The sequence below is a fragment of the Janthinobacterium aquaticum genome, assembly GCF_009208565.1.
GTDB lineage: Bacteria > Pseudomonadota > Gammaproteobacteria > Burkholderiales > Burkholderiaceae_D > Janthinobacterium.
Window position 1 is genome coordinate 1 of sequence record NZ_WFLK01000017.1, and the last position, 114,024, is coordinate 114,024.

General features: G+C 61.3%; 102 protein-coding genes and 3 tRNA genes (1 of these 105 only partly in view). 53 read left to right on the top strand and 52 right to left on the bottom strand.

Translation table 11 applies throughout. From position 1 onward, the window contains the following. The first annotated feature begins 284 nt into the window (after positions 1–284). From GCM43_RS22615 to GCM43_RS22655, 9 genes are all read left to right on the top strand, one after another. Positions 285–367 (top strand) — tRNA-Leu (locus GCM43_RS22615). A gap of 657 nt (positions 368–1,024) precedes the next feature. Beyond that, complete coding sequence (tig, locus tag GCM43_RS22620) at positions 1,025–2,365, top strand: trigger factor (protein WP_152248157.1); 1,341 nt, start codon at positions 1,025–1,027, stop codon at positions 2,363–2,365. Between the two features lie 83 nt (positions 2,366–2,448). After that, a complete protein-coding gene (gene clpP / locus GCM43_RS22625) occupies positions 2,449–3,066 on the top strand; it encodes an ATP-dependent Clp endopeptidase proteolytic subunit ClpP (RefSeq protein ID WP_413770980.1) in 618 nt (205 codons plus the stop codon). A gap of 180 nt (positions 3,067–3,246) precedes the next feature. Then, a complete protein-coding gene (gene clpX, locus GCM43_RS22630; RefSeq protein WP_152248159.1) occupies positions 3,247–4,515 on the top strand; it encodes an ATP-dependent Clp protease ATP-binding subunit ClpX in 1,269 nt (422 codons plus the stop codon). A gap of 280 nt (positions 4,516–4,795) precedes the next feature. Beyond that, positions 4,796–7,207, top strand: coding sequence for an endopeptidase La (gene lon, locus GCM43_RS22635; RefSeq protein WP_152248160.1), 2,412 nt, complete (start codon positions 4,796–4,798; stop codon positions 7,205–7,207). A 199-nt stretch (positions 7,208–7,406) separates the two neighbouring features. Further along, the gene (locus GCM43_RS22640; protein ID WP_152248161.1) at positions 7,407–7,679 is read left to right on the top strand and encodes an HU family DNA-binding protein; all 273 of its coding nucleotides are present in this window, start codon (positions 7,407–7,409) and stop codon (positions 7,677–7,679) included. An 85-nt stretch (positions 7,680–7,764) separates the two neighbouring features. After that, a tRNA-Asp gene (locus tag GCM43_RS22645) sits at positions 7,765–7,841 on the top strand. A gap of 17 nt (positions 7,842–7,858) precedes the next feature. Then, positions 7,859–7,935, top strand: a tRNA-Asp gene (locus GCM43_RS22650). Positions 7,936–8,370: 435 nt separating this feature from the next. After that, complete coding sequence (locus GCM43_RS22655) at positions 8,371–10,245, top strand: SurA N-terminal domain-containing protein (RefSeq protein WP_461653584.1); 1,875 nt, start codon at positions 8,371–8,373, stop codon at positions 10,243–10,245. Positions 10,246–10,338: 93 nt separating this feature from the next. Here GCM43_RS22655 and GCM43_RS22660 read toward each other — a convergent pair whose 3' ends face one another. Next, entirely contained in the window at positions 10,339–11,016 is a 678-nt protein-coding gene (locus GCM43_RS22660) for an arylesterase (RefSeq protein ID WP_152248163.1), read from the bottom strand. Between GCM43_RS22660 and GCM43_RS22665 the strand changes: the two genes are divergently transcribed. Next, a complete protein-coding gene (locus tag GCM43_RS22665; protein ID WP_413770981.1) occupies positions 11,015–11,767 on the top strand; it encodes an ABC transporter ATP-binding protein in 753 nt (250 codons plus the stop codon). The genes GCM43_RS22660 and GCM43_RS22665 overlap by 2 nt on opposite strands. A 97-nt stretch (positions 11,768–11,864) precedes the next feature. Here the strand turns inward: GCM43_RS22665 and GCM43_RS22670 are convergent, their stop codons facing one another. Continuing rightward, positions 11,865–13,424: an NAD(P)H-hydrate dehydratase gene (locus GCM43_RS22670; RefSeq protein WP_152248164.1), complete on the bottom strand. Its 1,560-nt coding sequence runs from the start codon at positions 13,422–13,424 to the stop codon at positions 11,865–11,867. A gap of 134 nt (positions 13,425–13,558) precedes the next feature. Between GCM43_RS22670 and GCM43_RS22675 the strand changes: the two genes are divergently transcribed. Then, the gene (locus GCM43_RS22675; protein ID WP_152248165.1) at positions 13,559–17,152 is read left to right on the top strand and encodes a hydantoinase B/oxoprolinase family protein; all 3,594 of its coding nucleotides are present in this window, start codon (positions 13,559–13,561) and stop codon (positions 17,150–17,152) included. On the opposite strand, the gene GCM43_RS22680 is transcribed toward GCM43_RS22675, so the two are convergent. Next, on the bottom strand, positions 17,134–18,054 hold the full coding sequence (locus tag GCM43_RS22680) for an AraC family transcriptional regulator (protein ID WP_226929619.1): 921 nt from the start codon (positions 18,052–18,054) through the stop codon (positions 17,134–17,136). The two genes, GCM43_RS22675 and GCM43_RS22680, sit on opposite strands and share 19 nt — an antisense overlap. A gap of 173 nt (positions 18,055–18,227) precedes the next feature. Between GCM43_RS22680 and GCM43_RS22685 the strand changes: the two genes are divergently transcribed. Next, complete coding sequence (locus GCM43_RS22685) at positions 18,228–19,280, top strand: NAD(P)-dependent alcohol dehydrogenase (protein ID WP_152248166.1); 1,053 nt, start codon at positions 18,228–18,230, stop codon at positions 19,278–19,280. Between the two features lie 134 nt (positions 19,281–19,414). Here the strand turns inward: GCM43_RS22685 and GCM43_RS22690 are convergent, their stop codons facing one another. Further along, entirely contained in the window at positions 19,415–21,022 is a 1,608-nt protein-coding gene (locus tag GCM43_RS22690; protein ID WP_319636969.1) for a tetratricopeptide repeat protein, read from the bottom strand. Positions 21,023–21,040: 18 nt separating this feature from the next. Then, positions 21,041–21,313, bottom strand: a complete 273-nt coding sequence (locus GCM43_RS22695) for a hypothetical protein (protein WP_152248168.1) — start codon at positions 21,311–21,313, stop codon at positions 21,041–21,043. A gap of 83 nt (positions 21,314–21,396) precedes the next feature. Between GCM43_RS22695 and GCM43_RS22700 the strand changes: the two genes are divergently transcribed. Together GCM43_RS22700 and purL are read left to right on the top strand one after the other, a co-directional pair. Then, positions 21,397–22,461 carry a GGDEF domain-containing protein gene (locus tag GCM43_RS22700; protein ID WP_152248169.1) on the top strand — a complete coding sequence of 355 codons (1,065 nt, stop codon included), beginning with the start codon at positions 21,397–21,399 and terminating at the stop codon, positions 22,459–22,461. Positions 22,462–22,601: 140 nt separating this feature from the next. After that, the gene (purL, locus tag GCM43_RS22705; RefSeq protein WP_152248170.1) at positions 22,602–26,651 is read left to right on the top strand and encodes a phosphoribosylformylglycinamidine synthase; all 4,050 of its coding nucleotides are present in this window, start codon (positions 22,602–22,604) and stop codon (positions 26,649–26,651) included. Positions 26,652–26,751: 100 nt separating this feature from the next. Here the strand turns inward: purL and GCM43_RS22710 are convergent, their stop codons facing one another. Then, positions 26,752–27,897, bottom strand: coding sequence for a DUF3800 domain-containing protein (locus tag GCM43_RS22710; protein ID WP_193315716.1), 1,146 nt, complete (start codon positions 27,895–27,897; stop codon positions 26,752–26,754). Positions 27,898–28,022: 125 nt separating this feature from the next. Between GCM43_RS22710 and GCM43_RS22715 the strand changes: the two genes are divergently transcribed. The 5 genes from GCM43_RS22715 (at position 28,023) to GCM43_RS22735 (ending at position 33,554) form a co-directional block, all read left to right on the top strand. Further along, the gene (locus GCM43_RS22715; protein ID WP_152248172.1) at positions 28,023–28,478 is read left to right on the top strand and encodes a tellurite resistance TerB family protein; all 456 of its coding nucleotides are present in this window, start codon (positions 28,023–28,025) and stop codon (positions 28,476–28,478) included. A 226-nt stretch (positions 28,479–28,704) separates the two neighbouring features. Then, the gene (locus GCM43_RS22720) at positions 28,705–29,388 is read left to right on the top strand and encodes a vWA domain-containing protein (protein WP_152248173.1); all 684 of its coding nucleotides are present in this window, start codon (positions 28,705–28,707) and stop codon (positions 29,386–29,388) included. 10 nt (positions 29,389–29,398) lie between these two features. Then, positions 29,399–30,148, top strand: a complete 750-nt coding sequence (locus tag GCM43_RS22725) for a PP2C family serine/threonine-protein phosphatase (protein ID WP_193315717.1) — start codon at positions 29,399–29,401, stop codon at positions 30,146–30,148. Then, positions 30,145–32,463 carry a hypothetical protein gene (locus tag GCM43_RS22730; RefSeq protein WP_152248175.1) on the top strand — a complete coding sequence of 773 codons (2,319 nt, stop codon included), beginning with the start codon at positions 30,145–30,147 and terminating at the stop codon, positions 32,461–32,463. The genes GCM43_RS22725 and GCM43_RS22730 overlap by 4 nt, the downstream gene beginning before the upstream one ends. Then, positions 32,460–33,554: a toxin-antitoxin system YwqK family antitoxin gene (locus GCM43_RS22735; RefSeq protein ID WP_152248176.1), complete on the top strand. Its 1,095-nt coding sequence runs from the start codon at positions 32,460–32,462 to the stop codon at positions 33,552–33,554. The genes GCM43_RS22730 and GCM43_RS22735 overlap by 4 nt, the downstream gene beginning before the upstream one ends. 126 nt (positions 33,555–33,680) lie before the next feature. On the opposite strand, the gene GCM43_RS22740 is transcribed toward GCM43_RS22735, so the two are convergent. The 4 genes from GCM43_RS22740 to GCM43_RS22755 are packed head-to-tail and all read right to left on the bottom strand — an operon-like array spanning position 33,681 to position 38,260. Continuing rightward, the gene (locus GCM43_RS22740) at positions 33,681–35,210 is read right to left on the bottom strand and encodes a chemotaxis protein CheW (RefSeq protein WP_226929620.1); all 1,530 of its coding nucleotides are present in this window, start codon (positions 35,208–35,210) and stop codon (positions 33,681–33,683) included. Continuing rightward, positions 35,197–35,733: a chemotaxis protein CheD gene (locus GCM43_RS22745; RefSeq protein ID WP_152248177.1), complete on the bottom strand. Its 537-nt coding sequence runs from the start codon at positions 35,731–35,733 to the stop codon at positions 35,197–35,199. Before GCM43_RS22745 ends, GCM43_RS22740 begins: the two co-directional genes overlap by 14 nt. A gap of 1 nt (position 35,734) precedes the next feature. Next, positions 35,735–36,559, bottom strand: coding sequence for a CheR family methyltransferase (locus GCM43_RS22750; RefSeq protein ID WP_152248178.1), 825 nt, complete (start codon positions 36,557–36,559; stop codon positions 35,735–35,737). A gap of 3 nt (positions 36,560–36,562) precedes the next feature. Next, positions 36,563–38,260, bottom strand: a complete 1,698-nt coding sequence (locus tag GCM43_RS22755) for a methyl-accepting chemotaxis protein (protein WP_152248179.1) — start codon at positions 38,258–38,260, stop codon at positions 36,563–36,565. A gap of 458 nt (positions 38,261–38,718) precedes the next feature. Between GCM43_RS22755 and GCM43_RS22760 the strand changes: the two genes are divergently transcribed. Beyond that, positions 38,719–40,806, top strand: coding sequence for a 3-hydroxyacyl-CoA dehydrogenase NAD-binding domain-containing protein (locus GCM43_RS22760; RefSeq protein ID WP_152248180.1), 2,088 nt, complete (start codon positions 38,719–38,721; stop codon positions 40,804–40,806). 181 nt (positions 40,807–40,987) lie between these two features. On the opposite strand, the gene GCM43_RS22765 is transcribed toward GCM43_RS22760, so the two are convergent. Next, positions 40,988–41,815, bottom strand: a complete 828-nt coding sequence (locus tag GCM43_RS22765; RefSeq protein ID WP_193315718.1) for an alpha/beta fold hydrolase — start codon at positions 41,813–41,815, stop codon at positions 40,988–40,990. Positions 41,816–41,918: 103 nt separating this feature from the next. Beyond that, positions 41,919–42,092, bottom strand: coding sequence for a DUF2798 domain-containing protein (locus GCM43_RS26530; protein WP_226929631.1), 174 nt, complete (start codon positions 42,090–42,092; stop codon positions 41,919–41,921). Positions 42,093–42,249: 157 nt separating this feature from the next. Here GCM43_RS26530 and GCM43_RS26435 point away from each other — a divergent pair, with 157 nt between their 5' ends. Both GCM43_RS26435 and GCM43_RS22775 read left to right on the top strand, forming a co-directional pair. Continuing rightward, complete coding sequence (locus GCM43_RS26435; RefSeq protein WP_264372672.1) at positions 42,250–42,483, top strand: LysR substrate-binding domain-containing protein; 234 nt, start codon at positions 42,250–42,252, stop codon at positions 42,481–42,483. A gap of 137 nt (positions 42,484–42,620) precedes the next feature. Next, positions 42,621–42,824, top strand: a complete 204-nt coding sequence (locus GCM43_RS22775; RefSeq protein WP_152248182.1) for a hypothetical protein — start codon at positions 42,621–42,623, stop codon at positions 42,822–42,824. Between the two features lie 85 nt (positions 42,825–42,909). Here GCM43_RS22775 and GCM43_RS22780 read toward each other — a convergent pair whose 3' ends face one another. Then, positions 42,910–44,610, bottom strand: coding sequence for an MFS transporter (locus GCM43_RS22780; RefSeq protein ID WP_152248183.1), 1,701 nt, complete (start codon positions 44,608–44,610; stop codon positions 42,910–42,912). Between the two features lie 231 nt (positions 44,611–44,841). Between GCM43_RS22780 and GCM43_RS22785 the strand changes: the two genes are divergently transcribed. The 4 genes from GCM43_RS22785 (at position 44,842) to GCM43_RS22800 (ending at position 47,895) form a co-directional block, all read left to right on the top strand. Further along, positions 44,842–46,020, top strand: coding sequence for an acetyl-CoA C-acyltransferase (locus tag GCM43_RS22785; RefSeq protein ID WP_152248184.1), 1,179 nt, complete (start codon positions 44,842–44,844; stop codon positions 46,018–46,020). A 61-nt stretch (positions 46,021–46,081) separates the two neighbouring features. Further along, positions 46,082–46,384: a Dabb family protein gene (locus GCM43_RS22790; protein ID WP_152248185.1), complete on the top strand. Its 303-nt coding sequence runs from the start codon at positions 46,082–46,084 to the stop codon at positions 46,382–46,384. Positions 46,385–46,401: 17 nt separating this feature from the next. Beyond that, positions 46,402–47,397, top strand: a complete 996-nt coding sequence (locus GCM43_RS22795) for an NADP-dependent oxidoreductase (RefSeq protein ID WP_152248186.1) — start codon at positions 46,402–46,404, stop codon at positions 47,395–47,397. A gap of 69 nt (positions 47,398–47,466) precedes the next feature. Continuing rightward, on the top strand, positions 47,467–47,895 hold the full coding sequence (locus tag GCM43_RS22800) for a GNAT family N-acetyltransferase (protein WP_152248187.1): 429 nt from the start codon (positions 47,467–47,469) through the stop codon (positions 47,893–47,895). A gap of 121 nt (positions 47,896–48,016) precedes the next feature. Here the strand turns inward: GCM43_RS22800 and GCM43_RS22805 are convergent, their stop codons facing one another. The 9 genes from GCM43_RS22805 to ygfZ all read right to left on the bottom strand — a co-directional run bounded on the left by GCM43_RS22805 (position 48,017) and on the right by ygfZ (position 57,493). Beyond that, positions 48,017–49,021 (bottom strand): ABC transporter permease subunit, encoded by a 1,005-nt coding sequence (locus GCM43_RS22805; protein WP_152248188.1) that lies wholly within the window; start codon positions 49,019–49,021, stop codon positions 48,017–48,019. Positions 49,022–49,050: 29 nt separating this feature from the next. Continuing rightward, positions 49,051–50,550, bottom strand: a complete 1,500-nt coding sequence (locus tag GCM43_RS22810) for a sugar ABC transporter ATP-binding protein (protein ID WP_152248189.1) — start codon at positions 50,548–50,550, stop codon at positions 49,051–49,053. A 77-nt stretch (positions 50,551–50,627) separates the two neighbouring features. Further along, entirely contained in the window at positions 50,628–51,563 is a 936-nt protein-coding gene (locus GCM43_RS22815; RefSeq protein WP_152248190.1) for an ABC transporter substrate-binding protein, read from the bottom strand. 64 nt (positions 51,564–51,627) lie between these two features. Next, positions 51,628–52,581, bottom strand: a complete 954-nt coding sequence (gene tal / locus GCM43_RS22820; protein ID WP_152248191.1) for a transaldolase — start codon at positions 52,579–52,581, stop codon at positions 51,628–51,630. Positions 52,582–52,605: 24 nt separating this feature from the next. Further along, positions 52,606–54,081, bottom strand: coding sequence for a xylulokinase (gene xylB, locus GCM43_RS22825; RefSeq protein WP_226929632.1), 1,476 nt, complete (start codon positions 54,079–54,081; stop codon positions 52,606–52,608). Positions 54,082–54,115: 34 nt separating this feature from the next. After that, positions 54,116–55,117 (bottom strand): LacI family DNA-binding transcriptional regulator, encoded by a 1,002-nt coding sequence (locus tag GCM43_RS22830; protein WP_152248193.1) that lies wholly within the window; start codon positions 55,115–55,117, stop codon positions 54,116–54,118. Between the two features lie 273 nt (positions 55,118–55,390). Then, positions 55,391–56,128, bottom strand: a complete 738-nt coding sequence (locus GCM43_RS22835) for an NRDE family protein (RefSeq protein WP_152248194.1) — start codon at positions 56,126–56,128, stop codon at positions 55,391–55,393. Then, positions 56,119–56,409, bottom strand: a complete 291-nt coding sequence (locus tag GCM43_RS22840) for a DUF4936 family protein (protein WP_152248195.1) — start codon at positions 56,407–56,409, stop codon at positions 56,119–56,121. The genes GCM43_RS22835 and GCM43_RS22840 overlap by 10 nt, the downstream gene beginning before the upstream one ends. A 7-nt stretch (positions 56,410–56,416) precedes the next feature. Further along, positions 56,417–57,493 (bottom strand): CAF17-like 4Fe-4S cluster assembly/insertion protein YgfZ, encoded by a 1,077-nt coding sequence (gene ygfZ / locus GCM43_RS22845; protein ID WP_193315719.1) that lies wholly within the window; start codon positions 57,491–57,493, stop codon positions 56,417–56,419. Positions 57,494–57,650: 157 nt separating this feature from the next. On the opposite strand from ygfZ, the gene mltG reads away from it, so the two are divergent. The 5 genes from mltG to GCM43_RS22870 are packed head-to-tail and all read left to right on the top strand — an operon-like array spanning position 57,651 to position 61,868. Next, on the top strand, positions 57,651–58,661 hold the full coding sequence (gene mltG / locus GCM43_RS22850; protein ID WP_152248197.1) for an endolytic transglycosylase MltG: 1,011 nt from the start codon (positions 57,651–57,653) through the stop codon (positions 58,659–58,661). After that, on the top strand, positions 58,661–59,317 hold the full coding sequence (tmk, locus tag GCM43_RS22855; RefSeq protein ID WP_152248198.1) for a dTMP kinase: 657 nt from the start codon (positions 58,661–58,663) through the stop codon (positions 59,315–59,317). The genes mltG and tmk overlap by 1 nt, the downstream gene beginning before the upstream one ends. A gap of 16 nt (positions 59,318–59,333) precedes the next feature. Then, on the top strand, positions 59,334–60,368 hold the full coding sequence (locus tag GCM43_RS22860) for a DNA polymerase III subunit delta' (protein ID WP_152248199.1): 1,035 nt from the start codon (positions 59,334–59,336) through the stop codon (positions 60,366–60,368). Positions 60,369–60,421: 53 nt separating this feature from the next. Beyond that, positions 60,422–61,201: a TatD family hydrolase gene (locus tag GCM43_RS22865; protein WP_152248200.1), complete on the top strand. Its 780-nt coding sequence runs from the start codon at positions 60,422–60,424 to the stop codon at positions 61,199–61,201. A 16-nt stretch (positions 61,202–61,217) separates the two neighbouring features. Then, complete coding sequence (locus GCM43_RS22870) at positions 61,218–61,868, top strand: ankyrin repeat domain-containing protein (RefSeq protein WP_152248201.1); 651 nt, start codon at positions 61,218–61,220, stop codon at positions 61,866–61,868. A gap of 105 nt (positions 61,869–61,973) precedes the next feature. Here GCM43_RS22870 and GCM43_RS25905 read toward each other — a convergent pair whose 3' ends face one another. After that, positions 61,974–62,201 carry a hypothetical protein gene (locus tag GCM43_RS25905; RefSeq protein WP_193315721.1) on the bottom strand — a complete coding sequence of 76 codons (228 nt, stop codon included), beginning with the start codon at positions 62,199–62,201 and terminating at the stop codon, positions 61,974–61,976. On the opposite strand from GCM43_RS25905, the gene GCM43_RS22875 reads away from it, so the two are divergent. The 3 genes from GCM43_RS22875 (at position 62,106) to GCM43_RS22885 (ending at position 63,710) form a co-directional block, all read left to right on the top strand. Beyond that, positions 62,106–63,029, top strand: a complete 924-nt coding sequence (locus GCM43_RS22875; protein WP_152248202.1) for a methyltransferase domain-containing protein — start codon at positions 62,106–62,108, stop codon at positions 63,027–63,029. The genes GCM43_RS25905 and GCM43_RS22875 overlap by 96 nt on opposite strands. Positions 63,030–63,129: 100 nt before the next feature. Beyond that, complete coding sequence (locus GCM43_RS22880) at positions 63,130–63,378, top strand: hypothetical protein (protein ID WP_152248203.1); 249 nt, start codon at positions 63,130–63,132, stop codon at positions 63,376–63,378. A gap of 134 nt (positions 63,379–63,512) precedes the next feature. Then, positions 63,513–63,710, top strand: coding sequence for a hypothetical protein (locus tag GCM43_RS22885; protein WP_152248204.1), 198 nt, complete (start codon positions 63,513–63,515; stop codon positions 63,708–63,710). Between the two features lie 123 nt (positions 63,711–63,833). Here the strand turns inward: GCM43_RS22885 and GCM43_RS22890 are convergent, their stop codons facing one another. The 5 genes from GCM43_RS22890 to GCM43_RS22910 form a co-directional block, all read right to left on the bottom strand. Further along, a complete protein-coding gene (locus tag GCM43_RS22890; RefSeq protein WP_152248205.1) occupies positions 63,834–64,952 on the bottom strand; it encodes a phospholipase A in 1,119 nt (372 codons plus the stop codon). 179 nt (positions 64,953–65,131) lie between these two features. Next, a complete protein-coding gene (locus tag GCM43_RS22895; protein ID WP_152248206.1) occupies positions 65,132–66,295 on the bottom strand; it encodes an HlyD family secretion protein in 1,164 nt (387 codons plus the stop codon). A gap of 12 nt (positions 66,296–66,307) precedes the next feature. After that, the gene (locus GCM43_RS22900) at positions 66,308–67,762 is read right to left on the bottom strand and encodes an efflux transporter outer membrane subunit (protein ID WP_152248207.1); all 1,455 of its coding nucleotides are present in this window, start codon (positions 67,760–67,762) and stop codon (positions 66,308–66,310) included. A 3-nt stretch (positions 67,763–67,765) separates the two neighbouring features. Further along, positions 67,766–69,349, bottom strand: a complete 1,584-nt coding sequence (locus GCM43_RS22905; protein WP_152248208.1) for a DHA2 family efflux MFS transporter permease subunit — start codon at positions 69,347–69,349, stop codon at positions 67,766–67,768. Next, positions 69,346–69,780: a MarR family winged helix-turn-helix transcriptional regulator gene (locus GCM43_RS22910; protein WP_152248209.1), complete on the bottom strand. Its 435-nt coding sequence runs from the start codon at positions 69,778–69,780 to the stop codon at positions 69,346–69,348. Before GCM43_RS22910 ends, GCM43_RS22905 begins: the two co-directional genes overlap by 4 nt. A 127-nt stretch (positions 69,781–69,907) precedes the next feature. Between GCM43_RS22910 and GCM43_RS22915 the strand changes: the two genes are divergently transcribed. After that, positions 69,908–70,414: an SRPBCC family protein gene (locus GCM43_RS22915; protein WP_152248210.1), complete on the top strand. Its 507-nt coding sequence runs from the start codon at positions 69,908–69,910 to the stop codon at positions 70,412–70,414. A gap of 238 nt (positions 70,415–70,652) precedes the next feature. Here GCM43_RS22915 and GCM43_RS22920 read toward each other — a convergent pair whose 3' ends face one another. Beyond that, complete coding sequence (locus tag GCM43_RS22920) at positions 70,653–71,576, bottom strand: alpha/beta hydrolase (protein ID WP_226929623.1); 924 nt, start codon at positions 71,574–71,576, stop codon at positions 70,653–70,655. Positions 71,577–71,727: 151 nt separating this feature from the next. On the opposite strand from GCM43_RS22920, the gene GCM43_RS22925 reads away from it, so the two are divergent. From GCM43_RS22925 to GCM43_RS22935, 3 genes are all read left to right on the top strand, one after another. Next, a complete protein-coding gene (locus GCM43_RS22925; protein WP_226929624.1) occupies positions 71,728–74,610 on the top strand; it encodes a response regulator in 2,883 nt (960 codons plus the stop codon). Positions 74,611–74,727: 117 nt separating this feature from the next. Next, entirely contained in the window at positions 74,728–75,129 is a 402-nt protein-coding gene (locus GCM43_RS22930) for a DUF2946 domain-containing protein (RefSeq protein WP_226929634.1), read from the top strand. Positions 75,130–75,320: 191 nt separating this feature from the next. After that, positions 75,321–77,393 carry a TonB-dependent receptor gene (locus GCM43_RS22935; protein WP_226929625.1) on the top strand — a complete coding sequence of 691 codons (2,073 nt, stop codon included), beginning with the start codon at positions 75,321–75,323 and terminating at the stop codon, positions 77,391–77,393. A 97-nt stretch (positions 77,394–77,490) separates the two neighbouring features. On the opposite strand, the gene GCM43_RS22940 is transcribed toward GCM43_RS22935, so the two are convergent. The 4 genes from GCM43_RS22940 to GCM43_RS22955 all read right to left on the bottom strand — a co-directional run bounded on the left by GCM43_RS22940 (position 77,491) and on the right by GCM43_RS22955 (position 84,592). Beyond that, entirely contained in the window at positions 77,491–78,681 is a 1,191-nt protein-coding gene (locus tag GCM43_RS22940) for a hybrid sensor histidine kinase/response regulator (protein ID WP_152248212.1), read from the bottom strand. Positions 78,682–78,684: 3 nt separating this feature from the next. Next, a complete protein-coding gene (locus GCM43_RS22945) occupies positions 78,685–79,545 on the bottom strand; it encodes a CheR family methyltransferase (RefSeq protein ID WP_152248213.1) in 861 nt (286 codons plus the stop codon). Further along, positions 79,545–83,036, bottom strand: coding sequence for a response regulator (locus tag GCM43_RS22950; RefSeq protein WP_152248214.1), 3,492 nt, complete (start codon positions 83,034–83,036; stop codon positions 79,545–79,547). The genes GCM43_RS22945 and GCM43_RS22950 overlap by 1 nt, the downstream gene beginning before the upstream one ends. 209 nt (positions 83,037–83,245) lie before the next feature. Beyond that, positions 83,246–84,592, bottom strand: coding sequence for an MFS transporter (locus GCM43_RS22955; RefSeq protein WP_152248215.1), 1,347 nt, complete (start codon positions 84,590–84,592; stop codon positions 83,246–83,248). 215 nt (positions 84,593–84,807) lie between these two features. Here GCM43_RS22955 and cyoA point away from each other — a divergent pair, with 215 nt between their 5' ends. From cyoA to GCM43_RS22990, 7 genes are all read left to right on the top strand, one after another. Then, positions 84,808–85,791: a ubiquinol oxidase subunit II gene (cyoA, locus tag GCM43_RS22960; RefSeq protein WP_152248216.1), complete on the top strand. Its 984-nt coding sequence runs from the start codon at positions 84,808–84,810 to the stop codon at positions 85,789–85,791. A gap of 90 nt (positions 85,792–85,881) precedes the next feature. Continuing rightward, on the top strand, positions 85,882–87,882 hold the full coding sequence (cyoB, locus tag GCM43_RS22965) for a cytochrome o ubiquinol oxidase subunit I (RefSeq protein ID WP_152248217.1): 2,001 nt from the start codon (positions 85,882–85,884) through the stop codon (positions 87,880–87,882). Beyond that, positions 87,875–88,510 carry a cytochrome o ubiquinol oxidase subunit III gene (cyoC, locus tag GCM43_RS22970; RefSeq protein WP_152248218.1) on the top strand — a complete coding sequence of 212 codons (636 nt, stop codon included), beginning with the start codon at positions 87,875–87,877 and terminating at the stop codon, positions 88,508–88,510. The genes cyoB and cyoC overlap by 8 nt, the downstream gene beginning before the upstream one ends. After that, positions 88,507–88,917: a cytochrome o ubiquinol oxidase subunit IV gene (cyoD, locus tag GCM43_RS22975; RefSeq protein ID WP_152248219.1), complete on the top strand. Its 411-nt coding sequence runs from the start codon at positions 88,507–88,509 to the stop codon at positions 88,915–88,917. The genes cyoC and cyoD overlap by 4 nt, the downstream gene beginning before the upstream one ends. Beyond that, positions 88,914–89,720, top strand: coding sequence for an SURF1 family protein (locus GCM43_RS22980; RefSeq protein ID WP_152248220.1), 807 nt, complete (start codon positions 88,914–88,916; stop codon positions 89,718–89,720). The genes cyoD and GCM43_RS22980 overlap by 4 nt, the downstream gene beginning before the upstream one ends. A gap of 22 nt (positions 89,721–89,742) precedes the next feature. Further along, entirely contained in the window at positions 89,743–91,074 is a 1,332-nt protein-coding gene (locus tag GCM43_RS22985) for an ATP-binding protein (protein WP_413770982.1), read from the top strand. After that, positions 91,061–91,600, top strand: a complete 540-nt coding sequence (locus tag GCM43_RS22990) for a response regulator transcription factor (protein ID WP_152248221.1) — start codon at positions 91,061–91,063, stop codon at positions 91,598–91,600. Before GCM43_RS22985 ends, GCM43_RS22990 begins: the two co-directional genes overlap by 14 nt. A gap of 12 nt (positions 91,601–91,612) precedes the next feature. Here GCM43_RS22990 and GCM43_RS22995 read toward each other — a convergent pair whose 3' ends face one another. The 11 genes from GCM43_RS22995 to GCM43_RS23045 all read right to left on the bottom strand — a co-directional run bounded on the left by GCM43_RS22995 (position 91,613) and on the right by GCM43_RS23045 (position 100,064). Beyond that, a complete protein-coding gene (locus GCM43_RS22995) occupies positions 91,613–92,110 on the bottom strand; it encodes a GNAT family N-acetyltransferase (RefSeq protein WP_226929627.1) in 498 nt (165 codons plus the stop codon). A 32-nt stretch (positions 92,111–92,142) separates the two neighbouring features. Beyond that, positions 92,143–92,784 (bottom strand): hypothetical protein, encoded by a 642-nt coding sequence (locus GCM43_RS23000; RefSeq protein WP_152248222.1) that lies wholly within the window; start codon positions 92,782–92,784, stop codon positions 92,143–92,145. 32 nt (positions 92,785–92,816) lie between these two features. Beyond that, positions 92,817–93,182 (bottom strand): hypothetical protein, encoded by a 366-nt coding sequence (locus tag GCM43_RS23005; RefSeq protein WP_152248223.1) that lies wholly within the window; start codon positions 93,180–93,182, stop codon positions 92,817–92,819. 26 nt (positions 93,183–93,208) lie between these two features. Continuing rightward, positions 93,209–94,006 (bottom strand): phosphonate ABC transporter, permease protein PhnE, encoded by a 798-nt coding sequence (gene phnE, locus GCM43_RS23010; protein WP_152248224.1) that lies wholly within the window; start codon positions 94,004–94,006, stop codon positions 93,209–93,211. Continuing rightward, a complete protein-coding gene (locus tag GCM43_RS23015) occupies positions 94,003–94,815 on the bottom strand; it encodes a PhnE/PtxC family ABC transporter permease (RefSeq protein WP_152248225.1) in 813 nt (270 codons plus the stop codon). Before GCM43_RS23015 ends, phnE begins: the two co-directional genes overlap by 4 nt. Before the next feature lie 8 nt (positions 94,816–94,823). After that, positions 94,824–95,636 carry a phosphonate ABC transporter ATP-binding protein gene (locus GCM43_RS23020; protein ID WP_152248226.1) on the bottom strand — a complete coding sequence of 271 codons (813 nt, stop codon included), beginning with the start codon at positions 95,634–95,636 and terminating at the stop codon, positions 94,824–94,826. Positions 95,637–95,763: 127 nt separating this feature from the next. Next, entirely contained in the window at positions 95,764–96,630 is an 867-nt protein-coding gene (locus GCM43_RS23025) for a putative selenate ABC transporter substrate-binding protein (RefSeq protein ID WP_152248227.1), read from the bottom strand. A 29-nt stretch (positions 96,631–96,659) separates the two neighbouring features. Next, on the bottom strand, positions 96,660–97,715 hold the full coding sequence (gene selD / locus GCM43_RS23030; protein WP_152248228.1) for a selenide, water dikinase SelD: 1,056 nt from the start codon (positions 97,713–97,715) through the stop codon (positions 96,660–96,662). A 24-nt stretch (positions 97,716–97,739) separates the two neighbouring features. Then, positions 97,740–98,810: a tRNA 2-selenouridine(34) synthase MnmH gene (gene mnmH / locus GCM43_RS23035; protein WP_152248229.1), complete on the bottom strand. Its 1,071-nt coding sequence runs from the start codon at positions 98,808–98,810 to the stop codon at positions 97,740–97,742. A gap of 94 nt (positions 98,811–98,904) precedes the next feature. Next, complete coding sequence (locus GCM43_RS23040) at positions 98,905–99,606, bottom strand: LrgB family protein (RefSeq protein ID WP_152248230.1); 702 nt, start codon at positions 99,604–99,606, stop codon at positions 98,905–98,907. After that, entirely contained in the window at positions 99,603–100,064 is a 462-nt protein-coding gene (locus tag GCM43_RS23045) for a CidA/LrgA family protein (protein WP_152248231.1), read from the bottom strand. The genes GCM43_RS23040 and GCM43_RS23045 overlap by 4 nt, the downstream gene beginning before the upstream one ends. A gap of 98 nt (positions 100,065–100,162) precedes the next feature. Here GCM43_RS23045 and GCM43_RS23050 point away from each other — a divergent pair, with 98 nt between their 5' ends. The 5 genes from GCM43_RS23050 to GCM43_RS23070 all read left to right on the top strand — a co-directional run bounded on the left by GCM43_RS23050 (position 100,163) and on the right by GCM43_RS23070 (position 106,033). Beyond that, the gene (locus GCM43_RS23050; RefSeq protein ID WP_152248232.1) at positions 100,163–101,083 is read left to right on the top strand and encodes a LysR family transcriptional regulator; all 921 of its coding nucleotides are present in this window, start codon (positions 100,163–100,165) and stop codon (positions 101,081–101,083) included. A 25-nt stretch (positions 101,084–101,108) separates the two neighbouring features. Next, entirely contained in the window at positions 101,109–101,927 is an 819-nt protein-coding gene (locus tag GCM43_RS23055; RefSeq protein ID WP_152248233.1) for a glutaminyl-peptide cyclotransferase, read from the top strand. Positions 101,928–102,208: 281 nt separating this feature from the next. Continuing rightward, positions 102,209–104,257 (top strand): ferritin-like domain-containing protein, encoded by a 2,049-nt coding sequence (locus GCM43_RS23060; protein WP_152248234.1) that lies wholly within the window; start codon positions 102,209–102,211, stop codon positions 104,255–104,257. A gap of 17 nt (positions 104,258–104,274) precedes the next feature. Next, complete coding sequence (gene bufB / locus GCM43_RS23065; protein ID WP_152248273.1) at positions 104,275–105,189, top strand: MNIO family bufferin maturase; 915 nt, start codon at positions 104,275–104,277, stop codon at positions 105,187–105,189. Next, complete coding sequence (locus GCM43_RS23070) at positions 105,179–106,033, top strand: HvfC/BufC N-terminal domain-containing protein (RefSeq protein ID WP_152248235.1); 855 nt, start codon at positions 105,179–105,181, stop codon at positions 106,031–106,033. Before bufB ends, GCM43_RS23070 begins: the two co-directional genes overlap by 11 nt. A gap of 43 nt (positions 106,034–106,076) precedes the next feature. Here the strand turns inward: GCM43_RS23070 and GCM43_RS23075 are convergent, their stop codons facing one another. The 3 genes from GCM43_RS23075 to GCM43_RS23085 all read right to left on the bottom strand — a co-directional run bounded on the left by GCM43_RS23075 (position 106,077) and on the right by GCM43_RS23085 (position 107,624). After that, entirely contained in the window at positions 106,077–106,325 is a 249-nt protein-coding gene (locus GCM43_RS23075) for a DUF3297 family protein (RefSeq protein WP_152248236.1), read from the bottom strand. Positions 106,326–106,370: 45 nt separating this feature from the next. Continuing rightward, the gene (locus GCM43_RS23080; RefSeq protein WP_152248237.1) at positions 106,371–107,111 is read right to left on the bottom strand and encodes an OBAP family protein; all 741 of its coding nucleotides are present in this window, start codon (positions 107,109–107,111) and stop codon (positions 106,371–106,373) included. Between the two features lie 99 nt (positions 107,112–107,210). Further along, entirely contained in the window at positions 107,211–107,624 is a 414-nt protein-coding gene (locus GCM43_RS23085) for a hypothetical protein (protein ID WP_152248238.1), read from the bottom strand. A 277-nt stretch (positions 107,625–107,901) separates the two neighbouring features. On the opposite strand from GCM43_RS23085, the gene GCM43_RS23090 reads away from it, so the two are divergent. Together GCM43_RS23090 and GCM43_RS23095 are read left to right on the top strand one after the other, a co-directional pair. Continuing rightward, positions 107,902–108,249, top strand: coding sequence for a hypothetical protein (locus GCM43_RS23090; RefSeq protein WP_152248239.1), 348 nt, complete (start codon positions 107,902–107,904; stop codon positions 108,247–108,249). A gap of 2 nt (positions 108,250–108,251) precedes the next feature. Continuing rightward, a complete protein-coding gene (locus GCM43_RS23095) occupies positions 108,252–108,572 on the top strand; it encodes an immunity protein Imm33 domain-containing protein (protein ID WP_152248240.1) in 321 nt (106 codons plus the stop codon). Positions 108,573–108,788: 216 nt separating this feature from the next. On the opposite strand, the gene GCM43_RS23100 is transcribed toward GCM43_RS23095, so the two are convergent. The 5 genes from GCM43_RS23100 to GCM43_RS23120 form a co-directional block, all read right to left on the bottom strand. Next, entirely contained in the window at positions 108,789–109,562 is a 774-nt protein-coding gene (locus tag GCM43_RS23100) for a ferredoxin--NADP reductase (protein ID WP_152248241.1), read from the bottom strand. Positions 109,563–109,793: 231 nt separating this feature from the next. Beyond that, positions 109,794–110,378: a DJ-1/PfpI family protein gene (locus GCM43_RS23105; protein ID WP_152248242.1), complete on the bottom strand. Its 585-nt coding sequence runs from the start codon at positions 110,376–110,378 to the stop codon at positions 109,794–109,796. A gap of 90 nt (positions 110,379–110,468) precedes the next feature. Next, the gene (locus GCM43_RS23110; RefSeq protein WP_152248243.1) at positions 110,469–111,395 is read right to left on the bottom strand and encodes a Gfo/Idh/MocA family protein; all 927 of its coding nucleotides are present in this window, start codon (positions 111,393–111,395) and stop codon (positions 110,469–110,471) included. Between the two features lie 47 nt (positions 111,396–111,442). Next, on the bottom strand, positions 111,443–112,429 hold the full coding sequence (locus GCM43_RS23115) for an aldo/keto reductase (protein ID WP_152248244.1): 987 nt from the start codon (positions 112,427–112,429) through the stop codon (positions 111,443–111,445). A 22-nt stretch (positions 112,430–112,451) separates the two neighbouring features. After that, positions 112,452–113,228 carry an SDR family NAD(P)-dependent oxidoreductase gene (locus GCM43_RS23120; RefSeq protein ID WP_152248245.1) on the bottom strand — a complete coding sequence of 259 codons (777 nt, stop codon included), beginning with the start codon at positions 113,226–113,228 and terminating at the stop codon, positions 112,452–112,454. 111 nt (positions 113,229–113,339) lie between these two features. On the opposite strand from GCM43_RS23120, the gene GCM43_RS23125 reads away from it, so the two are divergent. Beyond that, positions 113,340–114,024: the 5' portion of a LysR family transcriptional regulator gene (locus tag GCM43_RS23125; protein WP_152248246.1), read on the top strand. 233 nt of this gene lie beyond the right edge of the window; the window shows 685 of its 918 coding nt (coding positions 1–685); the start codon lies at positions 113,340–113,342; its stop codon lies beyond the right edge, outside the window.

Consider the following 114,024-nt stretch of genomic DNA (forward strand, 5'->3'; position numbering starts at 1 on the left):
GCCTAAGGGCGGATACAGCATCCAGTTACCCGGTCTTGATATGCCTACCAAGAATTTTGACAGCGGTTAATGTTGTTCGCAACACCATCAACCGCATGAGAGGAATAATACAAGGTCGGATTAGCCCAAAGGGCGTAATCCGACACAGCTGACGACACGCCCCGAAAAAAGGCCGCATTCCTCTGGGAAATCCAGTAGAATGCCGCCTTTGTTCGAGCAGCCCTGTGACAGGGTAGCCAGAATGCTCCCGAGTTGCTAGAATCAGGGCGCTTCGGCAAAAGTATGCGGATGTGGTGGAATTGGTAGACACGCTGGTCTTAGAAGCCAGTGCTTCGGCTTGGGAGTTCGAGTCTCCCCATCCGCACCATGCAGGCAGTCTCGCCTGTAATGGTTCAAAAAGTTCAACTTGCAGCATCTTCCTGACGGCTACACTGGCCGTGCCGTCCGCTTTTCCCGCTGTTTTTCATCAAACCACGCCGAAACACGTAAAAAACTGCGTTTTTTGCCTGAAAACATGGTCAAACCCGCATTTCTTTGTTTGGGACGCGGCTGCAGATGACATATACTAATAGAGGAAGCGCGCTGCAAGCCCTGGCTTGACGGCCTCGGTTTGATAGCCCGCTTCTGGCGCCAATACAACAGCCTTGAATAACAGTGAGACAGAATGCAAACAAGCAGTAGCGATTCGTGCGCTGGTGCTGGCGGCCTCTGTCGCAGGCCTTAAAGCCAGCCACTTTTCCAGGGGCCTTTGTTATAATGCCACGCTTTACCGAATCAGATTCAGCCCTGCGTACGAACGCCAGGCTGAGCGGTCGGAGCCCTGTTGCAGCATGAAAGCAGCGGATTGTTTGGTGCCTGGCGAGGTTGTGCCGGGTAGACCAGGTCCATGATCCTGGTTTCGTTTTGTGGCAGATGAATATGCGAGCGAGGCAAGCTGGCCCATGTCTTGCGCCGGTGCCGGTGCAAAGGGGCGGGTCTTCTTTTCTCGCAACAACAGTATCTTATTTTTTGGACGATTTTTTACATGGCAACTGCAGTCGAAACCTTGGGCAAACTCGAACGTCGTATCACCATCTCCTTCCCGGTCACGGACGTGCGCACGGAAGTCGAGAAGCGCCTGAAAGTGCAAGCCCGTACGGCCAAGGCACCAGGCTTCCGTCCTGGTAAAGTGCCGTTGAAAATGGTTGCCGCACAATACGGCTATCAAATTGAATCGGATGTGCTGAACGACAAAGTCGGCCGCGCTTTCAACGACGCCGCCAACGAAAACAACCTGCGCGTTGCCGGTTTCCCGAACATCGTGCCGAAAGAAGAAGCAGCAGAAGGCCAGCTGGCTTTCGACGCCACCTTCGAAGTGTATCCGGAAGTCGTCATTGGCGACCTGGCCAACGTTGAAATCGAAACCGTGCAAGCCGAAGTGTCGGAAGCCGAAATCGACAAAACCATCGACATCCTGCGCAAGCAGCGCGTGCACTTCCACGTCAAGGGCGAAGCTGGCGAACATGGCGACGGCGGCGAGCCAGTTGCTGCCAACGGCGACCGCGTGACGGTCGACTTCGTCGGTTCGATCGACGGCGTTGAGTTCGACGGCGGCAAAGCCGAAGGCTACGCTTTCGTGCTGGGCGAAGGCCGCATGCTGCCAGAATTCGAAGCAGCAACCCAGGGCCTGAAAGTTGGCGAGTCGAAGACTTTCCCACTGGCATTCCCAGAAGACTACCATGGCAAGGATGTGGCCGGTAAAACCGCCGAATTCACCATCACCCTGCAAAAGCTGGAATGGGCGCACCTGCCGGAAGTCGATGCTGAATTTGCCAAATCGCTGGGCGTAGCCGACGGCGACCTGGCCAAAATGCGCGAAGACATCAAAGTAAACCTGCAACGTGAAGTTGCCGGTCGCGTCAAGGCCCGCAACAAGGAAGCCGTGATGGACGCGCTGGTCAAGATCGCTGAACTGGACGTGCCAAAAACGCTGATCGCGCAAGATTCGGACCGCCTGGCTGAAATGACCCGCCAGGACATGGCGCAGCGCGGCATGAACGTCAAGGACGTGCCTTTCCCGGCCGAACTGTTTGCAGAAAAAGCCGAGCGTCGCGTACGCCTCGGCCTGATCCTGTCGCAACTGGTGGGTGACAACAACCTGCAAGCGACGCCAGAACAAGTCAAGGCACAGATCGAAGACTTCGCACAAAGCTACGAAGATCCACGCGAAGTGCTGAAGTACTACTACAGCGACCGTCGTCGTCTGGGCGAGATCGAAGCCCTTGTATTGGAAGAAAACGTCGTCACTTACGTGCTGGGCCTGTCGAAAGTGACCTCGAAAGCAGTTGCTTTCGATGAACTGATGGGAAGCAACGCACAAGCGTAAACCAGTTTCTGCCTGCCGCCGCCCGCTGATCATGCTGGCGGCGGCATCGCCTAACTGCTTCACAAGGAAATGAAATGACAGGTATGTACCGTAATCCAGCGCTGGACACAGAAATGCTCGGCCTGGTGCCGATGGTGGTGGAACAGAGCGGTCGCGGCGAGCGCTCGTATGATATTTACTCGCGCCTGCTCAAGGAGCGTCTGATTTTCATGGTCGGCCCGGTCAATGACCAGATGGCCAACCTGGTGGTCGCCCAGCTGCTGTTCCTGGAAAGCGAAAATCCTGAAAAGGAAATCTCGCTGTACATTAATTCGCCAGGCGGCTCGGTTTCGGCCGGCATGGCCATCTATGACACCATGCAGTTCATCAAGCCGGACGTCTCGACGCTGTGTACCGGCATGGCCGCCTCGATGGGCGCGTTCCTGCTGGCCGCCGGCGCCAAGGGCAAACGTTTCTCGCTGCCGAACTCGCGCATCATGATTCACCAGCCGTCCGGTGGTTCGCAAGGCATGGCGTCCGATATCGAGATCCAGGCCAAGGAAATCCTGTACCTGCGCACGCGTCTGAACGGCATCATGGCCGATCGCACGGGCCAGTCGATCGAACAGATCGCCAAGGATACCGACCGCGACCGTTTCATGTCCGCCGATGAGGCTGTTGAGTACGGCCTGATCGATAAAGTGTTGACCAGCCGCGCTTGATATGCCCCGACCGGTATTGCAAGGTAGCTAAGTAAACGCCCGGGCGCTCAAACGTTCGGGCGTTTCGCTTTTATTTCGGGTAGCATGGTGCTTGTGGAGTGTTTTCCTGGCCCTGTGCAGCGTCTTCGCCTGGCCAGCAGCTTTGCAATATTGTTAATGCAGTTCCAACCAAAATGCCTTATGTCAGACAAAAAATCCTCTAGCGGCGAAAAATTACTGTATTGCTCGTTCTGCGGCAAAAGCCAGCACGAGGTGAAGAAACTCATCGCCGGCCCGTCCGTGTTTATCTGCGACGAGTGTATCGACCTGTGCAATGACATCATCCGTGATGAAACGTCGAGCATCGAAACGGTGACCGGCACCAAGTCCGACCTGCCAACGCCGCAGGAAATCGCCACCATGCTCGATCAGTACGTGATCGGCCAGCAGACTGCCAAGCGCATCCTGTCGGTAGCGGTGTACAACCATTACAAACGCCTCAAGCACCTGGGCAAGAAGGACGATATCGAACTGGCCAAGAGCAACATCTTGCTGGTCGGTCCTACCGGTTCGGGCAAGACGCTGCTGGCGCAGACGCTGGCGCGCATGCTCAACGTGCCGTTCGTGATTGCCGATGCGACCACCCTGACCGAAGCCGGTTATGTGGGCGAGGACGTGGAAAACATCATCCAGAAGCTGCTGCAAAGCTGCAACTACGATGTGGAAAAAGCCCAGCGCGGCATCGTCTATATCGATGAGATCGACAAGATTTCGCGCAAGTCCGACAATCCGTCGATTACCCGTGATGTCTCGGGTGAAGGCGTGCAGCAGGCGCTGTTGAAGCTGATCGAAGGCACCATGGCGTCGGTACCGCCACAAGGCGGGCGCAAGCATCCGAACCAGGACTTCGTGCAGATCGACACCACCAACATCATGTTTATCTGCGGCGGTGCGTTTGACGGCCTGTCGAAAGTGATCTCGAACCGCTCCGAAAAGAGCGGCATCGGTTTCTCGGCCAGCATCAAGAGCAAGTCGCAGCGCTCGGCCAGCGAGTTGCTGCTCGAAGCCGAACCGGAAGACCTGGTCAAGTTCGGCCTGATTCCGGAGCTGGTGGGTCGCCTGCCGGTGATTGCCACCCTGGCCGAACTGACCGAAGAAGCGCTGATCCAGATCCTGGTCGAGCCGAAAAACGCACTGATCAAACAGTACGCCAAACTGCTCGACATGGAAGGCGCCGAGCTGGAAATTCGTCCTGCCGCATTGCACGCGATTGCCAAGAAGGCACTGGCGCGCAAGACCGGCGCGCGCGGTCTGCGTTCGATCCTGGAGCACGCTTTGCTGGACGTGATGTATGAATTGCCGAGCGAACAAAATGTGGTGAAAGTCGTTATCGACGAAAATACCATTACCAGTGGCGCCAAGCCTTTGTTGATTTACCAAGAGACTGCCAAGGCCTCCGGGGAAAATTGATATTGACCATGGTTTGAGCGGAAAAAGCATTTTGAATTCCGCAAAGCATGGCAGTACAATTTGAATCAATAGCAGGTTTCAATGAAAAGCCACTCGCGGCTACTTGCTGCGTGTGGCTTTTTTAACTTGGACGTTAATATTGATTCCTGCTGACTGTCATGCGGGCGTGTTTTGTGAAACAAGCCATGTTGTTTGTTTCTCAAAAATTATTTATTCTCGCCGGTCTTGAGTTTGGGCAGCGAGCGCCTATATCGTAAACACGCTTTCTATAAGGTACGCCATGACAACTTCCAAATTAACTGAGCAAACTCAACTGCCGTTATTGCCGTTGCGCGATGTCGTCGTCTTCCCGCATATGGTGATACCGCTGTTTGTTGGCCGTCCAAAGTCGATCAAGGCGCTGGAAGCTGCAATGGAGCAGGGCAAGAGCATTATGCTTGCCGCTCAAAAAGCAGCTGCGAAGGACGAGCCATCCCCTTCGGATATCTATGAAATTGGCTGCGTCGCCAATATTTTGCAAATGCTCAAGCTGCCCGACGGCACCGTCAAGGTGCTCGTTGAAGGTGCGCAGCGGGCCCGTATCAATCACATCAGCGATGCGCCGACGCACTTTATCGCCGACCTGACGCCGCTCGAATCCGAGCCGGGCGACGAGTCCGAAGTCGAAGCGATGCGCCGCGCGATCGTGCAGCAGTTCGACCAGTACGTCAAACTGAACAAGAAAATCCCTCCCGAGATACTGGCGTCGCTGTCGGGCATCGACGACGCCGGCCGCCTGGCCGACACGGTTGCTGCGCACCTGCCGCTCAAACTCGAGCAAAAACAGGTGATCCTGGAAATTTTCAGCGTGGCCAAGCGCCTCGAGCATCTGCTGGGCCAGCTCGAAGGCGAGCTCGATATCCTGCAGGTGGAAAAACGCATCCGCGGCCGCGTCAAGCGCCAGATGGAAAAATCGCAGCGCGAGTACTACCTGAACGAACAGGTCAAGGCGATCCAGAAAGAGCTGGGCGAGGGCGAAGATGGCGCCGATCTCGACGAGCTCGAGAAAAAGGTTGCCTCGGCCAAAATGCCGAAAGAAGCGCTCGACAAGGCCACCAACGAGCTGAAAAAGCTCAAGCTGATGTCGCCGATGTCGGCCGAAGCCACCGTCGTGCGCAACTATATCGACACGCTGGTCAACCTGCCGTGGAAGAAAAAATCCAAGGTTAACAACGACCTGGCGAACGCCGAGAAAGTGCTCGAGGGCGACCACTACGGCCTCGACAAGGTCAAGGAACGCATCCTGGAATACCTCGCAGTACAACAGCGCGTCGACAAGCTCAAAGCGCCGATCCTGTGCTTCGTGGGGCCACCGGGCGTGGGTAAAACCTCGCTGGGCCAGTCGATTGCCCGCGCCACGAACCGCAAGTTCGTGCGCATGGCGCTGGGTGGCGTGCGCGACGAAGCCGAGATTCGCGGTCACCGCCGTACCTATATCGGCTCGATGCCGGGCAAGGTGCTGCAGTCGCTGTCCAAAGTGGGCGTGCGCAATCCGTTGTTCCTGCTTGACGAGATCGACAAGATGGGCGCCGATTTCCGTGGCGATCCGTCGTCGGCGCTGCTCGAGGTGCTCGACCCTGAACAGAACCACACGTTCTCGGACCATTACATCGAAGTCGATTTCGACCTGTCGGACGTGATGTTCGTGGCCACCTCGAACTCGTACAATATTCCGCCGGCGCTGCTCGACCGCATGGAAGTGATCCGCCTGTCCGGTTACACGGAAGACGAGAAAACCAGCATTGCCCAGCGTTATCTGCTGCCGAAACAGATCAAGAACAACGGTCTGAAAGAGGAAGAAATCCAGGTTGCCGAGTCGGCCCTGCGCGACATCATCCGCTACTACACGCGTGAAGCGGGCGTGCGTTCGCTGGAACGCGAAGTGTCGAAGATCTGCCGCAAGGTGGTCAAGATGCTGCTGCTGAAAAAGTCGGACAAGAAGGTGCTGGTCAACTCGAAGAACCTCGACAAGTTCCTCGGTGTGCGCCGCTATGACTTTGGCGTGGCAGAAAAGGAAAACCAGGTTGGCCAGGTGGTCGGTCTGGCTTGGACCGAGGTGGGCGGCGACTTGCTGACCATCGAGGCGGTCAGCATGCCGGGCAAGGGTGGCGTGATCCGTACCGGCACCTTGGGCGACGTCATGAAAGAGTCGATTGAAGCCGCCCGCACCGTGGTGCGCAGCCGGTCGGCGCGCCTGGGCATCAAGCCGGAAGTGTTTGAAAAGAGCGATATCCATATCCACGTGCCGGAAGGTGCAACGCCGAAAGACGGTCCTTCGGCCGGTGCGGCGATGACGGTGGCGATGGTGTCGGTCTTCACGGGCATTCCGGTACGCGCCGATGTGGCGATGACGGGCGAAATCACGCTGCGCGGCGAAGTGCTGCCGATCGGCGGCCTGAAAGAAAAGCTGCTGGCAGCCCATCGCGGCGGCATCAAGACGGTATTGATTCCCGAGCAGAACGTGAAAGACCTGGCCGATATTCCGGACAACGTCAAGAACAAGCTCGAAATCGTGCCGGTGCGCTGGATCGATAAAGTGCTGGAAATTGCCCTCGAGCGCCTGCCTGAGCCGCTGTCCGAGACGCCTGCAGTCGAGCCGGTAGCGGCGGCTGCGGCCAAACCTGATGCGTCTGGCGAGGTAGTAAAACACTAAGTTTTTTACCTGGTTTAACCAAAACAAGCGCTTTTATAGCGCTTGTTTTATATTGAAACGTGAATTGCGACCCAAAGCGCTTGACACATCTACAGTGCGGCTTGTTTAATACGGCTGCACATTTTTCGCCGTCTCGCCGTAGTGCCAAAAGCTTTGCCAGAGGCGGTAACGTTTTATACCTTTGTAATTGGGGATGCTAGTGAACAAGACTGAATTGATCGACCACATTGCTGAAACAGCCGACATTTCCAAAGCCGCCGCTGCGCGCGCACTCGACGCTGTTATCGGCGGCGTGACGGAAACCCTGAAAAACGACGGCAGCGTCACCCTGGTTGGTTTCGGTACCTTCTCGGTTAGCGAACGTGCAGAACGCACCGGCCGCAATCCACGCACCAAAGAAGCGATCACCATCGAAGCGGCCAAAGTGCCAAAATTTAAAGCTGGTAAAGCTTTGAAGGATGCTGTAAACTAATGTCCTTCCGGTGAGGTGACAATCACCGGAAACATTTGGCGGTGCTCTCGGGCGCCGCAAATGCGAGTTGTACTGTGTATTTTTCGGAGTGGTAGTTCAGTTGGTTAGAATGCCGGCCTGTCACGTCGGAGGTCGCGGGTTCGAGTCCCGTCCGCTCCGCCAAAAAAATACGCTCTTTAGGAGTGGTAGTTCAGTTGGTTAGAATACCGGCCTGTCACGTCGGGGGTCGCGGGTTCGAGTCCCGTCCGCTCCGCCAGAATATAAAAACCCGCATTGCCGAAAGGTGGTGCGGGTTTTTTGTTTTTCCCTTGCTGTTTATTGGAACGGCTGGTTTGAATATCGGGCGGCTTTGATTTAAATCGTTTTTAAGCGTACTACTGTTTAATGAAACGAAACAGCGCAAGCAGCGTCGCAGGCTGCCTGCTGCGGGCAGCACGCCTGATTTACCCTTGCTATAGGGCTATGGTCATTGTAGAATCAGGAGGTTATCGCTCGTGCTGCGGAAACGCGCTGGAGTTTGATTGACAAGTTGTTGAATCTAAAGGGGAAGTGGACATCTGTCCCGTCCATTCCGCCGAAGAAATCAAGGCGAACGCAAGTTCGCCTTTTTTTATAGTGTTCCACTCATCCGAATTGGCTGCCCATGTTTGAATTTATTCGTACCCATCGACGCTTGATGCAGTTTCTGCTGATGCTGATCATCGTCCCGTCATTTGCTCTGGTCGGTATCAGCGGCTATCAAAGCTTCGGCGACGGCGCGAACACCATCGCCAAAGTCGGCGACCAGGTCATCACGCAACAGCAATATGAAGAAGCGCAACGCCAGCAGATCGATCGCTACCGCCAGATGATGGGCGAGCAGTTCGACCAGAAATTGTTTGATACGCCGGAAGCGCGCAAAGGCATCCTCGACAACCTGATCGCCGAACGCGCCGTGGCTGCTGAAGTGGGCCGCGCCAAGCTGTCGATCAGCGACGCGGTGCTGCAGAAGGAAGTGCTGGAAATCCCCGGCCTGACCCTGCCGGACGGCAAGTTCGATCTCGAGCGCTACAAGGCCATGCTGGCCGCCCAAGGCATGACGCCGCAGATGTACGATGCGCGCCGCCGCAGCGACCTGGCCCTGCAGCAACTGGCCGGCGCCGTGCAAAACAGCGCCTTCACGCCGGGCAGCGTCGCCCAGCGCCTGTCGGACGTCACGTCGCAAGAGCGCGAAGTGCAGGAGCTGCTGCTGCCAGTGGCCCAGTTCGTGCCGCAAGTGAAAGTGACCGACGAGATGGTCAAGGCCTTCTACGACAAGAACAGCAAGCTGTTTGAAATCCCCGAGCAGGCAAAAATCGAGTACACGGTGCTCGACGCAGCTGCGGCTGGCGAACAGGTTGATGTGACCGATGCTGACGTTGCTGCCTACTACGACAAGAACAAGAAAGCCTACACCAGCGCCGAAGCGCGCCGCGCCAGCCATATTCTGATCGCCGTCAAGAAAGACGCATCGGCTGCTGACAAGGCTGCCGCCAAGGCCAAGGCTGACGCCATCTTGGCGGAAGTGCGCAAGAACCCTGCCAGCTTCGCCGCCGTGGCCAAGGCCAAATCGGAAGATCCGGCATCGGCCGAGCTTGGTGGTGACCTGGACGTGGTGGCCAAAGGCTCGATGCCAAAACCGGTGGAAGACGCGATCTACTCGCTCAAGCAGGGCGATATCAGCGACGTGGTGCCATCGGAATACGGTTACCACGTGCTGACCGTGACCTCGGTCAAGCCTGAGCATGTGAAAACGCTCGATGAAGTCAAGGGCGAGATCACGGCCGATTTGCGCAAGCAGTTTGCTGCCAAGAAGTTCTCCGAAATGGCCGAGCAGTTCACCGATTTGGTGTATACGCAGTCCGACAGCCTCAAGCCAGTCGCTGACAAGCTCAAGCTGAAAGTGGAAACCGTTGCCAACGTATCGCGCACGCCATCACCGGCACTGGGCAATGCACCGTACAACAATGCCAAGTTCCTGACGGCGATCTTCTCGAACGACTCGCTGAAAGAAAAGCGCAATACCGAAGCGGTCACGGTGGCGCCCAATGTGCTGGTCTCGGGCCGCGTGGTGGAGTTCAAGCCGGCATCGAAGCGTCCGCTGGCTGAAGTCGACGCCATGATCCGCCAGCGCGTGACGCTGGAAGAGGCTGCCAAGCTGGCCAAAAAAGAAGGCGAGACCAAACTGGCCGCGCTGAAGGCGTCGGGCGACGCCACCGGTTTCGGCGCTGCGCAGTGGGTGTCGCGCAGCAAGCTTGACGGCATCAACCGCGCCGCCATCGTGCAGGTCATGAAGGCCGACACCAGCAAGCTGCCAGCCTATGTGGGCGTGGAACTGCCAGCGCTGGGCTACGGCATCTACCGTATCGCCAAGGTGCAGCAGCCAGCCCAGGTGGACGAAGCGCGCCGCCAGCAGGAGAAAGACCAGATCAACAATATCCTGGCGCAACAGGAAATGTTTGATTACGTCGAGTACCTGAAAAACAAGGCCAAGGTCAAGATTGTGCGTCCGGTAACAAGCGCGGCACCGGTGACTGAAGCGCCGTAAGCTTTAGCTTCACGCATAAAAATAGCCGCTTTCGAGCGGCTATTTTTTTTGTCTGAAAGAACCTACGCTGTCATTCACCGGACTGGTTAAGCATCATTTCGCCCCCAATAAAGGCGCCACCTGCGGCCAGATATTTTTCAATATCGTCGGATGCGCTTCGGCTGTCGGATGCAATCGGTCGGCCTGGAACAGCTTGGGCTGGTCGGCGATGCCTTCGAACATGAATGGCACCAGCGGTGCTTTCCATTCTTTTGCCAGCTTGCCATAGACGCCATAGAATTTTTCGGCGTAGTCGCGGCCGTAGTTGGGCGGCATGCGCATGCCCACCAGCACCACCTTGGCGCCCGACTGGCGGGCCGCCTCGCCCATGGCGCGCAGGTTCGCTTCGGCGGCGGCCACCGGCAGGCCGCGCAGGCCGTCGTTGGCGCCCAGTTCGATCAGCACCACGTCCGGCTTGTTTTTCTCCAGCAGCTTGGGCAGGCGTGCGCGTCCACCGCTGGTGGTCTCGCCGCTGATGCTGGCGTTGACGATGCGCGTGTCGTTCTTCTGCGCCTGCAGCCGCTGTTCCATCAAGGCCACCCAGCCTGCGCCGCGTGCAATGCCGTACTCGGCAGAGAGGCTGTCACCGAGCACCAGCAGCGTTTTTGGTGCAGAATAAGCGTTTGTCATGCCAGCGGCCATCAGCAGTGCCGCTACCGGCAAAAGCGACAGGGTACGCCGGCGTCCGGCAGCCATGGTTTGTTCACGAAATTTTTTAAGATAGATCAGCATGCCCGAATTCCCTAAAGCGACTTCCACCAGTTTCCTCCCATCCGCAGCCGCTACCGTACATGCTGCCGCAAACCAGAGTCGTAACAGCCAGAGCGCCATCGAAGTGGTGGGCCTGGCCAAGCGTGTTCCTGATGCCGATGGTGAGCTGACCATCCTGCACCGGATTGATTTTACCGTGCAAACTGCCGAGACGCTGGCCATCGTGGGCGCCTCCGGTTCCGGCAAGTCCACCTTGCTGGGCTTGCTGGCGGGTCTCGATACGCCGAGCGAAGGCAAGGTCATGCTGGACGGCACCGATATCTTCGCGCTCGACGAAGACGGCCGCGCCGGTTTTCGCAAGGAAAAGCTGGGCTTTGTGTTCCAGTCCTTCCAACTGCTGGCGCATCTGACGGCGCTGGAAAACGTGATGCTGCCGCTCGAGCTGCGCGGCGACCCGCAGGCCAAAGAAAAGGCCGAGGCCATGCTGGGCCGCGTCAACCTGGGCAGCCGCCTCAAGCACTATCCGAAATACCTGTCCGGCGGCGAGCAGCAGCGCGTAGCGCTGGCGCGCGCCTTTGTCACCGAACCGCCGCTGCTGTTCGCCGACGAGCCGACCGGCAGCCTGGACGCCGCCACCGGCGAAGCGGTAATCCAGCTGATGTTCGAGCTGAACCGCGAACGCGGCTCGACGCTGGTGCTGGTCACGCACGACACCTCGATTGCCGCGCGTTGCGGACGCACTATCACGATTGCAGCCGGGCGCGTGGTTTGATTCCCTGAAAAGGACGTAGGTCGGATTAGGCCCCGAAGGGGCCGTAATCCGACAACACCCGGGACGCCAACAATGTTGTCGGATTAATCCAACGTTATCACCCCGCCAGCGCATTGATCAGCTTGCGCAATGCCGGTATCAGTTCGCTCGCTGTCAGGCCGATCGGTCCGGCACCTGAAGCCACCAGCGCGTCGGCAGCGGCGCCGTGCAGCCAGACTGCGCCGAGGGCGGCGTCCCATTCGTTCCAGCCCTGCGCCAGCAGGCTGCCGCACAGGCCGGCCAGCACGTCGCCGGTGCCGGCGGTAGCCAGTGCCGGGCCGCCGCTGGTATTGATCACCACCGCGCCGTCGGGTGCGGCAATCACGGTGCCCGAGCCTTTCAACACCACGATCACATTCAATTGCGCTGCCAGCTGGCGTGCCGCTGCCAGCCGGTCAGCCTGGACTTCAGCCGTGGTCAGGTCGAGCAGGCGCGCCGCTTCCAGCGGGTGCGGCGTCAATATGGTGACGCCTGCGCGCAAGGCCAGCGCCGACTGCAGTTCCGGCTCGGCCGCCATCAGGTTCAGGGCGTCAGCGTCGAGCACCAGCGGGCTGTCGCTGTCGAGCGCGCGCTGCAGCAGTTCGACCGTGTCGGCATTGTCGATGGAGCCGCCCAGGCCGGGACCTGCCACCAGCGCTGAAAAGTGCAGGCCCGACAAGTCGACGCCATCGGCGCGGCGGCACATCAGCTCGGGCTGGCCGCTGTCAAACGCCGGCGGCGGGCCCGGAAAGGCAATCGTCACACGTCCTGCGCCCGCGTGCAGGGCGGTGCGGGCGGCCAGAATTGGCGCGCCGGCCATGCCTTGTGCGCCGCCGATCACGGCCAGGCTGCCGTAGCTGCCCTTGTGGCTGTTATGGCGGCGCGTGCGCAGGTGGCGCGCAAACAGGTGCAGGCCATTGAGTTGGGCGTTCGCCGGTGCCAGCAGCAGCGGGTCGATGGCCAGGCCGGCGATGTCCACCTCACCGGCATAGTCGCGTCCGTCGCCCGTATGCAGGCCCGGTTTGTCGCCGATAAAGGTCAGGGTATGGCTGGCGCGAATGGCCACCCCATCGACCACGCCGGTATCGGCCTGCAGCCCGCTCGGTACATCGAGCGCCAGCACCGGGCAGGCAAGCTGATTGACATGCAGCGCCACTTCGCGGCATTCACCTGCCAGCGGGCGCGCCGCGCCGATGCCGAACAGGCCGTCGATCACCAGATTCCACGGCGCTGCATGTACTGCGGCCAGCGCCGAGGCACTGCCGGCATCGGCCGTGATCAGGCGCGCCGCGCTGTTGCGGGCGCGGCTCAATGCCTGCTCACGTTCGGGTGAGGTGGCGCGCGCTTCCGGCGCCTGCCACACCAGCACCTCGATGCCGCTGCCGGCCAGGTGCGCCGCCGCTTCCAGGGCGTCGCCGCCATTGTCGCCGGGGCCGGCCAGCACCAGCACGCGCATATGGCCGCCGGCGCCGCTCTCCAGGCCGTGCAGGATTTTCAGGGCGTGGCTGGCGGCTGCCTGGCCGGCGCGCTGCATCAGGGTGCCTTGCGGCAGCGTCTGGCTTGCAGCCTGTTCGATGGCGCGCAGTTCGGCAATGCTGTAGAGCGGGCTGGCGATATTGGCGGAGTCGAGCAAGGTCATGAGAAATTCCTGTAGTCAATTTATTCTGACCTTAAGCGCGATCCGCCGCCATGGCAAGGGTGCCACGCTGAAGGATCGCTTAAATCACGGGCGCTCACGCTACAATGGTTCGCATCGAATCACGGAGGGCAGCGATGGACTGGCAATTCTGGATAGACCGCGGCGGCACATTTACCGATATCGTGGCGCGCCGCCCTGATGGCAGCCTGGCCACCCACAAGCTGCTGTCGGAAAGCCCCGGCCAATACCGCGACGCGGCGCTGGCCGGCATGCGCGAGTTGATGGCGCTGGCGCCGGACCAGCCGCTGCCGGTCGCCCGGATCGGCGCCATCAAGATGGGTACCACGGTCGCGACCAATGCCCTGCTCGAGCGCAAGGGCGAGCCGACCGTGCTGGCTATTACGCGCGGTTTTGGCGACGCGCTGCGCATCGCCTACCAGAACCGCCCGCAGCTGTTTGCACGCCGGATCGTGCTGCCCGAACTGCTGTATGGCGACTTGATCGAGCTTGATGAGCGCGTCGGCGCGCACGGTGACGTCATCACGCCGCTTGACGAGGCCTCCGCCCGCACCGCGCTGGCGCAGGCCTACGCGCGTGGCTATCGCGCGATTGCCATCGTCTGCATGCATGGCTACCGCTATCCGGACCACGAGCAACAAGTCGCGCAGCTGGCGCGGGAGCTCGGCTACACGCAGGTGTCGGTATCGCACCAGGCCAGCCCGATGATGAAGCTGGTGGCGCGCGGCGACACCACGGTAGCCGACGCCTATCTGTCGCCCGTGCTGCGCCGATATGTCGATCAGCTGGCCGCCGAGCTGCCGGGCGTGCCGCTGCAGTTCATGCAATCGAATGGCGCTCTGACGGACGCTCGCGCGTTCCAGGGCAAGGACAGCATTTTATCGGGGCCGGCAGGCGGCATTGTTGGCATGGTGCGCGCCAGCGCGCTGGCCGGTTTTGACAAGGTGATCGGCTTTGACATGGGCGGCACCTCCACCGATGTGTCGCATTATGCGGGCCAGTTCGAGCGCGTATTTGAAACGCAGGTCGCTGGCGTGCGCATGCGCGCGCCGATGATGAGCATCCATACGGTGGCGGCAGGCGGCGGCTCGATCCTGCATTTCGATGGCGCGCGCTACCGCGTGGGGCCGGATAGCGCCGGCGCCGATCCCGGTCCGGCCAGCTACCGGCGCGGCGGCCCGCTGGCCGTCACCGACTGCAACGTCCTGCTGGGCAAGCTGCAGCCGGCGCATTTTCCCAGATTGTTCGGCCCCAATGCCGACCTGCCGCTTGACGTGGACGGCGTGCGTGCCCGGTTCGAGGCGCTGGCGCGCACCGTCAGCGAGCAGGGCAACGCCACCACCGCCGAGCAGGTGGCCGAAGATTATCTGGCCATTGCGGTCGCCAATATGGCCAACGCCATCAAGCAGATCTCGGTGCAGCGCGGCCACGATGTGACGCAGTATGCGCTGACCAGCTTTGGCGGCGCCGGCGGCCAGCATGCCTGCCTGGTGGCCGATGCGCTGGGCATGGAAACGGTGTTTATCCACCGCCTGGCCGGCGTGATGTCGGCGTACGGCATGGGCCTGGCCGACCAGGGCGCGATGCGCGAGCGCGCCATCGAAGCGGCGCTGGGGGCCGACCTGCAGCCAGCGTTCACGGAACTCGACGCGCAGGCGCGCGATGAACTGCTGCGCCAGGACGTGGCGCCCGAACGCATCACGGTACTGCAGCGCGTGCATCTGCGCTACGAAGGCACCGACACCGCGCTGCTGGTCATGCGCGATACGCCAGAATCCATGCAGGCGCAGTTTGAAGCGGCTTACAAACAGCGCTTTTCCTTCCTGATGCCGGCTCGGGCGCTGATCGTCGAAGCCATTTCGGTCGAAGCGCTGGGCGCTTCCGATGCGCCCGACATGGCGCCGCCTGTGCCTGGCGCGCGCACTGGCGCTTTGACGCCTCTGGAAACGGTCGACATGTACTGCGCCGGCCAGTGGCGCCGCAGCGCACTGTATGGCGCGGCCCAGTTGCAGCTGGGCGACGCCGTCGACGGTCCGGCCATCATCAGCGACGCCAATGCCACCACCGTGATCGAGCCGGGCTGGCGCGCCGGCGTGACGGACCAGGGCCACCTGGTGCTGCGCCGCGTAGCCGCCGTGACGCGACAACAAGCCATCGGCACAGACGTCAATCCGGTGATGCTTGAACTGTTCAACAATCTGTTCATGTCGATTGCCGAGCAGATGGGGCTGCGCCTGCAAAATACGGCGCACTCGGTCAATATCAAGGAGCGGCTCGACTTCAGCTGTGCCATCTTTGACGCCGATGGCAATCTGATTGCCAACGCACCGCATATGCCGGTACATCTGGGTTCGATGGGAGAGAGCATCCGCACCGTCATGACGCGCAACGCCGGCGCCATGCGCCCCGGCGACGTGTTTATGCTCAACGACCCTTATCATGGCGGCACCCATCTGCCCGATGTGACGGTCATTTCGCCGGTGTTCGATACAACGGGCAAGACCATCCTGTTCTATGTCGGCTCGCGCGGCCACCATGCCGATATCGGCGGCGTCACGCCAGGGTCGATGCCGCCCGATTCAACCAGCATCGAACAGGAAGGCGTATTGATCGACAATTTCAAGCTGGTCGACGGCGACACTGGCCAGTTGCGTGAAGCCGCGACGCTGGCCTTGCTTACGCAAGGGCCGTGGCCTGCCCGCAATCCTCAGCAGAACCTGGCCGACCTGCGCGCACAGGTGGCGGCCAACCGCAAAGGCGCCGAAGAGCTGCATAAAATGGTCGCCCATTATGGTCTGGCGGTGGTCAGGGCGTATATGGGCCATGTGCAGGACAATGCCGAAGAAGCGGTGCGCCGCGTGATCGCGCTACTGCGCGATGGCCAGTATGTGCTGGCGTTTGATAATGGCGCGCAGATTGCCGTCAGTCTGCGCGTCGACGCCGCCGCGCGCAGCGCCACCATCGATTTTACCGGTACCTCAGGCCAGCTGCCCAATAACTTCAATGCGCCGTCGGCCATCTGCATGGCGGCGGTGCTGTATGTGTTTCGCACGCTGGTCGATGATGAAATACCGCTGAACGCCGGCTGCATGAAGCCGTTGACGGTGATTATCCCGCCGGCCTCGATGCTGAGCCCGCGCTATCCGGCCGCCGTGGTATCGGGCAATGTGGAAACCTCAACCTGCATTACCAACGCGCTGTATGGCGCGCTCGGGGCGATGGCTGCCTCGCAGGGCACCATGAACAACTTCACCTTTGGCAATGCGCGCCACCAGTATTACGAAACCATTTCCGGCGGCTCGGGCGCTGGCGACGGTTTTGACGGCTGCGACGTGGTGCAGACCAATATGACCAATTCGCGTCTGACGGACCCGGAAGTACTCGAATGGCGCTTCCCGGTGCGCCTGGACAGCTATGCAATACGCCACGGCTCAGGCGGAGCAGGGCGCTGGCATGGCGGAAATGGCGGCGTGCGCCGTATGCGTTTTCTGGAGGCGATGACGGCCGCCATTTTGTCCAATAACCGCATCGTGCCACCCTTCGGCATGGCAGGTGGCGCGCCAGGCGCATTGGGTCGCAATATCGTTGAGCGCGTGGATGGCAGCGTGGAGCAGCTGGCGCATATTGGCAAGATAGAGATGCAGCCAGGCGATGTGTTTGTGATTGAAACGCCGGGCGGGGGAGGGTGGGGTCAGGCTGAACCGGTCTGACTCCAGCCCTTCACATCCCTGCGCGGCGCATTGCCAAACTGCCGGCTGTATTCGCGGCTGAACTGCGACTCGCTGGCGTAGCCGACGCGGTAGCCGGCGGTGCCGGCGTCGATTTTTTCAACCAGCATCAGCCGGCGCGCTTCCTGCAGCCGCAGCAGCTTCTGGTACTGCATCGGCGTCATGGCGGTGATCGCCTTGAAGTGGTGATGCAAGGACGACATGCTCATGCTTGCCAGGCCTGCCAGGTGCTCGATGCGCAGCGGCTCACTGTAGTTCAGCCTGATCCAGTCGATGGCCTGGCTGACCTGGTGTGACTGGCTGCTGGCCAGCGCCATATGGCGCAGCCGCGCGCCGACTGGGCCGTTGAGCAGGCGAAACGTCAGCTCGCGCCGGATCAAAGGCGCCAGTACGGCAATTTCCTGTGGCGCATCGAGCAGGCGCAGCAAGCGCAGCATGGCGTCGAGCAGCTCCGGCGCCACGTCGCTGACCGATATGCCGCGCGTGGTCGGCACCGTCAGCGGCGTCTGGCCGGCGGCATCGTCCGCCGTGACCAGCGCGGCCACATCGGCGCTGTCGATGGCCAGCACCACGCACAGGTGCGGCTCGGCTTCGCTGGCCTCGACCACGCGTACCTGCACCGGCAGATCGACTGACGTCAGCAGATACTGCATGCGCCCGTAATGAAAGGTGTCGCTGCCCAGCGTGACCTGCTTGCCGCCCTGGGCGATGATGGCGACACTGGGGCGGGCCGCATGGAACAGCGACGCGGTCGGCGCCGACTGGCGATGCAGGCTCAGGCCGTCGATGGCAGTCAGGTAGTCGCCGTTGGCGGTGGCGTGGCGGCCGATCAGGGTGGCGATTTCGTCTTGGGGCAGGGGAGCAGGCATCTGGAAGGCAATCATGGGCTGGTGTAGTGCGTGATCTTAGTGCGTGATCTTAATCACATCTGGAGGATCGTGCAAAGTTCTTGCAGGATCGCGGTAACGCGCAGCAGGCATCTGCGGCACACTATTGTGCATCGCAGCTGAGCGGTTTGTTTCAGCTACGCCTCGTTCAATCCTCAAAAGGAGTTACCATGACTACCACCGCCAAAGGCTACGCCGCACTGGACCCGAAATCGCCATTGCAGCCATTCACGTTCGAGCGCCGCGCACCGCGCGAGGACGATGTCGCCATCTCGATCAAGTATTGCGGCGTATGCCACTCCGATATCCACCAGGCGCGCGACGAGTGGGGCGGCTCGGTGTTCCCGATGGTGCCGGGCCATGAAATTGCCGGCGTCGTTACCGCTGTCGGCGCCAATGTCACCAAATTCAAGGTCGGCGACCATGTGGGCGTGGGCTGCTTTGTCGACTCCTGCACCACTTGCAAGACGCGCAATGTCGATCTCGAACAGTATATGCCTGGCCTGGTCCAGACCTACAACAGCGTCGAACCGGAGACCGGCAACGCTACCCAGGGCGGTTATTCCGACGCCATCGTCGTCAAGGAAGGCTATGTGCTGTCGATTCCCGACAACCTGCCGCTCGACGCCGCCGCGCCCTTGCTGTGCGCCGGCATCACGCTGTACTCGCCGCTGAACCATTGGAAGGCCGGTCCGGGCAAGCAGGTCGCCATCGTCGGCATGGGTGGTCTGGGCCACATGGGCGTGAAACTGGCGCATGCCATGGGCGCCGAAGTGACGGTGCTGTCGCAAACGCTGTCCAAGCGCGAAGACGGCCTGCGCCTGGGCGCCGACCATTATTACGCCACCAATGACGCCGAGACCTTCAGCAAGCTGGCCGGCACGTTTGACCTCATCATCTGCACCGTCGGTGCGGCCATTGACTGGAACGCGTATATCAACCTGCTCAAGGTCGATGGCAATATGGTGATCGTCGGCATTCCTGAAGGCGCCACGCCGCCCGTCAGCGCCTTTGGCCTGGTCGGCGCGCGCCGCAGCCTGTCCGGCTCGATGATCGGCTCGATCAAGGAAACCCAGGAAATGCTCGACTTCTGCGGCAAGCACAATATCGTCTCCGATATCGAAGTGATCCGCATCCAGGACATCAACGAAGCGTTTGAGCGCGTGGTGAAAAGCGATGTGCGCTATCGGTTTGTGATTGATATGGCGTCGCTGGCTGAATAAAAACGCGGCGGGCGGCGGGCCGTAGGTCGGATTAGCGGGGCAAAGCCCCGCGTAATCCGACAACATTGTTGGCGTCAGCGGTGTTGTCGGATTACGGCGCTTCGCGCCTAATCCGACCTACATTCCTGTTCAATTCACGTTGCAATGCCGTATTTGTGCTGTGTCGCCTCATACTGCATCCTCAGCGATTCAAGCTTCGGATGCTTGGGATCGATCTTGCGGATGGTGTGCAGGTGGTTTTGCAGCTGCTCGGCCAGCGTGGCTTCCCAGCCCAGCATATTGAGCTGGCGCAGTACCGCTTCGCTCGAGGCAAACAGTACCGGCAGGTTGCCCGGCGTGCGCCGCAGCGCCTGGCGCAGCATGAAGACGGCGCCTTTGAGTTCGCCGCTTTCGGTCTTGCCGGCCGCTTCCTGCAGTAGTTCCTGCACCTGGTTTTTCAGCTGCTGGCCCAGTCCCTGCGCCAGGTCGTGGCGGCCGGCCTTTTCAAACACGTCGACCGCCTGTTCCATCGTCACCTCGCTGTCAGCCTCGTTGACCAGCTTCATCATCAGCTCCGAGGCCGCATCGTCGAGATTGTTTTTCAGGCAGCTTTGCACGAGGCCTACCTTCAGCTGCGTCGACAGTCCTCGTGCGCCCTGCACGGCAGCGGCGGCCTGCTGCAGTTCGCTGGCGGCAGCGATATCGTTGCCGGTCATTTCATGCAGCATGGCAGCCGAGATGGCGCGGCACGCTTCCACGTTCGGGCCGCTGCGCAGCGAGCGCTCCATGTCGCGCAGCACGCCGCTGGCCTGCGGGCCGTCGCCTTTTTTCACCAGTGTCCGCACCAGATTGACATGGTCTTCGGGGTCGCGAAATTCCGAATACTTGGCCTTGGTGACCACCTGCTTGTAGGCGCGTTCGGCCGCGCCAATGTCGCCGGTGTCGAACGCCATGCCGCCCAGGCGGCGCAGCCGACGCACCATATGCGGCGAAATGGCCACCGCATCTTCGAGGATTTTCTTGGCCTGCAGTTGCTGGCCCATCGCTTCGTGGTTCTGCGCCAGCAGGTCGTAGGCTGCCATAAAGCGCGGATACTGTTCCAGCAGTTCGGACAGCGATTGCGCCACTTCTTCATGGCGCTGCTGCTCGAACAAGGTGCGCGCCAGGCCCAGGTGCACCCACGCCATCGGGCGCGCCTGCAGCATATGCGTATAAATCGTTTCCGCTTCGCGCCACTCGCCCAGTTCCAGGTGCAGTTCGGCGCGCAGGCGCGCAAAGTCGGCCGCCAGGCGCGGGTGGCGCAATTCGGCCTCGCTGCAGCTGGCCACGGCTTCGCGCAGCTTGCCTTTTTCAAGCAGCTGATAAGTCGGCAGGAAGATGGCGCGCCGTTCGATGGCGCGTGCGATGCGACCGCTCAACACATCGACCGTGAAGGGCTTGAGGATATAGTCGGACGGCGACAGTTCGGCCGCGCTCACCACCTTGCTGTGCACCGCTTCCGAGGTCAGCATGATAAAGATGGTCCACAGTCCGATCAGCTTGTGGTGGCGCAGGTCTTCCAGCAGTTGCTGGCCGTCCTGGCCGTCGGTGCCACTACCAAGATCGTACTCGCACAGGATAATATCGAACGGTTTCTTGGCCAGCAGCTTGATCGCGCTGGCGGAATTGACCGCATATTCGGCTTTGGTAATCGACGCCTGCGTCAGCATATTGTGCAAATTGCCGCGCATGCTGGGGTTGGGATCGATAATCAGAACCGACAAGTCACTATATGGCATCGTTCAGGTCTCGCTCATCTGGACGGTCATGGCCCGCATCGGCTGCAAGGCATCGCCTGACAACATACTTTTTATCAGCATACTGCAAAGCCGGGCGGCCTTGCCAGCAAAATGCAGCGTGCCGTGCGACCGGGTGAAAGTGTTGTATTTCAGATTACTTTTCAGCAGCGCAGGCGGTGCCCGCCGGCGTCGTTGGCGTGTACGCTTGCCCGCTTCCTGTGGCTGAGCTATTCTCTGCGCAATACCCCATATAAAATATGACACTGTAGATGCCATCTGGCAATTTTCAGCGTGTGGCGCTGACGGCTCGCTGGCTCTGTTCCGATCATCAAGAAGTCTGATTTCCCCGTTGGCGGCCCATGCCTGATTTTACTTTCCGCTCGCTGCAGCGGATCGCTGCACCGCTGGCTTTTGGCGGTAATGGCGCGCAAGAGCAGGTTTTTTTCTCCGAATTGCACCGGGTAGGCGTGCTCACGCAGCTGCTTGGCATCTGCGGCTATTGCGTGACCTGGATGATGATCCCGCAGCCGAACTGGCTCGACCCCAGGCAGGCGATACTGGCGCTGGCGTGCATGCTGTCGACCTTTGTGGTGCGCGTGCGCTGCCGCACGCTGCTATGGCTGACCATCAGCGGCGCCTGCGCCGTGCTGGCGCTGGCATTCGGCCTGCGCACCATGGCCGACGCGGTCGGCAATCCGGTATTCTGGGTGCTGCCGGTCGGCGTGTTCATGACGCTGGCCATTGCGCCGATTTTCAACGGCGGCCTCACTTACCTGGCGGTGGTGGCTGGCATCTGGTGGATCGTCTGGAGCGGCGTCTACCACGCCGACCAGTGGATTCGCGAAGCGTCGTGGATGCCTTTGATGATGGTGGTGACGATCCTGTTCGGGCTGGCGCTCAATATCAGTTTCAGCCTACTGCGGCTGCGCAATTTCCACGCGCGCCAGGAACTGACGCGCCTGGCCTTCCAGGACAGCCTGACGGGTCTCAACAACCGCCGCATGTTTACCCAGAGCGCGCAGCGCATGCAGCGCGAAGTGCCGGGACGGGTGCTGCATTTCATGATGATCGATCTCGACAACTTCAAGAAAATCAACGACGGCCTGGGCCACGATGTGGGCGACGAGGTGCTGGTCAAAACGGCCACCATTATCGCCACCTCGGCCGAAGGCCACCTGTGCGGTCGCCTGGGCGGCGAGGAGTTCGGCGTGGTGTTTGTCGGCGACCGCCAGGCTGTATGCGCCTTTGCCACCACGCTGGTCGACACCGTCCATCGCAGCTTCACGCTGGCTTGCCCGGTGTCGATCAGCGTGGGCATCGCCGAACTGGCCTGCGACAAGGACCTCGGTCACAGCTACCGGCTGGCCGACGAATCGCTGTACCAGGCCAAGCGCCAGGGCAAAAACTGTTATGTGATCGCCTGAAAACGACGTTGGCGGGGCAAGCAAGGGTCGTGGGAAGGGGGCAAAACGGGTATAATGCGCGCAAAGGAAATTTGCCGCACCACGATTTTGTCATTCTTACCTTTAACCCGCAGCCACGCTGCATCAACCACCTTCCAACCATGTTGATACTGCCGGGTTCCAATGCCCTGTCCGTTTTCCGTAGCCATCGCCTGTTAAGCCAACTGCAAGCCGTCGTCCCGGCGATTGCCAGCGTGCAGGCGCGCTATGTCCACTTTATCGATGCCAGCACCGCGTTATCAAGCGACGATCAGGCTCGCCTGGACGCCTTGCTGACCTACGGCGAGCCGGCCGAGCCAGACAACACCGATGGCGTGGCCGAAGAATTCTTCGTCATTCCACGCCTGGGCACGATTTCGCCGTGGGCCTCGAAAGCCACCGATATCGCCCATAACTGCGGCATGGCGCACATCAAGCGCGTCGAGCGCGGCGTGGCGTTTCGCATCAACCTGAAAACGGGCATCCTGGGCAGCGCCATCGGCGCGGCCAAAAAGCTGACGGACGAGCAGGTGCAGGCTGTGGCGGACCTGCTGCACGACCGCATGACCGAATCGGTGCTGCGCAGCGCCGAGCAGGCCCAAGACCTGTTCCGTACCCTCGAAGCGCGTCCGCTCGAATCGATTGACCTGCTGGGGCAGGGCAAGGGCGCGCTGGAAACGGCCAACGTGGAGCTGGGCCTGGCCATGTCGCAGGACGAAATCGACTATCTCGACAACGCCTTTACCAAGGCCGGCCGCAACCCGACCGACGTCGAACTGATGATGTTCGCGCAGGCCAACAGCGAGCATTGCCGCCACAAGATTTTCAACGCCGACTGGACCATTGACGGCGTGGCGCAGCCAAAGTCGCTGTTCGGCATGATCAAGAACACCCACGAACTGCAGCCCAAAGGCACCGTGGTGGCCTACAGCGACAATTCGTCGATCATGGAAGGCGCGACCGTCGCGCGTTTCTACCCGCGCGGCGACAGCCACGAATACGCGGCATCGACCGAACTGACGCACACCCTGATGAAGGTCGAAACGCATAACCACCCGACCGCCATTTCGCCATTTCCCGGCGCCTCGACCGGCGCCGGCGGCGAAATCCGCGACGAAGGCGCGACCGGCCGCGGCGCCAAGCCCAAAGCTGGCCTGACCGGCTTTACGGTCTCGAACCTGTCGCTGCCAGGCGCCGTGCGCAGCTGGGAAACGGCCGCATCCGTTACCGCACCGGTAGACGGCCGTGCAGACGCGCCGCAATACGGCAAGCCTGAGCGCATCGCCTCGCCGTTGCAGATCATGATCGACGGCCCGTTGGGCGGCGCCGCGTTCTCGAACGAATTCGGTCGTCCGGTCCTGGGCGGCTACTTCCGTACCTACGAGCAGAACGTCGGCGCAGCGCTGGGCAGCACCGACGCCGTGTTCGGCTATCACAAGCCGATCATGATTGCCGGCGGCATTGGCAATATCTCGGCGCAGCACACGCATAAAAACGATATCCCGGTCGGCAGCCTGCTGGTGCAGCTGGGCGGCCCCGGCATGCGCATCGGCATGGGCGGCAGCGCCGCCTCGTCGATGACCACCGGCAGCAACACGGCTGACCTGGACTTTGACTCGGTCCAGCGCGGCAACCCGGAAATGGAACGCCGCGCCCAGGAGGTGATCAACGCCTGCTGGCAAATGGGTCCGGACAATCCGATTATCTCGATCCACGACGTAGGCGCCGGCGGCCTGTCGAACGCCTTCCCGGAAATTACCAATGACGCCAAGCGCGGCGCGATTTTCGACCTGCGCAAAGTGCCGCTGGAAGAATCGGGCATGGCGCCGAAAGAAATCTGGAGCAACGAATCGCAAGAGCGCTATGTGCTGGCGATTGCCCCGGAAAGCCTGCCGCTGTTCAAGGCCATGTGCGAACGCGAACGCTGCCTGTTCGCCGCCGTGGGCGTGGCTACCGAAGAGCGTCAGTTAAAACTGATCGACCCGGAACTGGGCAACGAGCCGGTCGACATGCCGATGGACGTATTGCTGGGCAAACCGCCAAAAATGCAGCGCGACGTGGTGCATGTGGCCAACGACTTCCCGGCCATCGACCTGACCGGCATGGATCTGGTCGACGTGGCGCAAAAAGTGCTGCTGCTGCCGACCGTGGCCGACAAATCGTTCCTGATCACCATTGGCGACCGCAGCGTGGGCGGCATGACCGTGCGCGACCAGATGGTCGGCCCATGGCAGGTGCCGGTAGCCGATTGCGCCGTTACCGCCATGAGCTTCGAGGGTTACCTGGGCGAAGCGATGGCGATGGGCGAGCGCACGCCGCTGGCCGTGATCGACGCTGCCGCATCGGGCCGCATGGCTGTCGGCGAAGCCGTCACCAATATTGCCGCTGCGGCGATTGGCGATATCTCCGACATCAAACTGTCGGCCAACTGGATGGCGGCCTGCGGCCAGCCTGGCCAGGACGCGGCGCTGTACGATACCGTGAAAGCTGTCGGCATGGAACTGTGTCCGGCGCTGGGTATCAGCATCCCGGTGGGCAAGGATTCGCTGTCGATGCGCACCACATGGAAAGATGAAGACACGGGCGCAGCCAAATCGGTCACCTCGCCAGTGTCCCTGATCGTATCCTCGTTTGCACCAGTGACGGACGTGCGCCGTTCGCTGACGCCACAACTGAAAACCGACCTTGGTGACACCGCGCTGATCCTGATCGACCTCGGTCGCGGCAAGAACCGCTTGGGCGCATCTGCCTTGGCGCAAGTCATGGGCCAGCTGGGCAACGCCACGCCGGACGTCGACAGCGCAGAAGACCTGAAAGGCTTCTTTGCCGCCATCCAGCAATTGAACAGCGATGGCAAACTCCTGGCCTACCACGACCGCTCGGACGGCGGCCTGTACGCGACCCTGACGGAGATGGCGTTTGCGGGTCACACCGGCATGTCCGTCAACCTGGACATGCTGACCATGGAAGGCGAACACGCCAGCGACTGGGGCGACGCCAAGAACTGGACCGGCCAGGTGGCCGAGCGCCGCAACGAGCTGACCTTGCGCGCGCTGTTTGCCGAAGAGCTGGGCGCCGTAATCCAGGTGCGCGCCGAAGAAAAGTCCTTGGTAATGGACGTGCTGCGCAGCTTCAACCTGGGCGCCTGCAGCCACATTATCGGCAAACTGAACGACCGCGATGTGGTGGAATTCACGCGCGACGCCAAGCTGATCTACACCCAGGCGCGCGCCGATCTGCACCGCCTGTGGAGCGAAACGAGCTGGCGCATCGCCCGCCTGCGCGACAATCCTGCCTGCGCCGACGCTGAATACGACCGCCTGCTGGACCTGCAAGACCCGGGCATGACGCCGATCGTCACGTTCGATCAAACGGAAAACGTGGCAGCGCCATTTATCGCCACCGGCGTGCGTCCGCGCGTGGCCATCCTGCGCGAGCAGGGCGTCAACTCGCATATCGAGACCGCCTACGTGATGCACCAGGCAGGCTTTACGGCCGTCGACGTGCACATGAGCGACCTGATTGCCGGTCGCGTCAAGCTCGACGACTTCCAGGGCGTGATCGCCGTGGGCGGCTTCTCGTACGGCGACGTGCTGGGGGCCGGCGAAGGCTGGGCCAAGACCATCCTGTTCAACGCCAGCCTGGCCGACCAGTTCGCGCGCTTCTTTGCCCGCACCGACAGCTTCGGCCTCGGTATCTGCAACGGCTGCCAGATGATGAGCAATCTGAAGTCCATCATCCCCGGCGCCCACGCCTGGCCGAAGTTCACACGCAACAAGTCGGAAAAATTCGAAGGCCGCTTTGCCATGGTCGAAGTGATGGACTCCCCATCGATCTTCTTCAACGGCATGGCCGGCACCCAGGCCGGCATCGCGATTGCCCACGGAGAAGGCTACGCCGACTTCTCGCAAACCGGCGACATCACCCAGGTCGTCAAGGCCATGCGCTATGTCGACAACAAGGGCGCCGCGACCGAAGCGTATCCGTACAACCCGAACGGCTCGCCTGAGGGTATTACATCGGTCACCACGCCGGACGGCCGCTTTACGGTGCTGATGCCGCATGCGGAGCGCGTGTTCCGGAGCGTTCAACAGTCTTATCATCCTGAGGCGTGGGGCGAGGATTCGCCTTGGATGAGGATGTTCAGGAATGCGCGGAAGTTTGTGGGGTAAGCAATTTGTCCAGGCGATGTTGCTAAAGTCAAAGCCGAGCCTTTTTAAATTGTGAAAAAAGCCGCTGTCGAAAGTCAGCGGCTTTTTAATTTATTTTTAATTAAATGATATTGTCAACCAGATTTTTCAAACTCTTGAACCGTTGCTCGTCCAAGACTTTTATTTTTCCGGCACTTCCAAGGGCGAATAGCTCATCGGCTTTTTTCAAGCGACCAAGCAGCGGCATGGTTATTCCATCAACCAAGTCTGCGAAACCGGTGATATCTGAATAAGTTGTTGGTATTTTGTAACCTTTTGTTGAGCTGGCAATGATTACGTCATGATCGCGTAGTTTCGCGATAACATTAGATCGAAGATACTGTTTAGTGATGCCATTGAATCCCTGTTCAGAAAGATGTTCCAGTATTTCATTCGTGGTAGTGAATTTTTCAAGCATCGGGAATCGGGCTTGAAAAAGAAGATAGCTAAGTGTCGCATGCTGAATAGCCACTTCAGTATCATAATTGTCGATATTTTCTTTCAAGAAGTGAGAAGCAGTACGTAAGGATATTTTTGAAATTTCACTATCGACTTCGTCGCTAACCGCTGTCCCAAGAGGATCAATCTCAAAGTGAGGCGGCCATTCATCAATGCTGATTCTTTTTTGGCGTAAAAATTCAAGAAAATTTTTCTTTGCTTCGCCTGTCGCCTTGTTTTCATAAACTTTTGCAACAGTGCCAACAAGAAAGTCGGCAAGCTGCACCATTACATTGTTCCTGCTGTCTACCATCTCGATTTTAGAAGTAGAAAAGAGATCAGGGCCATGGTTTTCATTGATATATTTTTCAAAGCTTTCCATGAATTCGCTGGAACCATGCCCATCTGCGTAGATGGTCAAGTTTTCTGCTGCTCTGAATAATTTCTCATAAAGTATGCCATTTGTAAATTTTATAAATGACTTTTTGTATTTGAGTCCGGTGTCTTTTGAGATTCTCTTTTTGTCTATTGCTAAAGCATAAAATCTGAAATCGAGTAATTTTAATTCTGAAATTATCTCTGAGCGTTTTTTGTCTTTTGTTGAGCTGGACTTTATCTCTCCCAGCCCAAAATACTTAAGGCGAATTTTTTCTATTTCATTTGCAAGGGTGCTTGCATGTTCAGCAGAGACTAAAATTGCCAAAATCAAAAAGTAACTGGATGCACCATCCTTTGAGGTATCCAGATCGTGATTTCCAGATTCGTCTATAAATGCAAAATAGTCATTCATGATTTTCCTATGATTTTGAGCTGATTGACACATCTTCTGCTGGCTGAGGCCTAATCATGCGACGTCAACTACTTACTTGTGGTAACGTAAGCTTCAGTATGACATCAACTGACCTGGAGAGCCCCATGAGTTTTGATTCCTTTCTGTCCAAGCTGAAAACCAAAGCCAGTGAACTGAAGACCGAGGCGCTGAAGTACAAGAACAAGGATTTCCTGAACGCTGCCATGGCAGGCTCTGCCTTGATCGCAATGGCCGATGGCAGCGTCAGTTCGGAAGAAAAGCAGAAGATGGTCAAGTTCATCGAGAGCAATGAGGCGCTGTCGGTGTTTACCACCACTGATGTGATCAAGGCCTTCCAGGATTTTGTCAGCCAGCTCGAGTTTGACAAGGATATCGGCGAGGCCAAGGCGTATCAGGCGCTGGGCAAGATGAAATCGAATGCGGAAGCGTCGCGGCTGCTGGTGCGCATGATTATTGCGATTGCTTCGTCGGACGGCAATTTCGACGCGAATGAGCAGCGGGTGGCCAGCAAGATAGCCAAGGAGCTGGGTTTGAATCCTGCGGAGTTTGAGTTGCAGTAACGTAGGTCGGATTAGCGCGCAGCGCGTAATCCGACATTGCCTTGACACGCCAACGATGTTGTCGGATTACGGCCCTATGGGCCTCGGCGGCCCCACCTAATCCGACCTACGCCCATGGCGTCTTTATGGCGTCTGTATGGCTTCATTTACTCAATTGAGCGCTGCAAAAGTGTATCCATAGGGTAAGCTTCGTCTGTAAGCTATTTCGCAACTCTATCAAAAACACATGACAGCAATAATGATTCCTGACGTCGCCCTGGTCGACAATACCGAACAACGCACGCCGCTGGTGCTGGTGCTCGATTGCTCCGGCAGCATGGACGGCCCCTTGATCAATATGCTTAACGAGGGTCTGGCGCTGCTGGAAGAAGAACTGAAGTCCGATGTGATCGCCAGCAAGCGCGTGCGCATACTGGTGATCGAGTTTGGTGCGCATGACGAAGCGCTGGTGGCCAGTAACTGGTGCGACGCGATGGATTTCACTGCGCCGCGTCTGGAGGCCAGCGGTACCACGCCGACCGGCCATGCGGTTGAGCTGGCACTGGCCGAGATCGAGCAGGAAAAGCAGCGCTTCCGCAGCGCCGGCGTGGCCTATACCCGGCCGTGGCTGTTTTTGATGTCCGATGGCGAGCCGACCGACAATTTTCAAGCGGCAGCGCAAATGGCGCGCCGTGCCGAGCAGGACAACAAGGTTGCGATTTTCCCGATTGCCGTGGGCGATCAGGCCAATACCGAGGTACTGGGGCAGTTTTCCAGCCGTGGCGAGCGTGGCGTGAAGCAGTTGCGCGGCCTGCAGTTCCGCGAGCTGTTCCTGTGGTTGAGCGCCAGCATGCAGGTGGTGTCGCAGTCGCGTCCGGGGCAGCAGGCGCAGCTGGCCTCGACCGATGGCTGGTCTGTCGTCAGTACCTGAGGTGGCGCACGTGAAGCAGGGCTGGCGCGTGTTTGGCGCGTCGGTGGTGGGCAAGTCGCATCTGGACAAAGGCCTGCCGTGCCAGGACGCGCAGGCGCAGGCGGTGGTCGGCAGCCATCTGGTGGCGGTGGTATGCGACGGCGCCGGCTCGGCGCGCCATAGCGACGAGGGCGCGCAGTTCGTGGCTGACCAGCTGGTGTTGGCACTGGCCGCGCGCCTGCATGGCGGCGCTGCTATCGAAGAACTGCACAACGGTGCGCTTGAAGACGTGCTGGCGCAGATACGCGCGGCGCTCGATGAAAAGGCTGCAGCGGCCAGCGCTACCATCGACGACTATGCCACCACCGTCGTTGGCGTGGTCATGGGGCAGGACGTGGGGCTGTTCTTTCATCTGGGCGACGGCGTGGCGGTGGCGCAGATGGCCGATGGCGCGCAGCGCATCTCGCTGCCAGCCAACGGCGAATACGCCAATGAAACCTATTTTGTCAGCGGTACGCGCTGGCGCGATCATCTGCGCCTGCTGCCGCTGGGGCCAGGCGTCGAGTCGGTGGTGCTGATGTCCGACGGCTGCATGCCGTTTGCCATGGCGCGAAAGAACGCGTCGCTGTATGCGCCGTATATGGGCGCCATCGAGGGTTATCTGCGCAGCGTTAACAGCATCGAGTCCGGCAACGCGGCGCTTGCTGCCACGCTGGCCGACCCGCGCACGCATCAGATTACCGGCGACGACAAGACCTTGTTGCTGGCCTGGCGCGCATGAGCAAGGCCAGGGCAGTGGTCAAGCCGGCATCGCAGGTCTGGCTGGACAAAGCGCGCAGCCTGCTGCTGGGCAAGCTGATCAAGAGCGGCGGGGCCGGCAGTGTGTATCTGCTGCCGGACGCGCCCACGCAGGTGGCCAAGCTGTACCACCCGCACCTCGATCGCGAGAAAAACCGCCGCAAGATCGAGGCCATGCTCGAACTGTCGCCGGAGCTGCCGGACCAGCTGGAAAACGGCAAGCGCTATATCCAGATCGCCTGGCCGCAGTCGACGCTGCAGGACGCCAAGGGCCGCTTTATCGGCTTTGCCATGCCGCTGCTCGACATGGCGCACACGGCCGAGCTTGAACAGATCATGCAGGAGCGCCAGGCGCGCGCCGCTGGCCTGCCAACCGGCCTGGGCGCCAAGCTGACGCTGGCAGCCAACCTAGCCGGCGTGCTGGAAGCACTGCATCAGCAGCAGCATTATGTGGTCGACCTGAAACCGGTCAATCTTCGCTTTTACCGCGATTCGCTGTATATCGCCATGCTCGATTGCGACGGCTTCAGCATCCAGGGGAGGGCAGAGCGCTTTCCGGCCGAGCAGTTTACGGCCGACTACCTGGCGCCCGAATTCCAGCGCAAGGGCATGCAGGCAGGCAGCGAGTCGACCCAGGATCGCTTCGCGCTGGCCGTGGTGATCTTCCAGCTGCTCAACTTCGGCATCCATCCCTACAGCGGCCGGGCAGCCAATGCCCAGGTGGCAACCGATTTGCCGGGGCGTATCCGCGACGGCTGCTATGCCTATGGTGTGCAGCCCAACAAGTCGATTGCCCCCAACGCCACCAGCGGCCACGCGCTGATGCCGCCCGATGTGCGCGCCATGTTCGACCGCGCTTTCAGTAATTCGCCCAGGGCCGTGCGTCCGTCGCCGCTGGACTGGCAGCAGTTGCTGCGCCCGTATGCGCAAAAAAGCGGTGGCCAATTGGCGGTATGTACAGTCAACCCGGAGCACCAGCATTTCACCGGTTTTGCCTGCGCCGCCTGCGCGCGCGACCAGATCATTGCGCAGGCGGCACAGCAGCAGACGCTGGCGCAGGCGCAAAGCCAGGCCAGGGCGCCAGCCACGCCCGGACGTCGCCGCGCTGCGCCGCCAGCACCTGTCTCCAAGCCGCTGCCGGTAGTCGGAACACCCGTGTCTGGCATGGGCTGGGTGGCAGTGGTGGTCATTATCGTGCTGCTGCTGATTGGTTTTTCAGTCTGGACCTCGACGCCTGACAAAGTAGCCGAACGCACGGCCGAACAGACGCAGGCCGAAGAAAAGGCCAGCCTGGAAAAGCTGGACTGGCGCGACCGCAAGCCGGTCGAATTCATGCCATCGGACGCGCGCGAAGTACTGCGCAATCTGTCGCAGGCTTTGAAGAACGGCGACGATAGCGTGTTATTGCGTGGCATGCAGTGGCTGTACAAGGCGGTGCCGAGCCGGGAAAACGGGCGCAGCGACCGCGTGCGCGAGCAATTGCGTGAATCGCTGATCGAAGGCCCGGGCTGGCTGCCTGGCGTGCGCGACGGCATGGCCGACCAGATGCGCGATCTGCTGATCGAGAAGCCGCGCGACTATCTGGCTTCTGCCGCGCTGGGGCGCATCCATCTGTCGCTGGGTGAGCCGGTGGCTGCACGCCAGTATTTTGAACAGTCGATCTGGGCGCGTCCGACCGACGGCGTCGCCTGGATCGGCCTGGCCGCCACCGCCCTGCGCGCTGGCGATGAGGCCGAGGCCGTCAATTTCGCCGGCTTGGGGTTTGCCACCGCGCAGCGTTTTGCGATCTATAACGCGCTGTCGAACGAGCCTGGCGAAGCACCTGATAACGGCGTGGAGCGTACCGAGCGGCGCTTGGAGCGTGCCGGCAAGATTCTGTTGCTGGCGATGCCGCGCGCCTCCGGGAAACGTTGGGAAAAGGTGCTGGCCGACGGCCGCGAGTTGGCCGGGCGCATCAGCGCCAAGCCGGACCTGCTGGCAACGCGTGCAGCAGTGGCCTTGCCGACGCTGCCGCCACTGGTCCTGACCAGGCCGGGCATGGCTGAACTGCAGGGTGAAAATGCGCTCAGCATTTCGATCAGCGAGGGCGGTGCGATGACGGCCGTGGTATCGGACCAGCCAATGGACCCGCGCATCAACAAGCTGCTGGTTGACCATCTGAAAAAATGGCCCTACATCAGCGCGATTGAAAACGGCCAGATCCGCAGCAGCAGCGTCGAGGTGCTGCTGCGCTATCGCGACGGCAAGATGGTGTTTACACTGCCGCCGCCATTGTCAGGGAAGGAAAAAACACCTTGAATTTGAAATACGGACAATTTTCTGCGCTGCTGGCAGCGTTGACCATGTTGCCGCTGGCCGCGCAGGCGGAAATCATGCAGCGCCAGGTTATCGAGGCCGTGCACGCACAGCCTGGCAATGACGGCAACAACGGCGCCGATGTGCTGACCCTGGCGGCAGACAATGCCTGTGGCGGCCGGCAGGTGCGCATGCAGGCCAGCGCTCTGGGACTGGACGCGGCCACTTATGCGGCCATGAAAGCGGATCTAGCCAGGCAGGTTGCCAGCAAGGCGCCGATCGTGGTGGTGATCGAGCGGTGCCCGAAGCCGGGCGCGGGCGGGCTGCCCGAGGCGATCCGGCTGGGGCGCTGCGAAGGCGCGTCGTGCAAGGACGGCAAGGCACGCCTGTATCTGGACAAGAACTTCAGGCCAGCCAGGCAGAACGAGGCCCAGTACCAGCTGCTGATGCCGCTGGCGCCCGGCAAGGTTGCCGGTACCTGGGATGTCGACATTTATGAGCGCGAAGGGCGCATACGCTATGTATCGACCCATGTTGACGGCCCCGACTATCTGTATGCCAAACCGGTCTTGCGTTATACCAGTTTTCACGTGGATGGCCAGGTCAGGACCGAGGTGCCGATGAACGCACAGGGCCAGAACAATGGCGTGGCCAGCCGCTATTACCCTGACGGCAGCCTGGCCGCACGCGGCACATGGCGCAATGGCCTGCGCGAGGGTGTGCATCGCACGTACCATCAAAAGGAAGGTCGGCTGAAGCAGGCTGAGCAATATCACGCCGGCGTGCTTGTTGATGGCGTGATCGAGACCTTCAACGACGAGGGCAAGGTAGTCAGGCGCATGCCGGTGCGCGATGGCATGGCAAATGGCGAGGTGCTCAGCTATACCGACGATGGCGTGCTTGTCAGTAGCAGGTCCTATGCAAAAGGCATGGCAAACGGTCTGAGCACCTGGTTTTTTCAGGACGGCAAAACAAGCCTGGTTGGCCAATACGTCGACAATAGGCCAGTTGGCGAGCATCTTGATTACCGGCCGGACGGCACGCTGGCAAGCAAGAAGGTCTACAGTGAAAAAGGCGTGCTGCTCAGCGAGTAAAAACAGGGTCAGTTCCGCCAATGCGACACGAGCTCATCAGGCATAGAGTCGCCATTGCTCCTCAACGATGCCTCCAAGGCTGAGGTTGTGTCGCAATGGCGGAACTGACCCCAGCTTTGGCGTGGCCTACGCTGCCATTTTATCGAGCAGGCGGTCGCAGCGAAATACGGATAGCGTCTCGCGTGCGTTGGCCGTGCCGTTACTGGCCGTACCTATACTGGCCGTGCCGATATCAATCATTTCGTCCATTTCGCTGCGCAGGTCGTCGTGCTGGCCGGTGCGGATCAGCTGGGGTGCGGCGAAGCGCTGGCTGTCGGAAATGGTCATGATGTTGTTGACGGCGTCGACCAGGAAACCGTAGCGCTCTTCGCCGCGTTCGATCACCAGCACCTTGGCGCCGCTCTCGTCGGCCAGCGGCGCCATGCCGTACAGTTGGCGCAGGTCGATAATGGTAATCATCTGCTGGCGCAGGTTGAGCAGGCCGCGCATATATGGCGCCATGCCGGGCGGGCGCGTGATATTGCCGGTAAAGTCGATAATTTCGCGCACCTGCCTGATTTCCACGGCAAAGCTGTTTTCTACCGTAAAGGTGATATACACCTGGCGCTGCACCTTGCGCACGGTTTTTTCAGCCTCGCTTTCGGCCGGATACAGGCGCGCATGGCCTTGCTGCATTTCCACGATTTCCGCGTGCGACAATATCTCGCGGTGATCGAGCAGCACCAAATCGCCCAGCTTGTCGTGGTTGATGCAGCCGGTAAACATGGCCGCGCGGGTCCGGCTCAGCAGTGGAATCGGCAGGACCTCATCTGGCACGTAGTGGACGATGCTGTCGACGCTGTCGACCAGGAAGCCCACGGTAGCGTCATCAAGGCGCAGCACGATAATGCGCTGGTCCGGGCGATCCATGGCGCCGGCGCCCGGCGCGCGCAGCAGGGTGGCAAAGTCGACCACCGCCACCTGCCTGCCGCGAAAATGCATGCGTCCCAGGCACAGCTCGCTGTTAAGGATGGAACTGTTCAGTTCCGGCACCCGGATGATTTCCTGGATGGCGGCCATGTCGATGGCAAACGCCGAGCCGCCCGCATGAAAGCTCACGCACTGGCGCCGCGCCGACTGCGATAGCCTGGCCGCGCCATGCTGGCTATTGCTGGACTGGCGTGCCAGCACATGGGGCACGTTTTCGATGCACAGCAGGGCGTGCGGATTGAGTATCTGCAGCAGCCGCGCGCCATCGGCCAGCACGATGGTGCCGGCAATCACCGCCTGCGCGTCGCCGGTGGCATAGTGCAACTGGCTGCGCTGGCTGGCCGGCACGCGCAGGATTTCGCCGGTGTCCTGGAACACGATGCCGACCAGTACCTGCTGAAAGTCGAGGATGGCGACCTTGTCGCTGGCGGTGGCCGCCGGGGCATCGGCGCGGAACAGCCGGCCCAGGTTGACTACCGGAATGACCGCACCGCGCAGCGTAAACATGCCCTCCAGATAGGCCGGCGACAGCGGCAGCGGCGTCACTCTGGCCGGATAATTGACCACTTCACGGATGCAGCCGGCCGGCAGGGCGAATTCATCGCCGCCCAGATGAAACGAGCCGAACAGCTCGGTGGCCAGCGCGGTGGTCGATTCGCTGGTTACGTTTGCCTTATGCATGTCCATGCCAGCCCTCCTTGCGCGGCGCTGGCGCCGCCACTTCCGTCACGGCAAAGCTGTGGTGCGCGCAATCGATCAGCAACTGGCGCCCCCGCTGCCCGCCCAGCGCGCAAAAGCTGGCCTGCAGGCCGCAGCGGGTCAGGTATTTCTGCGCCGCTTCGACGTTTCTCTGTCCCACCTGCAGCCGGCCGCCGGGATTGCCGAACATGCTGGCGCCGCCGGCCAGTACCACTTCGATATCGCGATAGTCGGCGGTGCGCACGCCCATCAGGCGCAGCAGCGACGGCACGGCCTGGCTCACATAGCGCGCGCCCAGTTCGCCGTCCATGCCTGGCGCTTCGGGCAGCAAACAATGGGCCAGGCCGCAGCAGCCGCCCTTGCGCCAGATAAAGCCGATGCCGATGCACGAGCCCAGCAGGGCCTGCAACTGTTCGCCGTGCGAGCCCACGCACAACTGGCCCATGCCGACCTGTTGCGGCGGTGGCAGCTGGCTGCCTGCTGAAATGACTGAATGGTGGGTGAGCAGCATCTTATGCCTCGCCAGTCTTGTAAATCATGGGAAACTCGAATTGATAGCCGGTGCCCAGGCGCGCAATCGTTTCCGATTCGCCCAGGATCAGCCGGCCATCGTCCTTGAGACTCTTGCGCGCCTGCCGCAGCACCGTTTCCTGGTGCTCGGCGTCGAAGTAGATCAGCACATTGCGCAGGAACACCACATCGAACTGGCGCGGCGGACGCAGCGCCTCGAGCAGGTTGTGCTGGGCAAAGCTGACGTGCTGGCGCAGCGCGTCGTCGACCTGCACGCCGTACGGCGTGGCCGTAAAATATTTGCGCAGCAGTTCCGGGTGCGACAGGCGGATGCGCTCGACCGAACGGCCGCTGTACTGGCCGGCGCGCGCGGCCGCCAGGATTTGCTGCGAAATATCGCTGGCCAGGATCTGGTAGCGAAACGCCGGCGATTGCAGGCGGAACTGTTCGCACAGCATGGCGATCGAATAGAGTTCTTCGCCGCTGGCTGCGGCCGCCGACCAGATCTGCAAGCAGGCATCGGGATGCGCGCGCGCCCAGGCGGGCAGGTAGCGGTCGCGAAAATAGTCCCAGACCTGCGGCGTGCGGAAAAACAGCGTGTCGTTGGTGGTGACCAGGTCGATGAAATGGCTCACTTCATCGCGGTCGGACGCCACGCGCTCCAGATACGCCTGGTAGCTGGCCAGCGACAGTTCCTGCAGGCGCGGCTGCAGGCGGCGCTCGAGCAGCACGCTCTTGCGCGCCGTCATGGCGATGCCCGTATGCTCGCGCACCAGCGCGATCAGGGTGTCGAGCACCTCGGGCGTCAGCGTGGCGGCTTGACTCATCGCTTACACCACGAAGCCCGAGACGGTCTGCGTCAGGCCGCCGGCACGCTCATTGAGCGCATCGGTGGAGCGGGCGATGCTGTCGCAGTTGGCGGCCGACTTCTCGGTCTCCTCGGCGATATACTGAATCGCGGTTGACACTTCGCGCGCCGTCAGCAGCTGTTCGTTGGCGGACTTGGCGATGTCGGAAATGGCCAGCGTGGTCTTGCCCACGCCCGAGACGATACGGTCGAACGCATCGCTGGCCTGGCGCGAGATTTCGCTGCCGGTCGAGACGCGCTTGACCGATTCGTTGATCAACTTGGATATTTCCTTGGTGGCCTGCGACGAGCGTTCGGCCAGCTTGCGCACCTCGTCGGCCGCCACTGAAAAGCCCAAGCCGTGTTCGCCGGCGCGCGCCGCCTCGATGGCGGCGTTGAAGGCCAGCATATTGGTCTGGTTGGCAATTTCGCTGATGACCTTGACGATCTCGCCGATATCTTCCGACGAACGGTTGATCAGGTCCATCGCCTCGATCGACTTGGCCACGGCGCGCGCGCCGGCTTCGGCCTCCTGCTGGGTCGACTTGGCCAGGTAGTCGGCGGCCGAGGTGTTTTCGGCGATCGAATTGATGGAAAAGGTCAGCCCGTCGATCGAGGCATTCATCTGTTCGACCGTGGCGCCCAGCGCCTGGGTGCCGACCGCCACGCCGGTGGCGCGCTCGGCAATGGCATTGGACGAGTCGGCAAAGCCGTTGGCGGCCGCCACCACGTTGCCGATCACGCCGCGCAGGTCGGCAATCATTTTGCTGATGCCGCCGGCCAGCAGGTCAATCGGCTCGGTGCCTTCCTGCACGATATGCACGGTCAGGTCGCCCTGGGCGGCGCGCGCCACCGACGCGAGCAGGGTGTCAACCTTGCGGTTGTCGCTGGCCGCGCGCGCATGCACGGTGTCTTCGAGCTTGACCTGTTCGGTGATATCGGTGGCAAACTTGACCACCTTGTAGGGCTTGCCGCTGGCGTCGAGGATGGGATTGTAGGTCGCCTGTATCCACACCACCTTGCCATCGTTGCCGATGCGCTTGTAGCGACCGCTGTCGAATTCGCCGCGGTGCAGCTTTTGCCAGAATTTCTTGTAATCGACGCTGTTGGCGTACTCGGTTTCGCAGAAAATGCGGTGGTGTTCGCCGCGAATATCGCCGATTTCGTAGCCCATCACGGCCAGGAAGTTCTCGTTGGCGCCCAGCACTATGCCGTTGATATCGAATTCCACCACCGCCTGCGCCTTGTCGATGGCGCTGACCTTGCCTTCATATTCGGCATTGCGCTGCTTGACCGCCGTCACGTCGGTGGCGAACTTGATGACTTTATAAGGTTTGCCGTCAGAATCGAAAATCGGATTGTAGGAGGCGCTGATCCACACTTCATGGCCATCCTTGGCGATGCGCTTGTATTCAGCCTGCTCGAATTCGCCGCGCGCCAGGCGCGCCCAGAAGTCGCGGTAGGCGCCTGATTTTGCGTACTCGGGCTCGCAGAACATGGCGTGATGGTGGCCCTGTACCTCATCGAGCGTGTAGCCGAGCACGCGCAGGAAATTCTCATTGGCATGCAGGATCGTGCCGTCGAGCTCGAATTCGATCACGGCCTGGACGCGGTTGAGCGCCGTGTTGATTGCTTGTAAGTCCAAATCCTGAGAGTGACCGACATGAGTGGCTGCGTCCATAAAGGTTCCTTTGATCGGCAGTTAATATAAAGGCTGGAAATGTTATAGGATTAAAATAATGGTGATAATCAGTGAGAATTAAACTATTGGAGCTGCATGCATTATTCTGCCACGATTCGATAAAGCGATAGTTTATTGATTTTTATCAATAAATTTATTATTCATCACAGTCATGTCAAAAACAAGCAGCTTGAAAAATAAGTTTTAAATGTGTGGTAATCGCTGCATCGGAGATTATCTTTGATTATTTTAGGAACTTTTTCTGCTTATTATCATCGTGTTTTTTTCTGATGATTCGGCTTTGGATTTGATAGCCGGCAGGCACTGCGCGCGGTTTTTTCAGGTCTGCCTCAGCGGCAACAAAAATACGGGCGTTCTTTTATCGGGTATAGTAAAGACTCGCCAGGACTGGCCCGAGCAGGGGGGGCTGGCGACGACAAACCTATAAGGAAGAGACAATGAGCGCTGCATACGAGGTTGGCGGTTCTGTTGCCGTCATTACATTGAATAATCCTCCGGTCAACGGCCTGGGCCTGGCGACGCGCACCGCAGCCGTCGATGGCATCCGCCAGGCGCTGGCCGACGACGCCGTGACGGCCATTGTGATCACCGGCGCCGGCAAGGCCTTTTCGGGCGGCGCCGATATCAAGGAATTCAATTCGCCCAAGGCGCTGACCGAGCCGACGCTCCATACGCTGATCAATGTGGTGGAAAGCTCCACCAAACCGGTGATCGCAGCCATCCATAGCGTCTGCATGGGCGGCGGGCTGGAGCTGGCGCTGGGCTGCAACTATCGCATCGCCTCACCGGGCGCGCAGATGGCTTTGCCTGAAGTGAAGCTCGGCATTTTGCCGGGCGCTGGCGGCACGCAGCGCCTGCCGCGCGTGCTGGGGCTGGAAATGGCGCTCAACATGATCGTCTCGGGCACGCCGGTGGCGTCCGAAAAACTGGCCGGCACGACGCTGTTCGATGAAGTGACGGCGCCGGGCGCCGACCTGCGCGCCGCCGCCGTGGCCTTTGCCGGCAAGGTTGCCGATGTGCGACCCTTGCCCCGGGTACGCGATCGCCAGGTCGATTACCCGAACCATGAAGCGTTCCTGCAGTTTTCACGCAATACCGTCAAGGCCATGTCCGGCCCGTTCCCGGCGCCGCTGCTATGCGTGGAGGCGGTGGCGGCCTCGGTCACCAAAAAATTCGATGACGGCTTGAAATTCGAGCGCGAGCTGTTTATGCAGCTGGTGCAGTCGGCTGAATCGAAAGCGTTGCGCCATGCTTTCTTTGCCGAGCGCGTGGCCGGCAAGGTGCCCGATGTACCGGCCGATACACCGGTGCGGGCGATTGCCAGCGCCGCCGTGGTGGGCGCCGGCACCATGGGCGCCGGCATTGCCATGAATTTTGCCAATGCGGGCATTCCCGTCACGCTACTGGAGACAAAACAGGAAGCGCTGGACAAGGGGCTGGCAACGATACGCAAGAATTACGAGAGCACCGTCAAGAAAGGCAAGTTGACGCAGGAAAAAGCTGAGCAGTGCATCGCGCTGGTCAACGGCACGCTGTCTTATGCCGATATTGCCCAGGCCGATATCGTGGTGGAAGCCGTGTTCGAGGACATGGACGTCAAGCAGGCAGTATTCCAGCAGCTCGACGAGGTCATGAAGCCGGGCGCCATCCTGGCCTCGAATACCTCCACGCTCGACCTCGACAAGATCGCTGGCTTTACGCGCCGCCCGCAAGACGTGATCGGCCTGCATTTTTTCAGCCCGGCCAATGTGATGAAGCTGCTCGAAATCGTGCGCGGCAAGCAGACCGGCAAGGATGTACTGGCCAGCGCGCTGGCGCTGTCGAAAAAGCTCAGGAAAACCGGCGTGGTGTCGGGCGTATGCGACGGCTTTATCGGCAACCGTATGATCGAGCAATATAGCCGCCAGGCCGGTTTCCTGCTCGAAGAAGGTTGCCTGCCGGAACAGGTCGACCGGGCGATGGAGCAGTTCGGCTTTGCCATGGGACCGTTTCGCATGGGCGATCTGGCCGGCAACGATATCGGCTGGGCCATCCGCAAGCGCCGCTATGTGGAAAAGCCGGACGTGACGTATTCAAAAACGGCCGACCTGCTGTGCGAGCTGGGCCGTTTTGGCCAGAAGACGGGCGCCGGCTGGTATGACTACAAGCCGGGCGAGCGCAATGCGTTAGCTTCAGAGCAGGTCAACGCCATGATCGTTCAGCATTCGCAGGACATCGGCGTGGCGCGGCGCACAGTGAGCGACCGGGAAATCGTCGAGCGCCTGGTGTACGCGCTGGTCAACGAGGGCGCGCGCATCCTGGAAGAGGGCATCGCCCTGCGCGCCTCCGATATCGACATGGTCTACCTGACCGGCTACGGCTTCCCGCTGTTCCGCGGCGGCCCGATGTTCTACGCCGATACGGTGGGCCTGCCCAATGTGCTCGACGCCATCGAAGGCTACGCCAAGGGCCGCCACGGCGAAGCATGGACGCCGGCGCCGCTGCTGGTCAGGCTGGCTGGTGAGGGAAGGGGATTCAACAGCTGACGTAGGTCGGATTAGGCCCTTCGGGCCGTAATCCGACAACATCGCTAACACCAACAAAGTTGTCGGATTACGCGCGTAGACAACACCGCAAGCGCCAACAATGTTGTCGGATTACGGCCTGCGGCCTAATCCGACCTACCCGACCTACATGATATGCGCCAGGATCCCAGCCCCGATCCATTCACCGCGCCTTTGCCACCATCCTGATCGCTTCATTGACAATCACCGGATTGTCTTTCTGGATCGCCGGGCCGGCGCCGGTCACGCGCTCGATGGCGGGCGCGCCGACCAGGCGCTGCCAGTCTTTTTCCTGCTCGCGCACCACGCTTTCGTATGGCCCGGTTTCCTCGATGGCGAACTTGCCGCGCACCAGCAGCATGGCGGGCGCGCGTAGCGGCGACTTGCTGTCGATGCCTTGCAGGCATTGTGTCTGCGCATCGAATTCGGCAGATTTGGCAGCGTTCAGTATCAGTGCCTGGCGCGCTTTCAGCGCCATGGCCCAGGTTGGCGCTTCGCTTTGCAGGCGGCGCCAGCGCTCCGGGTGAACCGGGTCGAGCAGCACCAGGCCGGCCACGTCCTGCGGATACATTTTTGCATACACATATTGATACAGGCCGCCGATGCCGTTGCCGACCAGGATATACGGCGGCTTCAGGCCGGTTTTTGCCAGCAACTGATGCTGCTGGGCGGCAATCGTGCACGGGTCGCGCGGCGCCGCCGTCTTCGGACTGTCGCCATAGCCTGGACGGTCATAGGTCAACACCTGATGCTGCTGCTCCACGGCCGGCAGCACATCGGCCCAGACCTCCTTGTTGTCGCCGAGACCGGACTGGAATACCACCGGCAGCTTGCCATGTCCGGCCAGGCGGTAGGCAATATCAGCATCGGGCAACGAGGCCATGGCCGGCGAGCCGGTTTTGCCGCCCCACAGTGAGCAGGCGGATAAGGCAAAGGCAGCACTGCAAAGCAGGACGGCGCGCACGGGGCGGGCGGCGGGTAGATGCTGCATGAAACTCCTAGACTTGGTAAATGAGCTGGCGTACTTGCAGCTCATTATAGGCAAATCATGCGCAACTGGAAACGCCACACAGAAGGAAATCGATTGCTGCTGGTTACGAATCGCGTTTTTTGCGCTGCACGATCTGGCGGCTGGCCTGCTGTACCGCCGGCGCGCACAGCATCACGGCGCAAAACGCCACCGGCCAGGCCGCCAGGAAGGCATGGCGCCAGCGCAGCAGGAAGTCCGGGTGCAGGCCGCCTGCAGCCGACGGCCGAAGGCTGGCAATACTATGAGCAGTGCCGTCCGCTGGTGCATGCGCTGCGTCATGCCACCCAACAGCTCGACGCCAGCCTGTCGGCCGTGTCCGGCGCCATCCGCGTGCTGGCGCCCGTCAATTTTGCCAGCGGCCTGTTGACGCCAGCCTGGGTCAGCTTCATGCCATCTTGCTGTGTCCGCTGCTGCAGTGCCGCCAGGAGCTGGCCGACGGTCGCCTGCTGCGCGTGCTGCCCGACTGGATGCCGCAGCCGCGCCATGTGTACGCGGTCTGGACCCAGCGGCGCTATCTGCCGGCGCGCGTGCGCGTGCTGCTCGAGCATCTGTCGGCGTTTGCACGCGAAAGTGCGCTGCTCAATGACGACGAGGATGACGCGGATGATGGGGATAACAGGGCGACCTGAGAATTTTATTGTTCTGGCGTAAAACCGGGCGCCTGTACTTCGCGCCATGATGCGGTTAAGATAAAGCTGGCGGCTTACCCGGCTGCCATCGGCGTTTTCTGTCGTGCAGTTCATTCAACCATGCTATGAGAGATGCAATGAAATATCTGATCGTCCCCTGTCTGTTGGCCATGACTGGCTGTGAAGTGCTGTATGACGCGAACCGGGACAAGATCGGTGAATACTGCAACAGCCTCAACAATTTCGATGACCGCAATGCCTGCCGCAAGCGCAACCAGACCAGCTACCAGGAGTATGTGCAGCAGCGTGACAAGCTCAAGCAGGGCCACAGCGAGAAATAAGCGCGGTGCCTGAAAAAAAACGCCGCTGGCAGCTTGCCAGCGGCGTTTTGCATTGTTGCCCCGGCAACGCCGGGGCAGTTCAGCGTCAGTCGTTGGCGTAGATATCGTTGTCCTTGGTTTCGCCAACAAACAAGGTGCCGATAATGACCGTACCGAGCGCCACGATAATCGGATACCAGAGGCCGTAATAGATATCGCCCTTGAAGGCCACCAGCGCAAAGGCCGTGGTCGGCAGCAGGCCGCCGAACCAGCCATTGCCGATATGGTAGGGCAGCGACATCGAGGTATAACGGATGCGGGTCGGGAACATTTCCACCAGCATGGCCGCAATCGGACCGTACACCATGGTCACGAACAACACCAGGATAAACAGCAACAGCACCACCATCGGCTTGTTGATCTGGTCAGGATCGGCCTTGGCCGGGTAGCCCGCTTCCTTGATGCCGGCGCCGATTTCTTTCTTGAACGCTGCTTCCTTGGCCTTGCTGTCGGCGTCGAAGTTCAGGCCGTCGGCCGTCATGGTGGCATTAAACGAGGTAAATTCCTTGGCGCCGATGCGTACCTTGGCCACCGAGCCTGCCGGTGCATCTTCCTTGGTGTAGTTGACCGAGCTGTTGGTCAAAAAGCCGGCGGCAATGTCGCACGAGGATGGGAACTTGGTGGTGCCGGTCGGGTTGAACTGGAAGTGGCAGGAAGCCGGATCGGCAACAACCACCACCGGCGAATTTTTCAGCGCCATTTCCAGTTGCGGATTGGCAAAGTGCGTCAGGCCCTTGAAGATCGGGAAGTAGCAGATGGCAGCGATCAGGCAGCCACCGATAATGATGTACTTGCGTCCGATGCGGTCCGACAGGCTGCCGAAGAACAGGAAGAACGGCGTGCCCAGCAACAGGGCAATCGCAATCAGGATATTGGCCGTGGCCAGGTCGACTTTCAGCGTCTGGATCATGAAGAACAGCGCATAGAACTGGCCTGTGTACCAGACCACGGCCTGGCCAGCGGTCAGGCCCAGCAGCGCCAGGATCACGATTTTCAGATTTTTCCACTGGCCAAAGGCTTCAGTCAGTGGCGCTTTCGAGGTCTTGCCTTCCGCTTTCATCTTGGCAAACGCCGGCGACTCGTTCATGGCCATGCGTATCCAGACCGAAATGCCCAGCAGGATTACCGACACCAGGAACGGTATGCGCCAGCCCCAGGCTTCAAATTCCGCCTCGCCGGTGGCCATGCGCGTGCCCAGGATCACCATCAGGGAGAGGAAAAAGCCCAGCGTTGCTGTGGTCTGTATCCAGGCCGTGAATGCGCCGCGCTTGCCTTCTGGCGCATGTTCGGCAACATAGGTGGCGGCGCCGCCATATTCGCCGCCCAGCGCCAGGCCCTGCAGGATGCGCAGGATCACCAGGATAATTGGTGCGGCAATGCCGATCGACGCGTGGCCCGGCAGCAGGCCGACAATAAAGGTCGAGGCGCCCATGATCAGGATGGTGATCAGGAAGGTGTATTTGCGGCCGATCATGTCGCCCAGGCGGCCGAACACCAGCGCGCCGAACGGGCGCACGATAAAGCCGGCGGCAAAGGCCAGCAGCGCAAAAATGAAGGTGGTGGTGGGGTCGCCGATAAAGAACTGCTTGGCGATAATTGTTGCGAGCGAACCGTACAGGTAAAAGTCGTACCATTCAAAAACCGTGCCCAGCGATGACGCAAAGATGACCTTGCGCTCTTCCGGCGTAATCGGAGTTCCCTTGGTGGAAATCTTCCGCACGTCGGCCGATCCGGATGGTGTAGCCATTGTTTGTCTCCCTAGTTATAGTGAACCGTCGCCGCGGTCTTTTTGACCATTCTTGCAACAGCTGAACGCAGTGTGTTCTTGTAACCTTACGCGAAACTTACCAAAAAATGCCCGATCAATTGCGCCTGTTTCAAGGTGTTTTGCCCTGCGGGCAAGCGAACGACCGTACTTAATCGTGCTATTCTCGTTGCCATATCATTTACCCGATCACTATCGAATCAGGAGACACTCATGCAAGATGCCGTTATCGTTGCCACCGCCCGCACCGGCCTGGCCAAGTCCTGGAAGGGCGCGTTCAATATGACCCACGGCGCCACGCTGGGCGGCCATGTGCTGGCAGCGGCGATCGAACGCGCCGGCATCGAGGCAGGCGAAGTGGAAGACGTTATCGCTGGCTGCGCCTTTCCCGAAGGCGCTACCGGCAACAATATTGCGCGCCAGATCGCGCTGCGTGGTGGCTGCCCGGTCACCACGCCCGGCATGACGGTCAACCGCTTCTGCTCGTCGGGCCTGCAGGCCATTGCGCTGGCAGCGCAGCGCGTCAATGTAGGCGAAGGCGATATCTACGCTGCCGGCGGTGTCGAGTCGATCTCGTGCGTGCAAAACGAGATGAACAAGCACATGCTGCGTGAAGTGTGGCTGCAGCAAAACAAGCCGGCGCTGTACTGGCCGATGCTGCAGACGGCCGAGACGGTGGCCAAACGCTATGGCATCAGCCGCGAACGCCAGGACCAGTACGGAGCGCAAAGCCAGCAGCGCGCCGCTGCGGCGCAGGCTGCCGGCCTGTTCGATGCCGAAATCGTGCCGATGACCACCATTATGGGCGTGGCCGACAAGGCCAGCGGCAGGCTGCTCACGCGCGAGGTGACGATTGCCGCCGACGAGGGTATCCGCGCCGACACCACTTATGAAGGCGTGGCGAAAATCCGTCCGGCCATTGCCGGCGGCGTGATCAGCGCCGGCAATGCCAGCCAGTTTTCCGACGGCGCCGCGATGGCCATCGTGATGAATGCGCGCGTGGCCGAAGCAAAGGGCCTGCAGCCGCTGGGTATCTTCCGCGGCTTTGCCGTGGCCGGCTGCGAGCCTGACGAAATGGGCATCGGTCCGGTGTTTGCGATTCCAAAGTTGCTGAAAAAGGCCGGCCTGGGCGTGGACGATATCGGCCTGTGGGAACTTAATGAAGCGTTTGCCGTGCAGGTGCTGTATTGCGCCGATACGCTGGGCATCCCGATGGCGCGCCTGAACGTGAACGGCGGCGCGATTGCCGTCGGCCACCCGTATGGCGTATCGGGTGCGCGCCTGGTCGGCCATGCGCTGATCGAAGGCAAGCGGCGCGGCGTGAAATACGTGGTGGTGACCATGTGCATCGGTGGCGGGCAGGGCGCGGCAGGGCTGTTCGAGGTGGTGTAGCGCACTGCACGATGGGCCGATAGCGGTTACAGTATCGGCTCATTCATTGATCGTTATGACCATGCTCAAGCACATTGTTTTCTGGAAACTTAAAGACCACGCCGAAGGCGCCGACCGCGGCACCAATGCCTTGAAACTCAAGGCGCTGCTCGACGGCTGTTCAAGTATCGTGCCCGGCATCGTCGAGTTCGAGGTGGCCGTGGCCCAGAGCGGCCTGGAAGCGACGTACGATATCGTGCTCTACAGCGCGTTTGACAGCCGCGCAGCGCTGGACGCCTACCAGAACCATCCCGAGCACGTGAAGATCAAGCCATTCTTTGCCGCCGTGCGCGAAGCGCGGCAGTGCATGGATTACGAAGTGTAAACTTTTCAGGAGCCTGTATGAGCACATTCCAACGCATCGTCCTCGCCTCACGCCCCAAAGCCGAAGTCCAGCCAGAGAACTTCCGCCTTGAAACTGTCGATATGCCCGTCATCAAGGATGGTGAGCTGCTGGTGCGCAACCAGTATCTGTCGCTCGACCCGTATATGCGCGGGCGCATGAGCGAGAGCAAGAGCTACGCTGCTTCGCAGGCCATCGATGACACCATGATCGGCGGCACCGTCGGCGAAGTTGTCGAATCGAAAAACCCGAAATTTGCCGTGGGCGACATGGTCGTCGGTACGCTGGGCTGGGCCGAGATGGCCGTCTCGGATGGCAGCATGCTGCGCCGTGTCGATACCAAGCAGATTCCTGCCTCAGCTTACCTTGGCGCAGTCGGCATGCCCGGCATGACGGCCTGGTACGGCCTGAACCATATCATGACGCCCAAGGCTGGCGAGACGGTGGTGGTATCGGCCGCCAGTGGCGCCGTGGGCAGTGTGGTGGGCCAGCTGGCCAAACTCAAGGGCTGCCGCGTGGTCGGTATTGCCGGTGGCGCAGAAAAATGCGCGTATGTGGTCGATGAACTGGGCTTTGACGCCTGCGTCGACTACAAGGCCGGCAATCTCGAAGCCGACCTGGCGGCAGCCACGCCCGACGGCATCGACGCCATCTTTGAAAACGTCGGCGGCAAGGTGTTTGACGCCGCACTGGCGCGCACCAATGCGTTTGGCCGCATCGCCCTGTGCGGCTGGATCGCCGGCTACAACGGCGAGGCAACGCCGATCGATAATTTCCGCTTGATCCTGATCAACCGCCTGACGGTGCGCGGCTTTATCGTCTCCGAGCAGCCAGAGCTGTGGCCGCAGGGACTGGGCGAACTGGGCGCACTGGTGGCCGAGGGCAAGCTGAAATTTCGCGAATCGGTGGCCGAGGGGCTGGCCAGTGCGCCCGAAGCGTTTATCGGCTTGCTGAAAGGGCGTAACTTCGGCAAGCAACTGGTCAAGCTGATCTGAGCTGATCTGCGCTGAACCAGCAAGGGCAGGCCGTGCGACAATGCCGGCCTGTCTATTTTTTTATTTATCATGAGCCAACACATTATTCGCCTCGGCGACTGGGCCACGCTGGGCCCGGACGCCACCGTCATCCGTTTTGAAGTTTTTGTCGACGAACAGAAAGTGCCGGCCGAGATCGAACTCGACGACATGGACGCCGTCTGCCTGCATGCCGTGGCCTATGACGCCGCCGGCAGCGCGCTCGGCACCGGCCGTTTGCTGCCCGACGGCCATATCGGCCGCATGGCCGTGCGCAAGGCAGGGCGCGGCACCGGCATCGGTGGCGCCATCCTGCAGCAATTGATGGAGCAGGCGCGCGCGCGTGGCGATGCTTCCGTCGTGCTCAATGCACAGACGGTGGCGGCGCCGTTTTATGCGCGTTATGGTTTTGTGCAGCGGGGAGAGCAGTTCGAGGAGGCGGGCATACCGCATGTGGAGATGGTGCTGGTGTTTGGCTAATATCGAGCGTAGGTCGGATTAGGCCCTTTGGGCCGTAATCCGACAACACCTTTGATGCCAACAATGTTGTCGGATTACGCGGGGCATTGCCCCGCTAATCCGACCTACGATATGCCTTATTTTAATTCTGCGCGTGCGACTGGCGCCATTTGTCCAGGATCACGGCCAGCACGATCACCACGCCCTTGGCCACATACTGCCAGAACGAGGACAGGCCGAGGATGGTCAGGCCGTTGTTCATCACGCCGATAATCAGCGCGCCGATGACGGTGCCCCAGACCGAACCCACGCCGCCCATCAGGCTGGTGCCGCCCAGCACCACTGCCGCAATCGCGTCGAGCTCGTAGCCGGTGCCCCAGTTGCCGTTCGCTGCATACAGGCGGCTGGCCGACATGGCGCCGCCCAGGCCGGCAAACAGGCCGCTGATGGTGTAGACAAACATCAAGACCATGCCGACCTTGATGCCGGTCAGGCGCGCTGCCTGGATATTGCCGCCGACAGCGTAGATATGCAGGCCCAGCGTGGTCTTGCGCAGGATAAACCAGGTAATGATCACCACCATCGCAGCCAGCCAGATCAGCCACGGCAGGCCCAGGAAGCTGCCGTTGCCCATCCATTCAAAGCTCGGGATTTCCGTGTTCAGCACGCTGGTGCCGTCGGCCAGCAGATAAGCGGCGCCGCGCAAGGCAGTCATGGTGCCGAGCGTGACGACAAACGGGTTCAGGCCGACCAGCGCTACCAGCAGGCCGTTCAGTGCGCCCAGCAGCAGGCCGACCAGCAAAAAGGTGGGAATCGAAAAGCCGGCGAACTGCGCCGACAGCGACATCAGCATGCCGGCCACGGCCGACACCGCCAGCACCGAGCCGACCGACAGGTCGATGCCGCTGGTCAGGATCACGAAGGTCATGCCCGAGGCCAGCACGATATTGATCGATACCTGGCGGAAGATATTCATGGTGTTGGTGCTGCTCATGAAGGTCGACTCGCCATTGCCCGAGAAATACACGGTCAGCCCGTACATGGCGATATACAGCACCACCAGCACGGGCAACATGCCCAGGCGGCGCATCACGTTCGAGGCGTTGAGAGGTTGGCGCGCGGTGGACGCACTGCTGTTAGTTGTCATGATGCTTTACTCCTGTCAATATTGTGTTTTTATGCTGCATCGTGATGCGTGGCCAGGGCCAGGATCTGTTCCTGGGTGATATTGTCCCCCGTCACTTCCCCGGTCATCTTGCCTTCGCACATGACCATCACCCGGTCGCAGATACCGACCAGTTCGGCCAGTTCGCTGGAAATGCACAGCACGGCCGTGCCGGCGTCAGCCAGCTGGTGGATGATCTTGTAGATCTCGCTTTTGGCGCCCACGTCCACGCCGCGCGTGGGTTCATCGAGAATCAGCACTTTCGGCTTGATCGCCAGCCAGCGCGCCAGCAGTACCTTTTGCTGGTTACCGCCCGACAAACCACCGACGATACCTTCCGGGCCCGAGACTTTAACGTTCAGGCTGGCAATCGAGGCTAGCGTGAGGTCGGTCAGTGCGCGGCGGTCGACCACGCCGGCCTTGGCGTGTTGCGACAGGATATTCATCGACATGTTTTCCATTGCCGACAGCTGCATGAACAGGCCCAGGCTCTTGCGGTCTTCCGGCAGGTAGCCGATGCCGTGGCGAATCGCCGCCAGCGGCTCGCCGATCTGCACTTCCTTGCCGTCGAGCCAGACCTGGCCCGATTGCTTCTTGTCGGCGCCGAAGATCAGGCGCGCCAGTTCGGTGCGCCCGGCGCCGACCAGGCCGGCCAGGCCCGTTACTTCGCCCGCATGCAGCACGAAGCTGGCCGGGCGTACCTTGCCGGCGCCGACGTTTTCCACCCGCAGGCGCTCGGCGCCATGCGACTGGCGGCGCTGGTGCTGGTAGAAATCGTCGGCCGGACGGCCCACCATCATCTGCACCACTTTTTTCTGGTCCAGTTCATCCTTGCCCAGCTCGCCCACGTAGGCGCCGTCGCGCAGTACCGTGATGCGGCGCGCCAGGCGTTCCACTTCGGCCATGCGGTGGCTGATATACAGCACCGCCAGGCCCTTGTCGCGTTGTTCTTCGATAATGCGAAACAGTTGTTCCGTTTCGCGGTCCGACAATGCCGCCGTCGGCTCATCCATGATCAGGATGCGGCTCTTGTGAACCAGTGCGCGGGCGATTTCCACCTGCTGCTGTTCGGCGATCGACAGGGTCGACACCATGCTGTCGGCGTTGAAACGCGAACCGAGATCAGCCAGGATGGCGTTGGTACGCTCGCGCATTTCTGCCGCCTTGACGGTAAAGAATGGTCCCTTGGGCTCGCTGCCCATGAACACGTTCTGCGCCACCGTCATGTTTTTTGCCACGCTCAGTTCCTGATAAATCAGGTTGATGCCCAGCGCGCGCGCTTCACCGGGATTGCGGATGCGAATCGGCTTGCCATCGAGAATGATTTCACCGGCGTCCGGCGTGTAGACGCCCGACAGGATTTTCATCAGGGTGCTCTTGCCGGCGCCGTTCTCGCCCATCACGGCATGGATTTCGCCGCTGCGCACCGTCAGATGCACGCCGCGCAGCGCGCGCGTGGCGCCAAAGCGCTTTTCGATGCCGCGCATTTCAAAAATAATATCGTCGCTCATGACTGTCCTTCCTAACTGTGAAACTGGCGCGCGCGGCCAAGGTGGCTGCGCGCGCCGCGTGGTTCAGCTCAGCCGGATCAGTTCTTTACCCAGCCGGTGTAGGTGGCCACGTTTTCCTTGGTCACGGCCGGCGTTGGCAGCAGCACCATGGTTTGCTTCGGCGCGCGGCCGTTCATGATGTCGTAGCCCATCTGCACCGCTTCGGTGGCCATGCGGTACGGGTTTTGCGCCGAGGTGGCGGCAAACAGGCCGGCCTTGTTTTTCAGTGCGTTCTGGCCATCCGGTGCGCCGTCAACTGCCGTGATCAGTTTCACGTCGCTGCGCTTGGCTTGCTTGATCGCCAGTTCAGCGCCGATGCCGGTTGGATCGTTGATGGCAAACACGCCGTCGATCTTCGGATGGGCCGTCAGCAGGTTCGACATCACGGTCATGCCGCCATCGCGGCTGCCGCCAGCGTTCTGGTTGTCGGACAAAATCTTGATGTCCTTGAAGCCGGCCAGGGTTTTCTTGCAACCATTGACGCGGTCGATCACGGAGGTCACCGGTGGGCCATTCAGGATCACCACGTTACCTTTGCCGCCGATCTGCTTGGCCAGGTAGGCGCACGATACGTCGCCAGCCATGGTGTTGTCCGACATCACAGTGGCCGAAGCGCCAACAGCGCCCACGTCCACGGCAATCACGATCACGCCGGCATTGCGCGCTTTCTTGATGGCCGGTGCGATGCCTTTCGAGTCGACCGCGTTGAGGATAATGATGTCGGTCTTGTTGGCGATAAAGTTTTCGATCTGGTCGACCTGGGTGTTCAGGTCGTACTTGCTCGATACGGTGGTGACTTTCACGCCAGGGCCGCCCAGCTTGTGCGCGGTTTCTTCGGCGCCACGGCCGATGGCCACGAAGAACGGGTTGGCCAGGTCGCCAACGCTGACGCCGATCGATTTCAACGGTTTATCAGCAGCAAAAGCGCTGCAGCCCAGGGTCATCAACAGGGAAGCGATCAGTACTTTTTTCATGGTATCTCCAGGTTTTTTTATAGAAACAAACGGTACAGCGGTAAAAACTACGGGTAAAAAATGTTCAGGCAGCCAGACGCAGCGCTTCGATCATCTTGTCGAGCTTGGCTGCATCGACGGCAAAGCCGCGGATGCCTTCGGCCAGTTTTTCGGTCGCCATGGCGTCGTCGTTGAGCGCATAGCGGAAAGCGGCTTCATCGAAACTGACAGCCGGCTGAGGTGCGCCGTGGTCCACGCCCAGCGCACGTTCGAACGGTGCATCGGATGCTTCAAGCTTGGCCAGCAAATCGGGGCTGATGGTCAGCAGGTCGCAGCCGGACAGGGCGGTGATCTGGCCGACATTGCGGAAACTTGCACCCATCACTTGGGTGTTGATGCCATGCTGCTTGTAGTACTGGTAGATGCGCGTGACGGACTGCACGCCAGGATCGTTGGCCAGCGAACGGGCCGCTTCGTCCCAAGACGCGCCAGCGGACTTTTTGTACCAGTCGTAGATGCGGCCGACAAACGGCGAGATCAGGCGTACCTTGGCATCGGCGCAGGCAACCGCCTGGCAGAACGAGAACAGCAGCGTCAGATTGCAGAAAATGCCGTCCTGTTCCAGTTCGCGCGCGGCCTGGATGCCTTCCCAGGTGGCGGCAATCTTGATCAGCACGCGTTCGCGGCCGATGCCGGCCGCTTCATACAGCGCAATCAGGCGGCGCGCACGCGCTACCGTGGCGGCGCGGTCAAAGCTCAAGCGGGCGTCAACTTCGGTCGACACGCGGCCCGGCACCACTTTCAAAATTTCCAGACCGAAGCGCACCAGTACCTGGTCGACGATATCGTCGAGTGAGGCATTGCGGTGGGCGGCCACGGTTGATTCCAGCAGCGGCGCGTAGTCAGGCTGCAGCACCGCTTTCAAAATCAGCGACGGATTGGTGGTGGCGTCCTGCGGTGCAAAGCGCGCCAGTTGCAGAAAGTCGCCGGTATCGGCTACCACGGTGCTCGATTGTTTCAGTTGTTGCAGTTGATTCATTGTTTCTATCCTTTATGAAGTTCGTCAGGCCGCCTGATGCAGTGCCTGCACTGCAGGAAACAGGCGGCGGTACTTACCATAGCGCACATTCAATGCCGCATGCTGCGCGATATCGGGTGCAAAGGTGTTCTTGATGGCCAGACCCTGGGTCAGCAGGCTGGTGTCGCCGATGGCGGCAAAGCCAAGCTTGGCCGCGCCGATGCTGGCCGACAGTTCGCTGTCGTGCAGGGTGCGCATTTCCACGCCCAGCACATTGGCCAGCAGCTGCGCCCAGTACTGGCTGCGCGCGCCGCCGCCGACCAGCATGCAGTGCGGCACGGTCGCGCCGGTGGAAGTCACGGCTGCCATGGCGTCGCGCAGCGCAAAGGCCACGCCTTCGAGCACGGCGTAACCCATCTGGGCGGTATTGCTTTCATGGCCCAGCTGCAAAAAAGCGCCGCGCACCTGCGGGTCGTTATGCGGCGTGCGTTCGCCCGACAGATACGGCAGGAACAGCGGCGCGTTGCTGGCCACGGCCTGCTGCAGCGGGATGGTCGCTTCGATCAATTCGAGCAGCGCTGCCTCATTTTTTTGTCCCAGTACGCCGGTGGCCCAGCGCAGGCAGCTGGCGCCGGACAAAATGGCCCCCATGGCATACCAGCGGCCGGGCAAGGCATGGCAGAAACTGTGCACGCCGCCGTCCGGATTGCCCAAGGGCTGCTCGGTCACCGAGACGATAGCCGCGCTGGTGCCCAGCGAAATAAAGCTGTCGCTGGCGTTGACGGCACCGATACCCACGGCCGAGACCGGATTGTCGCCACCGCCGCCGGCCACCATCACATTACCTGGCAGGCCCAGCTGTTCAGCGACCGCCGGCAGCACGGTGCCGGTGGCGGCATCGCCCTCGACCAGCGGCGGCAGCTGCTCCGGGCGCAGGCCGGTGGTCGCCACCATCGGTGCATACCAGGCGCGCGCCGGCTCGTCGAGCCACAAGGTGCCGGCGGCGTCCGACATGTCTGTGATCTTCTGGCCGGTCAGCATCAGGCGCAGATAGTCTTTCGGCGACAGCAGGCAGGCGACAGCGGCGAAGGCCGACGGTTCATGCTTTTTCAGCCACAGCAGTTTGGGGGCGGTCAGGCCGGCCATGGCCAGACTGCCGGTCACGGCCGCAAACTGCGGATACTGTTCGGCCAGCTCGGCCGCTTCCAGATGCGCGCGCGCGTCGTTCCACAAAATGGCCGGGCGGATGCAGTCATCGCTGGCGTCGAGCAGCACGGCGCCATGCATCTGGCCAGACAGGCCGATGCAGGCAATAGCGGAAAATTGTTCGGGGAAACTGGCGCGCAGCTGGCCCAGCGCCTGGACGCAGGCCTGCCACCAGTCCTGCGGGTGTTGTTCGGACCAGCCGGCCTGCGGGCGGCTGACATCGAGTCGCACGGATGCCTGGCCGCGCACGGCGCCGCTGCTGTCGAGCAGCACGGTTTTCAGTTCGGAGGTGCCCAGGTCGATGCCCAGGGAAATCACGGAAGTCATGGATAGTTGTTCTGGTTTGGTTTCAGGCGCAGCCGCAGGAATTGCGTACACGTAGAACAGGCGACAGGCGCTGCACATGCTGCGCGCGGGCAGGGTTGGCAATGCGTTCGATCAATAAATCCACCGCCATCGCGCCCAGCTCTTCGAGCGGCTGCGCCATCACGGTCAGGCGTGGACTGAAATAATCGGCCCAGTCGAAATCATCGAAGCCGGCCAGCGCCACATCCTGCGGCACAGCCACCTGGGCGTCGCGCAGCGCATGCATGGTGCCGATGGTCATCAGGTTGTTGGCCGCCACGATGGCGGTCGGGCGCTGCGCCAGCGCCAGCAGTTCACGCGTGGCCGCGCCGCTGCGCTCGAGGTTGGAGTTGCCCCAGCGTAGCAGGTCGCTGTCAAAGGCAATCCCGGCGCGCTGCAAGGCGAGGCGGTAGCCGTCGATCCGTTCGTCCGTGGTCGACAGGCCCGGTGCGCCGGCAATAAAGCCGATGCGGCGATGGCCGTGCTGTTCGATCAGGTGGCTGACCAGTTCGGCCGTCGCTTCGCTGTTTTCCACGCCGACCTGATCAAACGCCAGCGGCGACATGCGGTCGACCAGCACCGAGGCGATGTTATTGCTCGACAAGTATTCCAGCGCGCGGTTATGCGGGTCGCCCGACGGCGCCAGCACGATGCCGTCGACACGGCGCTGGTGCAGATTCTGTACGACCTTCAGTTCCTGCGCGGGATCGTCATGGGTATCGGAAAACAGCATCATCAGGCCATGGCGCGTGCAGGCCGCCTCGATGGCGCGCACGGTTTCGCTGAAGTAATGATTGGTAAAGGCGGAAATGGCCACGCCGATGGTGCCGGAGGAGGAACCGGCAAGCGCGCGCGCCAGCATATTGGGCACATAGCCGATCTGCTGCATGGCGGCATTAACAGCGGCAACGGTTTTCGGGCTGACCTTGCGGGTGCCATTGACTACGTGGGACACAGTCGACAGCGATACATCCGCCGCGCGTGCAACATCTTCCATGGTGGCCATGGCGTCTCCAGATTGATTTTTTATTTTTATGGACTACTGTATGAATACGGCTTGGTGCCGCGTTTGGACATATCGTAAACAAAAGAAAGCGCTTGCGCAAGCGCTTTCTTTTTGAAAACATCAGGTGGCGTAGGTCGGATTAGGCCCCTGCGGGGCCGTAATCAGACAACATTGTTGGCGTTCGTGGTGTTGTTAGGTTCGGTCGGGCCGTCATCGGACCGCATTGTTGGCGTTCGTGGTGTTGTCGGATTACGGCCTGCGGCCTAATCCGACCTACTGGATCAACAGCTCGTGCAGCTCTCCCGGTCCGTCTGCATGCAGCTTGACGACGGTGGAGGTGCGGGTGCCGTAGCCGGGGGTTTCGATGCAGACGGCCGACAGTACGCGCTCGAGGTCGAGCGGCACGCCGGTGTCGGGCAAGCGGAAGTCGGGTGCGCGGGTGGTGTCGGCCAGCATTTCAAAATAGGCGTCGTCGGGCGCGCCCAGGCACATCAGGCTGGCGAACTGGGCCTTGGTTTTGAGCACCTTGGGCCACGGTGCGTCCAAGAGCGCATTGGACAGGCCGTAGATACCGGGCGCCAGAGGCTGGCCGTTGCGCGCATCGTCGTCGCCGCGATTGGAGAACCAGATCAGGGTGTCGCGGTCGCCCAGCACCAGATTGAAACCGTTGTAGGCGTCAGCGCCGGGGCGGATCTGCGCGATATACTCTTCAGCCGACATGCTGCCGGCCAGAAAATCCGCTACCAGCGCACCGCGCGACGGGGCATCGGCGCGGTGTTCGCGCGGGCAGCGGATATTGGTAATGGCGGCAAAGCGCGACGGGCCGCCTTGGGCCTGCGTAATGCCCATCCAGCTGCCGCCGGCCTGCAGGTCGCGCCCCGCGTACACGTGCGGATGCTCGGGCCAGTTGGCGGCTGGGGCGGTGGCGCGCTCGTAGAATTCGTCGCGGTTGGCGGCGGCAATCAGCGGCACATGCGGATTGACTTTCCAGGCGAAAACGATCAGGCACATGGGGGCAGGTCCATGAACGTTTCCATATGGCGCGCGCCGGCCGTCAGCGACAGCAGTTCCGCCTGCTGCACGGCGGACTCGAGCAGGGCGCCAAAGCTGTCGCCCACCACCGGATAGATTTCCATCCAGGTCTGCAGGCCGTCCTTCGTTTCCGGGCGGCGTTTGAGCTGCGGCGCCACGCCGCTGTCCTGCGCCAGCTTGTGCTGCATGGCGCGCACGCGCGCTTCGAGCGCTTGCACCTGCTCTTCGCGCACCTGGTAATAGATATAGAGATCTTTCATGGCGCGCTCACAGCTCCAGCGGGTCCAGCACGTAGGGCATGGACAGGAAAGACACAGCCGGACCCTCGGCCGAGCCATAGCGCACCGCGCCTGCTGCGCTGCCACCCTGTTCGATGGCGGCCAGTTTCATTTCCACCAGCGCATCAACACCGCCGGCGCCATTGGACGCGGCATTGACCACCATGCCGCACGGTTGCTCGGGGTCAGCCAGCGCAAACAGCTCGCCGCCGGCTTGCACGCCAGCATCAGCGATGCTGACCAGCGTGGTGCGGCGCTTGAGCTTGCCCAGATACTGGCTGCGGGCAACGATTTCCTGGCCCGGATAGCAGCCTTTCTTGAAGTTGACCGCGCCCAGCAGTTCAAAATTGACCATCTGCGGCACGAATTGCTCCTGCGTCGCCTGGCTGATCTGGGGCACGCCGGCATGGATTTCCGACAGGCGCCAGGCATCGACGCCGCCTTTTGCCAGGCTGGCAGTCAGCTGTGGCCACACCGTCAGGGCGGTGTCAAACGACATCAGCCACTGATAGCGCGCATGGCCGAACGCGTCAGCCACGCGCAGCAGCGTGCCCAGCGCATGCTCAATCTTGCTCCATGGTGCGGCCGGCAGGCTGTCGAACCATGGCGCGAGCGCCGCGCCGGCCTGCGCGCCGCCCAGGCCCAGCGCGACCTGCGTGGCCTCGTCGGCGCCGGCGTCATGCAGTTTGGCCTTTGCCCGCAGCACGAACATTTGCAGGCGCTTCTGGATCGCCGGCTGCACGTCGCGTGCCAGTTGCAGATAGACGGTCGAAGCATTGCGCCACATTACGAAACTGGCCAGCAGGCGCCCCTTGGGCGTGCAGTAACCGGCCAGGCGCACCTGCTGCTGGTTCAGATGCTCGACGTCATTGGTCAACTGGCCGTGCAGGAAGCTGGCGGCATCGTCGCCCACGACGGCGATCAGGCCCTGGTCGGCCAGCGGCGCAACAAAGCCCGCCTGCAGAGCGCTTGCGCTCAAGGCCTGGCCGAAATCGGCAGGCGCCTGTTGGTCGGTGCCACTGGCGCGCGCGCCCTGGTCAGCTAAAAATTGATTCCAATTATTCATAATTTCCATAAGAGATCAGCGATTACGCATTATCATTACGGGTTCATTATAGTGATTGTGCGCCATTCGCGTCGGCGACCGCTCCAATTGCCGTGTTTGCTCTTGCAATCTGGCGGACCGCATCGCAAATGCATCAAATTATTCAGAATCGGAAGCAATGGCTTTTTTTAAAAAACTTGTAGTGAGCTCGGCGATTGCCGCCATTGCCGTGGGCGGCAGTTTTGTGTACTGGGCGCAGCAACCGATTATCACCGAGGGCGAGGCAATTCCCTTTGCCATCGCGCCCGGCAGCGGCGCGCATGCGGCCGGCCAGCAGATTGCCGACGCCGGCGTGCCGATCAAGCCGCTGCTGTTCAATTTCCTGGCCCGCATCGAAGGCAAGACGTCGCAGATCAAGGCCGGCTCCTACGAGCTCAAGCCCGGCACCACGCCGCAGCGCCTGATCACGCAACTGGCGCGCGGTGAATTTGCGCAGGAGTCGCTGACCATTATCGAAGGCTGGACTTTCCGCCAGATGCGCCTGGCCATGGCCGGCCATCCCGGCCTCAAGCACGATACGGAAAAGCTCAGCGACACCGAACTGATGGCCAGGATCAGTCCCGAGTACCCGAAGCCGGAAGGGCTGTTTTTCCCCGACACCTATCTGTTTGCCAAGGGCGCCAGCGAAATGCAGATATTCAAACAGGCGCATACGGCCATGATTGATCGCCTGGCACAGGCGTGGGACAAGCGCGATCCGGCCTTGCCGTACAAGAATCCGTATGAAGCGTTGATCATGGCCTCGATTGTCGAGAAGGAAACCGGACAGAAGTCCGAGCGCGCCATGATTGCCGGCGTGTTCGTCAACCGCTTGCGCACCGGCATGCTGCTGCAGACGGACCCGACCGTGATCTACGGCATGGGCGAGAGCTACCAGGGCAAGATCCGCAAGCGCGACCTCGAGGCCGATACGCCGTACAATACCTACACCCGCGGCGGCCTGCCGCCCACGCCGATTGCCTTGCCCGGCGCGCAATCGCTGGCAGCGGCTCTGGCACCGGCGCGCACCGATGCGCTGTATTTCGTGGCGCGCGGCAACGGCACCAGCCAGTTCTCGGCCAACCTGCCCGACCATAACCGCGCCGTCAATCAGTATCAGCGCGGTATCAATACCAATAATGCACAGTAATGATTTCAAATTCCAAAGCCCGCGAATTACCAGCTCGTTTCATCACCTTTGAAGGCATCGACGGCGCCGGCAAGTCGACCCATATCGCGTTTGTCGCCGACTACCTGCGCCAGCGGGGCGTGCAACTGGTGTCGTCGCGCGAGCCGGGCGGCACCAGCCTGGGCGAAAAGCTGCGCGAGATCTTGCTGCATGAAAAAATGCACCTCGAAACCGAAGCGCTGCTGATGTTTGCCAGCCGCCGCGAGCATATCGCCCAGGTGATCGCGCCGGCGCTGGCGCGCGGCGAGTGGGTTATTTCCGACCGTTTCAGCGACGCCAGCTTTGCCTACCAGGGCGGCGGGCGCGGCATGGACCTGCGCAAGATGGAGCAGCTCGAGGCGTGGGTCCACCCCGAACTGCAGCCGGACTTGACGCTGCTGTTCGACGTGCCGCTCGAAGTGGCACGCGCGCGCCTGGACGCCACGCGCGAACTCGACAAGTTCGAACAGGAACAAGCCGAATTTTTTGCCGCCACGCGCAATGAGTATCTGCGCCGCGCCGCGCAGTTTCCCGCGCGCTTTCGCATCATCGATTCCACCCAAAGTATCGCGGCAATCCAGGTCGAACTCGCGCACTTGCTTGATGCATTGCTTGAAAAGAGCGATGCAGCCTCTTGATTTATAAAGAATAGTCATGACCAGTCCACTCTATCCCTGGCAGCAGGACGCCTGGCAGCAGTTGCAGGCGCTGCGCGCGCGCATGCCGCACGCCATCGTGTTCCATGGCGCGCAGGGCATCGGCAAGGCCGACTTTATCGAGCGTTTTGCCCAGGCGCTGCTGTGCGAGGACGTGCGCGCCGACGGCCATGCCTGCGGCGCTTGCGCATCCTGCGGCTGGTTTTCACAGCACAATCATCCCGACTACCGCCGTGTGCGTCCCGAGGCGCTGGAGGATGACCTGGCCGATGAGGTCGATGCCGATGGCGAGCCGGTCAAGAAGGCCGCCAAGACCAAGACGCCGTCCAAAGACATCAAAATCGAGCAGATCCGCGCACTGGCCGACTTCATGAATATTTCCACCCACCGCCAGGGCCTGCGCGTGGTAGTGCTGTATCCGGCCGAGGCACTCAATGTGCCGGCTTCGAATGCGCTGCTCAAAACGCTGGAAGAGCCGCCGCCGGGCACACTGTTCCTGCTGGCGTCGAACAGCCTGGACCGCTTGCTGCCGACGATTTTGTCGCGCTGCCGCAAGTTCGCCATGCCCATGCCCAGCCACGACCAGGCGCTGGCCTGGCTCAAGACGCAGGGCCTGAACGACGCCGACAGCTGGCTGCGCGAGCAGGGCGGCGCACCGCTGGCGGCGCTGGCCCAGTCCGAGGCCGGTGGCCGCGAGGAAACCGAGCAGTTGCTGCAGGTGCTGGCCCATCCCGGCGTGGAAGGCGCGCTGAAGGCGGCCGACAAACTGCAAAAGTCGCCGCTGGCGCCGCTGGTGGCGTCGCTGCAGCGCTGGCTGTACGATCTGTTTTCCTGCAAGATGTCGGGCGCCATTCGCTATTACCCGCGCCACCGGCGCGAACTTGAAGCGCTGGCTGCGCGCATCCACGTCAGCCGCCTGATGGCCGCCATCAAGGGCGCCAACGACCGCCGCGCGATTGCCGACCATCCGCTGTCGCCCAAGCTGTTTCTGGAAGAAATGCTGCTTGATTACGCAGGGCATTGCGGCTGCTGACGGACGTGGCCCGGCCGGCGTGGCCCGGCCCGATTTCGCGTACAATCGCGCCCATGTATATCGATTCCCACTGCCATATCAATTTCCCCGAGCTGGCCGCTCGCATGCCCGAAATTCTGGCCAAAATGGCCGAGAACAAGGTGACGCACGCGCTGTGCGTGTCGGTCGACCTGCCGGACTTTCCACAGGTGCTGGCGCTGGCAGAGCAGTATCCGCATATCTTTGCCTCGGTTGGCGTGCATCCCGACTATGAAGAGACGCCCGAGCCGTCGGTTGACGACCTGGTGCGCCTGGCCGATCACGAGAAAATCATCGCCATCGGCGAGACCGGGCTTGATTATTTCCGCCTGACTGGCGACCTGGAGTGGCAGCGTGAGCGTTTTCGCACCCACATCAAAGCTTCAAGAATCACGCGCAAGCCCTTGATTATTCACACAAGATCGGCCAGCGAAGACACCATCCGCATTATGCGCGAAGAGGGTGCCGGCGTCGCCGACGGTGGCGTGGCCGGCGTCATGCATTGCTTTACCGAGTCGCTCGAGGTAGCCAGGGCTGCCATCGAGATGGGTTTTTATATCTCGTTTTCCGGCATCGTGACCTTCAAGAGCGCCAAAGACCTGCAGGCGGTGGCGCGCGAAGTGCCGCTCGAGCGCATTCTGATCGAGACCGATTCGCCTTACCTGGCGCCGGTGCCGTTTCGTGGCCGCATGAACGAACCGGGCTACGTGGCCCATGTGGCCGAGTACCTGTCGACGCTCAAAGGCATACCGCTGGCCCAGGTCGCGCAGCAGACCACCGATAATTTCTTTAATCTTTTCAACGTAGTACGATAACTTCCTCATGCATATAATGATGCGAAAACTGCTGCTTGCGGCCATGCTGTGCAGCGCTGGCGCAGCCCAGGCGGCACCCGATGCGGTGTCGTTCTTCCGCGCCGTGTCGGTCGATAACGCCACGGGCGTGGCGCGCATGCTGGCCGAAGGCGCCAGTCCCAACCAGCTTGAACCGCAGCGCGGCGATACGGCGCTGGTGGTGGCGCTACGCGACGACGCCGACAAGGTGGTGCGGGTGCTGCTCGATGCGCCCGGGATCGATCTGGAAACGCGCTCGGCGAACGGCAATACGGCGCTGATGATGGCAGCCTACAAGCACAAGCAGGCTACCGTGGAAGCCATGCTGGCCAAGGGCGCCAAAGTGAACCAGAGCGGCTGGACGCCGCTGCACTATGCCGCCTCGGCAGGCGATTTGCCGATCATGAAACTGTTTCTGGCGCGCCAGGCGGTGGTGGACGCGCGCGCGCCGACCAATATCACGCCGCTGATGTTTGCCTCCCGCGAAGGACAGGAGGAGGCGGTGCAGCTGCTGCTGGCTGCCGGCGCCGACGCCACCCTGAAAAGCGACCATGGCTGGACGGCAACTCAGTTTGCCCAGGCCGCCGACAAGCCGGGCGTAGCGGCCATTATTGCGCGCCACCTGGCGGCTCAGGCCGCCAAAAAATAGGCTGCACAGCCTGCCAAGCAGCTGAACTGGCATGGAATTGCCCTTCAGATCAAGCATTTGTTCCCGTCCCTGATTAACGATAATGATGTTGTTGCGTTACGTTAATCAGGAGATCGCCAGATGGGCAGCAAAGTACAAGTCAGGCGCCGGTTTGATTGCCGGCGTCCACAACGCAGCCCCTGTGACGTCACTGCTTTCTGGAACGATAAAATCGAACCGACTGCCGAGAGGGCCAACATGCTGAATGAACGAGAAATCGAGAGTTGTTATCTGGGGCAATTCATCCCCGTCCATTACCATCACAATATGCTGATGGATCAGAATCGCATGCATGGCTTCAAATCGGCCATTGCCTATACCGTCAAGCCCGGCATGAAAGTGCTCGAACTCGGGGGCGGTACCGGCGTGCTGTCGTGCTTTGCGGCGGCCCAGGCCGACAAGGTCTGGTGCGTGGAGTTCAATCCGGACATGGTCCGGGAAGCGCGCAAGATGCTGGCGCTCAATCCGCATGGCGAGAAGGTTGAAGTGGTACACGCCGACGCGTTTGAATACCTGCCGCCCGAACCGGTCGATGTGGTGATCTGCGAAATGATTCACGTCGGCATGCTGCGTGAAAAGCAGGTCGAGGTGATCGAATCGTTCAAGCGCCGCTACCTGGCCCGTTTCGGCGGACCGCTGCCGATTTTCCTGCCCGAAGCGGTGATCATGGCAGTGCAGCCGATGCAGCAGGAATACGATTTCGAAGGCTTTTACGCGCCCATCGTGCAGTTCCAGCAAAATAACGCCGTCCATCCCGGCGTAGTCGACCTGGCGCCGCCATCGGTCTACAGCATTATCGACTTTACCCAGGATACCGATCTGGTGTTCAGCTTCGACGGCAAGTTTGTTGTCGAGCGCCCGGGTACGCTCAATGCGCTGCGTTTCATTACCAAAAATATCCTGGCGGTGGTGCCGGAACAGTCGAACACCATCGACTGGCTCAACCATTACATGTGTCTGCCACTGGCCGCGCCGATGTCCGTCAAGGCGGGCGACGTGCTGCAGGTCAGCTTCCAGTATCGCGCTGGCGGCTCGATCCCGTCGCTTGAAGCGACCATGCGCGCCCAGGTCATCTATGACATGGCTTTGCAGTCGGCTCAGCACCCCGCCGTCTACGCCTGATTTTCCTGACCCAGCTTCCACAGCGCCGCAGAGCTTGCTACTGCGGCGCTTTGCCATTCAGGGTATATTGCGTGCTTTATTACGACACCGTTTGAATATCATGGAACAGATCGATCAGCGCTACCTGGTGCAGCAAAACAAAATCAGCGACGGCGAAACCCGTCCACCCGTGTTTGCCAAGGTCATGCGCAGCAAGGAAGGCGTCTTCGAGGGCGTCTCCTTTATCAAATCAAAAGACAAAGCCACCGTGCTGACCATAGAGGAAGCCAATCAGGCCATCAAGTGGGCCTCGAACAAGAAACCGAACGCGCACGAATATGTGACCAAGATTATCTGCGTCGGCCAGTAAACGACCGTTTGTCAGCGCCGGCTGCAGTTCGTCGCATGGATGTTGCGGCGCTTGCAGCACCTGCCTATAGTGCTGGCATAGCAGCGGGGGAAACAAGGCGTTTTCCCCGCTCATTACTTTACGGGAGGTGTGGCATGCTGGGATTTGTGTTGTGGCTGCTGTTGCTGGTGGTGTGCTGGCCGCTGGCCTTGCTGGCGCTGGTGCTGTATCCGCTGGCCTGGCTGCTGCTGTTGCCGTTTCGCCTGATCGGCATCGGCGTCGAAGGCGTTTTCGAGTTGCTGCGCGCGATTGTCATGCTGCCAGCGCGGGTACTCGGTGGTGGCAGGCGGTAGGTCGGATTAGCCTGGCATAGCCAGGCGTAATCCGACAACACCTTTGATGCCAACAATGCTGTCGGATTACGGCCCCTTCGGTGCCTAATCCGACCTACCCGACCCACATCGAATCCGACCTGATCAATAATCAACCATAAAACCCGCACCAATCGACTTCTGTGAGTAGTTATAGTCGATCAGGCTCTGGCCGTAACCGGAAAACACCTGCAGGTAGCCTTTCAGGTTGGTTTTGAGCGGGAAGGCCCAGCCAGCCTGCACGGAGCCGTGGCTGGTGCTGAAATTGCGGCGGCCCGTGAATGAAAATTCATGGCCATTGTTGCGGTAGCTCAGGCGCAAGTCGCCATGGCCCATGTAATCGGTGATATCGATATTGTCATTGTCCGACTTGCCATTGTCGAGCCGCTTCCACAGGCGCGCCGTAATGGCCAGGTTGTCATGCTCCATGCCCAGTTCGCCATATACGCGGTTCCAGCTGCGCGACAGCGTCGAGGTCTGGCCGTTGGATTGGTGTACCAGCCCCAGATTGAAATACTTGAAGTCCAGCCCGGCAATTGACTTGCCGATCGGCGTGACCAGCATCATTTCAGGCTGGTAGTTGGTTTCGCGGAACGGGCTCGAGGCCTTGCGGTTGTACGCCTGCCAGAAGCTTTGCTGCGTATAGCCGAACCACAGGTCGACCGGCGTGCCGGCGATGTCTTCCAGCATTTTCATTTTAAAGCTCAGCTGGTACGTCAGTTCGACGTGCTGGGTCTTGACGCCGCCAGGGGTGAATTCGCGGAACGGCTGGTCATTCGAGGCATTGCTGTAGTTGGCCAGCAGCAGATAATTGTCGCGGTGCGAACGGAAGTTGAACAGGCCGCGCTTCGATACATCATCAAGCTCCCATTGTTGCGTCACGCGCGAGATCGGCGACTCCGGTGGCGCTGCACCGGTCTGTGCCACGGCCGGAATGGCGGCGTTGACTGCTTCAGGCGTTGGCACGGCGGCCGGGTTGGCTGCCGTACTTGGCGTCACGGTGCTGGCCACCGCCAGCGTGGTTGCCGTGGCGCGCGGATCGCCACCGGTGGCAATCGTGGCTTCCTCGACCGCCTTGGCCAGCGTATCAAAGCAGCCCAGACGGGCGCTGGGGTCGCCCAGCACGGCGCAGCGCTGCATCTGCTGCTCCAGTTCCCCAGCCAGGGCAAAGCCTGGCGAGAGCAGCAGGGTGGTAAGAATCAGGGTGCGGGAATCGATTTTCATGGGGAAAATAGGGCGTCTTAAAGTTGCGCAGCGCCAGGCGGCGTGCGGAGTTGATCTGGATTAAGGTTTGTTAACTTTCTTCAAAGGAAAGTATAGCTGAATCCACATCGCCTCCGCGCACTGATCGCCTACCGTGCGCACCCTGGCGCAACAGTCAGGCCAAGCTGCCCTTTGGCCTGCTAGAACCGCAAGTTGCGCGCGATAATATCGTCGGCAAGCTTTTCCGCTTCGGCCACCGGCAGCGCCAGGGTGGTGGTAGCCTGGGCGCTGCCGGCCACCATCGGCTGGTCCAGCCTGGCGCCTTCGCCGTGGCTGGTATCGACCGTGACCGTGGTCGACAGGCCGATGCGCAGCGGATGGGCGGCCAGCTCCTGGGCATCGAGCGTAATGCGCACCGGCACCCGCTGCACCACCTTGATCCAGTTGCCGGTGGCGTTTTGCGCCGGCAGCAGCGAAAACGCGCTGCCGGTACCGGCTGACATGCCCAGTACCTTGCCGTGATACACCACCTTGCCGCCGTACAGGTCAGTTTCGATGGTGGCCGGCTGGCCGATGCGGATATTGCGCAGCTCGGACTCCTTGAAATTGGCGTCGACCCATAGCTGGTTCAGCGGCACGATGGCCATCAGCGGCGTGCCGGGCGTGACATGCGCACCCAGCTGCACGTTGCGCTTGGCCACATAGCCCGTCACCGGCGCCAGCACCGCGTTGCGGCGCACGGCCAGCCAGGCTTGCACCACGTCACCTTTGGCCGACAGCACCGCCGGATGGCTGGCCAGATCCACACCGGCCACGCTTGAACGTACGGACTCGGCCTGGCGCTGCGCCACCGCAAGGGCGGCCTGCGCTTCATCGACTGCCTGTTTTGCATGCACCAGGTCTTCGCCCGATATCGTCTGGTCGGCAGCGAGCGGCGCACGCCGCGCCAGGTTGCCCTGGGCGGTGGCCAGCGCCAGGCGGCGCTGCGCAATCACGGCGTCGTACTGGGCCACGCTGGCATAGCGTTCGCGTTCCTGGCGCACCACATTGCCCAGCCTGGCTTCGGCCTGGCTCAGCATCAGGTCCGCGTCGATGGCGTTGAGCCGGATCAGCGGCGCGCCGGCTTTCACCAGCTGTGTTTCCTCGGCGCGTATTTCATCGACATTGCCGGTGACCTGCGCCGACAACGTGACCAGGTTGCCGCCCACATAGGCATTGTCGGTGACTTCTTCTTTCGACAGCACCAGCTGGTAATACACGCCCCAGGCGACGCCTGCCGCCACGAAGGCGGCTGTAATGGCCAGCAATACCGCCTTGCGCTTGCCGGGACCTGTTGCCACTGCCTGATTGTTTTCGCTGCTCATGATCTGTTCCGCTTATTTGGTTGACTGTAAGGTTGACGCTGCCGCGTCAGAAAAATCGCTGGCGCCGCGATAACCGCCGCCCAGCGCCACCACCAGATTGATTTCCGCGTTCTGGCGCTGGGTTTGCAGCTGCATGCCCAGGTCGAGCTGGCCGCGCACCGTCATCTGGGCATTGATCTGCATGGCGCGGTCCGACAGGCCCTGCCTGAGCCGGGCGTTGGCATTGCGCAACTGTGCTTCGCTGGCGCGCAGGTTGTCGTCCTGCAGGCGCAGCTGGTTTTCCACGCCCTGCAGCCTGGCGCCGGCCTGCGCCACATCGCGCACCACGTCGAACACGCGCTGGTTATAGTCGGCGATCAGTTCATTGCGCTCGCTGCGCGCGCCTTTCAGTTGCGCCTGCAGCCGGCCGCTGTCAAACAGCGGCAAGGACAGGGTCGGACCGACAAACAGCGTGCGGCTGCCCGCTTCGAGCAGTTTGCTCAGATGAATCGAATCGAGGCCGAACGAAGCGCCCAGGTCGATATCGGGATAAAACGCGGCCTGCGCCGCTTCAATGCGGTCCAGCGAGGCCTGCACGCGCCAGCGCGCCGCCTGCAGGTCGGGCCGGCGCGCCAGCAGCTCCATGCCCAGCTTGCCAGGCAGCTGGTGCGGCAGGGCCAGTGCGGTATGCGGCTGCAAGGCAGCCAGGGCGGCACTGTTTGCACCGAGCAGGGCGCGCAGCGCTTCGCGCTCGGTCACGCTCTGCGTTTCAAGCAGCGCGATCTGCTGCTCGATCAGCGACAGCCGCGTTTGCGCCGACAGGTGATCGTCGGACACACCGAGGCCGTGCGCAATGCGTTTTTCCTTGTCGGCCACCAGCGCGCGCTGCAAGTCGACCAGCGCATGCAGGTTGTCCATGCGGGCCCAGTTGCCCTGGATGCTGAAGTAATGACGCGCAATATTGGCGGCGAGCATTTGTTCTGCCATCGCGTACTCGGCGCGCCGCGCATTGACTTCACCCAGGGCCGAGGCAATCTGCGCCTTGTGCCGGCCCCACCAGTCCAGGTCATAATGGGCCTGCACAGCCAGGTTCGCCTCGTTGTAGTAGCTGCCGCCAATCGGCGCCGGGGTCAAACCGTTGCCCGAATAGCGCTGGCGGTTGACGCTGGCGTTCATATCGACGCGCGGATCGTGCTCGGCATGCTGCAAGTCAAATGCCGCCTGGGCCGAGGCGATGCGGGCATCGGCGGTATCCAGGCCGGGGCTGGCCGACAGCGCCTGGCTGATCAGTTGGTCCAGCTGCGGGTCCTGGAACTGGCGCCACCACTGGGCGGCGGGCCAACCTTCGCTGGCCAGGTGAATATCGGCCGCCAGGCCGGCTTGCGCCAGGTCCTGCTGCGGCAGCACATTGGTGTCGGGCGGGATACTGGCGCAGCCGGCCAGCGCCAGGCTCAATGCCATGATGCTCAAGAGGGGTGTGGTTTTCATTGCTTACTCCATTGCCGCATGGTCGACGACCACGGGTGCATTTTTCTTCGGTGGTTTAATCAGCAACAACAGCGGCAGCACCAGGATGGTCAGCCACATCATCAGCCAGAAGTCGTCCAGGTAGGCGATCATCGAGGCCTGGCGCGTGATCTCGCCATTGAGCGCGGCCATGCCCGCTTGCGTGCCCAGGTCATAAGCTTGCGCGATGCCCGGATCGTGCAGGGCCGGGTTGGCGATGGTGATGTGTTCGGTCAGTGCCGCATGGGCAGTCTGGGTATTGCGTACCAGCAGCGTTTGCACCAGCGCAATGCCGATACTGCTGCCGATGTTGCGCATCAGGCTGTAGATGGCCGTGCCTTCGGCGCGCATTTCCGGCGACAGCGTGGCAAAGGTGGCCGCGCTCAGCGGCACGAATACCAGCCCCAGTCCGATGCCCTGGATAATGCCGTTCCAGACCACTGTTTTTGGCACCAGATCGAGCGTGAAATTGGCCATCTGCCACAACGAGAATGCGGTAATGGCAAAGCCCGTGCCAAGCAGCACGCGGGTATCGACCTTGCCGGTCAGCCGGCCGACGATCAGCATCGCCAGCATGGTGCCCAGTCCGCTCGGGGCGGTCACCAGGCCGGCAATGGCGGCCGGATAGTTCATCAGCCCCTGCAGCATCGACGGCGTCAGCGCGCGGGTGGCAAACAGCACCATGCCGACGATAAAGATAAACAGCAGGCCGCTGACATAGTTGGCGTTTTTCAGCAACCGGTAGTCGAGAAACGACTTGCCGGCCGGGCGCAGCGCCGTATGGGCGATAAAGTAGCACAAGCTCATGGCCAGCACGATCGCTTCGATCCAGGTTTCTGGCGAGGAAAACCAGTCGTTCTGCTCGCCGCGGTCGAGCAGCATCTGCAAGGCGCCGATCGACAGGCTCAGCGTGGCAAAACCAAACATGTCAAAGCTCACGCGCCGCTGTGGCGCATCCTTGCGGATATAACGCCAGATGCCGTAGAAGGCCATCGCGCCGATGGGGATATTGATAAAGAAGACCCAGCGCCAGCTGTAGCTGTCGGTCAGCCAGCCGCCCAGCGTGGGGCCGAGGATGGGGCCGATCATCACCCCCATGCCCCAGATCGCCATGGCCGAACCGTGCTTTTCACGCGGATTGATGTCGAGCAGCACCGCCTGCGACAGCGGCACCAGCGCCGCGCCGAACACGCCCTGCAGCAATCGCGCGGCAACGATCTCGGACAGCGTGGCCGACAGTCCGCACAGCACCGAGGCGAGAGTAAAGCCCGCTACCGACACGAGAAAGGTGTTTTTCTGGCCGAAACGGTCGCACAGCCAGCCCGTCAGCGGAGTGGCAATCGCGGCGGCCACGATAAACGACGTCAACACCCAGGTGATCTGGTCCTGCGAGGCCGACAGGCTGCCCTGCATGTGCGGCAGCGCCACGTTGGCAATCGTGCCGTCGAGCGCCTGGATAATGGTAGCGAGCATGATCGAGATGGTGATCATGCGCCGGTTCAGGCTGGGGTCTTGCGAAGCGGGCAAGGGTGAGGGCAGAGCGCCAGCCGCTGCAGTTGCCGAACTCATGCAGATTTCTCCGTAGCGGCCAAGAGCCCTTCGAGCAGTTCGGTTGCCGCCAGCAATTGCTGCGCGTCAATGCCTTGCAGCAGCTCATTGCGATAGGCGTCGGCTTCCTTGCGCACCTTGTCATACACCTGCATGCCGGCGTCGGTCAGTACCACCAGCTTGACGCGCCGGTCGGTCTCGGATGGCTGGCGCTGCACGAAGCCCGATTTGACCAGCCGGTCCAGCATCGACACCATGGTCGGATTCTCCACCCCCAGCTGGTGCGCCAGTTCGCTTTGCGACGGCGGCTGCGGCGACTTGGCGATCATGGCAATCGCCATCCAGCTCGCCTGGCCCAGGTCCAGGTCTTTCAGCCGGCGATCAATCGCATGGCGCCAGCCGCGCGCCGTCTTGTGCAGGGCGGCCGAGAAGCGCTCTTCAATAGAAATCATAAAATAAGCAATCTAATAGTTAGGTTTCTAACTAATATTTTACCATGTGGCAATCTGGTATGGGCATTTTGCGTTCAGCCACAAGGCTGTTACATTAACTGCCACAAACACTATCCCGGGAGGGGCCATGAGCACGGAAAACAGCAACAGCGATTTTGTGATTAGCCAGACCTTCGATGCGCCACGCGAGCTGGTGTTCCAGTCGTGGGTGGAGCCGGAACGGCTGGAGCAATGGTGGGGGCCGGCAGGATTCACCCTGAGCGTGCTGGCGCTTGATTTGGAGCCGGGCGGCATCTTTCACTATGGCATGCGGGCCGATAATGGCTACGAGATGTGGGGCAAATTTACCTATCACGCCATCGAGGCGCCCGAGAAAATCGTCTCGGTTTTGTCGTTTGCCGACCGCGATGGCAATCCGGTCCAGCACCCGGTCAGTGCGACCTGGCCGTTGTTTTCCTTCAATACCATGACGCTCGCTGAAAACGATGGCAAGACGGTGATGACGTTGCGTTCTTCGCCGCATGAGGCGACTGAGGAACAGCACAAAACTTTCCTGGAAGGGCATGAGTCGATGAAGCAGGGGTTTTCAGCGACGTTTGCGCAGTTGGCGCAGTATCTTGCGACGGTACGGTAGGTTGGATTAGCGCGCCAGCGCGTAATCCAACAACTGCCAAAAACATGCGGGCCGAAGACGCGCGCCTGAGAAAATGCCGATGGCGGCGTTGCGGCTCCTTGCCGTACTAGCGTACTGTCTGCGTCGCCGCGCCTTGCCCTCGGCATTTTTCAGGTGCGCTTGGCCCGGGAGCCCTTGCTGGCGCTAATTATTCTTTTTGACGTTAGCGGGTTGGATCACATTGTCGGATTACGCTGCGCTAATCCGACCTACCCAAGGCAGAGGGATTGTTATCCATCCCCAGCATTTCTTTGATCACCGGCAACACCATCTTCCACGCCGGCGAGCTGGCGGCGATTTCGTCGTAGTGGCTGGCGCCGGGCAGGATTAGCACTTGCGCATGGTCACCGGCTTTGGTGGCTTTCGCGGCATAGTCGTGCGCCACGCGTGGGGGCGAGATGGTGTCGAGCTCGCCCGTGATCAGCACGGTGCGCGTGCCGTTCGGGACCAGCTCGGCGGCGTTGGTGTCGCTGTAAATGTCGGGGCGCTCATCGCTGGGCAAGCCGGCCAGTTCCGTCATGTTGCGCTCGCAGCTGGACTGGATCAGCGCTTTCTCATGACGCAAATCGGCCAGGCCGCCCAGGCTGATGATATTGGCCACCGGCAGCATCTGCGCACGAAACAAGGGGCTCGATGGCGCAATCTTGCTGCGCCCGGCAATCCATTGCACCAGCTGGCCTCCGGCCGAATGACCTATCGCCACGATGCGTCTGGTGTCGAGCTGGTACTGCGCGGCATGGCTTTGCAGGCTGTCGAGCGCGCTATGCATGTCCTCATAGGTACCGGGATAGCCGCCGCCCGGCTCGTCCACGCGGCGGTACTCCACATTCCACACTGCAATGCCTTGCTCGACCAGGGCGCCAGCGACATTGCGCATTTGCCGTATGCCGCCAAACTGCACGGTCCAGCAGCCGCCATGCACCAGCACTACTACCGGAAACGGTCCCTTGCCTTCAGGGCGGAACAGCTGGGCGAACTGCGAGGGCGCCGTGCCATAGGCAAGCTGCGCTGTGGGGGGCGGGCCGTTCAGCGCCAGATAATTGTCCAGGGTCATCGGGGTGGTGACGCTGCCGGCGCCCTGGGCCAACAAGGCAGCGGCAAGCAGTGACTGGGCGACAGGCATGGGTACTCCTAAATGGTCAGGAGCCACACTCTAGCACAGGCCAATTACCATGATAAATGGCAAGCTTTATGGCATGCACCACCACGCTTATACGCTTGGAAATGTTGCTCCGTGATATATTCGCGTATCAGTTATATCGCTTACGGACCCGGTGCACGCCCTACATCTTATCGACCTGCTTCATGCCGAACATCAGGCGCTGGCCAGTATCGCCGCCGGCGACACGCTGGTCTTTGCGCTCGAGCAATTGCTGCTGGCGCTGCAAAGCCAGTCGGAAGAACCGATGCATGCCTGCGTGCTGCTGATCGACGAGGCCGACCGTTACTGCGGCGCGTCCGCGCCCACGCTGCCGCCCGACCTGACGGCGGCCTTGCAGCTGGGCGACAGCCGGCAATCGCCGTTCGGCATGGCCGGTTTTTCCGGTGCGCCCGTGTATTGCGGCGACATTGCGCGCGACCCGCTGTGGAGCGCCGGCCGCAGGGAGGCGGTGCTGCACGGCTATCGTTCGTGCTGGGTCACGCCGGTATTTTGCGCCAAAGGCCATGTGCTCGGTGTGCTGGGCCTGCTGTTCCAGACGGCGCGCCATCCGACCCAGGCCGAAATCGAATTAATGACCATCAGCGCGCGCAGCACGGCCCATGTGATCGAACGCAGCCGGCTGGAGCAGGCCGCGCTGCACGCCCAGGAGCAGGCGCGGCTGGCGTTTTTCGACAGCGAATCGCGCTTCCAGGCAATGGCCAGCGCCTTGCCGCTGCAGTCCTGGCTGGCGCAGCCCGACGGCACCTTATACTGGCTTAACGAGAGCCTGTGCGATTACGCCGGCCTGTCGATGCAGTCGCTGCTCGATGGCGCCTTGCGACTGTGCATCCATCCGGACGAGCGCGAGCAGGCCGCGCAGGCCTGGCAGTTGGCGCTGGCCGAGCAGCTGCCGTTTGACATGCCCTTGCGTCTGCGCGCCCATGACGGGCAGTACCGCTGTTTCCTGGCGCGCGCCGTGCCGCTGTTTGACGAAGGCGGCTCGCTGGTGCGCTGGGTCGGCAGCAACAGCGATGTGCAGGAACAGAAAAACCTGCAGGAAGAAATGGATTTTATGGCGCGTGCGCTGGAGCAGGAACGGGCCAGGCGCTCGTCCGAGCGCGACCGCATGTGGCGCCTGTCGACCGATATCATGCTGATGGCCGACCTGCATGGCGTGATTATCGCCGTCAATCCGGCCTGGACCGGCGTGCTGGAGCGCAGCGAAAGCGACTCGCTCGGCATCGAGTTCATCAGCCTGGTGCACCCGGACGACCGCGCCGTGGCGCAGCAGCACCTGACGCGCCTGGTGGAGCAGGGCGTCACCGTGCGCATGGAGCTGCGCTACCGGCGCCGCGACGGCGTCTACCGCTGGATCGCCTGGCGCGTGATGCCGGCGCAAAAGCTGGTGCATGCGATCGGGCGCGACGTGACTGATGAAAAGGAAGCGCTGCTGGCGCTGCAGCGCAGCGAGCACGCCCTGCTGCAGGCGCAAAAACTCGAATCGATCGGCAAGCTGACCGGCGGCGTGGCGCACGATTTCAATAATGTGCTGCAGATTATCTCGGGCAATCTGCAGCTGCTGAAACTGACCGTCGGCGAGCACGAACAGGCGGCGCGCCGCCTGCTGTCGGCCGAATCGGCGGTCGAGCGTGGTGCCCGGCTGTCGTCGCAGCTGCTGGCGTTTGCCCGGCGCCAGCCCCTCAAACCCCTGGTAACCGATCTGGGTCGCCTGCTGCGCAGCATGCAGGAACTGATACGGCGCGCGCTGGGCGAGCGCATGATCGAGGAAATATTCATCAGCGAGGGCTTGTGGCATACGCTGGTCGACCCGAACCAGATGGAAAACGTGCTGCTCAATATGGCCATCAATGCGCGCGACGCGATGGCCGACGATGCCGGCGGCGGCCGCCTGACCTTCACGCTGGGCAATGTGACGCTCGACGGCGCCTACGCCAGCCTGCATGCCGATGTGCATCCGGGCCAATACGTGTTGCTGACCATTACCGATACCGGCCACGGCATGACGCAGGAAGTGATCGGCCGGATATTCGAGCCTTTCTTTACCACCAAGCGCGAAGGCGAGGGCACGGGGCTCGGTCTGTCCATGGCCTACGGCTTTATCCGCCAGAGCGCCGGCCATATCGAAGTCCATAGCGCGCCGGGCGCCGGCACCACCTTCAAGATTTATTTGCCGCGCTCGCTCGAACAGCTGGCCGAGCCGCCGCCCGTGCTGCACGGGCCGGTACAGGGCGGCTCGGAAACCATCGTGGTGGTGGAAGACGATGCCGCCGTGCGCCATACGGTGGTCGACATGCTGCTGGGACTGGGCTATACGGTGCTGCAGGCCGAGCACGGCGAAAGTGCGCTGGCGCTGCTGGAACAGGCCGGCCCCGTCGATTTGCTGCTGACCGATGTGGTAATGCCCGGCACGGTGCCCAGCACCGAACTGGCGCGGCTGGCGCGCGAAGCGCGGCCAGGGTTGGCTATCCTGTTTACCTCGGGCCACGCGCACGATGTGCTGATGCAGGGCGGCCGGCTGGCGCCGTGTGTCGAGCTGCTGAGCAAACCCTATGGACGCGATGAGCTGGCGCGCACGGTGCGCCGGGTGCTCGACAGCCGGTGTTCGTCCGCAGTAGCCGAACCAGCTGGCCAGCGCATCTTGCTGGTGGAAGACAACGACGATGCGCGCGCCATGAGCGCCGAAATGCTCACCATGCTCGGCCACACCGTACTGGACGTCGCCGACGCCGAAGCGGCCCTGCTGCTGCTCGACACGGCGGGGCTCGATGTCCTGGTGACCGATATCAGCCTGCCAGGCAAGAGCGGGATGGAGCTGGCCGACCTGGCGCGCAGCCGGCTGCCGCAGCTGGAAGTGGTGTTTGCCTCAGGCCATGCCTGGGGCGCCAGCCTGGCGCGCGAACGCCAGGCCACGTTCCTGCAAAAGCCGTTTGGGCTGGAGGATCTGGCCAGGGCGCTGGGCAGCCCCATGCCGGCAGCGCTGGCGGGGCTGGACTGATCACGTGCCCGGCGAACTGTTGAACTGCCAGTTAAAAGCGTAATTTGTGCGCGACGTAGGCCGAGCTTAAAAATGGCAATAAAGACCAGTTGGCGGCTATAATGCCGCATGCTTAAAATGACAAGAAGACGACTGCTGCACGGTTGGCTGGCCCTCCTGGCCGTGCTTTTCGCTACGCTTGCGCCTTCCATTTCGCATGCGCTGGCAGCTTCGTCCTCGGCGCGGTCCGCTTCGCCTCCTTCTCTCATTTTGCTGGACATCTGCACGGTCGATGGGTTGAAGTCAGCCGATGCCGGCAGCCTGGAGCACCAGTCGGGCATGGATCCGGTCGCACATGCTTTCGAGCATTGTCCGTACTGCCATACGCATGGCGGCTCGTTTGCTTTGCTGCCATCGGCGCATCAGCCACTAGCCGTCCCCGGTGCGCACGCCATCTTCCCGCGTTTATTCCTTCGTGCTCCACGCACACTGTTTGTCTGGTCATCGGCAAATCCACGCGGCCCACCGCGAACGGCCTGATTGTTTGCCTGCCGCAGCTTGCGCCATCGTGCGCTGCTGCAGTTGCTGATCGCGCCTGTCATGGGCCAGGCTTTACTCGCTTTGCCGTTGACCGCTGACAGCTTTTGCGTAGCCTGTCCTGCGCCCACGCGCGATCTCAAGATCAATCCGTTCGCCTGCCCCGGCTGGCTGTTCGCTTTCTCTGGATATGTATGCTGAATCAGAAATTCCTGTTTTTCTTCCGTCGCCAGCGCATGACTGCGCCAAAAGTATGGTTGCTGTGCGCGCAAATCGGTAGCCTGGCCTTACCGACTTTTTCCACTGCTCAAGAACAGCAAGGCGATGACGCCGTGCTGCAAATGGGTAAAGTGGACATCCATGCCCGCAGCAGCGGCCCTTTGTCGTCACGCAATATACTGAGTTCCGTCGATGTGCTGGCACCGCAAGTGATCGAACAGCAGCAAGTCAATCACACATGGGAGCTGTTGACGCGCGCACCGGGTGTGATGCTGACGCAGTTCAGGCAAGGCAACGAGTCGGGCAAACTGTCTTTTCGCGGCTTTAACGGCGAAGGCGAGGTCAATGCCGTCAAGCTCCTGATCGACGGCATACCAAGTAATGACAATGCCGGCGGCATGCCTTTCCTCGACATGCTGTTTCCGCTGGAGATCAGCCGCATCGAGATCGTGCGCGGCACCAACGATCCGCGCTATGGCCTACACAATATCGCAGGCAATGTCAACGTGCATACGCGCACGGGCGGCAATGATGGTGAGGCACGATTGAGCTACGGCAGCTTTCGCACCCGCCAGATGCAGTTGGCCAAAGGTATCGAAGAGGGTAACTGGACGCAGAATTACTTCGTCGGCTATCTTCAGTCTGCCGGATACCGCGATAATGCCGCTTTTGACAAGGCGACGCTGTCAGGCAAATGGTTCTACACCACCGACGACCAGCGCACCCGCTTCGGCGTGATCGCACGCCTGACGCAAAGCCATGGCGATGAAGCGGGCTACCTTGAAGCCGCCGATGCGCACCGTACGCCGACCGCTTCCTACGCGTATGCGCAATCGGACGGCGGCAATCGCGACATGGGCCAGTTAAGCGCCCATCTCGACGCCGAACTGAGCCCGGCCCTGTCGCTGTCTGCCAAGGCCTATGCCAACAGCGTGCGCGACCAGCGCTGGCTGCGCTACTCGCTGCTGGCGTCGCAGCAGGAGCGTGTTATCGACGAAACCCACTATGGCGTGCTGGCCAGCCTGACTTACCGGCCACAGGCAGTGCCGGCGCCATGGGCGCGCGGCATGTCGGTCGAGGTGGGCGCCAGTGCCGAGCACCAGCATGATCGCAGCCCGCGCTACAGGACAGAGAACAAGGTGCGCAAGGCTGTTACGCGCGACCAGCGGTTTGATTTCGATACCTGGGGCGCCTACCTGCAGGCAGTTTTCCTGCCGGTCACCGGTCTGAAAATCATGCCAGGCTACCGTATCGACAAGGTCCAGGGCGACTTCTCCGACCCGTCGAGACAGGTGCGCTACCCGATCAACGATTACGGCCTGATCCGGCAGCCCAAGTTCAGTGCCGTCTATAGCCCGTGGCAGGCGGCGAGCATCTACGGCAACTGGGGCAAGACGTTCCAGGTTGGCGCCGGGGCGGGCGCGTATCAGTCCAATGCCAATCGCTTGCGTGCGTCGATCAACGAAGGCTGGGAAGCGGGCATCAAATTGCGGCCGGTTGCCTGGGCCGATGGCCGCATTGCCGTGTGGCGCCAGGATGCCAGCGGTGAAGTCAAGCGCAAGCTCAATGATCCGACGGGTGACTCGGAAAACGTCGGCAAGACCCGCCGCGAAGGCATCGACCTGCAACTGAACGTGCAGCAGGGCGAGCGCCACAGTGCCTGGTTTGCCTATTCGCGCCAGCGTACGCGCATCGTCGAACCCGATCCGACAGCACCTGCCACGCTGGGCAAGCAAATCGATCACGTACCTGGCCATCTCTATTCGGCCGGCTATGATCTCCAGCTTGATCCCGCCACCAAAGTGTCGGCCTGGGCGAACGGGCAGGGCAGCTATTTTCTGACGACTGCCAATACCGGCGCCAGGTATGGCGCCTATGCCTTGCTCAATCTTGGTCTCACGTACCGTGTTTCCAGTGCGCTGACGCTCGATATGCAACTGAAAAATCTCGCCAATCGCTATTACGACTATGTGTGGACCAACGAAGTGACACGCCATGCGCCAGGTGATGGCCGGGCGTTGTATGTGTCGGCAACCATGCGATTCTGAACATCTTGAACTATCTTCTCCAGATGTTCAGCCATGCCATTATGCGCGCACAGAAACCTGGTTTTTATCAGATTGATATGCTGACTGCATAGCGCATCTACTGTCCCGCCAGCGGCAGCGTCACGCAAAACAGCGAGCCGCTGCCGGGCTGGCTTTGCAGCGTAATGGCGCCGCCGTGCGCGTCGACCAGCTGCTTGGTGATAAACAGCCCCAGTCCCAGCCCACCGGTACGGTCGTGCTGCACCACGCGCTCGAAAGCCTGGAAAATACGTTCCTGGTCGCGGCTGCTGATGCCGATGCCGTGGTCGCGTACTTCGATTACGGCACTGTTCGGTGTTTGCGACAGGCTGATCTCGACCGGCTGGCCGGCGCCGTAGCGCACGGCGTTGCTGATCAGGTTGACAACGATCTGTTCGACCCGGAAAGCGTCCCAATGGCCTTCGATCACGCCGCTGGCCTGCACGTGCAGCGTGGTGTTGCTGGCCAGGGCACCGGGGCTGAGGTCGTCGGCCACGCGGCGCACCAGCTCGGTCAGGTCGACCGCTTCGCGCCGGATGGACAGCTTGCCGCTATTGATGCGCGACACGTCGAGCATGTCGTCGATCAGGCGCACCATGCTGCGGATCTGGCGCGCATCGCGCGCCACCATCTTTTGCAGCTTGTCGGCGTCAAAAGCGGCCAGGTTGCCCCGTTCGAGGTTGACGGTACGCATCTGCGTTTCCAAAAACAACGTATTGAGCGGCGTGCGCAGCTCGTGCGCCACCATCGACATGAATTCATCGCGCATGTTCAGCGAGCGCTGCAGCTCGCCCTGGGTGGCGCGCAGCTCCTGCAACAGCGCTTCCTGCTGCTGACGGCTCTGTTCGAGCGCCAGCACCTGGCGCCGCGTCTCCATGCGCTGCTGGTGCAGCGCGACAAACACATTGACCTTGCTTTGCACGGCGTTGATATCGAGCGGTTTGTGCAGGAAGTCGACCGCGCCGCTTTCATAGCCCTGGAAGGAAAAATTCATTTCCTTGCCGGCGGCGGTGACGAACACGATGGGGATATGGCGCGTCTTTTCGGTGCCGCGCATCAGCTGGGCCAGCTCGAAGCCGTCCATTTCCGGCATCTGCACGTCGAGGATGGCCAGCGCGAAATCGTGCTCGAGCAGCAGGGCCAGCGCTTCCTCGCCGGAGGAGGCCTGGTAGACGCTGCGGCCGCTGTCGCGTATCAGCGCATTGAGCGCGCGCAAGTTTTCCGGCAAATCGTCAACGATCAATAATTTGGTACTGGTCTCGGTCATCATGTTTTATCCTGGCAATCCTTTGTTGCTGGCGCGCTGGCCCAGCATGGCGCGCTTGCGGTACAGCTTTTCCTGGCCGGCAATCGGTTCGTAGCGCTCGGCGTAGCTGCTGAAATTCAGGCTTTCCTTGCCGCCCAGGCCCAAAAAGCCGCGGTGCGACAGCGAATCGTGGAACAGGCCCAGCGCGCGGTCCTGCAGTTCCTTGTTGAAGTAAATCAGCACGTTGCGGCAGCACACCAGCTGGGTTTCGGCAAACACACTGTCGGTGGCCAGGCTGTGGTCGGCAAAATTGATGCGCTCAAGCAAATCGGCGTCAAAGCGCACGGTTTCATGTTCGACCGTGTAATAGTCGGACAGTTGCGCCTGGCCGCCGGCGGCGCGGTAATTGGCGCCATACGCGTCCATGCGATGCAGGCCATACACGCCGCGCGCAGCTTTCTGCAGGGCCTGCGGATTGATATCGGTGGCGTCGATGGTGCAGCGCGCCAGCATGTCTTCTTCCTTGAGCAGAATGGCCAGCGACAGCGCTTCTTCGCCGGTACAGCAGCCGGCCACCCAGATGCGCGGCGACGGATAGGTTTTCAGCACCGGCAGCACCTGCTGGCGCAGGGCCAGAAAAAACGACGGGTCGCGAAACATCTGCGTGACCGGCACCGTCAGTATCTGCAACAGCTGCTCGAACAGATCCGGGTCGTCCAGTACGCGTTGCTGCAGCGCGGCCACATCGGCGCAATGGAAGCGTTCGAGCGCATGGCTGAGCCTGCGCCGCTGCGACGACGGCGCGTAATCACGAAAATCATAGCTGTAGCGCTGATAGATCGCCTCCATCAGTTCGGCCAGCTGCGCATCCGTGTACTGATCCGACATTACATGCGTTCCATCTTCGGCATCCAGACGCGCAGCAGCGAGTACAGGCGATCCAGGTCGATCGGCTTGGCCAGGTAGTCCGAGGCGCCTGCCTGCAGGCATTCTTCCTGGTCGTTTTTCATGGCCTTGGCGGTAATGGCGATAATCGGCAGCTTGTTGTAGCGGCCGTCGGCGCGGATCTGGCGTGTCGCTTCCAGCCCGTCCATGCCCGGCATCATCACGTCCATCAGCACCAGGTCGATATCGTCGACGCTATTGAGCTTGCTGATCGCCTCGAAGCCGTTGCGCCCGATTTCCACCACCACGCCTTTCTGTTCCAGCGCGTTGGTCAGCGCGAAGATATTGCGCACGTCGTCGTCGACCAGCAAAATCTTGCGCCCTTCAAACACGCGTTCGCGGCTGCGCACTTGCTGCAGCATGCCCTGGCGTTCAGTGGACAGTTCCGATTCCACTTTATGCAGGAACAGCGTGACTTCGTCGAGCAGGCGCTCTGGCGAACGCGCACCCTTGATAATGATCGAGCGCGAATACTTCATCAGGTCGGCTTCTTCTTCACGGCTCAGATTGCGACCGGTGTAGACGATCACCGGCGGGAACGAGCACAGTTCTTCATGCTCCATGCGTTCGAGCAACTCGTTGCCTTCGATATCGGGCAGCTTCAGATCGATGATCATGCAGTCGAAAATCTGTGTCTTGAGCAAGTCGAGCGCCTGCTCGCCCAGCGCCACGGCGGTAATTTCGATATCGTCGTCGCTGATCAGGTGCACCACGCTTTCGCGCTGGCGTTCATCGTCCTCGACCAGCAGGATGCGCTTCATTTTCTGCGTGAATTTCGCTTCGAGCTTGTGGAATACATCTTTCAGCTGCTCGCGCGTGCGCGGCTTGGTGGCGTAGCCGACAGCGCCCAACTGCATCGCCGCCTGCACCTGGTCGTTGCCCGACACGATATGCACGGGAATATGGCGCGTGGCCGGGTTTTCCTTGAGCTTTTGCAGTACCAGCAGGCCAGGGCGGTCCGGCAGGCCGATATCGAGCAGGATCGCGTCGGGCAGGTATTCGGCGGCCAGGCGCAGGCCTTCCTCGGCGCCGTGCGCCACCAGGCACTGGTAATGCATCTCGTGCGCCAGGTCGAACAGGATGCCGGCAAAGGCCGGTTCATCCTCGATCACCAGCACCGAGCGCTGGCCGCTGCGCCGCGCTGGCACGCTGTCGCGGTCATCCTTGAAGGTGGCTTGCGGCACCGGCTTGGGCGTGGCCGGACTTGGTGTGGACGCTGGCGCAGGCGACGCTGCCGCAGCAGGGGCCGGCGCCTTGACTACCACAGTGGCCGGCGCCGTTTCTGCGCGCTGCTGCCATTGCTGCGGCAGCACCAGCGTAAAGGTGCTGCCCTGGCCCGGTGTGCTGGCCAGTTCGATGCTGCCACCGAGCAAGGCGGCCAGGTCGCGCGAGATCGACAGGCCCAGGCCGGTGCCGCCATAGCGGCGGCTGGTCGTGCCGTCAGCCTGGTGGAAGGCGTCGAATACTTTCTGCTGCTGGTCGTCGACGATGCCGATGCCGGTATCTTGCACTTCAAAGCGCACATGGCCGGCATTGTCATTGGTAACGCGCAGGCTGACGCTGCCCTTGTCGGTAAATTTGACCGCGTTCGACAGCAGGTTTTTCAGGATTTGTTCGAGGCGCTGGCGGTCGCTGGTCAACTCGGCGCGAGCGTCCGGTGCCAGGCTGACCTGGAACTCCAGCTGCTTTTGCTGCGCCTGCGCGCCGAACAACATCTTCATGCTCGACAGCAGGTCGCCTATTTGTACGGTTTCAGGCGTCAGTTCCAGCTTGCCGGCTTCGACCTTGGAAATATCGAGGATGTCGTTGATCAGGGTCAGCAGATCGTTGCCGGCCGAGTAAATGGTCTGCGCAAAGGTCACCTGTTCCGGCGTCAGGTTGCCATGGCTGTTGTCGGCCAGCAGCTTGGACAGGATCAGCGAACTGTTGAGCGGAGTGCGCAGTTCATGCGACATATTGGCCAGGAATTCGGACTTGTAGCGGCTGGCGCGCTGCAGCTCGTCGGCGCGCGCTTCGAGCTGGTCGTGCGCCTCGCCGATGGCCACGTTTTTCTGGTCCAGCGCCAGCGCCTGGATGGCCAGTTGTTCGTTCGACTGCTCGAGCGCCGCCTTTTGTTCTTCCAGGTGCGCCTGCGACTGCTCGAGCACGCGCGACTGTTCGCCCAGTTCCTCGTTGGCCGTGCGCAGCTCTTCCTGCTGCACTTCCAGCTCTTCGTTGAGCTGCTGGGTTTCTTCCAGCACGTTCTGCAGACGCTGGCGATACAGCGCCGCTTCAAGCGAGGTGCCAACATTGCCCGCGATCAGGCGCATGAATTCGATATCGCGCGGCGTCACCGGGCGGGTGAAGCCCAGCTCGATCACGCCGTTGACAGCGCCTTCGTTATTGACCGGTGTCAGCACCAGTTCCAGCGGCGCACCCTGGCCCAGGCTGGAACTGACGGTCAGATAGTTCTCGGGCAGCTGTTTCAGGTGTTTCAGGCGTTTTTCACGCGCTGTCTCGCCGACCAGGCCGACGCCGAGATTAAATACCTGGCGGTCCTTCAGCCCTTGTTCGGAAAAGCCGTACACGGCAACGCGGCGCAGGCTGCCGTCTTCCTGCATCACGTACAGGGTCGCGACCGCCACATCGAGGCGGTTGGCCAGGAAATCGAGCACCTGCCGCCCCAGTTGCGGCAGGGCCAGCTGGCCGGCGCTGTATTCGGCCAGTTCGGTCTGGCCACTGCGCAGCCAGGCCTGCTCCTGCAGCACCTCGTTGTCCTTGCCGCGCTGCTCGAGCGCCGCATTATAGATATTGGACAGGCGCAGCAATTCACGGCGTCCCAGAAAAGCCAGCAAACCGGACAAGCCCAGGCTCAGCGCCAGGAAAATCACCACGGCAATCGCCGTGCCGTTTTCGGCCGAATCGCTGCGCTCCTGGCGCAGGCGCTGCTCCATGCCGAGAAACGCCAGGAACTCGCGGCGGATTTCATCGAATTCAAGCTTGCCTTCGCCCTGGCGCACGCGCGCGAGAAACTCCTGATTGTTACGGCGCTGGGCGATCACGCTTTCCGCGTATTCGGTCCACTGATCCTGCAGTGCGCGGATGCGGCGCAGGCGATCCTGCTGGATCGCACTGTCGGACACCAGCTCGAGCAGGGTGGTCATCTCGACATTGATCTTGGCCTTGCCCGACTTGAATGGCGCGAGGAAGGTTTCGTCGCCGGTCAGCAGGTAGCCGCGCATGCCCGTTTCCAGGTCGACCGACAGCTTCATCACCTCGTTGGCATTGCCGATCACGCGTTCTGAATGCTCGACCGAGCGCAGCGCCGACAGCAGATAGGCGATCAGCCCGACAAAGACCAGCGCAGTGAGCACGCCGACCACCAGCGGCAAGGTAACGTTGCGCGCCAGAATGCGGCGGAAACTGAAGGTGTCGATCGGGGTATTGGTAGTCATCGGCATGGAAGATGAGGATTCAAGTGAGCAATTTTAACTGAAACACAATTTTTACCGCTGAGGTCATTGGTGCAAGTGACGGGGCAGGCGATAGCATACCAGTGCCGTGTAAAGTTGGTGGTTCTGCACGGAAGCATAAGTTTTCGTCTAGCAAATAAAAAACGGCGCCAGGTCAGCCCTGGCGCCGTTTTCAGGTGAATCAACCGATATCAGTCGCGAATTTCCAACGCCCGGTTCAGGCTCAGTGCGGCCAGCGAGGCCACCGCACCTGACAGCAGGTAGAAGCTGACGTAAGCAAGGCCGAAATTGGCCGACAGACCCAGCGCCACCAGCGGCGCAAAGCCGGCACCGACCAGCCAGGCCAGGTCCGACGTCAGGGCCGCGCCGGTATAGCGGAAGCGGGCAGGGAAGTTGGCCGTCACGGCGCCGGCTGCCTGGCCATACGACAGGCCCAGCAGGCTGAAGCCGATCAGGATAAAAGCATCCTGTCCGGTATTGCCGCCGCCCATCAGGCTCGGCACGAAGGCGCTGAAAATGGCGATCAGCACGGCCAGTACGCCCAGCGTGGTGCGGCGGCCGAAGCGGTCCGCCAGCAGGCCCGACAGCACGATACCGATAGCGGCCAGCACGGCGCCAACCATCTGCACTTGCAGGAAGTCGGTGGCGGAACGGGTCTGGTAGACCGAGATCCACGACAGCGGGAACACCGTGACCAGATGGAACAGCGCATAGCTGGCCAGCGCAGCGAGCGCGCCGATCACGATATTGCGACCCTGGCCGCGGCCCATTTCAAACACGCTGACCGGCTGCAGTTCGCGTTCGTCGAGCAGGCGTGCATATTCATTGGTCGACACCAGGCGCAGACGGGCAAACAGCGCTACCACGTTAATGGCAAAAGCCACGTAGAAAGGATAGCGCCAGCCCCAGTCGAGGAAGTCTTCGGTGGGCAGGCTGACCTGCATGTACCAGAACAGGCCGCCAGCGATCAGGAAGCCGACCGGTGCACCAAGCTGGCCCAGCATGGCGTACCAGCCGCGCTTGTTTGCCGGCGCGTTCAGTGCCAGCAGCGAAGGCAGGCCGTCCCACGAACCGCCCAGCGCCACGCCCTGGCCGATACGCAGCACAGCCAGCCAGACGATGGCGGCAAAGCCCAGGTGCGAATAGGTTGGCAGGAAGGCGATGCCGGCAGTCGAGACGCCGAGCAGGAACAGGGCGATGGTCAGTTTGGTGCTGCGGCCGAGGCGGCGCTGGATCTCCATGAAGATCACGGTGCCGAAAGGGCGGGCGATAAAGGCAAACGAGAAGATCAGGAACGAGTACAAAGTGCCTTCGAGGCGTTCTTCGAACGGGAAGAACAGCTGCGGAAACACCAGCACCGATGCAATGGCGTAGACAAAAAAGTCAAAGTACTCGGAGGCGCGGCCGATGATCACGCCGACGGCGATCTCACCGGGGTCGATATGGGACTCGACCGTGCCGGCCCCGCGTGCGTCGCGCAGGGAGTGGGGGGAAAAATCAGCGGGGACGTCGCCGCTGTGGATGCGCGTGCTGGACATGATGAGCCTCTCTATTAATTGTTTCGAGTTCGACAACATGTAACTTACCCCAGGTGTCTCACGCCCGGAGTAGGACTATGCACACAGTAGCTGTAGGACTGTTCCCAAGCAGCAGAGCGAGAATCTGCGCAGGGGTGGACAAAACGTCCAATTGCCATTGTGCTCCAGTGGGAATAAAGTACCATATCTTCATCCCCTGTACTGGATTTTCCTGTATGTTTTCATTAAAAGCTCGTCACGGACTGGCGCTGTTACCACTGACCTTATTGGCAGGTTGCAATACGGTGGTACTGAACCCGTCCGGTGATATCGCCATTCAACAAGGTAATCTGATCGTCATTTCCACCTTGCTGATGCTGTTGATTATCGTTCCGGTAATCGCTCTCACCCTGCTGTTCGCATGGCGCTACAGAAAAAACAACACCGCGGCCAAATATGAGCCGGACTGGGACCACTCGACCCGCCTCGAGCTCATTATCTGGGGCGCGCCCCTGCTGATCATTATCGTGCTGGGCCTGCTGACCTGGATCAGCACCCATACGCTGGACCCATACCGTCCATTGAGCCGTATCGACGCCAACCGTCCGATTCCGGCCAGCACCAAGCCGATGATCGTTGAAGTCGTGGCGCTGGACTGGAAATGGCTGTTCATCTATCCGGAGCAAGGTATTGCTTCGGTCAATGAACTTTATGCGCCGGTCGACCGTCCAATCCGTTTCAAGATCACCGCCTCGTCGGTCATGAACTCGTTCTTCGTTCCAGCACTGGCCGGCCAGATCTACGCCATGCCAGGCATGGAAACCAAGCTCAACGCAGTGATGAACAAGGTTGGCGTGTATGACGGTTTCTCGGCGAACTACAGCGGCGCCGGTTTCTCGGGCATGCGTTTCAAGTTCCATGGCGTCAATGATGCAGACTTCGACAAATGGGTTGCCACCACCCGTGCAGGCGGCGGCGCGCTCAACCGCGACGACTACCTGGCGCTGGCCAAGCCGAGCGAACGCGATCCGGTGCGCCGCTACAGCAATGTGCCGGTCGATCTGTACAAGGCCATCCTGAACCGCACCATCGTGTCCGACGCGCTGTGCGTGACGCCGGTCCAGCCGTACAAGCTGGCAGCGGCAGAGACCGCGGCCGCACCTGCCACGGCAGTCGTGGCAGCGAACGCAGCGGTTGAAAAGGATGTTCAGGCCAAGTAACAACTGCATGAATCGCGCAGCAACGTGTTTTAATGCTGCAGATACTGGCGCCGTTTGACTGGCGCCTCCCTTTTTTCTCTGAGAGTAACAATGCTAGACCATATTGATCTGACGAAGCTTATATTCGGCCGTCTGACTTGGGATGCAATTCCATTTCACGAACCTATCCTGTTGGCGACCTTTGCTGGTGTCGGCCTGGGCGGCATCGCGCTGGTCGCGGCGCTGACGTATTTCCGCGTCTGGGGTACCTTGTGGCGCGACTGGATCACCAGTATCGACCATAAAAAAATCGGTATCATGTACATGATCCTCGGTATCATCATGCTGCTGCGCGGCTTTGCCGATGCGCTGATGATGCGTACCCAGCAGGCCATCGCCTTTGGCGACAATGCCGGCTTCCTGCCTCCCCATCACTACGACCAGATCTTTACCGCCCACGGCGTGATCATGATCTTCTTCGTGGCGATGCCGTTTGTGACCGGCCTGATGAACTACGTGGTGCCACTGCAAATCGGTGCGCGCGACGTGGCTTTCCCGTTCCTCAACAACTTCAGCTTCTGGATGACCACCATGGGCGCCGTGCTGGTGATGGCTTCGCTGTTCGTCGGCGAATTCGCCCGTACCGGCTGGCTGGCTTATCCGCCGCTGTCAGGCATTCTGGGCAGTCCGGATGTGGGGGTAGACTATTACATCTGGTCGCTGCAGATTGCGGGGGTCGGGACACTGCTGTCCGGGGTCAACCTGATCGCCACCATCGTCAAGATGCGCGCACCTGGCATGACCTGGATGCGCATGCCGATCTTTACCTGGACCGCACTGTGCACCAACGTGCTGATCGTTGCAGCTTTCCCTGTGCTGACCGCCGTACTGGCCATGCTGGGCCTGGACCGCACCGCCGGCTTCAACTTCTTCACCACTGAACTTGGCGGCAACGCCATGATGTACGTCAACCTGATCTGGATCTGGGGTCACCCTGAGGTCTACATCCTGGTGCTGCCGATCTTCGGCGTGTTCTCGGAAGTCGTTGCCACGTTCAGCTCGAAGCGCCTGTTCGGCTACGCTTCGATGGTGTACGCCACCTGCGTGATCATGATCCTGTCGTACCTGGTATGGCTGCATCACTTCTTCACCATGGGTTCGGGTGCGAGCGTCAACTCGTTCTTCGGCATTACCACCATGATCATCTCGATCCCGACCGGCGCGAAGATCTTCAACTGGCTGTTTACGATGTACCGTGGCCGTATCCGCTACGAACTGCCAATGCTGTGGACGATCGGCTTCATGGTCACCTTCACCATCGGCGGCATGACCGGCGTGCTGCTGGCCGTACCACCAGCCGACTTCGTGCTGCATAACAGCCTGTTCCTGATCGCCCACTTCCATAACGTGATTATCGGTGGCGTGGTGTTCGGTGTGTTCGCTGCGATCAACTACTGGTTCCCGAAAGCATTCGGTTACAAGCTCGACACGTTCTGGGGCAAATGCTCGTTCTGGTTCTGGTTCGTCGGCTTCTACCTGGCCTTCATGCCGCTGTACGTCCTGGGCCTGATGGGTGTCACGCGTCGCCTGAACCACTTCGAAGATCCATCGCTGCAAATCTGGACCATCATCGCCTGGTTTGGCGCAGTCTCGATCGCGCTTGGTATCGGCAGCATGATCATGCAATTCATCGTCAGCTACCGCAACCGCGAAAAACTGCGCGTGACCGGCGACCCATGGGGCGGCCGTACGCTGGAATGGTCGACCTCGTCGCCACCGCCAGATTACAACTTTGCCTTCACGCCACAAGTGCATGAACTCGATGCATGGACCGACATGAAAAAGCACAACTACGAGCGTCCAACCTCGGGCTTCACGAAAATCCATATGCCGAAGAACACCTGGGCAGGTTTCGTGATCTCGGCACTGGCAGCGGTAGTGGGCTTCGGCATTATCTGGCAAATGTGGCTGGTGGTCGGTATCGGCTTCCTGGTCATGATGGTGACCATCATCGTCCACACCTTTAACTACAAGCGCGATTACTACATTTCGGCCGAAGAAGTTGTTCGCACCGAAGACGCTTACACTAAATTGCTGAGCAGCCATGTCTGAAACCATCGTCCATAACACCGGCGCCGCTGGCGCCGCCCTGCGCAAGCAATACTTTGTGCGCGAGCACCATCCGGAAAACAGCAGCCTGCTGGGTTTCTGGCTCTACCTGATGAGCGATTGCCTGATCTTCGCCTGTCTGTTTGCCACTTACGCCGTGCTGGGCCGCAGCTATGCTGACGGTCCGACCGGCGCGGCACTGTTCGACCTGCCGCTGGTGGCCGTCAATACGGCCATGCTGCTGCTGTCGTCGATCACCTATGGCTTTGCCATGCTGGCCATGCAGCGCAAAAAGCTGGGCAGCACGCTGCTGTGGCTGGGCATCACCGGTCTGTTCGGCGTAGCCTTCCTGTCGCTGGAAATGTATGAGTTCATGCACCTGATCCATGAAGGCGCCGGTCCGCAACGCAGCGCCTTCCTGTCGTCGTTCTTCGCGCTGGTCGGTACCCACGGCCTGCACGTGTTCTTCGGCATCATCTGGCTCGTGACGCTGATGTTCCAGCTGAAAAAGCATGGCCTGACGCCTGAAAACGGTCGCCGCATGATGTGCCTGTCGTTGTTCTGGCACTTCCTGGACGTGATCTGGATCGGTGTATTTACCTTTGTTTATCTGATGGGAGTCCTGCCATGAGCGGCCACAATCAACACGGCGACCACCATGGCCACGACCACGGCCATGACAGCCACCACCACGATGCGCATGACCATGGCAGCCTGAAAAGCTACAGCATCGGCTTTATCCTGTCGGTGATTCTGACGGCCATTCCGTTCTGGCTGGTGATGAACAAGACCATCAGCAACTCGGGCACGCTGGGCCTGGTCCTGCTGGCCTTTGCTGCCGTTCAGGTGGTGGTGCACATGGTGTACTTCCTGCACATGAACGCCAAGTCCGAAGGCGGCTGGAACATGATGGCGCTGATCTTCACGGTCATCATCGTGGTGATCGCCATGGCTGGTTCGCTGTGGGTGATGTACCACATGAACACCAACATGATGCCTAGCATGATGCCCGAGATGAACATGAACTCGGCTTCATGATGAGTCAACCGCGCCCAGGCAATATCGGGCGCGCCCCTGGAGCGGCATCGTCCGATGCCGCTCCAGGCCCGCGTGGCACCGCCATTCGTTATGCACTGGCGGTGCTCGCGGCGATCCTGTTTGCCGGTTTCTGCGCTTTGGGAACCTGGCAAGTCAAGCGACTGCAATGGAAGCTGGACCTGATCGAGCGCGTTGAACAACGTGTCCATGCACCTGCCACGGACGCACCTGGTCCTGCAGCATGGGCCAGCATTACCCACCAATCGGACGAATACCGCCATGTGCGACTGTCCGGCATCTATCTCCCCATATTCAACACCCTGGTGCAGGCAACGACCGAGCTTGGCAGCGGCTACTGGCTGATCACGCCTTTGCGCCTGGCAGATGGTTCGACCGTGCTGGTCAACCGTGGCTTTGTAGCCAAACGTACCAGCATTGCCGCCAGCACGCCGCCCGGCACAGTGACCATCGACGGCCTGCTGCGGATGACCGAACCGCGCGGCGGCTTTTTGCGTGAAAACAACCCGGCGACCCAGCAATGGTATTCGCGCGACGTGGCCGCGATTGCTGCTTCGCATGAACTGGCCAACACGGCGCCATACTTTGTCGATGCGGCCAAGGGCCTGGAAAGCGCAGCCGATGCGCCGGTCGGCGGCCTGACGGTAATCCGCTTTGCCAACAGTCACCTGGTCTATGCGCTGACCTGGTTTGCACTGGCCCTCATGGTGGCCGGCATCAGCTGGTGGATCGTGCGCGAGGACAGGAAGCGCCGCCGCGCCCCTGCACAGCAGGAACAGGGCTAGGGTGGACAGCAAGGTGAAAATCGTGCCGAACCGCGAAGTGCTGGAACGCGGGACGGTAGAGGCCGTGATCGAGCATCCGGCTGGCCATCAGAACATGAAGCTGTTGATCCAGCTGCGCTGGCTGGCCGTGATCGGCCAGATTTCCACCATCTTCGGCGTCGGCGTGGGCCTCGGTATCGCCTTGCCGGTGCCGTATATGCTCGAAGTGCTGTCCTGCCTGATTGCCTTTAATCTCGCCAGCCTGTTGCGCTGGCATGAGCGCCAGCCGGTGTCCAATACGGCGCTGTTCCTGGCCCTGCTGGTTGACGTGACCGTGCTGACCGCCCAGTTGTACCTGAGCGGCGGCATCAGCAACCCGTTTGTCTTTCTGTATTTGCTGCAGGTGATCCTCAGCGCCGTGCTGCTGGAAGTGTGGTCGACCTGGATCATGGTGGCGATCACCGGCCTGTGTCTGGCCGGCCTGGCCTTGCTGCCCAGCCCGCTCATTTTGCCGATCGACCCCGAGCGCGGCTTTGCCAGCCTGTATGTACAGGGCCTGTTGATCTGCTTTTTCCTCAATGCCGCCTTGCTGGTGATGTTTATTACGCGCATCAACCGCAACCAGCGCGCCGGCGACGCCAAGCTGGCCGACCTGCGCCAGCGCGCCGCTGAAGAGGAGCACATTATCCGCATGGGTTTGCTGGCCTCGGGCGCCGCGCACGAGTTGGGCACGCCGCTGGCCACTTTGTCGGTAATCCTTGGCGACTGGCGCCGCATGCCGTCGCTGAGTCAGGATGCCGAACTGCTGGAAGAAATTACCGAAATGCAGGCGCAGCTGCAGCGCTGTAAAAGCATCGTCAGCGGCATCTTGCTGTCGGCCGGCGAAGCGCGCGGCGAGTCGTCGGTGAAAACCACCATCAATACCTTTTTGAACGATCTGGTCGAGGAATGGCGCGACAGCCGCCCGATCCGCGCTTTCGAGTACGATAACCGTATCGACCTCGATGTGCCGGTGGTGTTCGATTCCACCCTCAAACAGACCATCTGCAATGTGCTCGACAATGCGCTCGAAGCGTCGCCCGACTGGCTGCGTTTCGAGGCCACGCGCGAAGCCGATGCGCTGCACCTGGTGGTGACCGATGCCGGTCCCGGTTTCGAGCCGTCGATGCTGGCCCACCTGGGCAAGCCTTACCAGTCAAGCAAGGGCAAGCCGGGCGGCGGCCTTGGGCTGTTTTTGGTCGTCAACGTGGCGCGCACGCTGGGCGGCACCGTCACCGCCCGCAACCGCGTGCAGGGCGGGGCAGCCGTGCATCTGGCGCTGCCGCTGGCCGCCATCAAATTTGAAAGAGAAAGTGTGAACCATGCAGCAAGATGACCGCCTGTTGCTGATCGTCGAGGACGACGCGGCCTTTGCCCGCACGCTGGGCCGTTCGTTCGAGCGGCGCGGCTACCAGGTCATCCTGGCCACCAACCTCGACGAAGTCAACGCCTTGCTGGAACAGCATTGCCCCGATTATGCGGTGGTGGATCTGAAACTCAATGGCAGTACCTCGGGTCTGTCTTGCGTACAACTGCTGCACCAGCACAACGAAGAGATGCTGATCGTGGTGCTGACCGGCTACGCCAGCATCAATACCGCCGTCGAGGCGATCAAGCTGGGCGCCTGCCAGTACCTGGCCAAGCCGTCCAATACCGACGATATCGAAGCGGCGTTCGGCCATGTGGCCGGCACCGCCGAGATCGAGCTGACCGGCCGCGCCACCAATATCAAGACGCTCGAATGGGAACGCATCCATGAAATGCTGGCCGAGACCGATTTCAATATCTCGGAAGCGGCGCGCCGGCTGGGCATGCACCGGCGCACGCTGGCGCGCAAGCTGGAAAAGCAGCGCGTGAAATGAGTGTGAGTTAATTCAGGCCTGAAGCTGGCAAGCCATTTGCTGCAGCATGATGTGCGGATGGCTTTCCAGCGCTTCGCGGTGCGACGTAAAAACAAATCCCTGCCGCTGGTAAAACGCGGCCGCGCGTGCATTTTCCGGCGCTACATCGAGCACCATGCGCGCGTGACCGGCGTCCATCGCCCGCTGTTTTGCCAGCGCCACCAGCCGGCTTGCCGCATCGCTGCCGCGCCAGGCTGGCGCCACCCACATCCCCAGCAGATGGCAGGCGCCGTCGCCGGCCTGCGCATGGGCCGTAAGCCCGACTGCCATATCGCCATCAAACGCCAGCACGTAGGCGCGCTCGGCCGCGCTTTGTGCACGCTGTTGCCAGTCGGCGTCCGTGTAGGCGGCAGCGCTGGCGTGAGTAACGCCAAACGCTGTCGGTGCGTCCAGCAACGCGGCCAGGCGTACCGCTTTCAAGGCGCGCCAGTCGCCAGGCGTGCAGACGCGCACCGTCAGTGGTGATGCCAATGAGTTGTTCAATGAGCTGGTCAATGAAACCCCTAGTTGAACATGATGGCCGTCTTGTGCTCGATACTCAAGCGGCACGCTTCAAAAATGGCTAGCCACGCCACCAGCTCCCGATGCAGCGGTGCTTCGATGTCGATGCGCGCATTGATGCGCTCGGCTTCGTCGTCGCTCAGTTGCTCGTTGAGCAGGAAGATGCCCAGCGCCGGCGCGGCCACTACCAGTTCCTCGCGCAGCCGGTAGGACGAACCGAGCATGCCGCCCAGTATCGGCATGGTCTCGTCGGCAAACACAATATCGTCAAACACGATCGGGAAATAATAGCCTTCGCAGTCTGAATGGCAGAGCAGATGGCTGCTCAGCATGTCGGCTTCCGCTTCCAGTACCGGGTCGTCGCTCGGGTCTTCACCTTCCGGCACCGGCGTCGCGCGCCACTGGCCGTCTTGCCGGGCATAAGCGTAGGCGCGGCGCAGATGGTGCAGGAAACTGTAGGGAAATGATTCGATGGCGGCGCGCGACTTCAGCTCGGGCAGCCGTGCCGGTTCTTCGTGCGGCGGCAGCCCGGCCAGGCGCAGGGCCGCATTGGCCTGCTCGATCGAGGCGGCCAGCGCGACGGCGCCTTCCGGGTCTTCCTGCAGCACTTCGGCCATGACGCCGACGGATATTGCCAATCCCATGATACGTTTCCTTGATAGATAAATTTGATGGCTCAAGACTGATCCCACACTTCCACCGTCAGCAGTTGCTGCGGCGAACAGGCGGCAATGCGTTCGGGATGCACGGTAATGCTGCCTTTCCAGCCAGTTGGCGTGTCACCGCCAAAGCGCACGCCCGGGTTCTCGGCAATGCCTTTTTCCAGCAGCGGCACCAGCTCGCTGGCCAGCGCCGTAAAGCGGTTGGGATAGCCGCCCGACGAATGCTGGGTTGCCTTGCCGGCCTTGCACAGATTGATGATCCAGTCCATGCCGCCCAGGCCGGCATCCCAGGTTGCCAGCGTCATTTCCTTGCTGTTGCCGCCAGCCTGTTTGCGTTGTTCGAGTGTTTCAGTTGTTACGACGGTCCACCAGCCCAGCATCGTGCCTCCATCTTTTCATTGCATTATTAACGTGTCATCGCGCGCCGCAGCAGGTAACTGAGGCCGTCCACGCTGGCCACCATCAGCAGCATGGCCACGATCACGGTCGCTGCCTGCTGCATCTGGAACAGCGACAGATGGTATTTCAGCATCTGTCCCAAGCCGCCTGCGCCAACTACGCCCAGTATCGCGGCGGCGCGAATATTGTTTTCCCAGCGGTACAACGTATAAGACATCATTTGTGGACTGCACTGCGGTACGGTAGCGTACAAAAACGCCGCAGTCGGTTGCACGCCGTTGATACGCAAGGTCGCCGCCGGCAGGGGCGGGCAGTTCTCAAATGCATCGGCAAACAGGCGGCCCAGTACGCCCACTGTGTGAAACGCCAGCGCCAGCGTGCCGGCAAACGGCCCCAGGCCGGCGGCGATCAGCAAAATCGAGGCCCACACCAGTTCAGGTATCGAGCGCAGCACGTTGAGTACACCGCGCGTCAGATTGCGCGCCACGGGGCCAAGGCGTCCGCTGGCCGGCAGTGCCAGCACAAAGCCCAGCACGGCGGCAATCACCGTACCGATGGCCGACATGGCCAGCGTCTCAAACGTGGCCACGCCGACCTTGGACAGAAAGCCGGGCGACAGTTCAGGCGGCGCAAAGCCATGCAGAAAGTCCAGCGTGCTGGCCATGGCTTCGCTGCTGAAAAAATCACGCCATTTCAACGGCAGGCTGGCAAAACTGCCGACCACCAGCGCCGCCAAGCCGGCCAGCAGCAACCAGGTCGACCAGCGCACCGGCGCCGGCTGGGGCAAATCAGTTTCATGCCTCATGCCAGCCTCCTGCGCAGCATGGCCGAGACCGCATCGGCGCCGGCCACCAGCAGCACGAACACCATCAGCATGGTCGACAGTTCGCTGCCGGCCATCATCTTCATCGATTCATCCATGCGCTGGCCCAGGCCGCCGGCGCCGACAAAGCCCATCACCACCGAGCCGCGTATCGCGCATTCCCAGCGGTAGACCGAGTAGGACACCAGTTCGGCCGCCGCATCGGGCAGCGCACCATACAGCAGCGCCTGGATGCGCCCGCCGCCATTGTGCAAAATGGCGTTGCAGGCCTGGGCATCGGACGATTCCAGGATTTCCGCGTATACCTTGCCCAGCATGCCGCAGTAGGTGAGGGCAATCGCTATCACGCCGGCCGTCGGTCCCAGGCCGACAATGCGCACCAGCAGCAGCGCCCACACCAGCTCGGGCACGCTACGCAGCAGCACCAGCAGCGCGCGCACGCCATGGCGGATGGCGGCAGCCATCGGCGCGACCTTGCCGCTGCCGATGCGCGACACCGACAGCCGGTCGGTCACCAGCAAAGTGAGTGGAATCGCGCCCAGCATGGCCAGAGCCATGCCGGCGGTGGCCATGGCGATGGTTTCCCAGGTGGAGACGGCCACGATCTGCAGGAACTCGCTGGAATGCGCGGGCGGCACAAAGCTGGATAGAAATTGCCAGGTGGCGCCCAGGCTCTGCTCGTCCCACAAGATCCAGGGTTTGAATTCGGCTTGCACCAGCATCGGCCACAGCACCAGCACCGCCACGACGGTGATGGTCAGACGGTTGCGCCAGGCCGGGTCGCGCGGCATGGCTGACGCTAGCAACGCGGCCTCGCAGCTTGCAAATCCGGCTCGACGGCATCAAACACAGGCGCAGGGTCGGCCTGGTTGCGGTACAGCGCGGCAATCATGGCGTCGCTGACGTCGTGCCTCGGCGCATCGAACACGATCCGGCCATCGCGCAGGCCGATAATGCGCGCAAAGCTGCTGCGCGCGATTTCAACCTGGTGCAGGCTGCAGATCAGCGTGGCATTGCGTTCCTGCGCTTCGGCCTTGAGCACCTCGATGGTCTGCTGCGCCAGCGTCGGGTCGAGCGCCGACAGCGGTTCATCGACCAGGAAAATTTCGGCGTTCGACACCAGTGCGCGCGCCATGCCGCAGCGCTGGCGTTCGCCGCCGGACAGCCGATCAACACGCGCGTAGAGTTTATCTTGCAGATTGAATTTGCCCAGCGCCTGCCAGGCGGCGCGCGGATCGAGCGGCACGAACAGCGAACGCATCGCCGTCCACAAGCTCCATTGCGGCAGCCGGCCGGCCAGCACCGCGTTGACCACGCGCTGACGCGGTGGCAGCGGTGGCGTTTGCGGCGCCAGGAACAGGCGCCGGCGCAAGGCGTGGCGCTCGGCGCTGGCCACCTGCCACGGTTGCACGCCGAGCACGGCGAGCGTGCCGGAAGCCGGCTGCAGCGCGCAGGCCAGCGTATGGAGCAGGCTGGTCTTGCCGGCGCCAGACGGGCCGATCAGCGCAATCTGTTCGCCCTGGACGATATCGAGATCGAGTTCGCGCAGCGCCAGGGTATTGCTGGCGGCGCCGGCATGGTGGACGCTGAGCTTGGTGAGGTGGTATGTCATGCAGTGTGGGTAGGTCGGATTAGGCCCAGAGGGCCGTAATCCGACAACACCGCTGATGCTAACAATGTTGTCGGATTACGGCGCTGCGCGCCTAATCCGACCTACGATTTTTCTTCAATTGGCGGGATTATTTCAACAGCTTCGCATCGCGCGCAGCCGCTTCGATGTCCTTGTAGTTCTCGGCCTTGGTCGGGATGAATTTGGTGGCGCGCTGCAGGTCGAGGATTTCCTTGCCTTCAGGCGTGGAGGCGTCCAGCGCCAGGAAGGCGTCGGTCAGCTTCTGGCGCACCACCGGGTTCATGTCCGAACGCACGCTCCAGTTGTAGTCGTAGTAGCCTGGCGTGGTGTAGAACACGCGCACCTTGGCCGGATCGACCTTTTTCGATTCGACCAGCTTGTCCCATACCGAAATATTGAGCGCACCGGCATCGACCTTGCCGCCGGCCACGGCCGCCACGGTGGCGTCATGCGCGCCGGAAAAGGCGATGCGCTTCATGTCGGCGTCAGGATTGATCTTGGCGGCCAGCAGGTAATAGCGCGGCATCAGGTGGCCCGAAGTCGACGATTCGGAGCCGAAAGTGAAGTTCTTGCCCTTCAGGTCGGCCAGGGTATTGATGTCCTTGCTGGTGGTGACGAACACCGACTTGAACTTGGTGTCTTCTTCGCGCTGCACCAGCGGCACAATCTTGCCGCCGCTGCGCACGTTGGCCTGTACAAAGGTAAAGCCGCCAAACCAGACCATGTCGAGCTTGTGGTTGATCAGGCCTTCCACCGACGCGGCATAGTCGGTCACAGGCGTAAATTCCACCTTCATGCCCAGTTTTTTCTCCAGGTAATTGCCCAGCGGCTTGAACTTGCGCTGCAGTTCGGTCGGCGCTTCGTCGGGAATGGCCGATACGCGCAGCACTTGCTGGGCTTGCGCGATGCCGCTGTGGATGGCCAGGGTGGCGGCCACGGTGGCCAGTACGGCGTTCAGTTTGGTGGAAGTGTTCATGTTTATCCTTGTGTTTGAAAGTATCAGATTCAGTTGACTGCCACGCCAGTGCCGTCGGCGCTCATTTCGCCGATGACGGCTGCGTCAAGAAAGCCTTCATCGCGGAAAATTGCCAGCACCTGTTCGACCGCTTCCGGCGCGCAGGCCACCAGCAGCGGGCCGGCCGTTTGCGGGTCGGTCAGGATGGCGCGGTCGATCTCGCTCACGCTGCCGGCCAGCTGCACTTCGCTGCCATAGCCCTGCCAGTTGCGGTGCGAGGCGCCCGTGATATTGCCGTTGTCGGCCAGCTGGCGCACCTGCGGCAGCAGCGGTACGGCGCCCAGCGACAGGCGTGCCTGCAGTTTGGCGCCGCGCGCCAGTTCCAGCGTATGGCCCAAGAGGCCAAAACCGGTCACATCGGTCAGCGCATGCACGCCATCGAGCAGGGCCAGTTTCTTGCCGGGGGTGTTCAATTTGGTGGTATTGCCGATCAGCGAGCTGTAGCCGTCTGCGTCGAGCGCGTTCTTTTTCAGTGCGGCAGACAAAATGCCCACACCAATCGGTTTGCCCAGCACCAGCTTGTCGCCAGCTTTCGCGCCGGCATTGCGCTTGACCTGCGACGGATGCACCAGGCCCAGCACCACCAGGCCGTAGATCGGTTCGACCGAATCGATGGTATGGCCACCTGCAATCGGAATGCCGGCTTCGGCGCAGACGCTTTCGCCGCCGCGCAGGATCAGGCCAATGGTTTCCACCGGCAGCTTGTTGATCGGCATGCCGACCAGGGCCAGCGCCATGATCGGCGTGCCGCCCATCGCATACACATCGGAAATGGCATTGGTGGCGGCAATGCGGCCAAAGTCGAACGGATCATCGACAATGGGCATAAAGAAATCGGTGGTGGCGATCAGCGCCTGCTCGTCGTTCAACTGGTAGACGGCGGCGTCATCGGATGTTTCGATGCCGACCAGCAGTTCCTTGGGCAGCGGAAAGCCGCCGCTGCCTTTTAAAATATCGGCCAGCACGCCGGGCGCAATCTTGCAGCCACAGCCGCCGCCATGAGCAAATTCGGTCAAGCGAATCGGAGGGGTATGGCTATCTGACATGAGGGTATCCTATGTTTCAGTAAATCAATTCTTAGCGATAGTACACAAGGCGCGCGCCGCCTGCTCAAAAGCAGTATTCGAAATATCGGACAGCACCAGTGGCGTAGCCTCGGCGTAGCGGCTGAAGTTGCGTCGTATCGATTGCAGGTAGACCGGGTCGTAATGCTCGACCAGCAACTGCTGCACCAGTTCGGCCATGCGGCCATCGAGCGCCAGCTGCTGCCAGCGGCTGATTTTCTCGCGTCCGTGCAACTGGGTCAGCAGGGCCAGTTGCACATTCAGGCGCGCCGGGTCGGCCACGAAATGGCCGTAGTCGTCCATCAGCAGTTGCACGCGGTGTTCGGTATCGAGCTGCACGGCGGTGCAATCGGCGGCGCGCATTTTTTCCATCAGCGCATCAGGCACGCGCAGCTGGCCGACCTTCTTGCTTTCGGACTCGATAAAGACGGGTTTGGCGGGGTCGAAGCTGCGCAGCTGCTGCCACAAGCTGCTTTCAAACGCTTTTTGCGACGGCTGCTGCGCGTCGGTCAGCCCGCCCAGCACCGAGCCACGGTGGCGCGCCAGCTTTTCCAGATCGATCACCTGCGCGCCCTGGCCATGCAGCACCTGCAGCAAGCGGCTCTTGCCGCTGCCGGTGGGGCCGCACAATACGTTAATGAAATCAAAGGCGCCGGGCAGCGTGGCCAGTTCGGCATTGACATGGCGGCGGTACTCCTTGTAGCCGCCGTCAAGCTGGGTCACGGGCCAGCCGATGCGCGCCAGGATATGCACCATGGCGCCGCTGCGGTTGCCGCCGCGCCAGCAATAAACCAGCGGGCGCCACGATTGCGGGTGGCCGAGGAAATGCGTTTCGATATGGCGGGCGATATTTTTGGCGATCAGCGCCGCACCGAGCTTTTTCGCTTCAAAAGCACTGGTCTGCTTGTACAGCGTTCCCACCTTGACGCGCTCGTCGTCGTCGAGCACCGGCAGGTTGACTGCGCCCGGCAGATGGTCTTCGGCAAATTCGGATGGGCTGCGCACATCAATAATGGCGTCAAAGTCCGCCAATTGCGGCAGTAGCTGGTCAAACGGAACAACGGCGGGATAGCGCATCGGGGCAGGGTGTTGGAGAACGGTAAGAAGTATTATCCGTAATTATCTCCGATAAACGTCGATGGCGTGTGCCCGCCAGGGGCAGACGCACCCTTCAGCGCAGCCAGTGCGCCAGCAGCGGTGACAGCAATGGCGCCAGCAGCACCGTCACCACGCCCGAAAAGATCATGGTCAGGCTGGCCACGGCGCCTTCTTCGGCGCCCACGCGGCGCGCCACCGACAGGCCGAAACCGTGCGCTGCCGCGCCATACGGCGCGCCACGGGCAATGCGCATGCGCAGCGGCAGCAGCCTCAGCAGCGGCTTGCCCAGCATCAGGCCGAACAGGCCGGTGACAATCACGAAGATCCCCGTCAGTTGCGCCGAACCACCCAGATGGCGCGACGCTTCCAGCGCAAACGGGGTCGACACCGAGCGCGCCAGCAGGCTGCGTGCCATGTCACCATGCACACCCAGCAGCCGGTCGAGCAGCACGGTGGCCGCCACCGAGGCGACGATGCCGGCGCAGCTGCCCAGCGACAGGGCCAGCCAGTGCTTGCGAATCAGCGCGCGCTCCTGGTAGATCGGCAGCGCAAAGGCCACCGTTGCCGGACCCAGCAGCCACGGCAGCCAGTGCGTCTCGCCAAAATAGGTGGCAAACGGCGTCGAAGTCAGTTGCACGATGGCAATCAGGATGGCCGAGGTGCAGATCGCCGGCGTGAGCAGAAAGTGCGGACGGCGCCGGTGCAGCGCCACGTTGGCATAGAACAGCACCAGCGTCAGCAGCAGGAACAGCAGCGAGACCAGGAGTGTGTTCATGCGCGCGCCTTGCGCCGGGCGCGCTGGCGCCGCAGTTTGTTCAGACGCAACTGGCGTTCCAGCCGGCAAACCCATTCCACCGTCAGCGCCGTGGCCAGCATCACGCACGCAAAACCGATGCCGATATCGAGAAACAGCGTGAGACCCTGCTGCTTGAGCAGGTCGGTAAATTGCACCACCGACACCACCAGCGGAATAAAGAACAGCAGCATATTGGCCAGCAGCCAGTTGGCGCCCAGTTCCACGCTGCTTGGGCGCACCCAGCCGGCCAGCAGCAGGCCCACCAGCAGCACCATGCCCGTCACGCCGCCCGAAAACGGCAGCTGCAACGCACTGCTGGCCTGGTCCGCCAGCCACCAGCCGGCGATCAGCAGGCCGACCTGCCAGGCCGTCAGCACGGGCTGGCGCCAGCGCGACAGCAAGGCAGGTGGAAGAGTGGATGAAAGAGCGCGTTGCATGATGAAGTCTCTTGAGAGGAAGTCTTGATTGTAGACAGTGCCTGTTGAAAGATAAAATGAATTAAAATTATGAATATCATTCGATATTGGAATACACGATGGATATCCGCTCACTGCGCTACTTTGTCGAAGTTGTCGAGCAGCACAGTTTTACGCGCGCAGCTAGCCGCCTGCATGTAACGCAGCCGACTGTGAGCAAGATGGTGGCGCAGCTGGAAGAGTCGCTGGGCCTGATGCTGCTCGAGCGCGAAGGCAAGCGTTTTACGCTGACCGATGCGGGACGGGTGGTGCTGGCGCGCGCGCATGAGTTGCTGGCCCTGCACGAGCAGTTGAAGACCGAACTGCGCGACCTGCAGCAGCTCGAACGTGGCGAGCTGCGCATGGGCGTGTCGCCGCAGACGCATATGGAGCTGGCGCCGTGGCTGGCCGAGTTTCACCAGCGCTATCCCGGGATCGAGCTGAAGATGTACGAGGTGGGCACGCAGGCCATCGAACGCGATTTGCGCAAAGGGACGGTCGAGCTGGGCACCATGCTTGACTATCCGGGCAATGCCGCCAGTTGGCAGGACTTCGAGGCGCTGCCGCTGGTGCGCTCGCCGCTGTGCCTGCTGGCACCCGCCAGTTCGCCCTGGCACGGACGCGCCTCGGTGCAGCTGCATGAACTGGCTGATAGCCCCTTTATTTTCTATGGCGACACGTTTGCCCTGAACGATATCGTGCTGGATGCCTGCCAGCGCGCCGGCTTTACGCCGCGCATTACCGGGCGCAGCGGCCAGTGGGACTTTATCGCCTCGCTGGTGCGCCTGGGCGTGGGCATCTGCCTGCTGCCCAAGATGTATTGCGATACGCTCGACGCCAGCCAGTTTGCCATCGCACCGCTGGTTGACCCGCCGGTCGAGTGGAATCTGATGCTGGCCTGGCGCCGCACGGCCAGTCTGTCGTTTGCCGCCCGCGCCTGGCTCGACCTGGTGCGTTCGCGCATGGCTGGCAGCGCCGCAGCGCCTGGCCGATTACAATAAGCGACATTCATTTCCTTTGAAACCAATGAAGATCATTGCAAGCGCCATACTGAAGCGCCCGGCACGCTCGCTGCTGCCGGGACTGCTGTGCACCATAGCCCTGATGAGTCAAATGGGCTGCGCCCAGGCTGTCATCCCCGTCTATAAATACTTTGTCAAAAATACTTATCCGCATGACCCGCGCGCCTTTACCCAGGGGCTGCTGTACAAGGACGGCCATCTGTATGAAAGCACGGGCCAGAACGGCCAGTCGTCGCTGCGCAAAGTGGACCTGGCGACAGGGCGCGTGCTGCAGCGCGAAATGCTTGACGCCAATGTGTTTGGCGAAGGCATTACCGATGTCGGCGACGAAATCATGGCGCTGACCTGGACCTCGCAGACCGGCTATGTGTTCGACCAGAAAAGCTTCAAGCTCAAGCGCAAGTTTCAGTACCAGGGCGAAGGCTGGGGCCTGGCCAGCGACCACAAGTACGTCTATATGAGCGACGGCAGCAGTGCTATCCGCGTGCTCGACCCGAAATCGATGAAAGAGCTGCGCCGCTTCGACGTGACGGCCGAAGGCAAGCCCATCGATCGCCTGAATGAACTGGAAATGGTCGATGGCCAGCTGTTTGCCAACGTCTGGGGCGCCGACGTGATTGCCCGTATCGATCCGGTCAGCGGCAAGATCGTCGGCTGGATCGACCTGACCGGTTTGCTGCCGGCCAACCAGCGCGGCACCGACAATCCCGATGCCGTACTCAATGGCATCGCCTGGGATGCGCGCGGCAAGCGATTGTTTGTGACCGGCAAGTTGTGGCCCAAGCTGTTCGAGATCGAGCTGATCAAGGTCGAGTCGCGCTAGATTCAAGTCACTATCAATATGATAGTGACTGATGCTACCGTGTATCGGCGCTGCTATACACGCTGGCGCGGCAGTTAATCTATCCAATTGTCACAGAATGTAGGGAAAATGGCATTATTTATTATCATAAATATATGTTTTATTGGGCTGCGATAGTGTCCCGGTAGTTTGCTCAATATTGCCGCATAGTCATTTTTCCTGAGCGTATTATTTGTCGGCCCCGATCGCTGCCCATCACGGACGCGACGGCACCCAACGACTACGCTCAGGGAGAGACCAGAATGAAGATGCCTGCCATAGGAAGCACCGAGCCACCTGTAACACAGCGACCACTGGACATGCTGGCCACCGACACGGCGGCCGTACGCGCCATTGCCCAGGCAGCGGTCAGCGTCGAGTTGTTTACGATCCCGCTCTATATGGCCACCATGTATTCGATCCACGGCACCCACCAGATCAATGCCAAGGGTGTCAATTACTATGACGGGCGCCAGTGGCCGGGCATGAGCACCACTGCCAAGCCGGACACGAAGGAGCAAAAAGCCTTCAATATCATCTTCAGCGTATTTATCCAGGAAATGTTGCACCTGCAGATGGCCTCCAACCTGGCCACCGCGATTGGCGCCTCGCCCAGCTTTACGGGCACTGAACTGCAGGACCAGAAACATGGCTGGACCTGCTATGGCAGCAACTGCACGATGATTCCGCATATTGTCGACCTGCAAGATACCTCGGGCTACCATCATGTACGCGTCAATCTCGAAGAGCTCAACGGCAACCAGTGCGACCTGTTCCTGGCCATCGAGCAGCCGGAAGAGCAGGCACGTGAGCAACTGGCCGAGTACGACAAGAAGGACAGCACCAAGTATTTCCCCGAAGTACCACTGGCCGGCTGGACGCCAGGCAAGAGCGTGCATGACCTGCCGCTGTTCGGCACCATCGGTTATATGTACGAATGTTATGCGCGCTATATCAGTATCGAGTACACCGATGGCCAGACGCTGTGGCAAAAACTGTTCGTCAACGGCTCGGTGCAGCAGGACATGTTCAACACCGACAAGCCTGACAGCGGCCATGAAAAAAAGGAATTTCCGCGCTTCGACACCTGTTTTGGCGAGAACGACCAGGACGGCGGCCAGATCCGTTCCTTCAACAAGGCGATCGACATGATGGCGGCCATTACCGACCAGGGCGAGGGCAGCGAGTCGGCCATCAAGCGCTATCGCCGCGTACTGGGCAAGCCGATGCTGATGGCGGTCAAGCCCGACTACCGCGAAGACCTCGAAGCGCTCGAAGCCGACTATCCGTCCTATACCAATGACGGCCAGCAGGCGCCATCGCGCGACGCCGCCGCCCGCCACGACAGCGCCGCCTATGATCACTACGAGCGCTTTGGCCAGGTCAAGGATATGCTGCCGGTCAATACTTGGGCCCAGTGGCACGCTGCCGGCCACAGCTGGACCGAGGCGATGCTGACCAACGAGCGCTACAACGCGGCCACGGCGCCAAAGAATATTCCCACGCCAGCCGATGTGGCCGGCGCGCTGAACCGCCTGAAGGACAAGTCCGATACGCTCGACATGCTGAGCACGGTAGCGACCGGCGCCATCTACGGCATTACCAAGGTGCTCGATACCTACTGGCAGGTGCAGGACACGGATTTCCCGTATCCGTCGATGGTGGGCGCCGGCGACCGCATGTCGATCTGCTGGGCCGTGCTGGGCCAGGCCCCAAGCCTGGCGGCCGGCGTGCCGTTGCCGGAAAGCGGCGTGCTCTACCATGCCTGCCAAGGCATGCACCTGGAAGACCCGGTCTCGAGCAGCTGTGCGGCGCTGGCCGTCTACCATACCTGCCGCGGCTCGAACGGCTGCCATGCCCAGGGCGGCTGCGGTTTTGCCCAGCTCGACGCGGGCGGCGGCCAGTGCGGCGGTTCAGCTGCGCCATCGTCGTGTGGCCATTCGGCCAAGGTGACTGCCGTGGCCGGCAATCTGTGCGGTGCGCCCAAGCCACCAGCGCCTGGCCCGGCCCCGAAAATCTACAGCGCACCGAGCGACAACAAATGCGGCACCTTCGGCGGCTGCGCCGTGCCGATCTCGGCCTCGCAACTGTATCCGAACGCCGAACCGGGCACCATGGCGCTGTACAACTTTGAACCAGCGCCCGATCACAAGAGCATTGCGCTCAATGAGACCGTGACTTTCAGCCTCGGTGAAAGCGTGTACGACAAGGCGTGGGAAGCGTACAGCAAGGTGGTGGTGGCGCGTGGCGGCGTAGCGGGCGACAAGCCTGCCCCGACCGATCTGCGCATGGCCTTGCCGCCGTCGACCTGATGCATGCCGCCAGCAAACTGGCGGCCTCCCGCCTGGGCCTGCCGAATCTGGGCCTGGGCGTGGGACTGCGCCACCCGCATTTCCAGCATATTCTCGCGCACGGGCCGCAGGTGGATTGGTTTGAAATTATCAGCGAGAACTTTATCGACAACCACGGTTATGCGCGCCATGTGCTTGACACGGTGGCGGCGCAGGTGCCGATCGTCATGCATGGCGTGTCGATGTCGATCGGCAGCAGCGCGCCGCTTGATATGGTTTATCTGCACAAGCTGCGCGCGCTGGCTGGCGAACTCAAGCCGGCGTGGATTTCCGATCACCTATGCTGGACCGGCGCCGCTTCGCTCAACAGTCACGACCTCTTGCCGATGCCGCTCGACGAAGCCAGCCTGCGCCATGTGGCGGGGCGCGTCACTCAGGTGCAGGATTTCCTGGGCCGACCGCTGATACTGGAAAACCCCAGCAGCTACGTGGAATTTGCCGGCTCCAGCATGCCCGAATGGGAATTCCTGAGCCGCCTGGCGCAGCAGACCGGCTGCGGCCTGCTGCTTGACGTCAATAATGTCCATGTCAGTGCGCATAACCACGGCTTTGATGCCGTGCATTACATCGAACAGCTGCCGCATGCGCAGATCGTGCAGATCCACCTGGCCGGCCCGACAGATTGCGGCGAGGTGCTGATCGACACGCATGACGCGCCGGTTCCTGCCGCCGTCTGGCGATTGTATGCACTGGCGCAGCAGCTGACCGGCGGCGTGTCGGCGCTGCTGGAATGGGACGCCAATATTCCGCCGTATCCGCAACTGCTGGCCGAACTGGCCAAGGCGCGTGCGGCCGAGCGGGGTGTGTTTGCCGACGCGCCAGTCTTGCCTGGCGCAGGCCCGGCGCTGTCGACGCCGCTGGGCTTTCACCTGGAGGCCAGCCATGCAACCTGAACTGGCGCAATTGCAGAGCTGGTTCCTGACGGCCATGACCTGTCCGGGCGGTGCGCCGCAGGGTGCGGCACTGGCGCAGCAGCGTTTCGGGCTGGCGCCGGAGCAGGTGCTGACGCGCCCGCAGCGGTTAAGCATCTACGCCGACGGCTATGTGCTGCGCCTGCTCGACTGCCTGCAGGCCGAGTTTCCGGTGCTGCGCCAGAGCATGGGCCCCGAACTGTTCGATTTCTTTGCGCGCGCCTATCTCTGGCGCCATCCTTCGCGCTCGAGCACGCTGTACGACCTGGGCACCGGTTTTGCCGATTTTCTGGCGGCCAGCCAGCCGCAGGGCCAGCATGGAGCCGGCGCCGTCATATTGCAGTTCCCTATCGACCTGGCGCGGCTGGAGCGGGCGCGCGCCGAGGCGGGCAGGGCACTCGGACTGGAAAACCGGACGGGACAGGCGCAGGCCGGGGGCTTCGATGGCTTTGGCGGCTTGCTGGGCGAGGCCGGCCCGCTGCTGCTGCCGCCCTGCACGCGTCTGCTGGCCCTGTCGTTTCCGGTACGCGCCTTCTGGGAGCAGGCGCAGGGCGCCAGCGATAAGGTGTTGCCGCCGCAGCCGGCAGCCAGCCCGAGCTTTGTTGCCATTGCGCGCTGGAATTATCGCATCAGCATGCATGCGCTCGAACCATGGCAGTTTTATTTCCTGCAGGCAGCCGCAGAGCCTGCACCGCTGCAGCAATGCGCACTACAGGCGGCCAGCGCGGCCGACTTGCCGGTCGACCAGGTGCTGGCCGATGCCACGCTGTGGCTGCCGGTGGCAACGGCGGCGGGCATGGTGACGCAGGTGGATCAAACGACGTAAAAAAAGCCGATTTGCATCGGCCTTTTTATGAAGTCAGGAAGTCTTAACGGTAAAACGCTTCGACTTTGCCTTTCAGCTTGATTTGCAGCGGGCGGCCGCGGCGGTCCAGCGACTTGGTCGAGGCAACCTTGATCCAGCGTTCGCTGATGCAATACTCTTCAACGTCAAGGCGTTCCTTGTCGTTGAAGCGGATGCCGACGTCGTGTTCAAACACGGCGGCGACGTGGAAAGGGCTGCTCGGATCGATCGACAGGCGATCGGGCAATGGGGGCAAGGTGGTGGTATCGTTCATGGCCGAATTATCGCCCAGAATGCCATTCCAGACAACCGCCAGCCATCACTTGTGGTGCACGTTTGTCAGGTCATCGAGCTGGACGGCGTTGCCGTGCTGCCACGCATCGGCGCCCGGATCAATGGCTGGCGCGGCAATATCGGCGCGCTGGCGGCGCTTTTCCATGCTGTCAACCTTGAAGCGCTGGTCGCGCGCCGCCACCATGGCCGCGTCAGCCTGGCCGTCAGCGGTAAAGCCCATCATCAGTTGCGGTACACCCATCGGCAGCTCGGCATGCTGGTCGGTATGCCAAGTGTGCCAGGTCTTGCCGTAGGTGCCCACCAGCTTTTTCATCAGTGCGTTCTCTGCAACATCCGGGATGCCGGGCGCAATCAGCTGGCCGGACTTCACTTCGTGTACATGGCTGTGCCAGAGCGCTTTTTCAGGCGCAGGCAAGCCCTGGTAGAGCCTGGCAGTCACGATATATTCCACGCCCATCAGCTTGGCGCTGGCCACGTTGCCATCGTAGATCACACACTGGATCACATCTTCGTTGACGTTGGCGCAGTAGTGGTGCGCCTCCATCTGGCCCTGCATATTGCCGCTGTAGAAATGAAAACCGTCCAGATAGGCATTGAGGGCGGCAATCGGCGGCTTGTCCTGCAGCAGCGCCGCGCCTGCTTCCAGGGCCTGCGTTTTGGGACTTGCCGGCGCACCCGGTGCGCTGACGTTCGAGGGCGTATTGTCGGCGCCACAGCCAGCGAGCAGCAGGCCGGTGATGGCCAGCAGAAGGCATATTGGTTTCATTGGTCGCTCCCGAAAGTAAAACAGCCGGGCCAGCATGGAGCGGGCCCGGCGCATGAATGGCCTGAATCAGGCCAGTACGCTTTTCAGCTGACTTTCAGCTTACTTTTTGCCGTCGTTCTTGTGGCTTTGGCGGCCAGCCTCGGCATGCTGTTCAGGCGTACCGCCACGCATGCCGCCCGAGCCGGACTGTTCGCTACCGCCTTTCGACTGGCTGGACTGCTGCGAACCTGACGAGCCGCCATCGTTCTTGTGGCTTTGACGGCCGGCTTCGGCATGCTGCTCCGGCGTGCCGCCGCGCATGCCGGAGCCAGAACCACCTGAGCCGGAACCCGACGAGCCCTGGCCACCCTGGCCCGATTGCTGCGAGCCCGACGCATTGTTGCCGTCGTTTTTATGGCTTTGACGGCCCGCTTCGACATGCTGCTCGTGCGTGCCGCCCTGGGTACCCGATTGCTTGTTGCCTGATTGATTGTTACCTGACTGATTGCTGCTTTTATCGTTGCTGTTTGCCATGATATGTCTCCAATCGTTAAGGTTGGTTGCCCGGTCATCCATCTTGTTCGACAGATGATCCCGCCGAAACATTGTCTGTTCTTATGCTTGAGCAAGCCATAGGGATACGGCTTGTGCTGTTGTAGGAGAACTCTTTGGTGGGTGGAAAGCATTTTCTGCAAAATATAGTTCACTGAGATAACTACTATCAAACGAACAGTATCCGAAGCCAAGGCTATAATCGCAATATTGCCCATTAGACCAGACCATGACATCAATCAGCAATCAACAAAGCCATATGCTGGTCAGCAAGCTGCTAGACGCGATCAACCGGCGCGACCGTACGGTGCTGCTGCGCGAATTTGCCATCAGCGACGCTGTCGCCAGCGAGATATTTGAAGATGTCGGCAGTTTTGTGGCGCCCGGTGACATGCTGACACTGGCGCCGCTGGTGCAGTGCTCGCAGGTTTTTCGTGGCGGACGCCCGGCAATCGACTGGTTCGTCAATCATCTGGGCAACCTTGGCATGGAATGCATGCTGATGGTCGCGGGCCAGCCTTGCGAGGCGATCCTGCACGTCGAGATAAGCAGCGAAAGCAGCGACCAAGGCGTGCCGCGCCTCCACTACCAATATATCGGCTCCTGACCATGCCCATCACACCGCTTCAACAGCAGCTCTGCGACAAATACGGCCTGCCCGCACAAGCGCCCGAACCCATGATTGCACTGGCCACGGGCACGCTTGCGCAAGAGCCCATCTACGGCACGCGCATCACGCTGCCCGAGAACGGCACCATCAGCTGGTTTATCCACTGCGGCGAACATTCCGACGCGTCAGGCTTCTACCAGCCGCTGCACGCGTCGCACCTGCAGGAGCTGCTGCCGCAGGCCATCAACTACCTGGCACTGCCGAGCGGTGCCAAATTCATTATCGACCGTGCGGGCTACGAGGACGTCTGGGTGGAATAACGCGTAACGCAGGGTCAGTTCCGCCATTTGGACACAGGCTCAGCTTTGCTCGGCTTCGCCCTGCATAAAGAGGTCTTTGGGGATGCAGGATAGGGAGTTCGGATGAGTTCGTGTCCGATTGGCGGAACCGACCCCGTGTTTTGACGCGGTGCTTTGATGCAAAAAAGCCTGGCAGCGCCATTGCGTGGCGGGCCAGGCTTTCAGGGTGCGGTAGGCTTACTTGTCAGCGAACGCGCGTTCGACCACGAAGTCACCCGGGGTCGAGGTATTGCCTTCCTTGAAGCCGCGCTCTTCGAGCATGTCTTTCAGGTCGCGCAGCATGTCGCTGCTGCCGCAGATCATCACGCGGTCGACGGCTGGGTCCAGTGGTGGCACGCCCAGGTCTTCAAACAGCTTGCCGCTTTCGATCAGCGAGGTGATGCGACCGGTGTTGCGGAATTCTTCACGCGTAACGGTAGGGTAGTAGCGCAGCTTGTCGGACACCATTTCGCCAAGGAACTCGTGGTTCGGCAGGTGCTCGACCAGCAGGTCGTGGTAGGCCAGCTCGTCCACCTGGCGCACACCGTGAACCAGGATCAGCTGGTCGAAGCGTTCGTAGATGTCCGGGTCGCGTACGATGCTCAGGAACGGCGCCAGGCCGGTGCCGGTCGACAGCATGTACAGGCGCTTGCCTGGCAGCAGGTAGTCCGATACCAGGGTGCCGGTCGGCTTGCGGCCGACGATGACGGTGTCGCCCACTTGCAGATGCTGCAGGCGCGAGGTCAATGGGCCGCCTGGGACCTTGATGCTGAAAAATTCCAGATGCTCTTCATAATTGGCGCTGGCGATGCTGTAAGCGCGCAGCAGCGGCTTGCCATCGACGCGCAGGCCGATCATGGTGAAGTGGCCATTGGAAAAACGCAGCGAAGGATCGCGCGTGGTCGTAAAGGAGAACAGGGTATCCGTCCAGTGGTGCACGCTTAATACGCGCTCTTCATTCATCGAACTCATAGTATTTATTTGCTGGTCAAAAAAATGGTTAGGTGCTGGCAACTGCTGGCAAAAGTGAAACCCTGAGAAGGCCCAGCCGCTATTGTACGCAGCTCTGCCCCAAATTGTTACCGTCTATCGCCGCCAAGGCCACTGCACGCGGTGCCAGTATTATAGTGCCGATGACAAGATGTGACAGATTTCGCCGGAAAATGGCAGCCTGGCTACCCTAAATCTTGACCTTGCTCACTTTCACCGGTGCTGTTGATGCTCTGCCGCATGCAGGCGCAGGTAGGCGTCAAGCTGCGGATCGGCAATCCCCAGCGCCTGCAGCGTCGCCGCCGCAAGGCTGACCGGTGCGGTACCGGGTGCCGTGACAACGCCCTGGTCTGCTACCGCATGCGGCACATCGCGATAGTGCGCGCTGCCGTGATAGCCAGGCACGGCCAGGTTGTCGGCGCTGTTGGAGGTATGGCTGACATGGTCGAGCAGGCCGGCCTGCGCCAGTACGCGCGTGCCGTCGCAGATGCCGGCCACGACCATGCCGCGTTCGCGCGCCGCCTGCAGCAGCGGCGCCAGCGAGGCAATCAGCGCTGCCGACTTGGCATCCTGCCAGGCCGGGCCGCCGCAGACGATCAGGGCGTCGAGTTCGCGCAGGTCGATATCGGCGATGGCCAGCTGTGGCGTGACCAGCATGCCGGCCGCCGAGGTCACGGGCAAACCGTCAGGCGTGGCATAGCCGGTATAAAAACCGTAATACAGGCGGGCGGTGGCGTTGAAGAGAGCGATTTCCCAGTCGGCAAAATTGTCGGTGAGAATGGTGATGGCGCGTGGCATAAGGTTCCTTTGAAAAGGCCAGAAAAATCAGTGGCGCCAGCATAACTGGCGATACTGACAATTTCTGGCAGGAGTCATGCAAACCGCAGTTTAATCGTGGAACGCTTCCACGACCTGGCGCTTGCCCAGCATAAAGGCGTCGGCGATCTGGCGCAGCGGAGACAGGTCCACATCCGACTTGCCGTTCTGGATCAGGTCGGCAAAGTGGCTGTACAGCGATGGGTACTCGGCTTCCGGCGGCAGCTCTTGCGCCACGCCGTCGATCGACAGCTTGGCGCCGCCGTCGGCCATGCGCAGTTCGCCCTTGTCGGTCTCGACGATGATGTCCCAGCTTTGCTTGCCGGTCTGGCGCCAGTCGAACTGGGCTTCCACCGGCAGGCCGTCGGCGTTGGTAAAGTGCAGGTCGGCGGCAATCGGCGCTTCACGGTTTTCCGGGAACGACAGTTCGGCTGCGCGCAGGAACACGGCGCGTGGCAGGATTTCCGTCATGATCGACAGGGCGTTGATGCCCGGATCGAACACGCCCAGGCCGCCCGGCTGCCAGATCCAGTCCTGGTTCGGATGCCACTGGCGCACGTCTTCCTTCCAGTTGATGGTGACCTTGCGCGGCGCATACTCGGCCAGGAAGGCCTTCATGACCGGCACGGCCGGCGCATGGCGCGAGTGCCAGGTGGCAAACAGCGTGACGCCTTTTTCTGCGGCCAGGCGTTTCAGGTCGGACACTTCCGACAGCGTGGCGCCCGGTGGTTTTTCCATCAGCACATGTTTGCCAGCCGACAAAGCAGCGTAAGCCGCCTTGTAGCGGTATTGCGGCGGCATGCACAGCGACACGGCTTCGATTTCCGGATGCGCGGCCAGCATGGCTTCGATGGTCGGGAAACTTGCCACGCCATCGATGGTGTTGTTGCGGCTGGCGGTGGCCAGCAGCGTGAAATTGGCATTGCCGGCAATCGCAGGCACGTGCTGGTCATAAACGATCTTGCCCACTCCGACGATGGCCAGTTTAATAGTCGACATGTACTCTGTTCTCTTTCTAATGGTATGACGTGACGAAAAACGCAATCTTACCAGCGCTGGTGCACAAATGGCGCGATGCGGTGCTGGTAAATTTTGCGCAGTTCGGTCATGGTTTCGCTGTTCAACGCAGGGAAGCTGCTCGCCGCAGCATTGGCAGCGGCCTGCTGCGCATTGCGCGCGCCCGGAATCACGGTGGAAACCGCGTCTTCCATCAGGATCCAGCGCAAGGCAAACTGCGCCATGGTGATGTCGCCCGGCACCAGGCGGCGGATTTCTTCGACCGCTTCGAGCGCCACGTCGTAGGGAACGCCCGAGAACGTCTCGCCCTTGTCGAACGCTTCGCCGTTGCGGTTGAAGGCGCGATGATCGTCGGCGGCAAAGGTGCTACCGGCATGCATCTTGCCGCTCAACATGCCCGAGGCCAGCGGCACGCGCACGATCACGCCGATATCGCGTTTTTGCGCTTCGGCAAAGAACAGGCTGTCCGGACGCTGGCGGAAGACGTTGTAGATAATCTGGATGGTGGCCACGTTCGGGTATTCGATGGCTTTCAACGCTTCCTCGACTTTTTCCACCGAGACGCCGTAGTGGCGGATTTTGCCGGCAGTCACCATGCGATCCATGATATCGAACACTTCCGGCTGGTAATACACTTCCGGCGGCGGGCAGTGCAGCTGCACCAGATCCAGGCAGTCGGTGTCCAGATTGACCAGCGAGCGCTCGACAAAGGCGTTCAGGTTTTCCGCGTTATAGCCTTGCGCCACATGCGGCGCCAGGCGGCGGCCCAGCTTGCTGGCGACAAACGGTTTCTCGCCGCCGCGCTCCTTGAACACTTCGGCAATAAAGCGTTCCGAGCGGCCATCGCCATAGACGTCGGCCGTATCGATAAAGGTCATGCCGGCGTCGAGCGCGGCGTGCAGCGCGCCCTTGGCGTCGTCGCTGGAGACATCGCCCCAAGCGCCGCCGATGGCCCAGGCGCCAAAGCCGATTTCAGAGATGTGTGCGCCGGTCTTGCCCAATTTGCGTTGTTGCATGGTGTTTTCCTTTGATGGTGGGTTATGGCATCAGCTGGCCGCCGTTGACTTCAATCACCTGGCCGGTGATATAGCCCGACAACGCCTGCGACGCGAGAAACAGATAGGCGCCCACGCATTCGTCGGGCAAGCCGGCGCGGCCCATCGGGATGGTGGCACTTTGCGCGGCCATCACGGCGGGCGGGGTGTCGCGCACATGGAAAGGCGTTTCAATCAGCCCGGGCGCCACCGCGTTGACGCGGATATGGTCGGCCACGAATTCCTTGGCCTGGCCGCGCGTGAGGCTGCTGACAAAGCTTTTTGCCGCTGCATACAGCACCGCGCCGCCACCGCCGCCATTGCGCGCCGCAATCGAGCTGGTGTTGATAATAAAACCGCCGCCGGCCGCCTTCAGGTGCGGATGGGCGGCGATGCTGGCCTGCCAGACTGACCGCGCATTGAGGTTGAGCACGTCGTCAAAATGTTCTTCGCTGGCAGCAGTAGTGGGCACGCGGCCCAGCATGGCGCCGGCGTTGTTGATCAGCCCGTCCAGGCCGCCGAGCAGTGCTGCCGCTTCCGCCACCACGCGCGCCACTTCGCCCGGCTGGCCCAGGTCGCCCTGCAGCAGCGTGATCTGTTCGGGCGCCTGGGCGCGCAGCTGCTCGGCCGCCTCGCCGCTGGCGTTGTAATGCACTACGAGCTGCACGCCTTGCGCGGCCAGCGCCAGCGCAACGGCCGCGCCGATGCCGGTCGAACCGCCAGTCAGCAAGACACGCTTGCCAGCCAGGTCGGGCAGGGTGATGGAGGAAAAAGGGCTCATCGGGCTTCCTGTTGTGCTGAAAATCGGACTTGCATCCTAACGTGGATAGGGCACGCCGTGATACGATTTAAGCTGAATCCTATTCATCGACATACTGAACACTATTCAACCATGAGCGTCTTTGACCGTATCGAGCTGGGCGACCTGCGCGTGTTTGTCACCATTATGCGCACGCGCAGCTTCAAGGCGGCCGCCATCCAGCTCGGCCTGACGCCGTCGGCGGCCAGCCACGCCATGCGGCGCTTGGAAGAGCGCTTGGGCAGCAAGCTGCTGAACCGTTCCAGCCGCGCGGTGTCGCCGACTGACACCGGCCTGGCGCTGGCGCAGCAGCTCGAAGCCGGTTTCGAGACCATCGGCCAGGCGCTGGCCGAGGTCGATGCGCCGGGTGCCGGGCGCTATGGCGAACTGCGCATCAACGTGTTTGCCGATGCGGCGCACCTGCTGATCAACCCGGCGTTGCCCGAGTTTGCGCGCCAGTGTCCGGCCGTGCGCCTGACGATCGTGGTGGAAGACCGGCCCATCGATATCGTGGCCGAAGGCTATGACGCCGGCATCCGCTACGGCCACCATGTGCCCGAAGAGATGGTGGCTGTGCCGCTCAGCGGTCCGCAGCGCTGGATCGTGGCAGGCTCGCCCGACTATCTGGCATGTCACGGCGAGCCGCAACAACTGGACGATCTGGCCCGGCATCACTGTTTGCAGCTGCTGCTGGGCGACAACTCGAGCTACAAGTGGGAGCTGGGGCAGGGCCGCCACAAGCGCAGCGTGCGCGTGCCGGGATTAATTACCATCAATA

What these genes read in the sequence shown, in the direction of transcription:
- GCM43_RS23015 (WP_152248225.1), bottom strand. Translation starts at nt 94,815, where the DNA reads ATGCCGCGCGACCCGGCCTGGCGCAACCGTCTGACCATCACCGTCGTG.
- GCM43_RS22980 (WP_152248220.1), top strand. Translation starts at nt 88,914, where the DNA reads ATGATGAGTCAACCGCGCCCAGGCAATATCGGGCGCGCCCCTGGAGCG.
- GCM43_RS22910 (WP_152248209.1), bottom strand. Translation starts at nt 69,780, where the DNA reads ATGATTTCTATTGAAGAGCGCTTCTCGGCCGCCCTGCACAAGACGGCG.
- clpP (WP_413770980.1), top strand. Translation starts at nt 2,449, where the DNA reads ATGTACCGTAATCCAGCGCTGGACACAGAAATGCTCGGCCTGGTGCCG.
- GCM43_RS22665 (WP_413770981.1), top strand. Translation starts at nt 11,015, where the DNA reads ATGCCCGAATTCCCTAAAGCGACTTCCACCAGTTTCCTCCCATCCGCA.
- GCM43_RS23095 (WP_152248240.1), top strand. Translation starts at nt 108,252, where the DNA reads ATGCCCATCACACCGCTTCAACAGCAGCTCTGCGACAAATACGGCCTG.
- GCM43_RS22685 (WP_152248166.1), top strand. Translation starts at nt 18,228, where the DNA reads ATGACTACCACCGCCAAAGGCTACGCCGCACTGGACCCGAAATCGCCA.
- GCM43_RS23045 (WP_152248231.1), bottom strand. Translation starts at nt 100,064, where the DNA reads ATGCAACGCGCTCTTTCATCCACTCTTCCACCTGCCTTGCTGTCGCGC.
- selD (WP_152248228.1), bottom strand. Translation starts at nt 97,715, where the DNA reads ATGTCAGATAGCCATACCCCTCCGATTCGCTTGACCGAATTTGCTCAT.
- GCM43_RS23080 (WP_152248237.1), bottom strand. Translation starts at nt 107,111, where the DNA reads ATGAAACCAATATGCCTTCTGCTGGCCATCACCGGCCTGCTGCTCGCT.
- GCM43_RS23110 (WP_152248243.1), bottom strand. Translation starts at nt 111,395, where the DNA reads ATGTCGACTATTAAACTGGCCATCGTCGGAGTGGGCAAGATCGTTTAT.
- GCM43_RS25905 (WP_193315721.1), bottom strand. Translation starts at nt 62,201, where the DNA reads ATGCATGCGATTCTGATCCATCAGCATATTGTGATGGTAATGGACGGG.
- tmk (WP_152248198.1), top strand. Translation starts at nt 58,661, where the DNA reads ATGATTTCAAATTCCAAAGCCCGCGAATTACCAGCTCGTTTCATCACC.
- GCM43_RS22655 (WP_461653584.1), top strand. Translation starts at nt 8,371, where the DNA reads ATGCTGATCATCGTCCCGTCATTTGCTCTGGTCGGTATCAGCGGCTAT.
- tal (WP_152248191.1), bottom strand. Translation starts at nt 52,581, where the DNA reads ATGAATCAACTGCAACAACTGAAACAATCGAGCACCGTGGTAGCCGAT.
- GCM43_RS22905 (WP_152248208.1), bottom strand. Translation starts at nt 69,349, where the DNA reads ATGAGTTCGGCAACTGCAGCGGCTGGCGCTCTGCCCTCACCCTTGCCC.
- GCM43_RS22760 (WP_152248180.1), top strand. Translation starts at nt 38,719, where the DNA reads ATGAGCGCTGCATACGAGGTTGGCGGTTCTGTTGCCGTCATTACATTG.
- GCM43_RS22815 (WP_152248190.1), bottom strand. Translation starts at nt 51,563, where the DNA reads ATGAAAAAAGTACTGATCGCTTCCCTGTTGATGACCCTGGGCTGCAGC.
- GCM43_RS22930 (WP_226929634.1), top strand. Translation starts at nt 74,728, where the DNA reads ATGACAAGAAGACGACTGCTGCACGGTTGGCTGGCCCTCCTGGCCGTG.
- GCM43_RS23070 (WP_152248235.1), top strand. Translation starts at nt 105,179, where the DNA reads ATGCAACCTGAACTGGCGCAATTGCAGAGCTGGTTCCTGACGGCCATG.
- GCM43_RS22750 (WP_152248178.1), bottom strand. Translation starts at nt 36,559, where the DNA reads ATGAGTCAAGCCGCCACGCTGACGCCCGAGGTGCTCGACACCCTGATC.
- GCM43_RS23075 (WP_152248236.1), bottom strand. Translation starts at nt 106,325, where the DNA reads ATGAACGATACCACCACCTTGCCCCCATTGCCCGATCGCCTGTCGATC.
- GCM43_RS22950 (WP_152248214.1), bottom strand. Translation starts at nt 83,036, where the DNA reads ATGACTACCAATACCCCGATCGACACCTTCAGTTTCCGCCGCATTCTG.
- GCM43_RS22835 (WP_152248194.1), bottom strand. Translation starts at nt 56,128, where the DNA reads ATGTGCCTGATCGTTTTCGCCTGGAAAGTCAATCCGCATGTGCCGCTG.
- GCM43_RS22745 (WP_152248177.1), bottom strand. Translation starts at nt 35,733, where the DNA reads ATGCTGCTCACCCACCATTCAGTCATTTCAGCAGGCAGCCAGCTGCCA.
- GCM43_RS23050 (WP_152248232.1), top strand. Translation starts at nt 100,163, where the DNA reads ATGGATATCCGCTCACTGCGCTACTTTGTCGAAGTTGTCGAGCAGCAC.
- GCM43_RS23005 (WP_152248223.1), bottom strand. Translation starts at nt 93,182, where the DNA reads ATGCTGGGCTGGTGGACCGTCGTAACAACTGAAACACTCGAACAACGC.
- GCM43_RS22720 (WP_152248173.1), top strand. Translation starts at nt 28,705, where the DNA reads ATGACAGCAATAATGATTCCTGACGTCGCCCTGGTCGACAATACCGAA.
- GCM43_RS22880 (WP_152248203.1), top strand. Translation starts at nt 63,130, where the DNA reads ATGGAACAGATCGATCAGCGCTACCTGGTGCAGCAAAACAAAATCAGC.
- GCM43_RS23055 (WP_152248233.1), top strand. Translation starts at nt 101,109, where the DNA reads ATGAAGATCATTGCAAGCGCCATACTGAAGCGCCCGGCACGCTCGCTG.
- GCM43_RS22700 (WP_152248169.1), top strand. Translation starts at nt 21,397, where the DNA reads ATGCCTGATTTTACTTTCCGCTCGCTGCAGCGGATCGCTGCACCGCTG.
- GCM43_RS22715 (WP_152248172.1), top strand. Translation starts at nt 28,023, where the DNA reads ATGAGTTTTGATTCCTTTCTGTCCAAGCTGAAAACCAAAGCCAGTGAA.
- GCM43_RS23025 (WP_152248227.1), bottom strand. Translation starts at nt 96,630, where the DNA reads ATGAACACTTCCACCAAACTGAACGCCGTACTGGCCACCGTGGCCGCC.
- GCM43_RS22945 (WP_152248213.1), bottom strand. Translation starts at nt 79,545, where the DNA reads ATGTCGGATCAGTACACGGATGCGCAGCTGGCCGAACTGATGGAGGCG.
- lon (WP_152248160.1), top strand. Translation starts at nt 4,796, where the DNA reads ATGACAACTTCCAAATTAACTGAGCAAACTCAACTGCCGTTATTGCCG.
- mnmH (WP_152248229.1), bottom strand. Translation starts at nt 98,810, where the DNA reads ATGCGCTATCCCGCCGTTGTTCCGTTTGACCAGCTACTGCCGCAATTG.
- GCM43_RS22810 (WP_152248189.1), bottom strand. Translation starts at nt 50,550, where the DNA reads ATGAGCGACGATATTATTTTTGAAATGCGCGGCATCGAAAAGCGCTTT.
- GCM43_RS22990 (WP_152248221.1), top strand. Translation starts at nt 91,061, where the DNA reads ATGCAGCAAGATGACCGCCTGTTGCTGATCGTCGAGGACGACGCGGCC.
- GCM43_RS22730 (WP_152248175.1), top strand. Translation starts at nt 30,145, where the DNA reads ATGAGCAAGGCCAGGGCAGTGGTCAAGCCGGCATCGCAGGTCTGGCTG.
- GCM43_RS23020 (WP_152248226.1), bottom strand. Translation starts at nt 95,636, where the DNA reads ATGACATACCACCTCACCAAGCTCAGCGTCCACCATGCCGGCGCCGCC.
- cyoA (WP_152248216.1), top strand. Translation starts at nt 84,808, where the DNA reads ATGTTTTCATTAAAAGCTCGTCACGGACTGGCGCTGTTACCACTGACC.
- GCM43_RS22900 (WP_152248207.1), bottom strand. Translation starts at nt 67,762, where the DNA reads ATGAAAACCACACCCCTCTTGAGCATCATGGCATTGAGCCTGGCGCTG.
- GCM43_RS22890 (WP_152248205.1), bottom strand. Translation starts at nt 64,952, where the DNA reads ATGAAAATCGATTCCCGCACCCTGATTCTTACCACCCTGCTGCTCTCG.
- GCM43_RS22875 (WP_152248202.1), top strand. Translation starts at nt 62,106, where the DNA reads ATGCTGAATGAACGAGAAATCGAGAGTTGTTATCTGGGGCAATTCATC.
- GCM43_RS22670 (WP_152248164.1), bottom strand. Translation starts at nt 13,424, where the DNA reads ATGACCTTGCTCGACTCCGCCAATATCGCCAGCCCGCTCTACAGCATT.
- GCM43_RS23105 (WP_152248242.1), bottom strand. Translation starts at nt 110,378, where the DNA reads ATGCCACGCGCCATCACCATTCTCACCGACAATTTTGCCGACTGGGAA.
- GCM43_RS22955 (WP_152248215.1), bottom strand. Translation starts at nt 84,592, where the DNA reads ATGTCCAGCACGCGCATCCACAGCGGCGACGTCCCCGCTGATTTTTCC.
- GCM43_RS22865 (WP_152248200.1), top strand. Translation starts at nt 60,422, where the DNA reads ATGTATATCGATTCCCACTGCCATATCAATTTCCCCGAGCTGGCCGCT.
- tig (WP_152248157.1), top strand. Translation starts at nt 1,025, where the DNA reads ATGGCAACTGCAGTCGAAACCTTGGGCAAACTCGAACGTCGTATCACC.
- purL (WP_152248170.1), top strand. Translation starts at nt 22,602, where the DNA reads ATGTTGATACTGCCGGGTTCCAATGCCCTGTCCGTTTTCCGTAGCCAT.
- GCM43_RS22830 (WP_152248193.1), bottom strand. Translation starts at nt 55,117, where the DNA reads ATGGCCACCATGGAAGATGTTGCACGCGCGGCGGATGTATCGCTGTCG.
- GCM43_RS23090 (WP_152248239.1), top strand. Translation starts at nt 107,902, where the DNA reads ATGCTGGTCAGCAAGCTGCTAGACGCGATCAACCGGCGCGACCGTACG.
- GCM43_RS22885 (WP_152248204.1), top strand. Translation starts at nt 63,513, where the DNA reads ATGCTGGGATTTGTGTTGTGGCTGCTGTTGCTGGTGGTGTGCTGGCCG.
- GCM43_RS22695 (WP_152248168.1), bottom strand. Translation starts at nt 21,313, where the DNA reads ATGGCATCTACAGTGTCATATTTTATATGGGGTATTGCGCAGAGAATA.
- GCM43_RS22740 (WP_226929620.1), bottom strand. Translation starts at nt 35,210, where the DNA reads ATGGACATGCATAAGGCAAACGTAACCAGCGAATCGACCACCGCGCTG.
- GCM43_RS22680 (WP_226929619.1), bottom strand. Translation starts at nt 18,054, where the DNA reads ATGATTGCCTTCCAGATGCCTGCTCCCCTGCCCCAAGACGAAATCGCC.
- GCM43_RS22935 (WP_226929625.1), top strand. Translation starts at nt 75,321, where the DNA reads ATGCTGAATCAGAAATTCCTGTTTTTCTTCCGTCGCCAGCGCATGACT.
- cyoC (WP_152248218.1), top strand. Translation starts at nt 87,875, where the DNA reads ATGTCTGAAACCATCGTCCATAACACCGGCGCCGCTGGCGCCGCCCTG.
- GCM43_RS22775 (WP_152248182.1), top strand. Translation starts at nt 42,621, where the DNA reads ATGAAATATCTGATCGTCCCCTGTCTGTTGGCCATGACTGGCTGTGAA.
- GCM43_RS22785 (WP_152248184.1), top strand. Translation starts at nt 44,842, where the DNA reads ATGCAAGATGCCGTTATCGTTGCCACCGCCCGCACCGGCCTGGCCAAG.
- GCM43_RS23040 (WP_152248230.1), bottom strand. Translation starts at nt 99,606, where the DNA reads ATGAACACACTCCTGGTCTCGCTGCTGTTCCTGCTGCTGACGCTGGTG.
- GCM43_RS23115 (WP_152248244.1), bottom strand. Translation starts at nt 112,429, where the DNA reads ATGCAACAACGCAAATTGGGCAAGACCGGCGCACACATCTCTGAAATC.
- GCM43_RS23085 (WP_152248238.1), bottom strand. Translation starts at nt 107,624, where the DNA reads ATGGCAAACAGCAACGATAAAAGCAGCAATCAGTCAGGTAACAATCAA.
- phnE (WP_152248224.1), bottom strand. Translation starts at nt 94,006, where the DNA reads ATGAGGCATGAAACTGATTTGCCCCAGCCGGCGCCGGTGCGCTGGTCG.
- GCM43_RS22915 (WP_152248210.1), top strand. Translation starts at nt 69,908, where the DNA reads ATGAGCACGGAAAACAGCAACAGCGATTTTGTGATTAGCCAGACCTTC.
- GCM43_RS23000 (WP_152248222.1), bottom strand. Translation starts at nt 92,784, where the DNA reads ATGGGATTGGCAATATCCGTCGGCGTCATGGCCGAAGTGCTGCAGGAA.
- GCM43_RS22895 (WP_152248206.1), bottom strand. Translation starts at nt 66,295, where the DNA reads ATGAGCAGCGAAAACAATCAGGCAGTGGCAACAGGTCCCGGCAAGCGC.
- GCM43_RS22800 (WP_152248187.1), top strand. Translation starts at nt 47,467, where the DNA reads ATGAGCCAACACATTATTCGCCTCGGCGACTGGGCCACGCTGGGCCCG.
- GCM43_RS22765 (WP_193315718.1), bottom strand. Translation starts at nt 41,815, where the DNA reads ATGCAGCATCTACCCGCCGCCCGCCCCGTGCGCGCCGTCCTGCTTTGC.
- GCM43_RS22755 (WP_152248179.1), bottom strand. Translation starts at nt 38,260, where the DNA reads ATGGACGCAGCCACTCATGTCGGTCACTCTCAGGATTTGGACTTACAA.
- cyoD (WP_152248219.1), top strand. Translation starts at nt 88,507, where the DNA reads ATGAGCGGCCACAATCAACACGGCGACCACCATGGCCACGACCACGGC.
- GCM43_RS22870 (WP_152248201.1), top strand. Translation starts at nt 61,218, where the DNA reads ATGATGCGAAAACTGCTGCTTGCGGCCATGCTGTGCAGCGCTGGCGCA.
- ygfZ (WP_193315719.1), bottom strand. Translation starts at nt 57,493, where the DNA reads ATGAATAATTGGAATCAATTTTTAGCTGACCAGGGCGCGCGCGCCAGT.
- mltG (WP_152248197.1), top strand. Translation starts at nt 57,651, where the DNA reads ATGGCTTTTTTTAAAAAACTTGTAGTGAGCTCGGCGATTGCCGCCATT.
- clpX (WP_152248159.1), top strand. Translation starts at nt 3,247, where the DNA reads ATGTCAGACAAAAAATCCTCTAGCGGCGAAAAATTACTGTATTGCTCG.
- GCM43_RS22805 (WP_152248188.1), bottom strand. Translation starts at nt 49,021, where the DNA reads ATGACAACTAACAGCAGTGCGTCCACCGCGCGCCAACCTCTCAACGCC.
- GCM43_RS22795 (WP_152248186.1), top strand. Translation starts at nt 46,402, where the DNA reads ATGAGCACATTCCAACGCATCGTCCTCGCCTCACGCCCCAAAGCCGAA.
- cyoB (WP_152248217.1), top strand. Translation starts at nt 85,882, where the DNA reads ATGCTAGACCATATTGATCTGACGAAGCTTATATTCGGCCGTCTGACT.
- GCM43_RS23120 (WP_152248245.1), bottom strand. Translation starts at nt 113,228, where the DNA reads ATGAGCCCTTTTTCCTCCATCACCCTGCCCGACCTGGCTGGCAAGCGT.
- GCM43_RS22790 (WP_152248185.1), top strand. Translation starts at nt 46,082, where the DNA reads ATGCTCAAGCACATTGTTTTCTGGAAACTTAAAGACCACGCCGAAGGC.
- GCM43_RS22860 (WP_152248199.1), top strand. Translation starts at nt 59,334, where the DNA reads ATGACCAGTCCACTCTATCCCTGGCAGCAGGACGCCTGGCAGCAGTTG.
- GCM43_RS22710 (WP_193315716.1), bottom strand. Translation starts at nt 27,897, where the DNA reads ATGAATGACTATTTTGCATTTATAGACGAATCTGGAAATCACGATCTG.
- GCM43_RS22780 (WP_152248183.1), bottom strand. Translation starts at nt 44,610, where the DNA reads ATGGCTACACCATCCGGATCGGCCGACGTGCGGAAGATTTCCACCAAG.
- GCM43_RS22920 (WP_226929623.1), bottom strand. Translation starts at nt 71,576, where the DNA reads ATGCCTGTCGCCCAGTCACTGCTTGCCGCTGCCTTGTTGGCCCAGGGC.
- GCM43_RS23060 (WP_152248234.1), top strand. Translation starts at nt 102,209, where the DNA reads ATGAAGATGCCTGCCATAGGAAGCACCGAGCCACCTGTAACACAGCGA.
- GCM43_RS22660 (WP_152248163.1), bottom strand. Translation starts at nt 11,016, where the DNA reads ATGCTGATCTATCTTAAAAAATTTCGTGAACAAACCATGGCTGCCGGA.
- GCM43_RS22675 (WP_152248165.1), top strand. Translation starts at nt 13,559, where the DNA reads ATGGACTGGCAATTCTGGATAGACCGCGGCGGCACATTTACCGATATC.
- GCM43_RS23100 (WP_152248241.1), bottom strand. Translation starts at nt 109,562, where the DNA reads ATGAGTTCGATGAATGAAGAGCGCGTATTAAGCGTGCACCACTGGACG.
- GCM43_RS22840 (WP_152248195.1), bottom strand. Translation starts at nt 56,409, where the DNA reads ATGAAAGATCTCTATATCTATTACCAGGTGCGCGAAGAGCAGGTGCAA.
- GCM43_RS22940 (WP_152248212.1), bottom strand. Translation starts at nt 78,681, where the DNA reads ATGATGACCGAGACCAGTACCAAATTATTGATCGTTGACGATTTGCCG.